This is a genomic window from Actinokineospora cianjurensis (assembly GCF_003663795.1).
GTDB classification, from domain to species: Bacteria; Actinomycetota; Actinomycetes; order Mycobacteriales; family Pseudonocardiaceae; genus Actinokineospora; species Actinokineospora terrae.
The window spans coordinates 576,259-691,601 of the sequence record NZ_RCDD01000002.1 but is presented as its reverse complement, the minus strand read 5'-3'; the positions used below and the strand labels follow the sequence as shown (position 1 = coordinate 691,601).

The 115,343-nt window shown below is 71.8% G+C and carries 101 protein-coding genes and 1 pseudogene (2 of these 102 only partly in view); 48 read left to right on the top strand and 54 right to left on the bottom strand.

Annotated elements, in window-relative coordinates; genetic code table 11:
* On the bottom strand, window positions 1-239 hold the start of the coding sequence (locus tag CLV68_RS17670; protein ID WP_246009936.1) for a cyclase family protein. 655 nt of this gene lie to the left of the window's left edge; only the first 239 of its 894 coding nucleotides appear in the window; it begins with the start codon at window positions 237-239; its stop codon lies off the left edge, out of view.
* Window positions 240-380: 141 nt separating this feature from the next.
* On the opposite strand from CLV68_RS17670, the gene lnt reads away from it, so the two are divergent.
* A complete protein-coding gene (gene lnt, locus CLV68_RS17665) occupies window positions 381-1,949 on the top strand; it encodes an apolipoprotein N-acyltransferase (protein ID WP_121391952.1) in 1,569 nt (522 codons plus the stop codon).
* 16 nt (window positions 1,950-1,965) lie between these two features.
* Entirely contained in the window at window positions 1,966-2,733 is a 768-nt protein-coding gene (locus tag CLV68_RS17660) for a polyprenol monophosphomannose synthase (RefSeq protein WP_121391951.1), read from the top strand.
* Between the two features lie 446 nt (window positions 2,734-3,179).
* On the opposite strand, the gene CLV68_RS17655 is transcribed toward CLV68_RS17660, so the two are convergent.
* The 5 genes from CLV68_RS17655 to CLV68_RS17635 form a co-directional block, all read right to left on the bottom strand.
* A complete protein-coding gene (locus CLV68_RS17655; protein WP_092775366.1) occupies window positions 3,180-3,524 on the bottom strand; it encodes an RNA polymerase-binding protein RbpA in 345 nt (114 codons plus the stop codon).
* A 239-nt stretch (window positions 3,525-3,763) separates the two neighbouring features.
* A complete protein-coding gene (locus tag CLV68_RS17650; RefSeq protein ID WP_121391950.1) occupies window positions 3,764-4,552 on the bottom strand; it encodes a thymidine kinase in 789 nt (262 codons plus the stop codon).
* 25 nt (window positions 4,553-4,577) lie between these two features.
* Window positions 4,578-5,996, bottom strand: a complete 1,419-nt coding sequence (locus tag CLV68_RS17645) for an MFS transporter (protein ID WP_121391949.1) — start codon at window positions 5,994-5,996, stop codon at window positions 4,578-4,580.
* A 118-nt stretch (window positions 5,997-6,114) separates the two neighbouring features.
* A complete protein-coding gene (locus CLV68_RS17640) occupies window positions 6,115-6,831 on the bottom strand; it encodes a methyltransferase domain-containing protein (protein ID WP_147460050.1) in 717 nt (238 codons plus the stop codon).
* A 166-nt stretch (window positions 6,832-6,997) separates the two neighbouring features.
* A complete protein-coding gene (locus CLV68_RS17635) occupies window positions 6,998-7,792 on the bottom strand; it encodes a glycerophosphodiester phosphodiesterase family protein (protein WP_246009935.1) in 795 nt (264 codons plus the stop codon).
* A gap of 67 nt (window positions 7,793-7,859) precedes the next feature.
* Here CLV68_RS17635 and CLV68_RS17630 point away from each other — a divergent pair, with 67 nt between their 5' ends.
* From CLV68_RS17630 to CLV68_RS17610, 5 genes are all read left to right on the top strand, one after another.
* Entirely contained in the window at window positions 7,860-8,243 is a 384-nt protein-coding gene (locus CLV68_RS17630; RefSeq protein WP_121391946.1) for a hypothetical protein, read from the top strand.
* A 63-nt stretch (window positions 8,244-8,306) separates the two neighbouring features.
* The gene (locus CLV68_RS17625) at window positions 8,307-10,280 is read left to right on the top strand and encodes a putative bifunctional diguanylate cyclase/phosphodiesterase (protein ID WP_246009934.1); all 1,974 of its coding nucleotides are present in this window, start codon (window positions 8,307-8,309) and stop codon (window positions 10,278-10,280) included.
* A 39-nt stretch (window positions 10,281-10,319) separates the two neighbouring features.
* Window positions 10,320-10,919 carry an NIPSNAP family protein gene (locus CLV68_RS17620; protein WP_121391945.1) on the top strand — a complete coding sequence of 200 codons (600 nt, stop codon included), beginning with the start codon at window positions 10,320-10,322 and terminating at the stop codon, window positions 10,917-10,919.
* A gap of 87 nt (window positions 10,920-11,006) precedes the next feature.
* Window positions 11,007-11,375, top strand: a complete 369-nt coding sequence (locus CLV68_RS17615) for a YciI family protein (RefSeq protein ID WP_121392357.1) — start codon at window positions 11,007-11,009, stop codon at window positions 11,373-11,375.
* A complete protein-coding gene (locus tag CLV68_RS17610; RefSeq protein WP_121391944.1) occupies window positions 11,372-12,574 on the top strand; it encodes an RNA polymerase sigma factor in 1,203 nt (400 codons plus the stop codon). The genes CLV68_RS17615 and CLV68_RS17610 overlap by 4 nt, the downstream gene beginning before the upstream one ends.
* Here the strand turns inward: CLV68_RS17610 and CLV68_RS17605 are convergent.
* Window positions 12,558-13,331 (bottom strand): putative protein N(5)-glutamine methyltransferase, encoded by a 774-nt coding sequence (locus CLV68_RS17605; RefSeq protein WP_246009933.1) that lies wholly within the window; start codon window positions 13,329-13,331, stop codon window positions 12,558-12,560. The two genes, CLV68_RS17610 and CLV68_RS17605, sit on opposite strands and share 17 nt — an antisense overlap.
* 67 nt (window positions 13,332-13,398) lie before the next feature.
* Window positions 13,399-14,499, bottom strand: a complete 1,101-nt coding sequence (locus tag CLV68_RS17600) for a DNA glycosylase AlkZ-like family protein (RefSeq protein WP_121391943.1) — start codon at window positions 14,497-14,499, stop codon at window positions 13,399-13,401.
* Window positions 14,500-14,742: 243 nt separating this feature from the next.
* Here CLV68_RS17600 and CLV68_RS17595 point away from each other — a divergent pair, with 243 nt between their 5' ends.
* The 3 genes from CLV68_RS17595 (at window position 14,743) to CLV68_RS17585 (ending at window position 20,587) form a co-directional block, all read left to right on the top strand.
* Window positions 14,743-16,605: an ATP-binding protein gene (locus CLV68_RS17595; protein WP_147460049.1), complete on the top strand. Its 1,863-nt coding sequence runs from the start codon at window positions 14,743-14,745 to the stop codon at window positions 16,603-16,605.
* A complete protein-coding gene (locus CLV68_RS34010) occupies window positions 16,602-18,236 on the top strand; it encodes an ABC transporter substrate-binding protein (protein WP_170224423.1) in 1,635 nt (544 codons plus the stop codon). Before CLV68_RS17595 ends, CLV68_RS34010 begins: the two co-directional genes overlap by 4 nt.
* Window positions 18,237-18,868: 632 nt before the next feature.
* Window positions 18,869-20,587 carry an NlpC/P60 family protein gene (locus tag CLV68_RS17585; RefSeq protein WP_121391941.1) on the top strand — a complete coding sequence of 573 codons (1,719 nt, stop codon included), beginning with the start codon at window positions 18,869-18,871 and terminating at the stop codon, window positions 20,585-20,587.
* A 52-nt stretch (window positions 20,588-20,639) separates the two neighbouring features.
* Here the strand turns inward: CLV68_RS17585 and CLV68_RS17580 are convergent, their stop codons facing one another.
* A complete protein-coding gene (locus CLV68_RS17580; protein ID WP_121391940.1) occupies window positions 20,640-21,422 on the bottom strand; it encodes a glucosamine-6-phosphate deaminase in 783 nt (260 codons plus the stop codon).
* Between the two features lie 688 nt (window positions 21,423-22,110).
* Between CLV68_RS17580 and CLV68_RS17575 the strand changes: the two genes are divergently transcribed.
* From CLV68_RS17575 to CLV68_RS17565, 3 genes are all read left to right on the top strand, one after another.
* Window positions 22,111-23,400, top strand: a complete 1,290-nt coding sequence (locus CLV68_RS17575; protein ID WP_246009932.1) for an amidase family protein — start codon at window positions 22,111-22,113, stop codon at window positions 23,398-23,400.
* 97 nt (window positions 23,401-23,497) lie between these two features.
* Window positions 23,498-23,953 carry a hypothetical protein gene (locus CLV68_RS17570; RefSeq protein ID WP_211346603.1) on the top strand — a complete coding sequence of 152 codons (456 nt, stop codon included), beginning with the start codon at window positions 23,498-23,500 and terminating at the stop codon, window positions 23,951-23,953.
* 45 nt (window positions 23,954-23,998) lie between these two features.
* On the top strand, window positions 23,999-24,217 hold the full coding sequence (locus tag CLV68_RS17565) for a hypothetical protein (protein WP_121391938.1): 219 nt from the start codon (window positions 23,999-24,001) through the stop codon (window positions 24,215-24,217).
* Here CLV68_RS17565 and CLV68_RS17560 read toward each other — a convergent pair.
* Window positions 24,214-27,258, bottom strand: a complete 3,045-nt coding sequence (locus CLV68_RS17560; RefSeq protein ID WP_121391937.1) for a CHAT domain-containing protein — start codon at window positions 27,256-27,258, stop codon at window positions 24,214-24,216. The genes CLV68_RS17565 and CLV68_RS17560 overlap by 4 nt on opposite strands.
* Window positions 27,259-27,335: 77 nt before the next feature.
* Between CLV68_RS17560 and CLV68_RS17555 the strand changes: the two genes are divergently transcribed.
* Both CLV68_RS17555 and CLV68_RS17550 read left to right on the top strand, forming a co-directional pair.
* The gene (locus CLV68_RS17555) at window positions 27,336-27,695 is read left to right on the top strand and encodes a hypothetical protein (protein ID WP_121391936.1); all 360 of its coding nucleotides are present in this window, start codon (window positions 27,336-27,338) and stop codon (window positions 27,693-27,695) included.
* An 8-nt stretch (window positions 27,696-27,703) separates the two neighbouring features.
* Window positions 27,704-28,585, top strand: a complete 882-nt coding sequence (locus tag CLV68_RS17550; RefSeq protein ID WP_121391935.1) for a hypothetical protein — start codon at window positions 27,704-27,706, stop codon at window positions 28,583-28,585.
* Here the strand turns inward: CLV68_RS17550 and CLV68_RS17545 are convergent.
* The 5 genes from CLV68_RS17545 to CLV68_RS17525 form a co-directional block, all read right to left on the bottom strand.
* Window positions 28,546-30,051, bottom strand: coding sequence for a serine/threonine-protein kinase (locus CLV68_RS17545; protein ID WP_147460048.1), 1,506 nt, complete (start codon window positions 30,049-30,051; stop codon window positions 28,546-28,548). The two genes, CLV68_RS17550 and CLV68_RS17545, sit on opposite strands and share 40 nt — an antisense overlap.
* A complete protein-coding gene (locus CLV68_RS17540; RefSeq protein ID WP_170224422.1) occupies window positions 30,048-30,881 on the bottom strand; it encodes a protein phosphatase 2C domain-containing protein in 834 nt (277 codons plus the stop codon). The genes CLV68_RS17545 and CLV68_RS17540 overlap by 4 nt, the downstream gene beginning before the upstream one ends.
* A 34-nt stretch (window positions 30,882-30,915) precedes the next feature.
* Window positions 30,916-31,593 (bottom strand): vWA domain-containing protein, encoded by a 678-nt coding sequence (locus tag CLV68_RS17535; protein WP_121391932.1) that lies wholly within the window; start codon window positions 31,591-31,593, stop codon window positions 30,916-30,918.
* Window positions 31,594-31,681: 88 nt separating this feature from the next.
* A complete protein-coding gene (locus tag CLV68_RS17530) occupies window positions 31,682-32,419 on the bottom strand; it encodes a class I SAM-dependent methyltransferase (RefSeq protein ID WP_121391931.1) in 738 nt (245 codons plus the stop codon).
* A gap of 87 nt (window positions 32,420-32,506) precedes the next feature.
* Entirely contained in the window at window positions 32,507-33,271 is a 765-nt protein-coding gene (locus CLV68_RS17525) for a LysR substrate-binding domain-containing protein (protein ID WP_246009931.1), read from the bottom strand.
* A 45-nt stretch (window positions 33,272-33,316) separates the two neighbouring features.
* Between CLV68_RS17525 and CLV68_RS17520 the strand changes: the two genes are divergently transcribed.
* On the top strand, window positions 33,317-33,772 hold the full coding sequence (locus CLV68_RS17520) for a DUF5997 family protein (protein WP_425454859.1): 456 nt from the start codon (window positions 33,317-33,319) through the stop codon (window positions 33,770-33,772).
* A gap of 575 nt (window positions 33,773-34,347) precedes the next feature.
* Here CLV68_RS17520 and CLV68_RS17515 read toward each other — a convergent pair.
* The 10 genes from CLV68_RS17515 to CLV68_RS17470 form a co-directional block, all read right to left on the bottom strand.
* Window positions 34,348-35,154: an ATP-grasp domain-containing protein gene (locus CLV68_RS17515; RefSeq protein WP_121391929.1), complete on the bottom strand. Its 807-nt coding sequence runs from the start codon at window positions 35,152-35,154 to the stop codon at window positions 34,348-34,350.
* 195 nt (window positions 35,155-35,349) lie between these two features.
* Window positions 35,350-36,852, bottom strand: coding sequence for an alpha/beta hydrolase (locus CLV68_RS17510; RefSeq protein WP_121392355.1), 1,503 nt, complete (start codon window positions 36,850-36,852; stop codon window positions 35,350-35,352).
* A 345-nt stretch (window positions 36,853-37,197) separates the two neighbouring features.
* A complete protein-coding gene (locus CLV68_RS17505; RefSeq protein WP_121391928.1) occupies window positions 37,198-37,971 on the bottom strand; it encodes a peptidase M10A in 774 nt (257 codons plus the stop codon).
* A 249-nt stretch (window positions 37,972-38,220) separates the two neighbouring features.
* Window positions 38,221-38,868, bottom strand: coding sequence for a response regulator (locus CLV68_RS17500; RefSeq protein WP_092775338.1), 648 nt, complete (start codon window positions 38,866-38,868; stop codon window positions 38,221-38,223).
* Window positions 38,856-40,076: a sensor histidine kinase gene (locus CLV68_RS17495; RefSeq protein WP_121391927.1), complete on the bottom strand. Its 1,221-nt coding sequence runs from the start codon at window positions 40,074-40,076 to the stop codon at window positions 38,856-38,858. The genes CLV68_RS17500 and CLV68_RS17495 overlap by 13 nt, the downstream gene beginning before the upstream one ends.
* Before the next feature lie 30 nt (window positions 40,077-40,106).
* Complete coding sequence (locus CLV68_RS17490) at window positions 40,107-40,856, bottom strand: maleylpyruvate isomerase family mycothiol-dependent enzyme (RefSeq protein ID WP_121391926.1); 750 nt, start codon at window positions 40,854-40,856, stop codon at window positions 40,107-40,109.
* Window positions 40,857-40,907: 51 nt separating this feature from the next.
* On the bottom strand, window positions 40,908-41,429 hold the full coding sequence (locus CLV68_RS17485; RefSeq protein WP_121391925.1) for an SRPBCC family protein: 522 nt from the start codon (window positions 41,427-41,429) through the stop codon (window positions 40,908-40,910).
* Entirely contained in the window at window positions 41,426-41,773 is a 348-nt protein-coding gene (locus CLV68_RS17480) for a metalloregulator ArsR/SmtB family transcription factor (RefSeq protein WP_121391924.1), read from the bottom strand. The genes CLV68_RS17485 and CLV68_RS17480 overlap by 4 nt, the downstream gene beginning before the upstream one ends.
* An 82-nt stretch (window positions 41,774-41,855) precedes the next feature.
* A complete protein-coding gene (locus CLV68_RS17475) occupies window positions 41,856-42,635 on the bottom strand; it encodes a peptidase M10A (protein WP_121391923.1) in 780 nt (259 codons plus the stop codon).
* A gap of 202 nt (window positions 42,636-42,837) precedes the next feature.
* Window positions 42,838-43,278: a hypothetical protein gene (locus tag CLV68_RS17470; RefSeq protein WP_121391922.1), complete on the bottom strand. Its 441-nt coding sequence runs from the start codon at window positions 43,276-43,278 to the stop codon at window positions 42,838-42,840.
* A gap of 313 nt (window positions 43,279-43,591) precedes the next feature.
* Here CLV68_RS17470 and CLV68_RS17465 point away from each other — a divergent pair, with 313 nt between their 5' ends.
* The 4 genes from CLV68_RS17465 (at window position 43,592) to CLV68_RS17450 (ending at window position 48,811) form a co-directional block, all read left to right on the top strand.
* Window positions 43,592-45,214 (top strand): carbohydrate binding domain-containing protein, encoded by a 1,623-nt coding sequence (locus tag CLV68_RS17465; RefSeq protein ID WP_246009930.1) that lies wholly within the window; start codon window positions 43,592-43,594, stop codon window positions 45,212-45,214.
* A gap of 650 nt (window positions 45,215-45,864) precedes the next feature.
* On the top strand, window positions 45,865-47,028 hold the full coding sequence (locus tag CLV68_RS17460) for a DUF418 domain-containing protein (protein WP_246009929.1): 1,164 nt from the start codon (window positions 45,865-45,867) through the stop codon (window positions 47,026-47,028).
* Window positions 47,025-48,191, top strand: a complete 1,167-nt coding sequence (locus CLV68_RS17455) for a sensor histidine kinase (protein ID WP_121391920.1) — start codon at window positions 47,025-47,027, stop codon at window positions 48,189-48,191. The genes CLV68_RS17460 and CLV68_RS17455 overlap by 4 nt, the downstream gene beginning before the upstream one ends.
* Complete coding sequence (locus CLV68_RS17450; RefSeq protein WP_121391919.1) at window positions 48,188-48,811, top strand: response regulator; 624 nt, start codon at window positions 48,188-48,190, stop codon at window positions 48,809-48,811. The genes CLV68_RS17455 and CLV68_RS17450 overlap by 4 nt, the downstream gene beginning before the upstream one ends.
* A 7-nt stretch (window positions 48,812-48,818) precedes the next feature.
* Here the strand turns inward: CLV68_RS17450 and CLV68_RS17445 are convergent, their stop codons facing one another.
* Entirely contained in the window at window positions 48,819-49,199 is a 381-nt protein-coding gene (locus tag CLV68_RS17445) for a MarR family winged helix-turn-helix transcriptional regulator (RefSeq protein ID WP_121391918.1), read from the bottom strand.
* Between the two features lie 221 nt (window positions 49,200-49,420).
* Between CLV68_RS17445 and CLV68_RS17440 the strand changes: the two genes are divergently transcribed.
* Window positions 49,421-50,764: an MFS transporter gene (locus CLV68_RS17440; protein ID WP_121391917.1), complete on the top strand. Its 1,344-nt coding sequence runs from the start codon at window positions 49,421-49,423 to the stop codon at window positions 50,762-50,764.
* Between the two features lie 315 nt (window positions 50,765-51,079).
* Window positions 51,080-52,477: a cytochrome P450 gene (locus CLV68_RS17435; protein ID WP_121391916.1), complete on the top strand. Its 1,398-nt coding sequence runs from the start codon at window positions 51,080-51,082 to the stop codon at window positions 52,475-52,477.
* A 516-nt stretch (window positions 52,478-52,993) separates the two neighbouring features.
* On the opposite strand, the gene CLV68_RS17430 is transcribed toward CLV68_RS17435, so the two are convergent.
* Both CLV68_RS17430 and CLV68_RS17425 read right to left on the bottom strand, forming a co-directional pair.
* A complete protein-coding gene (locus CLV68_RS17430; protein WP_121391915.1) occupies window positions 52,994-54,370 on the bottom strand; it encodes an aspartate aminotransferase family protein in 1,377 nt (458 codons plus the stop codon).
* Between the two features lie 20 nt (window positions 54,371-54,390).
* Window positions 54,391-55,887 carry a CoA-acylating methylmalonate-semialdehyde dehydrogenase gene (locus CLV68_RS17425; RefSeq protein WP_121391914.1) on the bottom strand — a complete coding sequence of 499 codons (1,497 nt, stop codon included), beginning with the start codon at window positions 55,885-55,887 and terminating at the stop codon, window positions 54,391-54,393.
* 124 nt (window positions 55,888-56,011) lie between these two features.
* Between CLV68_RS17425 and CLV68_RS35685 the strand changes: the two genes are divergently transcribed.
* Window positions 56,012-57,622 (top strand): PucR family transcriptional regulator, encoded by a 1,611-nt coding sequence (locus CLV68_RS35685; RefSeq protein WP_121391913.1) that lies wholly within the window; start codon window positions 56,012-56,014, stop codon window positions 57,620-57,622.
* A gap of 77 nt (window positions 57,623-57,699) precedes the next feature.
* Window positions 57,700-59,163 carry an APC family permease gene (locus CLV68_RS17415; protein ID WP_121391912.1) on the top strand — a complete coding sequence of 488 codons (1,464 nt, stop codon included), beginning with the start codon at window positions 57,700-57,702 and terminating at the stop codon, window positions 59,161-59,163.
* On the opposite strand, the gene CLV68_RS17410 is transcribed toward CLV68_RS17415, so the two are convergent.
* Both CLV68_RS17410 and CLV68_RS17405 read right to left on the bottom strand, forming a co-directional pair.
* Window positions 59,117-60,304 carry an MFS transporter gene (locus CLV68_RS17410; protein ID WP_147460047.1) on the bottom strand — a complete coding sequence of 396 codons (1,188 nt, stop codon included), beginning with the start codon at window positions 60,302-60,304 and terminating at the stop codon, window positions 59,117-59,119. The genes CLV68_RS17415 and CLV68_RS17410 overlap by 47 nt on opposite strands.
* A 99-nt stretch (window positions 60,305-60,403) precedes the next feature.
* Window positions 60,404-61,840 carry an APC family permease gene (locus CLV68_RS17405; protein WP_121391910.1) on the bottom strand — a complete coding sequence of 479 codons (1,437 nt, stop codon included), beginning with the start codon at window positions 61,838-61,840 and terminating at the stop codon, window positions 60,404-60,406.
* Window positions 61,841-61,980: 140 nt separating this feature from the next.
* Between CLV68_RS17405 and CLV68_RS17400 the strand changes: the two genes are divergently transcribed.
* Window positions 61,981-62,586, top strand: coding sequence for a TetR/AcrR family transcriptional regulator (locus tag CLV68_RS17400; protein WP_121391909.1), 606 nt, complete (start codon window positions 61,981-61,983; stop codon window positions 62,584-62,586).
* Between the two features lies 1 nt (window position 62,587).
* Window positions 62,588-63,661 (top strand): DmpA family aminopeptidase, encoded by a 1,074-nt coding sequence (locus CLV68_RS17395; RefSeq protein ID WP_121391908.1) that lies wholly within the window; start codon window positions 62,588-62,590, stop codon window positions 63,659-63,661.
* A 21-nt stretch (window positions 63,662-63,682) separates the two neighbouring features.
* Here CLV68_RS17395 and CLV68_RS34005 read toward each other — a convergent pair whose 3' ends face one another.
* Window positions 63,683-67,339, bottom strand: a complete 3,657-nt coding sequence (locus tag CLV68_RS34005) for a P-loop NTPase family protein (RefSeq protein WP_170224421.1) — start codon at window positions 67,337-67,339, stop codon at window positions 63,683-63,685.
* Between the two features lie 212 nt (window positions 67,340-67,551).
* On the opposite strand from CLV68_RS34005, the gene CLV68_RS17390 reads away from it, so the two are divergent.
* Window positions 67,552-70,935: an RNA polymerase sigma factor gene (locus CLV68_RS17390; RefSeq protein WP_121391907.1), complete on the top strand. Its 3,384-nt coding sequence runs from the start codon at window positions 67,552-67,554 to the stop codon at window positions 70,933-70,935.
* Window positions 70,936-71,008: 73 nt separating this feature from the next.
* Here CLV68_RS17390 and CLV68_RS17385 read toward each other — a convergent pair whose 3' ends face one another.
* Entirely contained in the window at window positions 71,009-71,440 is a 432-nt protein-coding gene (locus CLV68_RS17385; RefSeq protein ID WP_121391906.1) for a PPOX class F420-dependent oxidoreductase, read from the bottom strand.
* Window positions 71,441-71,521: 81 nt separating this feature from the next.
* Here CLV68_RS17385 and CLV68_RS17380 point away from each other — a divergent pair, with 81 nt between their 5' ends.
* Together CLV68_RS17380 and CLV68_RS17375 are read left to right on the top strand one after the other, a co-directional pair.
* On the top strand, window positions 71,522-72,763 hold the full coding sequence (locus CLV68_RS17380) for a serine/threonine-protein kinase (RefSeq protein WP_121391905.1): 1,242 nt from the start codon (window positions 71,522-71,524) through the stop codon (window positions 72,761-72,763).
* Window positions 72,764-72,821: 58 nt separating this feature from the next.
* On the top strand, window positions 72,822-73,049 hold the full coding sequence (locus CLV68_RS17375) for a DUF3072 domain-containing protein (RefSeq protein ID WP_246009928.1): 228 nt from the start codon (window positions 72,822-72,824) through the stop codon (window positions 73,047-73,049).
* A gap of 279 nt (window positions 73,050-73,328) precedes the next feature.
* Here the strand turns inward: CLV68_RS17375 and CLV68_RS17370 are convergent, their stop codons facing one another.
* Window positions 73,329-74,729 (bottom strand): methyl-accepting chemotaxis protein, encoded by a 1,401-nt coding sequence (locus tag CLV68_RS17370; RefSeq protein ID WP_211346601.1) that lies wholly within the window; start codon window positions 74,727-74,729, stop codon window positions 73,329-73,331.
* A gap of 90 nt (window positions 74,730-74,819) precedes the next feature.
* On the opposite strand from CLV68_RS17370, the gene CLV68_RS17365 reads away from it, so the two are divergent.
* The gene (locus CLV68_RS17365) at window positions 74,820-75,608 is read left to right on the top strand and encodes a DUF1206 domain-containing protein (RefSeq protein ID WP_246009927.1); all 789 of its coding nucleotides are present in this window, start codon (window positions 74,820-74,822) and stop codon (window positions 75,606-75,608) included.
* A 45-nt stretch (window positions 75,609-75,653) separates the two neighbouring features.
* On the top strand, window positions 75,654-76,607 hold the full coding sequence (gene ppk2 / locus CLV68_RS17360) for a polyphosphate kinase 2 (protein ID WP_121391904.1): 954 nt from the start codon (window positions 75,654-75,656) through the stop codon (window positions 76,605-76,607).
* Between the two features lie 9 nt (window positions 76,608-76,616).
* Here ppk2 and CLV68_RS17355 read toward each other — a convergent pair whose 3' ends face one another.
* Window positions 76,617-77,087 carry a DUF6228 family protein gene (locus CLV68_RS17355; protein WP_121391903.1) on the bottom strand — a complete coding sequence of 157 codons (471 nt, stop codon included), beginning with the start codon at window positions 77,085-77,087 and terminating at the stop codon, window positions 76,617-76,619.
* A gap of 41 nt (window positions 77,088-77,128) precedes the next feature.
* Entirely contained in the window at window positions 77,129-77,911 is a 783-nt protein-coding gene (locus tag CLV68_RS17350) for a TIGR04222 domain-containing membrane protein (RefSeq protein WP_170224420.1), read from the bottom strand.
* Window positions 77,912-78,228: 317 nt separating this feature from the next.
* Here CLV68_RS17350 and CLV68_RS17345 point away from each other — a divergent pair, with 317 nt between their 5' ends.
* Together CLV68_RS17345 and CLV68_RS17340 are read left to right on the top strand one after the other, a co-directional pair.
* Window positions 78,229-78,897 (top strand): papain-like cysteine protease family protein, encoded by a 669-nt coding sequence (locus CLV68_RS17345; RefSeq protein ID WP_425454858.1) that lies wholly within the window; start codon window positions 78,229-78,231, stop codon window positions 78,895-78,897.
* 9 nt (window positions 78,898-78,906) lie between these two features.
* Window positions 78,907-79,635 carry a hypothetical protein gene (locus tag CLV68_RS17340; protein ID WP_121391901.1) on the top strand — a complete coding sequence of 243 codons (729 nt, stop codon included), beginning with the start codon at window positions 78,907-78,909 and terminating at the stop codon, window positions 79,633-79,635.
* A gap of 213 nt (window positions 79,636-79,848) precedes the next feature.
* On the opposite strand, the gene CLV68_RS17335 is transcribed toward CLV68_RS17340, so the two are convergent.
* Window positions 79,849-80,622 carry a peptidase M10A gene (locus tag CLV68_RS17335; protein ID WP_121391900.1) on the bottom strand — a complete coding sequence of 258 codons (774 nt, stop codon included), beginning with the start codon at window positions 80,620-80,622 and terminating at the stop codon, window positions 79,849-79,851.
* Window positions 80,623-81,025: 403 nt separating this feature from the next.
* Window positions 81,026-81,925, bottom strand: coding sequence for an aminoglycoside phosphotransferase family protein (locus CLV68_RS17330; RefSeq protein ID WP_121391899.1), 900 nt, complete (start codon window positions 81,923-81,925; stop codon window positions 81,026-81,028).
* Window positions 81,926-82,016: 91 nt separating this feature from the next.
* Between CLV68_RS17330 and CLV68_RS34000 the strand changes: the two genes are divergently transcribed.
* On the top strand, window positions 82,017-82,190 hold the full coding sequence (locus tag CLV68_RS34000; protein ID WP_170224419.1) for a hypothetical protein: 174 nt from the start codon (window positions 82,017-82,019) through the stop codon (window positions 82,188-82,190).
* A 134-nt stretch (window positions 82,191-82,324) separates the two neighbouring features.
* On the opposite strand, the pseudogene CLV68_RS36020 reads toward CLV68_RS34000, so the two are convergent.
* The 3 genes and pseudogenes from CLV68_RS36020 to CLV68_RS17315 all read right to left on the bottom strand — a co-directional run bounded on the left by CLV68_RS36020 (window position 82,325) and on the right by CLV68_RS17315 (window position 85,434).
* Window positions 82,325-83,020 (bottom strand): annotated as a pseudogene (locus tag CLV68_RS36020) (transposase).
* Between the two features lie 30 nt (window positions 83,021-83,050).
* Complete coding sequence (locus CLV68_RS17320) at window positions 83,051-83,830, bottom strand: transposase (protein ID WP_121392349.1); 780 nt, start codon at window positions 83,828-83,830, stop codon at window positions 83,051-83,053.
* Between the two features lie 56 nt (window positions 83,831-83,886).
* Window positions 83,887-85,434 (bottom strand): PQQ-binding-like beta-propeller repeat protein, encoded by a 1,548-nt coding sequence (locus CLV68_RS17315; protein ID WP_121391898.1) that lies wholly within the window; start codon window positions 85,432-85,434, stop codon window positions 83,887-83,889.
* Between the two features lie 161 nt (window positions 85,435-85,595).
* Here CLV68_RS17315 and CLV68_RS17310 point away from each other — a divergent pair, with 161 nt between their 5' ends.
* The gene (locus CLV68_RS17310) at window positions 85,596-86,135 is read left to right on the top strand and encodes a class I SAM-dependent DNA methyltransferase (protein ID WP_121391897.1); all 540 of its coding nucleotides are present in this window, start codon (window positions 85,596-85,598) and stop codon (window positions 86,133-86,135) included.
* A 208-nt stretch (window positions 86,136-86,343) separates the two neighbouring features.
* On the opposite strand, the gene CLV68_RS17305 is transcribed toward CLV68_RS17310, so the two are convergent.
* Window positions 86,344-87,297, bottom strand: a complete 954-nt coding sequence (locus tag CLV68_RS17305) for an acyl-CoA desaturase (protein WP_121391896.1) — start codon at window positions 87,295-87,297, stop codon at window positions 86,344-86,346.
* A gap of 592 nt (window positions 87,298-87,889) precedes the next feature.
* Between CLV68_RS17305 and CLV68_RS17300 the strand changes: the two genes are divergently transcribed.
* The 3 genes from CLV68_RS17300 (at window position 87,890) to CLV68_RS17295 (ending at window position 89,243) form a co-directional block, all read left to right on the top strand.
* Window positions 87,890-88,426, top strand: a complete 537-nt coding sequence (locus CLV68_RS17300; RefSeq protein ID WP_121391895.1) for a DUF6292 family protein — start codon at window positions 87,890-87,892, stop codon at window positions 88,424-88,426.
* Window positions 88,427-88,494: 68 nt separating this feature from the next.
* Window positions 88,495-88,677 (top strand): hypothetical protein, encoded by a 183-nt coding sequence (locus CLV68_RS33405; protein ID WP_147460046.1) that lies wholly within the window; start codon window positions 88,495-88,497, stop codon window positions 88,675-88,677.
* Complete coding sequence (locus CLV68_RS17295) at window positions 88,674-89,243, top strand: GNAT family N-acetyltransferase (protein ID WP_246009926.1); 570 nt, start codon at window positions 88,674-88,676, stop codon at window positions 89,241-89,243. Before CLV68_RS33405 ends, CLV68_RS17295 begins: the two co-directional genes overlap by 4 nt.
* 113 nt (window positions 89,244-89,356) lie before the next feature.
* On the opposite strand, the gene CLV68_RS17290 is transcribed toward CLV68_RS17295, so the two are convergent.
* Window positions 89,357-89,770, bottom strand: a complete 414-nt coding sequence (locus CLV68_RS17290; RefSeq protein WP_147460045.1) for a cold-shock protein — start codon at window positions 89,768-89,770, stop codon at window positions 89,357-89,359.
* Between CLV68_RS17290 and CLV68_RS36015 the strand changes: the two genes are divergently transcribed.
* The 4 genes from CLV68_RS36015 to CLV68_RS17275 all read left to right on the top strand — a co-directional run bounded on the left by CLV68_RS36015 (window position 89,700) and on the right by CLV68_RS17275 (window position 92,211).
* Window positions 89,700-90,272, top strand: a complete 573-nt coding sequence (locus tag CLV68_RS36015; RefSeq protein WP_425454857.1) for an FG-GAP repeat domain-containing protein — start codon at window positions 89,700-89,702, stop codon at window positions 90,270-90,272. The two genes, CLV68_RS17290 and CLV68_RS36015, sit on opposite strands and share 71 nt — an antisense overlap.
* On the top strand, window positions 90,269-90,586 hold the full coding sequence (locus tag CLV68_RS17285) for a hypothetical protein (RefSeq protein WP_147460044.1): 318 nt from the start codon (window positions 90,269-90,271) through the stop codon (window positions 90,584-90,586). The genes CLV68_RS36015 and CLV68_RS17285 overlap by 4 nt, the downstream gene beginning before the upstream one ends.
* A 37-nt stretch (window positions 90,587-90,623) precedes the next feature.
* Entirely contained in the window at window positions 90,624-90,962 is a 339-nt protein-coding gene (locus tag CLV68_RS33400; RefSeq protein ID WP_147460043.1) for a hypothetical protein, read from the top strand.
* A 199-nt stretch (window positions 90,963-91,161) separates the two neighbouring features.
* On the top strand, window positions 91,162-92,211 hold the full coding sequence (locus tag CLV68_RS17275; RefSeq protein WP_121391891.1) for a fatty acid desaturase family protein: 1,050 nt from the start codon (window positions 91,162-91,164) through the stop codon (window positions 92,209-92,211).
* Between the two features lie 24 nt (window positions 92,212-92,235).
* Here CLV68_RS17275 and CLV68_RS17270 read toward each other — a convergent pair whose 3' ends face one another.
* From CLV68_RS17270 to CLV68_RS17240, 7 genes are all read right to left on the bottom strand, one after another.
* On the bottom strand, window positions 92,236-93,555 hold the full coding sequence (locus CLV68_RS17270) for a pentapeptide repeat-containing protein (protein ID WP_121391890.1): 1,320 nt from the start codon (window positions 93,553-93,555) through the stop codon (window positions 92,236-92,238).
* Between the two features lie 326 nt (window positions 93,556-93,881).
* Complete coding sequence (locus CLV68_RS17265) at window positions 93,882-94,661, bottom strand: class I SAM-dependent methyltransferase (RefSeq protein ID WP_425454856.1); 780 nt, start codon at window positions 94,659-94,661, stop codon at window positions 93,882-93,884.
* A 22-nt stretch (window positions 94,662-94,683) separates the two neighbouring features.
* Window positions 94,684-97,062 carry an ATP-binding cassette domain-containing protein gene (locus CLV68_RS17260; RefSeq protein WP_121391889.1) on the bottom strand — a complete coding sequence of 793 codons (2,379 nt, stop codon included), beginning with the start codon at window positions 97,060-97,062 and terminating at the stop codon, window positions 94,684-94,686.
* 152 nt (window positions 97,063-97,214) lie between these two features.
* Entirely contained in the window at window positions 97,215-97,565 is a 351-nt protein-coding gene (locus CLV68_RS17255; protein WP_121391888.1) for a VOC family protein, read from the bottom strand.
* A gap of 146 nt (window positions 97,566-97,711) precedes the next feature.
* Window positions 97,712-98,959 carry a TetR/AcrR family transcriptional regulator gene (locus CLV68_RS34755; protein ID WP_211346595.1) on the bottom strand — a complete coding sequence of 416 codons (1,248 nt, stop codon included), beginning with the start codon at window positions 98,957-98,959 and terminating at the stop codon, window positions 97,712-97,714.
* 9 nt (window positions 98,960-98,968) lie between these two features.
* Entirely contained in the window at window positions 98,969-100,717 is a 1,749-nt protein-coding gene (locus tag CLV68_RS17245; protein WP_121391887.1) for an ABC transporter ATP-binding protein, read from the bottom strand.
* Window positions 100,714-102,495, bottom strand: a complete 1,782-nt coding sequence (locus CLV68_RS17240; protein WP_121391886.1) for an ABC transporter ATP-binding protein — start codon at window positions 102,493-102,495, stop codon at window positions 100,714-100,716. Before CLV68_RS17240 ends, CLV68_RS17245 begins: the two co-directional genes overlap by 4 nt.
* 100 nt (window positions 102,496-102,595) lie before the next feature.
* Here CLV68_RS17240 and CLV68_RS17235 point away from each other — a divergent pair, with 100 nt between their 5' ends.
* Genes CLV68_RS17235 through CLV68_RS34745 form a run of 3 tightly spaced genes read left to right on the top strand, consistent with a single transcriptional unit; the run spans window position 102,596 to window position 103,913 of the window.
* A complete protein-coding gene (locus CLV68_RS17235; RefSeq protein WP_211346593.1) occupies window positions 102,596-103,384 on the top strand; it encodes a siderophore-interacting protein in 789 nt (262 codons plus the stop codon).
* A gap of 11 nt (window positions 103,385-103,395) precedes the next feature.
* The gene (locus tag CLV68_RS34750) at window positions 103,396-103,665 is read left to right on the top strand and encodes a hypothetical protein (protein WP_211346591.1); all 270 of its coding nucleotides are present in this window, start codon (window positions 103,396-103,398) and stop codon (window positions 103,663-103,665) included.
* On the top strand, window positions 103,665-103,913 hold the full coding sequence (locus CLV68_RS34745; RefSeq protein WP_211346590.1) for a hypothetical protein: 249 nt from the start codon (window positions 103,665-103,667) through the stop codon (window positions 103,911-103,913). The genes CLV68_RS34750 and CLV68_RS34745 overlap by 1 nt, the downstream gene beginning before the upstream one ends.
* Before the next feature lie 84 nt (window positions 103,914-103,997).
* Here CLV68_RS34745 and CLV68_RS36010 read toward each other — a convergent pair whose 3' ends face one another.
* The 4 genes from CLV68_RS36010 to CLV68_RS17205 all read right to left on the bottom strand — a co-directional run bounded on the left by CLV68_RS36010 (window position 103,998) and on the right by CLV68_RS17205 (window position 110,247).
* Window positions 103,998-104,627: a hypothetical protein gene (locus tag CLV68_RS36010; RefSeq protein ID WP_425454855.1), complete on the bottom strand. Its 630-nt coding sequence runs from the start codon at window positions 104,625-104,627 to the stop codon at window positions 103,998-104,000.
* A gap of 165 nt (window positions 104,628-104,792) precedes the next feature.
* A complete protein-coding gene (locus CLV68_RS17220) occupies window positions 104,793-106,220 on the bottom strand; it encodes a protein adenylyltransferase SelO (protein WP_121392344.1) in 1,428 nt (475 codons plus the stop codon).
* 539 nt (window positions 106,221-106,759) lie between these two features.
* On the bottom strand, window positions 106,760-107,665 hold the full coding sequence (gene glsA, locus CLV68_RS17210) for a glutaminase A (protein ID WP_211346583.1): 906 nt from the start codon (window positions 107,663-107,665) through the stop codon (window positions 106,760-106,762).
* A 50-nt stretch (window positions 107,666-107,715) separates the two neighbouring features.
* A complete protein-coding gene (locus tag CLV68_RS17205) occupies window positions 107,716-110,247 on the bottom strand; it encodes a helix-turn-helix transcriptional regulator (protein WP_121391885.1) in 2,532 nt (843 codons plus the stop codon).
* Window positions 110,248-110,380: 133 nt separating this feature from the next.
* On the opposite strand from CLV68_RS17205, the gene CLV68_RS17200 reads away from it, so the two are divergent.
* Together CLV68_RS17200 and CLV68_RS17195 are read left to right on the top strand one after the other, a co-directional pair.
* Window positions 110,381-112,135 carry a proprotein convertase P-domain-containing protein gene (locus CLV68_RS17200; protein WP_121392342.1) on the top strand — a complete coding sequence of 585 codons (1,755 nt, stop codon included), beginning with the start codon at window positions 110,381-110,383 and terminating at the stop codon, window positions 112,133-112,135.
* Between the two features lie 137 nt (window positions 112,136-112,272).
* A complete protein-coding gene (locus CLV68_RS17195; RefSeq protein ID WP_121391884.1) occupies window positions 112,273-112,797 on the top strand; it encodes a hypothetical protein in 525 nt (174 codons plus the stop codon).
* On the opposite strand, the gene CLV68_RS17190 is transcribed toward CLV68_RS17195, so the two are convergent.
* Entirely contained in the window at window positions 112,794-113,879 is a 1,086-nt protein-coding gene (locus tag CLV68_RS17190) for a M20 family metallopeptidase (protein WP_121391883.1), read from the bottom strand. The genes CLV68_RS17195 and CLV68_RS17190 overlap by 4 nt on opposite strands.
* Before the next feature lie 418 nt (window positions 113,880-114,297).
* On the opposite strand from CLV68_RS17190, the gene CLV68_RS17185 reads away from it, so the two are divergent.
* Window positions 114,298-115,343: the start of a TM0106 family RecB-like putative nuclease gene (locus CLV68_RS17185; RefSeq protein WP_121391882.1), read on the top strand. The gene runs 2,326 nt beyond the window's last position; 1,046 of the gene's 3,372 nt are visible here — the first part of the coding sequence; its start codon is at window positions 114,298-114,300; its stop codon lies beyond the right edge, outside the window.

Genomic DNA, 115,343 nt, shown 5'->3' with positions numbered 1-115,343 from the left:
GTCGGGCGGGCCACCTCGACGCCGCGGGAGCCCTTGTGCGGTTCGGCGATCATCCGCCGGTTCGCCACCGCCACCTCGCCGACCATCAGCAGCCCGAGGTGGCGCACCAGGGACTCGCCGGTCTCGGCGTCGGACAGCTCGGGGCCGGGGGAGTCCAGCCGGAACCCCCGCACGCTCAGCGAGCCGCCGTTGCGGAAGGCCACCTCGGCGTCGAACTCGACGCGCCACTGCTCTATCACGGTCAAGACCGTAGCGCCTTCACCCTCTACTTGAGACTGGGTTTCGCGTACCCTAACCCTCGACTAGAGGTTGAGTCTTGGCCCTGACCTGCGCGGCGTCCCCTCACCGGGGTCTCAGGTGGGTGCCCGTACGCTGACCGCGTGGTCGCCCCCGCCATCTCACCCGAGCCAGAGGTCACCGGCTCCGCCGCCCGGCCGAGAGCCTGGGTGGCGGCGCGCGCGCTCGCCGCCGTCGGCGCGGGCGCGCTGGTGTACCTCAGCTTCCCGCCGCGCACCCTGTGGTGGCTGGCCCCGGTCGGGTTCGCCGTGCTCGGGTGGCTGCTGCACGGGCGCCGCCCCCGGGCCGCCCTCGGCTACGGCTTCCTGTTCGGCATGGGCCTGATGACGCCGCTGCTGGCCTGGACCGGGATCTTCGTCGGCGCCGTCGCGTGGCTGCCGCTCAGCGCACTGGAGGCGCTGCTGGTCGGCGTGCCGTGCATGGCGATCCCACTGGTCACGCGGTTACGCGGCGGCCTCGTCCTCGCGGCGCTGGTCTGGGTCGCGGGGGAGTACCTGCGGTCGCTGTTCCCGTTCGGCGGCTTCCCCTGGGCCAAGATCGCGTTCAGCCAGCCGGAAGGCCCCTTCCTGCACCTTGCCGCGTTAGGCGGCACCCCGCTGGTCGCGTTCGCCGTCGCCCTCACCGGCCTCGGACTCGGTGACCTGGCCCGCCGCGCCGCCGCCCGCGAGACCGCCCCCAGGCTGCTCGCCGTGCCCGCGCTCGCCGTGGTCATCCCGCTGGTCGCCGCGTTCGCCACCGGCCCCCTGGTCGGCACCGACGCCGACGCGGGCGAGGTGACCGTCGCCGCCGTCCAGGGCAACGTGCCGCGCGCCGGGCTCGACTTCAACGCCCAGCGCCGCGCCGTGCTCGACAACCACGTCCGGCGCACCGAGCAGCTCGCCGCCGACGTCCGCTCCGGCGCCGTCGCCCAGCCCGACCTGGTCATCTGGCCGGAGAACGCCTCCGACATCGACCCGCTGCGCAACCGCGACGCCTACCAGCTCATCGACAGGGCGGCCAAGGACATCGGCGCCCCCATCGCGCTGGGGGCCGTGGTCGTCGGCGACGACAAGCTCCCGCGCAACACGGTGATCCTCTGGGACCCCCAGCGCGGCCCCGTCGACACCTACACCAAGCGCCAGTTGCAGCCCTTCGGCGAGACGATGCCGATGCGCTCGTTCTTCCGGCTCTTCACCAGCGCCGTCGACCGCGCGGGCAACTTCGTGCCCGGTGACAAGGCCACCGTGTTCGCCATGGACGAGGCCAGGGTCGCCCTGGTCACCTGCTACGAGGTCGCCTTCGACGGCGTCGTGCGCGACTCGGTGCGCAACGGCTCGAACCTGCTCGCGGTACCGACCAACAACGCCACGTTCGGCCGCAGCGAGATGACCTACCAGCAGCTGGCGATGGACCGGGTCCGCGCCGTGGAGCACGGCCGCGCGGTGGTCGTCGCGGCCACCAGCGGGGTGTCGGCGATCGTGCGGCCGGACGGCTCGGTGAGCAGGAGCACCGACCTGTTCACCCCTGCCGCGCTGGTCGAGCGCGTGCCGCTGCGGACGGCCACTACCATTGCGGACCGATTGGGTGCCTGGCCCGAACGGGTCATGGTCGTCATCGCGCTCGCCGCGCTGGTCGTGGCCGTGGCGCGGGCCAGACGCGACCAGGTGAAGTGACGGGGAGAGGAAACGCATGGATCAGCCGCAGGGCCAAGGGCAGCTGCAACCGGTGCTGGTGGTGATCCCGACCTACAACGAGCGGGAGAACCTGGAGCCGATCGTGCGCCGCCTGCACGCGGCGCTGCCCGACGTCCACGTGCTGGTGGTCGACGACGGCAGCCCGGACGGCACCGGTGACCTCGCCGACGAGCTCTCCGCCGCCGACACCCGCGTCAACGTGCTGCACCGCACCGAGAAGGCGGGCCTCGGCGCCGCCTACACCGCGGGCTTCGGGTGGGCGCTGGAGCGCGACTACGCCGTCATCGTCGAGATGGACGCCGACGGCTCGCACGCCCCGGAGGACCTGCCGCGCCTGCTGGCCGCGCTGCCCGACGCCGACCTGGTGCTCGGCTCGCGCTACGTCCCCGGCGGCAAGGTCGTCAACTGGCCGTGGCACCGCGAGTTCCTCTCCAAGGGCGGCAACCTCTACGCCCGCCTCGCCCTCGGCGCCAAGCCCAAGGACATCACCGGCGGCTTCCGCGCGTTCCGCCGCGAGGTCCTGGAGAAGCTCAAGCTGCACACCGTCGCCTCCCAGGGCTACTGCTTCCAGATCGACCTGGCCTGGCGCACCATCGAGGCGGGCTTCACCGTCGTCGAGGTCCCCATCACCTTCGCCGAGCGCGAGCGCGGCGAGTCCAAGATGAGCGGCAACATCGTCCGCGAGGCGTACATCCGGGTCACCAAGTGGGGCCTGCGCCGCCGCGGGTCGCAGCTCAAGTCCCTGTTCGTCCGCAAGGGCTAGTCCACGGTCCCCACCGGTACGCGCCCCCGTCCCGGGGCGCGCTATAGCCCTGCCCTGACGGCGCCCCTTGTCCCCTATGGCGCCGACCTGTCCTCGTGAACGCCGCGCTCCATGTCTGAGGCCGCCTGGAGCCGCCGCGCCCTTGTGGACGCCCCTGCGCTGGCGTTGGTTGTGTTCGGTGCGTGCTGACCAGGGCGCTGACCTGCGGAAACGGGGCGTCCGCGCGGTGTCGCGCGTCGCGTCGCGCTGAGCAGCCCCCGATGTACAGCCTTCCAGTGCGGGCCGACAGCGGCTGCCGGGAGTGGGCGCGCCTGTGGATGGGCTGGCGGTTGTGGACAACCGGCGGGTCGTGACCTGCCCAGCTCTCTAGCCCCCGTGTGCCCGACCAGGGATGAGTGACGGCCGCCCGGTGGGGGTACCGGGCGGCCGTCTGTGGGGGAGGTCGGTCAGGCGCTGCGGCTGCGGCGGCCGCGGAGCTCGGTGAGGCGCTCGGTGAGCAGGTCCTCGAGCTCGGCGATCGTGCGCCGCTCCAGGAGCATGTCCCAGTGGGTGCGCGGGGGCTTGACCTTCTTCGGCTCGGGGTCCGACCCGTCGATCATCTTGGACTCGGCGCCGTGCAGGCGGCACTCCCAGACCGAGGGGACCTCGGCGTCGTCGCTGAACGGCACCTCGAAGTCGTGGCCCTTCGGGCACGCGTACCGGACCGTACGGCGGGGGGCCAGGTCGTGGTTGCGGTCAGTCTCGTAGCTGACCGCACCTAGCCTGCTACCACGGAGAACACGGTCGGCCATAGCGGTGTCCTTTCACTGGGCCCGCCGGGACGGGCCAGGGTGTTGCTTACCCAGAGCAACGGGTGAACCGAGAAAAGGATTCCCGTTCCGCCCGCCGCCATCGCTCAGGGTGACATGCTTCACCCGTCAACAACAGCATCCTCCTAAGAGATGCCACGTCTCCGGGATTGTGACGCGCGATCGCGAGAACGACGTCGACATCTCACCCACTCGGGGGATGCTATCCACACCGGGGCGGATCAGGCGAACGCGAGTTGCCCTTGCACACCGGAGGTGGTCCCGAGGTCCCCGAGGCGGAAGTGGCGCCTGCAGAGCACCTGATAACGGACCGTAGCCCCTACGGTTCCCGAGCCACTGACGATCTCGTCACCCTCCGTCGTCGACTGGCCTGTCTCCGTGTCGGCCGTGTCCGCTGTGTCCGCCACCAGCACCGTGTCCCCCTCCCGCACCACCTGCCCCGCCACCACCCGCGCGTTGAACCTGGCGGGCAGCCCGCACCAGCACAGCACGTCCACCTGCACCGGCCGCAGCTCGTCGGCCAGCTCCACCAGCCGCGACGCCCCCGGGAACAGCCTGCCCCGGAAGTCGGTGGCGATCCCGAAGCAGTACACGTCCACCTGGTAGTCGTCGGCGAGCTCGGCCAGCTGGTCGACCTGCGCCGGGGTGAGGAACTGGGCCTCGTCCACGATGAGGTAGTCCACCCGCTGCCCGGCCGACCACCGTGCGCGCACCAGCCCGCGCAGGTCCGCCGCGGCCGACACCTCGACCGCGGGCCGGGTGATGCCGATCCGGCTGCTGATCTGCGGCCTGCCGGAGCGGTCCATCCTGACCAGCAGCACCCCCACCCGGCCCTGCCTGGCGTGGTTGTGGTCGACCTGCAGGGCGAGGGTGGACTTCCCGCAGTCCATCGGCCCGTAGTAGAAGCGCAGGTGCCCGGTGACCGGGGTGGCCCGCCGCGCCCCCGCGGCTGGCACCGCGGACAGGGCGTCGGTCGGGTCGGACTGGGGATCAGGGGAGTCGGGCTGCACGGGCGGCAACCCTAGAGCACCCGGCTCACAGCAGGGCGGGCTCCGGGTTGCCCGCCGCCCGGATGGCCCTGCGGACCGGCACGAAGTACATGAGCACCAGGCCCACGGCGAAGAAGACCACCAGCGAGATGATCGCGTACCGGTAGGAGCCGGTGTTGCTCGCCATCACCGCGAACAGCAGCGGGCCGAGCCACGACGTCGCCCGCTCGCCCATCTCGTACACCGAGAAGTACTGGGCCTCCTTGCCCGGGGGCACCAGCTGGCTGAACAGCGACCGCGACAGCGCGTTCGTGCCGCCGAGCACCAGCCCGATGCCGCCCGCGAGCAGGTAGAACTGGGTCGCCTGCCCGGCCTGCACGAAGTAGGCGGCGCCGATCACCACGACCCACACCGCCAGGCTGCCCATGATCGTCTTCTTCGCCCCGACCCTGCGCGCGACCAGGCCGTGCAGCACGCCGCCGAAGAACGCCACGAACTGCACGATGAGGATCGTGGTGATCAGCACGTCCGCCTCGAACTTGAGCTCCTCGCGGCCGTACTGGGCGGAGACGTTGGCGACGGTGGCGATGCCGTCGGTGTAGATCAGGTACGTGCCCAGGAACGCCAGCGTCAGCGGGTACGCCCGCGCCTCGCGCAGCGTCGTGCGCAGCTCGCGGAAGCCCGCGGTCAGCACGGAGCCCCGCGCCGCGTCGCCCTGCGGCCGGTCGTGGTGCCCGCGCAGCCGCTTGAGCGGGATGATCGTGAACAGCGCCCACCAGATGCCGGAGAGCACGAACGCGATCTGCGCGGCGTTGCCGGAGGTGATGCCGAAGCTGTCCCGGAACAGGTAGATCACCAGCTGGATGGCCAGCGCGCAGCCGCCGCCCAGGTAGCCGAACGCCCAGCCGCGCGCGGAGAGCCCGTCGCGCTCGTCGGCGGTGCTGATCTCGGTCAGGTACGAGTAGTAGACGACCACCGAGGTGCCGTAGCCGATGTTGCCGAGGATGAACAGCACCACCCCCAGCTCCCAGTTCGTGCCGCTGACCAGCGCCATCGCCACCGTGGCCAGCGAGCCGCCGAACGCGAACGCGGCCAGCATCGGCTTCTTGTTCGTCGAGCGGTCCGCGATCGCGCCCATCAGCGGCACCACCAGCACCTGGATCACGGTCGCGATCGAGAGCAGGTAGCCCCAGAGCGAGCCCGCGGGGAAGTCCAGGCCGAACAGGCTGATGTCGCAGCTCTGCAGCTTGTCGGTGTTGCCCGCGCCGTCAGCCGGGCAGGGGTTGGGGCCGTTGAGCGTCTTGTCGGCCATCGCGGCCGATGCGGCTACCTCGGTGAGGTAGAGCGAACCGAAGACGGTCGTGACGGACGTGGGGAACACGGAGTTCGCCCAGTCGTACCAACACCACCCCCGCTGCTCCCGTTTCCTGGCCTCGGCTGTCTGGCTGTCGTCCACCGTGCTCAAGACCGCCTCCGTGCGGGGAACTGCCGTCAGGGGTAACGCCGATCACGCAGGCGGCAGCGTACTTGCCCGGCCTGGCCTGCGGATCGGTCGAGTCCAAACAGACACCCGGCCAGCGGGGTCACGCCTCGCGGACGACGCCGGTCGCGATCCCGGTCAACGTGGACAGCGTGAACCCGCCGTGCTCGGCGACCACGTCCCGGACCCGGCTCTCCGCCACCGAGGCCAACAGGTCCCAGGTGACCCCCGCGGTGTCCGGCCGCTCCGCCCGCAGCAGCGCGAGGACCTGCGCGGTGTCGAGGGTCGTGCTGCCGCGCACGGGGGTGACGGTGACGTCGGCGAGGTGGCGCTGCATCCAGGCCCGCGCGTGGTCGAGGGGGAACCGCTCGTCGATGTCCAGCAGCGGTGGCGGGTCGACCACCCCGCAGTCGCGCGCCGCCGTCGCCCACACCCCGCGCAGCTCCCGGCGGTGCGCCAGCGCGTTCGCGGCGATCACCACCCGACCACCGCCGCCCACGACCCGCGCGAACCCGGCGATCGCGGCGTCGAGGTCCTCGACCTCCCGCAGCGCGTGCACCGCCACCACCGCCTCGGCCCCGGCGTCGACCAGCGGCAACGCGTCGGTCGCCGCCCGCACCACCGACCCGACCGCGACCACGGGCCCGCGAGCGCGCAACGCCGACAGGACGTCCCGGTCCTCGCCGACCAGGACGGTCACCCCGGACCCCACCGGCCCGAGAGCGGCCACGATCGCGGTCACCAGGTCCACCGGCTCACCCGCCGTGGCCGTCCCCAGTGCTGTCGTCGTACCGGTGTCCGTCGCGGGTGGGGTGCTCACCCGGCAAGGATGCCCGGTCCCCGCCCATTTCGGGAGCACCAAGAGCCGATTGACCCCCGCGCCGTAGTGACCTTCACCGCCCGGACCACCCCCGCCGGGGTGTCCGCCCGTCTACGGCGGTGGACTTTCGGCCGCCGGGTAGCCCGGCCGCCAAGGGCGCCGGTGCTCAGGCGTGCTGCCAGAGGTCGCGTTCGAGGAGCACGTCCTTGAGCACGCCCGGTTTGTCGGTCATCAGGCCGTCGACGCCCAGGTCGAGCAGGGTGCGCATCTCGGCGGGGTCGTCGATGGTCCAGACGTGGACCTCGGCCGCACGGCGCTTCGCCGCGGCGATCAGGGCGGCGTCGACGACGCGCAGCGGGCCGTGGCGGACCGGGACCTGGGCGACGAGGGGTCGTGGCCCAGGCCGCAGGAGCGCCGAGGGCAACCGCCTGGCCGCCCAGAAGCCGACCATCGCGCGCATGCCCATCGAGGTCAGCACCCCCGGACCGGCCTGCTTGCGGATCCGGGCCAGCCGCCCCTCGGAGAACGACGCCAGGCACACCCGGTCGGCCGCGCCCGTGCGGCGCAGCAGCGCCAGCACCGGGGCGATCGCCGACTCGGCTTTCACGTCGATGTTGATCCGCGCGTCCGGCAGTTCCTCCAGCAGGTCGGCCAGCGCGCTGACCGGCTCGACGCCGTTGATCTTCGCCTGGGAGACCACCCGCCACGGCTTGGCGGCCACGGGGCCGGTCGCGTCGGTGGTGCGGTCCAGGGTGCTGTCGTGGTGCACGACGACGACGCCGTCGCTGGTGGCGTGGACGTCGGTCTCCAGGTACGTGAAGCCCTCCGCGGCGGCGCGGCGGAACGCCGTGAGCGAGTTCTCCATGCCCGCGAGGTCGCCGTAGTGCCAGCCGCGGTGGACGAACGCGCGCGGATAGGGGCCTTCGAGGAAGCCGTGGCGGGGCGGTGACGTGGGGCTCACGCCTCGAGTGTGCCCCAGCGGCGTGGCGCGGCGGTGCACTCCGGGTGTCCGGATAGCGTCACCGGCCATGTCCTCGACCACAGCCCAGGCCGCGGCGGCAGACCCCTTCACCCCCGGCAGGCGCCGACCCGGTCGGGCTAACCCGTGTGGGTGGTGCGGGGCGCAACTGCCGGACGAGACCGGCACCGGCCGCCGTCGCCGGTACTGCGCCCAAGCGTGCAGGCAGCGGGCCTACGAGCGGCGCACCGCGGTCCAGCGCGGCGGGTTGCCCGAGGACGCGGTGGTCCTGTCCACCGCCGAGTTCGCCGACCTGCAGGATCGGCTCTTCCAGCTGCGCTGCGCCGCCGAGGACGTGCTCACCGCGGCCGAGGACGGCGCCACCCCCGCTGAGCTGGGTGAACTCGCCGAGCGGGTGCGCGAGGGCGCGAAAGGGCTTGAGCGCCTGCGCTGAACATCACCGGTCCACTACGCTTCGTGCTCGTGTCCCCACGAGAACGGGTGAGGGGTTGGGGTGATGAGTGACACCGAGTGTGACAGCGTTCACCAGTCAGTGACCGAGGTCGCGGTCGCGGCTCCCCACGCCGGGGGCGCGGACCCGGGGTCGGCCATCGCCGAGAGTACCGGCAGCGTCGCCGACAGTGCCGACCGCGTCCCGGACAACTCGGACACCGAGCCCGGCCCCCCGAACGGCACCGCGCTCAACGGCACGGCCCAGGACCACGCCGCCCAGGACAACACCGTGGCCGAGACCCCGGACCAGACCCAGGGCGAGGCAGCGGACGAGGCCCCCGACGACCTGGTCGGCGCCGACATCGCCGCGGTGCTGGCGACCACCGACACCGCCTTCGCGCTCACCGACCACCGCGGCCACATCAGCTGGCTCAACCCCGCGATGTCCGCCCTGCTCGGCCTGACCGCCGAGCAGAGCATCGGCCGGGCGCTGACCGCGTTGCTCGCGGGCGCCCCGGACGGCCCGCGCGGCACCGACGTGGTGGTGTCCATCCCGCTGCCCGAGGGCGCCGGGCACCGCTGGCTGGAGATCCGCTGCACCCAGGCCCGCCAGGGCAGGCTGCTCTACCGGGTGTCCGACGTGTCCCGCTGGCGCGCCCGCGAGCTCGACGCCGCTGGCCTGGCCGGGCACCAGGACGAGCTGCTGCGCATGGTCGACGAGGACCCGCTCACCGGGCTGCCCAACCGGCGCGCGCTGACCAGGGAGCTGGAGCGGCAACTGGCGCTGGGCGCGCGCGGGGCGTTCCTCTTGCTCGACCTCGACCACTTCAAGGACATCAACGACCTGCACGGCCACCCCACCGGCGACCGGGTCATGTGCACCCTCGCCTCGCTCTTACGCGACCGCCTCGGCGGAGTGCGGGGTCAGGTGCTGGGCAGGCTCTCCGGCGACGAGTTCGCCGCCGTGCTTGCCGACACCGACGAGCGCGAGGCCGTGGCGGTCGCCGACCGGCTGCGCAACGCCATCGCCGCGATCCCGATGAGCGGGGTCGCCGGGGCCAGCCGGATCACCGTCAGCGTCGGCATCGCGACGTTCGACTCCGGCGTGGGCTGGCAGGAGGTGCTGGCCAACGCCGACATGGCGCTCTACGCGTCGAAGGCGGCAGGCCGCAACCGGGTCACCGTGTACGAGCAGGGCCACTACAAGGACACCGCGCTGCGGGTCACCGTCATCGAGCGGGTCCGCGCGGCGCTCAAGCACGGCGGGTTCGTGCTCAACGCGATGCCGATGGTGAAGCTGGGCAGCGGCCGGGTGATCGGCCACGAGCTGCTGCTGCGGCTGGAGGACGGCCGCGAGCCCCGGCTGGGCCCGGGGGAGTTCCTGCTCGCCGCCGAGCGCAGCGACCTGGTCTTCGAGATCGACCGGTGGGTGGCCGACAAGGCCATCGAGGCGCTGGTCGAGCACCCGTACCCGGGGCTGCGGTTCAACGTCAACGTCTCCGGTCGGACGCTGGAGGACGAGGGCTTCGGCGGGTTCGTGCTCGACCGGCTGACCGCGGCTGGCGTGGCCCCGGGCAGGCTCGGCTTCGAGATCACCGAGACCGCCGCGGTGACCAACCTCGACGCCGCGCGCAGCCTGGCCCAGCAGCTGCGCGCCAGCGGCTGCCGGATCACCCTGGACGACTTCGGTTCCGGCTTCGGCTCGTTCGTGCACCTCAAGCAGTTGCCCATCACCGGACTGAAGATCGACGGCGAGTTCATCCACGGCATCGACTACGGCAGCCGCGACACCGTCCTGGTGCAGGGCATCGTCGACATCGCCCGCGGCCTCGGGCTGTCCGTGGTCGCCGAGTGGGTCGAGCGCGCCACCCAGGTCGAGGCGCTGTCGCGGCTGGGGGTCCGGGTCGCCCAGGGCTTCCACCTCGGTGAGCCGGAGCCGCTCGACGCGCTGCTGGCCCGCCCGCACGGGGCGTGGATGCGCAGGCCGACGCTGATGACCGACTCGACCGTCGCCGCCCAGACCAGGGACCGCCCGTAGCCTTGCCCCCGGCAACCTGGTCGAGGGGGAGGACGGCACATGTCAGCGCTGGGGATCGTCGAGCTGCGCCGGTACACGCTGCACCCGGGGCGGCGCGACGAGTTGGTCGAGCTGTTCGAGCGCGAGTTCGTCGACTCGCAGGCCGCGGTCGGGATGCCGATCCTGGGCACCTTCCGCAGGCCGTCCGCGCCGGAGGAGTTCGTCTGGCTGCGCGCCTTCCCGGACCTGGCCGGGCGCGGGCCGTCGCTGACCGCGTTCTACTCGGGACCGGTGTGGGCCGAGCACAGCGCCGCGGCCAACGCGACCATGGTGGACTTCCGGGACGTGCTGCTGCTGCGGCCGGTGCGCGGGTCCTTCCCGGAGCCCCGCGACCAGGCGGGTCCGGTGCGGATCAGCGTCCACCACTTCGACGGTCCGGCGGACGACCTGGCTGGTGCGGGCGTCGACCCGCTGGTGCTGGCCACCCACCCCGGGCCGAACGAGTTCCCGGCGTTGCCGGTCCGCGAGGGTGAGCAGGTGCTCGTCACCGTCTCCCTGGACACCGCCATCCCGCCGACCCCCGAGGCATGGGCGCGGCGCGCGGTCCGCGAGCCCGAGCACCTGTTCCTTGAACCGACCGCGACTTCCCGGCTTCGGTGAGAATGGGGATGTAGAGAACTCGGCGGCGGCTTCGTCATGGGGTCGACAGCGGCCGACGGCGCCGCGCGGAACCCACCGGAGTCCACTGTGAAGTACCTGCTGCTGATGCAGATCAACAACGCCGTCCTGGACGCGCTGACCGAGCAGGAGCGCGAGGTCGTGATGACCGGGCACCAGGCGTTCATCAAGACCATCCAGGAGTCGGGGGAGATGATCAGCACCCACGCGCTCGGCGACCCGGGCACCAGCGTCACGGTGACCTCCCGCGGCGGTGAGACGGTGGTGACCGACGGGCCGTTCGTCGAGGCCAAGGAGTACATGGGCGGCTACTACCTGGTCGACTGCGAGAGCAAGGAGCGCGCGGTCGAGCTGGCGCGGATGATCCCGGACAGCCGCATCGATGGCCTCGCGGTCGAGGTGCGGCCGGTGATGTTCTCCGCCGGGTCGGACATGTGAGCGGGGCCGTCGAGGACCTGCTGCGCGAGTGCGCGCCGCGGGTCCTCGGGGTACTCGTGCGCCACCACGGCCGCTTCGACGCCTGCGAGGACGCCGTGCAGGAGGCCATGCTCGCCGCGGCGACGACCTGGCCGCGCGAGGGCGTGCCGGACAACCCGACGGGCTGGCTGGTCACCACCGCGGGCCGCAAGCTCACCGACCACTGGCGGGCCGAGAACGCCCGCCGCCGCCGCGAGGACGTCGTCGCCGCGCAGGCCGGGCTGGTGGCGCCCGAGGCCGTGGCGGTCGACGACACGCTGGAGCTGTTCTTCCTCTGCTGCCACCCGGACCTCAGCGCGCCGTCCCAGGTCGCGCTGACGCTGCGCGCGGTCGGTGGCCTCACCACGGCCCAGATCGCCGCCGCGTTCCTGGTCCCCGAGGCGACCATGGCCCAGCGCATCAGCCGGGCCAAGTCCCGCCTGCGCGGCGCGGGCTTCCCCCGCGGTGCCGACCGCTCCCGCGTCGCCGCCGTCCTGCACGTGCTGTACCTGATCTTCACCGAGGGCCACACCGCCACCTCCGGCCCCGACCTCAACCGCGCCGACCTGACCACCGAGGCCATCCGCCTCACCCGCATGGCCCACCGCCTGCTGCCCGACGACGGCGAGGTCACCGGGCTGCTGGCGCTCATGCTGCTCACGGAGTCCCGCCGCGCCGCCAGGACCGCCGCGGACGGCGCGATGATCCCGCTGGCCGCCCAGGACCGCTCGCTGTGGGACCGCGCCCTCATCGGCGAGGGCCTCGCCCTGGTGACCGACACCCTGTCCCGGGCACCGCTCGGCCCGTACCAGCTCCAGTCGGCCATCGCCGCCGTCCACGCCGACTCGGTCGCCGGGGACACGGACTGGGCGCAGATCCTGGTGCTCTACGACATCCTCGAGCGCATCGCGCCGAACCCGGTGGTGACGCTCAACCGCGCGGTGGCCGTGTCGGAGGTGTCGGGGCCCGCCGCGGGGTTGGCGTTGGTGGACTCGCTGGTGGGGGACAAGCGGATCGGCGGGCACCACCGGGTGGCGGCCGTGCGGGCGCACCTGCTGGAGCTGCTGGGCGATCTCGACGGAGCCCGGGACGCCTTCCGGACCGCCGCCCGGGGCACCCTGAGCCTGCCGGAACGCCGCTACCTGGAGAGCCGTGCCGACCAGCTCAGCGGGAGCCGATGACGATGGTGGCGTAGCGGTCGGGGCAGGTCAGGACAGTGGCGGTGAAGCCTGCGGCGGCGAAGAGGGCCACCGAGGTGGCTGACTGCTCGTCGCTGGTCTCGACCAGCAGGTGGCCGGTCGGGCGGAGCCAGTCGGCGGCACCCTCGGCGAGGGCCCGCTGGACGTCGAGGCCGTCCGAGCCGCCGTTGAGGGCGGTGTGGGGTTCGTGCAGGCGGGCCTCGGGTGGCATGTGGGCGATCTCGGCGGTCGGCACGTAGGGCACGTTGGCGACGACGACGTCGATCCCGCCGCGCAGGTGGGCAGGCAGGGCGTCGTACATGCTGCCCTCGTGCACCTGCGCTCGCGGCAGGTTCTGACGAGCGCAGGCGAGGGCGACCGGGTCGATGTCCGCGGCGTGCAGCTCGACCCCGGGGACCGCCGCCGACACCGCGGCCCCGATCGCACCGCAGCCGCAGCACAGGTCCACCACGACCGACCCGGCCCGAGCCAACCCCGCAGCCTGCTCGGCCAGGAACTCGGTCCGCCGCCGCGGCACGAACACCCCGGGCGCGACCACGACCCGCGCGCCCGCGAACTCCGCCCACCCGAGCAGGTGCTCCAACGGCCGCCCGTCGACCCTGGCCGCCACCAGGTCCGCCAGCTCCCCGGCGGACCCCGCGGCCTCGGTCAACAACCGGGCCTCGTCCTCCGCGAACACACACCCGGCGGCCCGCAACCTGGCCACCACGTCGTCGATCACCACGTCATCAACCACCACGGCAAGACCTTCCACCCACCCACAACCGGCCCAGGACCCTACCGCTCCCCGGAACACGGCCCGGTGGTCATGCGGGGTAGTGCGGCTCCAGGCCCTGCCAGTGGGCGAGGGCGGTGATCTCGCGGGTGACCGCCGCCGTCACGGTCTTGGTGAACGGGCTGTCCTGGTGGATGGCGTCGACCACCAGCAAGCCCGCCTCGCGGTCGGCGGTGGCGTCGAGCTTCCCGACCAGGCGGTCGCCGTGCAGGATCGGGAGGGCGTAGTAGCCCCAGCGGCGCTTGGCGGCGGGCTTGTAGATCTCCAGTTGGTAGTCGAAGCCGAAGATCTCCAGGGCGCGGGCCCGGTCGTGCACCAGCCGGTCGAACGGGGACAGCAGGGCGGTGCGACCGGTGAACGGCCGGTCGAGCAGCTCGGGGTCGACCCGCCACTCGCCGCGGACGCCGTCGATCACCGCGGGTTCACCGGCCTGGCCGACCACCGCGGGCTCCACCGGGCACTCCGGACCCTTGGACCGGGCCACCCCCAGCGCGCGCAGGCGGCGGCGGTCGCGTTCGAGCTCGGCCTCCGGCGACGGGACGACGGGGTCGTCGCGGTAGACGCGGGAAGCCAGGTCCCACAACCGGTCCCGGCCCTTGCGCCCCGCGACGGCGACCTCACCGCGCTGCACCAGGAACTCCAGCATCTGGGTGACGTTCTTGTTGTTCGTCCACCCCGTCGACCCCCACGACCGCACGCACGTGTCCGGGAACTCCCGCGACGGCAGCGGGCCCTCCGCGCGCAGCCTGTCCAGGATCTCCCGGCGGCAGCGGTCGTTGGTCTCCACCCAGCGCCTGCGGAACTCCTGCCACTCGCTCAGGCCCTCACCCCGCACCCGCCGATCCATGTCCGCCCGGTACAGGGCCATGTCCGCCGCCGGGCGCACGAACGCCCGCAGCTCGACCAGCTCGCCCACGTCCAACGCCGCGCGCAGGTCGGCGGGGGAGTGGGCCGACCCGAGCCTGCTCCACGCCACCAGGTCGGCGCTGGGCGCGACCGCGTTCGTCGGGTCCAGCTGCAGCAGGGTCAGCCCGCGCACCACCTCGAGCAGGTCGGTCGGCCGGTCCCGGGTCAACAGCTGCGCCGACACCGCGACCCGACGGGCGTCGCGCTGGGAGAGTCGGTGAACCATGCCCGGCAGGGTAGTTCCAGTTCGGCCTGGTGGCCCGGGCGTCATCCACAAGGGACGCGAGACCCCCGCCGATCCGGATTCGTGTCGTGCCCGCACCCGAATCGCGGTCATCCCGTCATCGGCCGGGTCGCTGGGCCGAACGAGTGGATCACGCGCCCGGGCGGTCACGGTCGCGTCACGCTCGTCCTGCGCGGGTCGACCCGAGTCGATATTCGGCTGAACGGTCGCTTCGGAAGGGGTGCGGTGCGCGGGCGAGATGTGCTGCTGGAGATCGCGAGCACGCTGATCGTGCGAGGTGGTCGGGCGGCTGCCGGGGCACCGCCCACGCTCCTGGTCACCGGTGTGGGGGGTTCCGGGCGCTCGGCGCTGCTCGCCGAGATCGCCCGCAGGCTCGGCGACCAGCCGCACGTGCTGGTGGACCGGGCCGACGTGGTCCGGGTCGGGCAGCGGCCGACCGTGGTCGACCTGCTCACCTCGGTGGTCCTGCGGCTGGTCGGCCAGGACTCGCGGCGCTGGCAGTTCCCCCGGTTCACCGTCGGCAAGGTCGTCGCCGAGATGACCCTGCCGAGCGAGCGGCCGGAGGACCAGGTCAGGCGCGGCCTCGAGGGGGACGCCGACGTCCTGGCCAGGCAGGTCCGCGCCTCCATGGGCACCCTGCCCGACGTCGGCGCCGCGGTCGACGCGCTGGTCCGCGGCCTCGGCGGGCGCGGAACCCGCAAGGCCGCGCGCGAGTGGTACGGCCACCGCGACAGCGGCCACCCCGGCGACTGGGCCGGTGAGCTCGTGGTGCTCAACCAGACCAGCAAGTTCGGCGGCCGCGCGGGTCGGGCCGCCTACCACCGGGTCCTCGTCGCCGCGTTCCTCGCCGACACCCGCGACGCCGCCTCCGCCAAGACCGTCGACCCGGTGATCCTGCTGGACAACGCCGAACGCGAGGTGGCCGTCGAGTTCCTCAAGGCGGTGCGCGACGCGCGGTTCACCCCGGGCGGCCGCCGGGAACCGGACCGGTGCGTGGTGATCGCCGCGGGCGCGCCTACCCTGCCGGACAAGCTGTCCGCCACCGCCGAACTGTCCGAACAGGACGCCGTGGACCTGGTGCGCGGCGGCACATACCCCGGCGTGGGACCGTGGTTGCCGGTGGCGTTGCGAGATCTCACCGAGCTGGAGGCCCACGCGCTCGCGGGCGACCTGAACGTCCCGGTCCTGCAACGGCACCGCGTCGTGCGGCTGGTCCACGACGTCACCCGCGGCCACCCCGGCGGCACGCGGCAGCTGATCCTGGCGGCCAACCACATCGACCCGGCCACCGCGTGCCCCGAGGCCATGCTCACCGCCCGGCTGTCCACGAGCGACCCCAGGTCGGTCGCCGACCAGGTGCTCGACCAGTTCCTCGACGGCGTCCCCGGCCCGCTGCGCGAGGACCTGGTCACCTGCGCGCCCGCCAGGAACTTCGCCGAGGCCAACAAGATCCTCGGGACCGACCACGTGAAGACCCGGTTCGAGGACCGGGAACCGTTGGTGTCGAACGCGTTCTGGGCGCCACGCGACGCACCCGAACCGGTCGACGGCGATCCGCCGGACCCGGACACCCTCCGGGCCATGCACCCGCTGCTCCGATTGCTGTTGCTGCGCAGGCTGGCCGCGCGCACCGGGGAGACGACCTGGGACACGGTCTTCCAACTGCTCGCGCAGGACGCGACCGGCGACGACGACCTGTACCCGCTGTTCGCGCAGGGCGACATCGGCGTCGTCGCGGCCCAGCTCAAGGAGCTGCTGACCACGCTGCGCGGCCGGGAGTGGCTCGCGCTGGTCCGCGCGCTGGCCGAGTGCCCGCCGCCGCCCGCGGTCCGCGCGGTCGACGCCTACCCGGACGCCACGACCGCGGCCGTCGCCGCCGTGCTGACCGCGTGGCGGGCCAGCGTGGACCCGTGCCTGGTCGAGCGCAGGGCGGACGCCCACGGCGAGGTCGCGACCGGCATCCCCGCCCTCGCCGTCGCCGCGGGCACCGACCACGGCGAGTTCGTCTCCGTCGCCGCCCACCACCGCGACCAGGCCGAGCTCTGGCGCGACGTCACGTGCGCCGACCCGGTCGAGGAGAACTCATGACCTACCTGCTCGTCGCCCTGGCGGTACTGCTGGGGTGGGCGTGGGTGCTGCGCCTGGCCCTCGCCCAGCGCCGGGTCCAGCGCTCCGCCGCCGAGATCCGCCCCGACTCGACACTGTCGCGGCGCGGCCGGGTGCTGCTGGCGGTCGGCGTGGTGGCGCTGCCGCTGGTCGCCGTCACCACCGCCGCGCCCGTCGTGCTGTGCTTCGGCGGCGGCATCGACCTCGGGGTCACCGTCCGCGGGTGGTTCGCCAAGCCGGAGTGCGTCGGGCTCACCGACGGCGACCACAGCTTCTCCGGCGCCCTGACCGACGTCTCGGACCAGACGCGCCAGCGCTACGACGAGGTCATGACCCAGATCGGCGACCAGAACGACAACGTCACCGGCCCGCGCGTGCGCATCGGGTTCATGGCGTCGCTGACCTCGCCGCTGGCCGGTCCCCGGATCGTGCACGAGCTCGCCGGGCTCGCCCAGGCGCAGCGCGCCCTCAACGCCCAGGACGACAACCCGCAGGTCGAGTTGGTGCTCGCCAACACCGGAGCCGGGGCGGCGCACTGGGAGCCGGTGGTCGAGGACCTCATCGCGCTCGCCCAGGACGACCCGCCGCTGGTCGCGGTCGTCGGGTTGGGCCTGAGCCAGGAGGAGACCAGGCTCGCGGCCAGGCGGCTCGGCGAGGCGGGCATCCCGATGGTGTCCGATGTGGTCACCGCGGCCAAGCTCGACCCGGCGGGCGAGATCCCGAACTTCCACCGGGTCCCCTGGGCGAACCGGGTCCAGTTCGAGGCGTCCACCGGTGTGTTGCGCGCCAAGGGGATCGACACCTCGGGCGCCTTCGTGGTGCGCAACGACGACCCGGGCGACACCTACTCGCGCACCTCCGCCGAGTCGGTGCGGGACCTGCTCGGCTCGGGGGAGGACTGGACGTTCGGCGCCGCCGAGACCGACGCGGATCAGCTGAACAGGGTGCTGGGCAGCCAGTTCCGCCGCATCACCGACGCGCTGTGCCCCGTGCTGCGCACCAACCCGGCCAAGCCCGCGCTGGTGTTCTACGCGGGGCGGGCCCGGCACTTGTCGAGCCTGATGGAGAAACTGGCCGGCCGCGAGTGCGGTCAGGGCCGGGTGATCGTGGTCAGCGCCTCGGACGCGGCCATCTTCCGCATGGGCCGCACAGATCCGGTCGCCGCGACGGCCTGGGGGTACGACAAGGTGCTCGCGTCCGTCGCCGGGGGCAAGGTGTCGCTGTACTTCACCTCGCTGGCCGAGCCGGACTCGCTCGCGGGCCGCGAGCAGTTCGCCGAGCTGCGGGCCGGGTTCGCGGGCCGGGAGTCCGAACTGGACACCGGGTGGGCGGTGATGTCCTGGGACGCGCTGCACGTGGCCACCGCCTGGGCCAGGGACGCCCGCGACGAGACCAGCGACGACCCCGGTGTCTACCTGCGCCAGATGCGCGTCTCCGCCGAGAAGCGCTTCACCCGCGCCACCCCGTACCAGGGCGCGAGCGGCGACTTCTACTTCAACCCCACCACCGGCGACCGCGTCGACACCGACAACCGCACCCCCACCCTCCTGGCCCTCCACGGAGACGGCACCCTCTGCCGCCCCGACCCCAAGACCCCCACCCTCGACTGCTGACCGCCCACCACCAACCCCCTCGACCGCCGACGGAGTGCCTCTCCGCCCCTCTCGACCGCCGACCCCTCACCCCCGACTGCCGACTGACTGCCCGCTGCCGTCTCGTCTGCTGACTGCCCTCCCCACGCTCGCCTGGCGAGCGCCGAGACGCTCACCCCCGCCTGCCGACGAGCCGCCCTCTACCCTCTCGGCTGCCGACCGCCGAGCCCTCACCGTCGTCTGCCGACCGGCTCCCCCTCTGCCCTCCGTCTGCTGATTGCCTGCCCGCCCCGGTCTCGGCGGCCGACCGCCGAGACCCACCCCGTCTGCCGACCGGCTGCCATCTCCACCCTCGACTTGGTGCCCCACCTCAAACTTGTCCCGACTGCCTGCCGGTCGCCATCCCCATCCGAGCAGTTGTCCACACCCCCACCGCTCACGCGGCCCGTGGCGTCAGCCCTCCCCGATAGGCTGTACATCGGGGGCTGCTCAGCCCGGTTCGATCTTGAACCCGGGCCCCGGCCTGCTCGCTCCGCCCGCGGTCGGTGATCCGCGACACCTCCGGTGGGACCCCTGGTTGGCCCATTGTCCGAAGATCGCCAGTCGCCTAGTGTTCTGGCCGGAAACGCCGTGACTCTCTGGGGGAGTTCGTCATGTCTTCGTTGCGCCGCAGATCAGTGCTGGCCGCCATCGCCTCGACCGCTGCCATCCCGCTGGTCGGGAGCACCACCGCCAAGGCGGCACCCGCGAAAGCGACACCGGCCGCCCAGGCCGCGCTGACCGCCCCGCCGGGGATCAGCTTCGCGCAGGGCCGCATCCCCGGCATGGTGTCGCTGGGTGACCCGACCTGGTTCCCCGACGCCGTCCGGGAATCGCTCACCGTCCAGGTGCTGGCCGGGACGCCCGCCCGCACCAAGGTGTCCGACTCGCGCGGCACCCTCGCCGTGCTCACCACCGGCGCCCGCACCGTCGCCGTGCGCGGCCCGCAGCGCACCTTCACCGAGCAGAAGCGCCCCTTCACCGACACCTTCGCCCGCACCTTCACCGGCGACTGGGGGATGTCCCCCGGCGGCGGCAACTGGACCACCTCCAACGGCGCGCCCGCCAACTACTACGTCGAGCCCGGCCGCGGCGTCATCCACATCTCGCAGAACAACTCCAGCTACTTCGCCACCCTCAACGACCCCAACATCGCCGACTTCTCCGCGACCGCGCTGGTCAGCCTCGACACCGCGCCCGCGGGCGCCGACAGCTCCATCGCGCTGACCTTCGGCTACCAGGGCTACGACAACCACTACCGCGCCCGCCTCGCGTTCAGCACCACCGGCACCGTGAAGCTCAGCGTCGAGAAGGAACAGGCCGACGTCGTCACCACCCTGGCCGCGGGCGTGCAGCTGGGCACGGGGTACGTCGCCAACCAGAAGTGGCGGATCCGCGTCGAGCGCACCGGCATCACCCTGCGGGCCCGCGCGTGGCGCTCCGACCTCGCCGAGCCGGGCACCTGGACGCACGTGCTCGACGACGCCACCTTCGGCGCGGGCAAGCTCGGCATCCGGGCGCTCGCGTCGAAGTTCAGCACCGCGCTGCCGACCAAGGCGGGCGTGCACGAGTTCGCGGCGACCGGTGTGTGGGCCGCGCCGCCGGTGGTCACCCACGACACCTGGGTGCGGTTGCTGCCCACGGCGTTCAACGGCACCTGGACCGCGGACATCGAGGCGCGCGTGCGGGCCTGGCCGAACGACATCTCCCCGGACGCCATCGCCCTGGCCGCGATGCTGCAGACCGGTGCCGCGCCGTACAACTCGCCCGCGCAGGGCGGCGCCCAGGTGCTCGGCGAGTCCGGCTACGGGCCGCTGAACCCGGACGGCACCCGGATCGAGGGCGCGGACTTCCACGAGTACATGGGCATCGCGTGGACGTTCCCCAGCGGGGAGACCAAGCCGGTGCCCGGGCCGCAGTGGCTGCGCACCCTGGACTGCTCCGGCATGGTGCGGATGGTGTTCGGCTACCACCTGGGCATCCCGATGGTCTACGACAACCCGACGGGCTTCAACGGGGTCAACCTGCCGCGGCGCTCCCGCGACATCGGCCCGCAGGGTCCCGGCGTGGTGATCCACCGCGACGACCTGGCGCCGCCCGCGTACCCGAACATCCAGATCGGCGACGTCGTCTGCTTCGACGCCGACCCGGACGCCGTCGGCGAGCTGGACCACGTGGGCTTCTACGTCGGGCAGGACAGCACCGGCCGGTACCGGTTCGTCTCCAGCCGCAAGACCGTCAACGGGCCGACCATCTCCGACCTCGGCGGTGCGTCCACCCTCGACGGCACCGGTACCTACGCGACGTCGCTGCGCATCGTGCGCCGATTCTGACCGCGCGAGGGTGGGGCGCCGCCCTCGGGGGAGGGCGGCGCCCCAGGGCGCCTCAGAGCTTCTGCCAGGTCGGCTTCGCCGCGTAGGTGGCCCGGAAGTAGTCGGCGTGCTTGAGCCTGCTGGCGGCGGCCTCGTCGACGATCACCGTCGCGTGCGGGTGCAGCTGCAGCGCGGAGGCGGGCGTGACGGCGGCCAGCGGACCCTCCACGGTCAGCGCGATCGCCTCGGCCTTGGCCTCGCCCGCGGCCACGAGCACCAGGTGGCGGGCGTCGCTGATGGTGGCGATGCCCTGGGTCAGCACGTGCAGGGGGACCTCGTCGAGGCTGCCGAAGAACCGGGCGTTGTCCAGCCGGGTGCGGTGGGTGAGGGTCTTGACCCTGGTCCGCGAGCTGAACGACGAGCACGGCTCGTTGAACCCGATGTGCCCGTCGGAGCCGACCCCGAGCAGCTGCAGGTCGACGCCACCGGCCTCCTGGAGCTCGCGCTCGTAGGCGGCGCACGCGGCGGGCAGGTCGTCGGCGGCGCCGTCCGGGCCGAGGAAGGACGCCGGGGTCAGGCCGAGCGGGGTCAGCACCTCGCGCTCGATGACCGCCCGGTAGCTCTCCGGGTGCCCCGGCGGCAGGCCGACGTACTCGTCGAGCTGGCAGATCCGCACCCCGCCCACGTCGAGCGTCCCGGCGGCCACCCGCGCGGCGAGCGCGGTGTAGACCGGCAGCGGACTGGACCCGGTCGCCACCCCCACCAACGCGTCCGGCTTCACCGCGACCAGGTCGGCGATCGCCCCGGCGGCAACCTCACCCACCGCCGCACGGTCGGCAACGATCACGATCTCCATGTCCGTCCCTGTCCTCAAACCACCCGTTTGGTATAGACCAATAATAGCAAGCGAACACCCCCCGTGTCCGGCGGACCACACCACACCGCCGTGCTCTTGACACGGGTAAGGGGCCTGCTACCGAGGGTAGGCGAGCCCCCTTCCCCCGGCCAGGCCACCGCTCACCCCGCCACGCCCCTGCGTCGACCACCCCAGCGCCCGTTGCCACTCCACCACAACACCCTCTTGCCGCGATCCAGATTCCCCGCGAGTGACTTCGCGACCTGTCCCAGCGCATTCCCAGCGGTTCGCGGAGCACCCGTCCGCTGCTCGCTCATGGCGAGTTCGGTGCCCGCGAGCGCCGTGTCCCAATGTGTTCCGGCGGCCGTCAACCCGACGCCCGGCCGCTGTTCGCCCATCGCGAACCCAGCCCGCACGGCCGCCCAGGACCCGCCCGCATCGCCCACCCAGCCAAGATCAACTCCGCGGCCGGGGCCCACCCTCCCGGGGGCCGGGGGCCCATCTCTGAACCTATCGAAGTGGGCGGTTTGTCAATAGGGGCGCGGAAGGGGCTGTGGACAGTTCGCGGGGTTGTGGACAGAGGGGGAGTGCGCGGGTCGTCTACAGGTGTACGCGCCTGGTCATTGACCGCTGGGGTGGGTGAACTTACGGTGCGTGCTCGACTCGTGTTCGCAGGAGGTTGACCGTGGTGCCGACCACCCTGTCCGACTGGCTTGCCCTCGACCAGCCCGGCCGTGCTCGATGTCTCGCTGACGCGGTCGGGCGGGCCGGAGGTTCCGAGCTGGGGGAGTGGATAGGACGTCCGGCGGCGACTACGCACGGTGGTGGTCTGCTGGCGGGTATTCCCTTCTCGGTCAAGGACAACATCGACGTCCGGGGGTGTGTCACCACGGCGGGTAGTCCTCTGCTCCGCGCCACTCCCGCCGAGGTCGACGCGTCTGTCGTGAGCGCTATCCGCCAGGAAGGGGCGGTGGTGCTCGGGAAGACGAACCTGCACGAGCTCGCGTTCGGCATCACGAGCAACAACAAGGCATTCGGTCCCGTGCGCAACCCGGTCGACCCCAGCAGATCGGCGGGCGGTTCGAGTGGCGGCAGCGCGGTGAGTGTGGCGTCGGGCGCGGTGCCGTTCGGGTTGGGGACCGACACGGGGGGATCCGTCACGATCCCGGCGGCGTACTGCGGGGTGGTCGGGTTCCGCCCCACCACCGGCCGCTACCCGGGCGATGGCGTCGTCACCCTCTCGACGACCCGGGACACCGTCGGCGTCCACGCCCGCACCGTGCGGGACGTGCGGACCGTCGACGAGATCATCACCGGGGAACCCGCGGTGTCGCAATCGCTTGCGGGGCTGCGCGTCGGCTTGCCCGGCAACCGGTTCCGCGATCTCAACCCGGACATCGAGGACGCGATCGCCGCCTTCGTGTCCACTGTGGAGCAGGGCGGCGCCGCGCTGGTCGACCTGGACCTCGCGGAACTGGACCACCTGGCGCACACCGGCAACGTCCTCGTCTTCCGCGAAGCCCCGCGGCTGCTCGCCTCCCGCACCGACCACGCGGTCGAGGACTGGCCGAACCACATCGCGTCGCCCGATGTCCGGTCGCTCGTCGAGGGAATGGCCGAACCGGTCCCCGTCGAGCACTACGAGGCCGCGCGGGCAGATCGCCGGCAGTTGTGTAGGCGCTACCTCGACCTGTTCGCGCAGGTGGATGTCCTCCTGTTCCCGACATCGCCCGTCCCGCCTCCGCTGCTCGGCGCCGATGACGTCATCAGCCTCAACGGGCGGCTCCTGCCCACCTTCCCCACGGTCACCCGCAACGTCACCCCCGGCACCGTCGCGGGCCTCCCGATGATCTCCGTACCGGCCGGGACGACCGCGGCTGGCCTTCCGGTGGGCATCTGCCTGGAGGCCCGCCCGTTCGCCGACGCCCGGCTGCTCGCCGCCGCCCTGACCGTCCACAGTGGTCACCAGTTGGGGTGATCCACTGGGAACGCCGCACTCCTGCAATGGTCTAGACCATATTGACGACTCCGGTCTACCCTGGGACGACCTGACCCGGCTGACCAGGGGGAACGCGATGAAGACGGTGCTCGACCGTGTCGAGGCGGACTGGGCGCGCAGGCTGGCGCTGCCGGGGCTGCGGATCTCCCTGGCGCTGGTGTACCTGTGGTTCGGCCTGCTGAAGGTGATCGGCCAGTCCCCGGTGGCCGACCTGGTGCGGGCGACCATGCCCTGGGTCCACGGCCCGTGGCTGTTACCCGCGCTGGGCTCGGTGGAGATAGCCCTCGGTCTCGCCCTGCTCTTCGGCGCCCCTCGCAGGCTCGCCCCCGCCGCGGTCGCCGCCCACCTGGCGGGCACCTTCCTCGTCTTCTTCCAAGCCCCCGCGATGGCCATCCACGACGGGAACCCCCTGCTGCTGACCGCCACCGGCGAGTTCGTGCTCAAGAACCTGGTCCTGGTCTGCGCCGCCATCGCCATCCTCGGCCTCGACCGCAAGTCCACTGTGGAGGATCGGGTGGTCGCCGCTGGATGACCCCCTCTGGCAGAATGCCCACGTCACAGGGCGGGAGGGGGCGGCATGGACCAGGCGCGGCTGCGGGAGGTCGTCGAGGTGGACGACCACATCGACGAGGACGGGGTCGACGCGTTGCCGGAGTACGGGCAGATCCTCGGGCAGGAGGGTCTGCGCCGGTACCGGGAGCTGCTGGATCGCGCGGCCGCCGCGACGCCGTCCAGGGAGCGGCGGTACGTCCTGGACCTGCTCGCCGAGCGGTTGGCCACCACGTCCGTCTACTAGGGTCCGATGTGGACGAACGGCGCCCACTTGTCCGGTTGGTCCGGGTACCGGGCCCGCAGTCCGGCCGTGGTCGCCGCCAGCGCCCGGGCCGCCTCGGCCGAGCGCGGCCGACCGTCGACGACCAGGTGCCGGTACACCGAGTCGGCCACGGCCGCCGCGACCGGGTCGGACACCGGCCACTGGGTCGCGATCACGTGCCGGAACCCCGCCAGCTGCAACGCCGCGGCGAGGTGCACCGTCTCGTCGGCCAACCGCACCGACCCGCCCGCGGTGTGGCACGCCGACAGGTAGGCCAGTTCCGCGCCGGTGAGGTCGTGCGCGGCCAGCCGCAGCACCGACAGGTCGCCGTCGTGCAGGTGCAGCGCGCTGTCGCCGGGGTGGTCCAGGTCCTGCGTCGCGTGGCAGGCGAAGTGGACCCACGGGTACGCGGGCAGTTCCGACAGCACGGCGGCCGGTGTCGCGTCGGCGCCCAGCAGCGTCCGCGTCCCCGGCACGGTCGCCGCGATCCGCTTCAGCTCGTCCACCACCGCGGGCAGCGGCGCGCGACCGGCGCGTTCCGGCACCCCCACGGCCAACAACCGCGACCCGCCACCGGTGCCCGCGCGCCTGCTCCGGATCAGCGCGCCGAGATCGGTGGTGTACGACGACAGGGTCCGGTCCGGGACCGTGGGGCGCCGCTTGCCCGCCGGGGTCGACGAGCCGTAGCGCCCGGCCGCGTGCAACGGCAGCATCGCCAGCGGGCCCGTCGGGCACCACCAGACCCGGTGCCGCACCGGACCGTCGAGCGAGTCCAGCGCCGCGACGACCGGTCCCGCCGCCGTGTCCCACAGCCAGCGCAGCATCGACACCAGCGTCTGCCGCAGGTCCACCGGCTCCCCGGTCGCGGCGAACAGCGCGTCGGCCCGCCGCCGGACGTCCGCGGGGCGCAGCCACGGCAGCGGCACCACGGTGACCCCGTCTTGGCGCACCAGCAGCGCGTCGCTGCGCCCGACCCCCAGGTTGACCAGCACCACCGTCCCGCCGGTCGCCGCGTGCCGCAGTTCCGCGAACGGCCGCGCGCCGAGGAACGTGCCGAACCCCGGCACCCGGCGCACCTCGGCGAGCAGCACGTCCCACCGCTGCGCGAGTCGGCGGTGGCGCTCGGCCTCGGCCGGGATGTCGGCCGAGGCGACCAGGGCGCGCCGGGTGCCCTCCAGCCGGTCGGCCAGGTCCGGGGCGACCGCGCGCAACGCGGACAGGTCGCCCCGGGTCTGCACCGCCTGCCGCCACAACACGGTCCGGCCCTGCTCGGCCAACTCCACCGCGTGCTCCGGCCGCCCCACGTGCACGGCCAACGCGGCGGCCTCACCGGCGAGCCCCGCGACCCCGGCCAACCTGCGCTCCTGGGCCGCCCGGTCGAGCCCGCGCTCGGCCAGCACCGGCAACAGCCGGATCGCCGCGGTCGCCGCCTCCACCGCGGCGGGCAGGTCCCGCAGCCGCAACGCGGACCCGAGCCAGGCCCGGGCCGCGGTCATCCGCTCACCCGCGTCCCCGGTCGGCTGCTCGGCCGCCGACCGCCACAACGCGACCGCCTTGAGCAGGTCGGCCTCCGCGCCCTCGGTGGCGTAGCGCTGGCGGTGCGCGTGGCCGAGCGCGATGAGCGCGGACACCCGCTTGGCGCGACCCGGTTCCAGCCTGGCCACCGCCTGCTCGCCGAGCCGGATGGCGTCGTCGACCCCGGCGCCGCGCACCCCGTCCTCGGCGGCCAGCGCGGTCAACGTGGTGAGCTGCGCGTGCAGCAGCGGCAGCCGCGTGTCCTGCGGTCGAGTCGCCGCGATGGCGTCACGGATCCGTTGGACGGCCGTGGCCAGGTCGTCTCGGTCGCGGCGGAGGAAGTACCGGGTCGCCAGCGCGCTACCGAGGTTCGTCAGCGCTATCGGCCGCACGCCGTCAAGTCCGTGCGCCAGTCGTAGTGCCTCCTCGGCCAACGCCACCGCGTTGTCCACATCGGGCAGATTGGAGGTCCGCTGCGCGCGCCGGGTGATCAACGCGGCCTCCGTGGCCAGCCAGTGCGCGCGCGACGGCCCGGCCTTCGCCAGGCGCGGCCGGATCACCGCGCACAGCGCGAGCGCCTCCGCCAGGTCGTCGGCCCGGTCCAGGTGCTCGACCCGCCGGATCAGGCACGTCGCGAGCACCTGCCGCAGCGCGTCGGCCACGGGATGCCCGGTCGCCGTGGTGGCGACCGCCTCCCGGACCAGCGCGACCGCCTGGTCGAGGTCGGCGATGTCGTGGGTGTTCTCGAACCGCACCCGCAACGCCTCGGCGCGCTGCGCGGCGATGTGCGCGACGATCGCGCCCTGGCCGTCGCGCAGGAAGCGCTCGGTGAGCTCCAGCGCCTCCACCAGGTCCTGCTGACCGCCCGTGAGCTGGTGGCGCACGAGCAACGCCCAGGCCAGCGCGTTCACCATGTCGTTCGAGTCCGGCACGGCGTGCACCGCGGCCCGCGCCGACCGCACCAGCGCCTCGGCGTCGGCCGGATCGGCCTTCATGGTCAGCAGCGCCGACGACAGCTGCAGGGCGGCCTCGCTCAACCCGGTCCGCAGCGGGTGGTCGGCGGGCAGGGAGTCGGTCATCGACCGCAGCACCTCGCGCGCCGCCGCCACCCTGCTCGGGTCCCCGGTCTCCTCGAACTGGCCGAGCAGGACGACCGCGGTGGCGTGCGCGGCGTGCGCCGGATCGGTGTCGCCGGTCAGCAGGGCGTCCAGGTCGGGCGGGAGGGACCCGGGATCGGCGTCGCGCGCCAGCCCGGCGCACAGCCGCGCCATCCGCAACGACGCCGCGCCCACGCCCGGCGGCAGCGCGTTGTGGTGGCGGAGGAACCACTGGCCCAGCACCCGCACGACCTCGGCACCGGTGGTCCGGTCGGCGACCGCCCGCGCGTACAGGTCGAGCGCGGCCTGGTGCGCCGCGGCGTCGAGCACCGCAGAGTGGTCACCGTCGCGGTCGAACCGCGCGATCCGCGCGACCAGGTCGTCCAGCGGCGACCCACCCGGATCGGCCATCCCAGCCCAGCCCCCTCGGGTAGAGTCGATCACCGCCACGGTAGCCCGGGCGCGCCGGGCTCGGGAAGGGAACGAGGGTGCCCGCACCGGTCGACGGCGAGCAGCACGCACTGGCGGTCTTCTGCGCCGCCCTGCCCCGGTTGCGGGCGAGCGCGGTGCTCCAGTTCTGGGAAGACACCCTGGAGATGCACGTCGCGGAGGTGGCCGCGGGCGGGTCCGCCGCGTCGGCCTGCCGCGAACTCGCCCTCACCGTGGCGCCACCGCCCAACCGCGATGACGGCGTGGGCGCCCGCACGGACTGGCTGGCCGCCCCGAGCCTGGTCGGCGCCTACGTCTGCCCCGGCAAGCGGTGCCCCCGCCGGGCCGACCGCGACGAGCAGGCCCGCCCGCCGCGGTGCGCGGTGTTCGACGAGCAGATGCGCTTCGTGCGCGGCTGAGGGCACCCGTGACCGCGCTCCTGGGTGAGGTGACCAAGCGGCTGCCCGACCGCTGGCTGGTGGGCACGCTGCTGCCCGGCCTGCTCTGGCTGGCCGTCCTCGCCATCGCCGTGCGCCAGGGCCACGGCCACCCGTTCGACCCCGGCGCGGTCACCGGCACCGCCAGGGCGATCGGCACCCTGGTCCGCGACCGGCCCACCGAGGCACTGGCCTGGGGCGGGTTCGCGGTGGGCGCCGCGATGCTGACCAGCCTGGCCGCCCGGGGTCTCGGCGGCGCGGTCCGGTCGCTGTGGTGGGGCCGGTGGCGTGGACCGCTGGCGCTGCCGGGGCGCCTGATCACCCGGCTGCGCGCCCACCGGGCCCGTCGCGCGCTGGAGCGCGCGGGCAGCCGACTGCCCGAGCGGTACCTGCCCGCCCTGCCGACCTGGATCGGCGACCGGCTGCGCCTGGTGGACGTCCGCGTCGACGCCCAGTACGGCCTGGTGCTCGCCCTGGTCTGGCCCCGGCTCTGGCACCGGCTCGACGCGGACACCCGGGTCGTGGTCGCCCAGGCACGGGGCAGGCTCGACCTGGCGGCCACGCTGGTCGGGTGGGGCGTGCTGTACCTGGCGCCGGTCTGGTTCTGGTGGCCGTCGTCGATCATCGCGCTCGGTGTCGGCGTCGTCGGGTGGCGCAGGGGACGGGTGGCCGCCGAGGTGTTCGGCGCCGCCGTGGAGTCCACTGTGGACCTGGGGCACCTCGGACTGGCCGAGGCGCTGGGGCACGACGTGGCCGGTGGGCTGACGCCCCGGGTCGCCGACGCGGTCAACGACCAGCTGCACAAGGGCGCCAGCCCCCAGCGCCTGCCCGCTCAGCAGGTCCCCACGACCCCCGACGACGTGACCTCGTAGGCCGAGTCGAACTGGAGCGACACCCGCGCGCAGCCGCCCGCCTTCTTCGTCAGCTCGGCCACGATCCGCGGCGACGCGGTGCCCTCACCCCAGTAGCCGACGATCCTCGCCCAGTCGAGCAGCCCGAGCGCGCTCACCGGTCCGAGCACGATCCGCCCGATGTGGGACCGCTGGGTCCGGTTGACCTCGCACACCACGTCCGTCACGGCCGACCTGGCCCGTTCGAGGCCCGCGCCACCGCGGACGTCCCCGGCGACACCGGCGGGCAGCAGACAGCTCGCCAGGTCCGCGGTGGGGAACAGCAGCTCGCTCGGCAGCCTGTTGATCGGGACCCGCACCGTGGGCAGGACGCCGGTGGGCAGGCCGATCGTGGGCACCGGGACGTACGTGGGCAGGGTGAGCCGCGGTGTCCCGGCCGAGAACGGTGCCGAGCGGGTGGGCGTCGTGTCCGTCGAGGTGCTGGCGATCAGGGTGATGATGCCGATCACCAGGGCCGACACGACCCCCGCCGTCAGCCACCGGCCGCGCGTGGGCGGTGCGGGGGGCTGGATCACCGGGTCGTCCTCGGGGACCCGCGGTGGCGGTACCTCCGCCGCTGGTGGGGTGTCGGATGTGTCGGTCGCGTCCCGGGCCGCCGAGGCCAGCGCGTCGACCCACGACCGGGCGCTCGGCCGCCTGTCGGGGTCCCGACGCAGGCTCGCGGTCACCTTGGCGCGCAACCGGACCGGCACCCGGCGGGGGTCGCTGCTCTGCTGGTCGTTGGCGAAGAGCCGGACCGCCAGCAGGCCCAGCTTGTAGGTGTCGCTGTCCGGGGTGGCCAGCTCCTCCGGCCCGACGTCGCTGATCCGCCAGTCCGGGGTCTCCACCTGCGGCAGCACGCTCTCCCCGGCCAGCCGCATCGCGTCGCAGTCGAGGAAGTAGCCGCGCGGGCGGGCGGTCAGGCTGAACAGCATGTTGTTGGGGGACAGGTCGCCGACGCTGATCCCCAGGCCGTGCAGCAGGTCGAGCGCCGTGGCGGTGTCGTGCAGGAACTCGTACCGGAACCGGGGGCTGAGCCGCAGACCGCGCGCCGCGAGGTACTCGGGCGGGTTGAGCAGGAACTGCACCAGCGCCAGTTCGGTGCTGGTCTGCTCGCCGAAGCGCATGGTGGTCGTGTACGCGGCGGGCGCCTTGCGCATCAGGAACCCGACGACGACGCCGTCCTTGCGCACCACCGCCTCCGGCCACGCGGTCGTCGCCAGCAGCTTGGCGCGCACCCCCGGGGCGAGCTCGTGCGCGAACCCCACGAAGTCGCGCAGCGCGTCGACGTCCACGTCGTCGACCACCCGCGGGCTGTACTCCTTGTACACCACCGCGTCCGGGCCGTCGGCGTGGTCGAGCAGCCGCAGCACCTTGCCCTGCCCGCCGGTACCGAGCAGCCGCAACCGGCCCAGCGCCCTGGCGTCGACCTCGGGGACATCGGTCACGGCGCCCCCTTGGGCCATACCCCCACCATCGTCCGGTCGTCGTCGAAGGTCTCCCGGGAGAAGTCCAGCAACCGGGCGAACTCCAACGGCGGCGGCGGGCTGCCCAGCGCCCCGGCGAACGCGCCACCGACCAGACCCGCGCCGTCCCCGAGCGCGCCCCCGACGCCATCGGTTCCCAGCAGCAGCACCGAGCCCACGGGCAGGTCGACCGACTCGGCCCGCAGCTCGCGGGGCAGGTGGGGGAGCGCGACGGTCGCGACCTCGGCGATCCCGGGGGACTCCGCCGTCAGGCACGTCCACGTCTCGCCGTCGAGCACCCAGCCCGTCGAGTCACCGACCCGGCACACCTCGGCGCGGGCCGACCCGTCCTCGCGCGGCCGCACCAGGGCGACGAGCAGCGTGGTGGACAGCAGGCGCTCCGCCCGCGCCGACGGGTCGTCGGCACCGGCCTGGCCCCTGGCGAACTCGACCAACGCCCAGCCCGCACAGCGCATCACGTCCGGCCAGTCCGGCTCCTCGCCCGCGTCCAGCACCCTGACCAGTTGGTCGGTGGCGCTGCGGCAGGCCAGGGTGGCCCCCAGGTGCGCCAACTCCACGCTCGACACCCCGTCGGCGACGGCGGCGACCACGGCCCCGGTGCCCTCGTGCCACGACACGGCGAAGTCGTCCTGCCGCGGCGTGCCGTCGTGGCGGTGCTGGTAGCCCCGCACCGACGCCGCCCGCACGGTGAACCCGGCGCTCGACCAGCCGTCGACCGCGGTGTCCGGCCGGTACCCGCCCACCCGCCTCGGCGGGCGCGGCTCGAACTCGGCGACCGGCGTGCCGATCACCAGCGGCCTACCCAGCCCCGGGACGGACTGGTCGCTAGACAACGTCGACGGCCATCACGAAGCTGTTCGGCCGCTCCACCACCAACTCGGTCTTGTCGGCCGCCACCGCGCGCGCCGAGGCGACGATGCTCTTGGTCAGCGCCACGCTGAACTCCGCGATCGCCAGGCCCAGCTCCACCCCCGGCGTGGCCACGAACGCGAACTCCGGCCTGGTCGCCACGTCCAGGATGGTCCGCGCCCGCGCGCCCCCGATCCCGCAGGCGATGATGTTCGGCGCCGCGGGCGTGGTCTCCTTGTCCACCAACCGGTCGTAGGCGGCCCGCCACTCCGGCTCGTCGGTGGGCTGGCCGTCGGTCAGGAAGAACACCGCGGGCCGGTACACCGCGTGCCCCTGCTCCTTGAGCGCGGCGACATCGGTGGGGATCTGCCGCGACAACGCCTCGAACGCGGCGCCGTAGTTCGTGGTCGACCTGGTGCCCAGCACCGGCAGCGTCGCCTCGGTGCGCAGGTCGGCCAGCGACAACCGGGTCCGCACGTCGTCGGAGAACCCCAGGATGGTGAACCGCACCTTCGCGGCCGCCATCGGCTCCCGCAGCAACGCCCGGTGCAGCTCGGCCAGCCCGGCGTTCAGCTCCCCGACCACCCCCGCCATCGACGCCGACTCGTCCGCGACCACGTACACCGGGAGCACGTTGCCCAGGTTCTCCGCCACTACCCCGTCCTCCACCCCGTCGGACCAGAGCCGCCACTATCGCACGCTCAGTGCTCGACCGGACACGCTTTCGCGGCTCTCGCGCCGCTCAGTCGGGTCGGCGGTACACGGAGACGTGCGACGGGGAGTCGGCGGTGAACGGGGCCCCGGCCCAGTCGGCGTGCCGGGACTCCAGGGTGAACCCCGCGATCAGCCCCATGAGATCCATCTCGGCGGGCCACAGGAAGCGGTGGTGGCTGCGGAAGAGCCGGTGCTCACCGGGCGCCAGCTCCCGGTAGTGGTGCGAGGTGAGGCGCTGGGCGACCACGTCGTAGGTGTCGTACCCGGTGTAGCCCTCGCTGTGCGCGAACACGACCGCGTCCTGGCCGGGCGGGAGCTTGCGCAACTCCGGGACACCGAGTTCGAGCACGAACCGGCCACCGGGGCGCAGGTGGCGGAAGGCGTTGCGGAAGCACTCGACCTGTTCGTCCTGGGTGAGCAGGTTGGAGATCGTGTTGTAGACCAGGTACACCAGGCTGAACTGGCCTGGCGCGGTCGCGGTCGCCATGTCACCCACGACGACCGGCAGGGACTCCGCGTCGAGCTTGGTGCGCAACCGCGCCAGCATCGGCTCGGACAACTCGATCCCGGTCACCGGCACCCCGCGCTCGGCCAGCGGGATCCCGACCCGCCCGGTGCCGATCGCGAACTCCAGCGCGGCCCCGCCGTCGGCGAGCTCCACGAGCCGATCCAGGGTCGGCCCCAGCACCTCGGCCGCGAACATCCCCACCCCGGGCGTGTCATACCGACCGGCGACCTCGGCGTTCCAGACCTCGTCCTGACCCATACGACCACCCTGGAACGCCCGCGGTCGTCATGTCCACCGAGTTTCCCGCCCGGTACTCCGCACGAGCACGGCGTCTACAGTGGACGATCAGCCGCGGCGGCGGGGTTTCCCGCGTTTGGGCGCGGCCTGGGCGCGGCGGGCGGGTGTGGCGGGTGTGCGGCGGGACTTGGCGGCCTGGGGCTTGGACTGCGCGGGTCTGGCCTGCGCGGGCTCGGACTTGGCCGCCTGCGCGGGTTCCGGTTGGCGGCCCCGGGTGCTGTTGACGGTGCGGCCGCGGACGATGCCGATCAGCTGCTCGACCTCGTCGGTCGTCTCGTCCTCAAGCCAGGACAGCGCCACCTGGGACTGGGGGACGTCGGTGATCGTCCGGTAGGTGAGGTCCTTGCGGTGGTGCAGCCGGGCCAGCGACTGCGGGACGACGAGCAGCCCGATCCCAGCGGCCACCAGTTCGACCGCGTCACCGGTGGTGTCCGGGCGCTGCAACGCCGGGCGGCCCGGCGGGGACGCCCAGTCGAGCGTGTCGTCGAGCGGGTGCAGCACGATCTCGTCGACCAGGTCACCCGGGGTGACCTCGTCGGCGGCGGCGATGACGTGGTCCTTGGGGACGACCACGACCGACACCTCGGTGTAGAGCGGGATGGCGTGCAGCCCCTCGCGGTCGCCGCCCACCCGCAGCAGCGCCGCGTGCACCCCGCGCTCGCGCACCTGGTCGGCGGCCTCGCCCGCGGTCACCTGCACCAGGTCGAGCGGCACCTCGGGGGAGCGCTCGGCCCACATCCGCGTCCACTTGGAGGGGATCACCCCCGGCACGTAGGCGAGCCTGAAGGGTGCAGCTGGGTCCGGCCCTGTCACCAGGCCAGACTACCGGCGGTGAACGCCCCCGCTACGCTTGCCCCCATGACCTCGCCGCACAAGACGCCCCAGACGATGAAGCCCGCGACCGCGGCGAAGAAGCTGGGCGTGTACCTGGAGGCCACCCCCGCCGAGTTCCAGGACGGCACCATCTCCCGCGACGAGCTCAACGCGCTGCAGGCCGACCCGCCCACCTGGCTGCGCGACCTGCGCCGCGACGGCCCGCACCCCCGCACGGTCGTCGCCGCGAAGCTGCGCGTGTCCATCGGCGGCCTCACCAGGGCCGGTTTCGCCGACCCGCTCACCACCGAGCAGATCGAGGCCATCAAGGCGGAGAACCCGGAGTGGCTGCGGCAGGAACGCGCCACCCAGGCCGAGTTCCGCAAGGAGTCCGAGCGGGTCAAGCAGCCCGCGGAGCCGAAGCCCGTCCGCGCGCCGAAGCCGCCCAAGGTCGACAAGGCGGGCAACGTCCGCAAGGCCGCGCCCCGCCGCTCCCGTTAACCGCCGCTCTCGTCAACCGCCGCTCCCGCTGACCGCCGCCTCGCCGGGCCGATCACGCCCACCGGCTGAGCGGCTGGCGGCCTGAGCAGTTGAGTACCTGAGCGACTGAGTGCCTGAACCGTTGAGTGCGATCAGGTCGTCGGTGGTCTTGCCGCGCGCGGAGACGACGACCACGGTGGCGGTGCCCCCGGCGTGCGTGCCGTGTGCGATCGCCCCCAGCGGACACTTCGATGAGTGCCCCAGCGGATATTCCGGCGCTGTAGGTGCCCAAGCCCCGCGCGCGCGACCGGTGACCTGGAGCGGGTCCCCTCGCCTGGCTTGGCGCCAGGTGGGGGGACCCGCGGCTCTGGTCCCGGACTGTCCGGTGCGGATGGCCCGTCCAACGGTGCTCGTCGGTAGCGGCGGTGCTAACGAAGCGAACGGTTGAAGCCTACGAACGCGCCGGGGTGGCTGCCCAGTCCCTGGACGGCTGAAGCGTCCACTGTGGAATAGGCCGCAGCGCTGCTCACCATCACCTGATGGGACGGTATCCGTGTGGTACCGGTGCCCGCGCGCTCACCGGTGTATCTGGACCGCTAGTGGCCGCTCAGGTCCCGCAGCGACGCCGCGACCGCCGCGACGAAGGCGTCCCGGGTGGACTCGTCGACCAGGTCCAGGGACAGGTACGGGTTGAGGTCCTCCAATTCCACCAGCAGCAACCCCGCCGCGGTCCGGCAGGCATCGACCCGCTGGATGCCGTGGTCGAGGGTGTTCCACCGTACGAACCGCTCGGCGAAGGCCAGGTCGTCGCCGGTCGGTTCGTACGCCCGCAGTTCCCAGCGCTTGCCGGGGTCGGGGGCGTACAGGGCGTAGTGGAACTCGTGGTCGACGAAGTAGAACGACACCTCGTACTCGAAGTCGACCTCCGGCTGGATCAGGATCTCGCCCCCGGCGGGAATGCCCGCGCGGTCGGTGCGCAGCAGCCCCACCGAGTCGGCGCCCGCCTTGGGCTTGACCACGTAACCGTCCACATCGGGCAGTCGATCGAGGTCCTCGACCCGGTCGACCGTGGGGATCACCGGATACCCCGCCGCCGACAGGTCCACCAGGTACTGCTTGCCCGCCATGTCCCCACGCCCGTGCAGCGGGTTGAACACGACCGTCCCGTTGGCCAGCGCGTGCGCCCGGAACGCCTCGTACTCGGCCGGGTAGTGCAGGACCGGTCCGCTGTTGCGCACCAGCACCACGTCGAACCGGTCCATCAGCGCCACCGCGTCCGACGGATGGCACAGCGCGACGTCGAAGTGCGCCCGAAGCCGCGACGCCAGGTACGCGTCCTCGTCGCCGTAGCGCCGCCCGCGAGCCGGGTAGGTCAGATCGGAAACAAGCAGCAGCGCAGACATCCCACCAATCTACGGCCGCCCCCTCCTCCCGGCCAGCCACCGGGCGCGGCAGCCTGGTGTCCGTGTCCGTGTCCGTGTCCGTGTCCGTGTCCGTTCTGGTGGTGGTGGCGTCCGCGCCCAGGCTGGTGCTCCGGTCCAGTGTGGTGCGGTGCCGGGCTTTGCCGCGTTCGACCGAGCACGACACCGGCGAGCGGGTCAGTCGTCATGGCAGGTGGTGTCGGCGCGGGGGAGTGTCCCGTCGCGGAAGTAGGTGTTGACGGTGTCCTCGACGCAGCGGTTGGGGTAGTTGCCGAAGATGGCGTGGATGCGGACGTCCTGGAGGGTGACGAGCCGGGAGCCGGTCATCGCCCGGTGCAGGCGGACCCCGCCGTCGTAGGAGGTGCGGGTGTCCCCGGTGGCCTGGACGATCAGGGCCGGGACCGAGTTGCGCACCACGGTCTTCGGTTCCGCCGGTGGTGCCCAGAACGCGCAGGCGGTCAGGCTGTGGGTGAACGACCCGAAGACCGGGTAGGTCGCGCGGACCCGGTGGATGCCACGCCAGTACCACTCGGGATCCCGCGGCGCGGACGAGTCACCGCAGACCACCGCCGCCTGGGCGGAGTTCTGGGTCTGCGCGGTCGGCCGGTAGAACACGCGCAGGATCTGCTCCAGTCCCGGGTTGGGCGTCACGGTCTTGCCGTCCGCGGCGTCGACGAGTTGGCGGATGTCACCGGCCAGCGCGACGTCGTTGCGCGCCGAGTCGAACCGGACGAACAACACCATGGGTAAGACGTGCTGGTCGACCCGGTACTCACCGATCCGGATCGGTTCCCGCGCCGCCCGCCGCACCAGACCCTCCACCAGCGAACGCACCTGTCGCCCGGTCGTGCCCAGGTGGAACTCGCCGTCGCGGGTCGCGGCCCAGGTGGACCAGTCGTCCAGCGCGGCCTCGTTCGGCGCGGCCATCGCCGCCATCGTGCCGGTGAACCAGTCCGCGGGGTCGGCCGCGCTGTCGAGCACGAACCGGTCGCTGCGCGCGGGGAACATCTGGGTGTAGACCGCGCCCAGGTAGGTCCCGTACGACCAACCGAAGTAGCTGATCCGCTGCTCGCCCAGCACCGCGCGCACCACGTCCATGTCCCGCGCCGTGTTCCGCGTCGAGACGTGCCGCAGGTACTCGCCCTCCGTCGCCGCGCACCGCCTGGCCAGATCGGCCTGCACCACGACCGTCCGGTCGAACGCGGCCCGGTCCACCCCCGCGGACCGCAACATGGTCCCCACCGGCCACCCGCAGTCGACGGGTGTCGACCGCCCGATCCCCCGCGGGTCCAGCCCGATCAGGTCGTACCGCGCCTGGACATCGGCGGTCATCGCCTTGCGGACCATCACCATCAGGTCCAACCCCGAACCTCCCGGCCCACCGGGATTGGACAACATCACCCCCCTGCGCTTCGCCGGGTCCGTGGCCTTGATCCGGGAGATGGCCACGGTGATGCTCCGCCCCCGCGGCCGCGCGTAGTCCAGCGGTACCCGCACATCGGCGCACTGCGCGCCCGCGGCGTCCAAGTCGCTGTGCTGACAGGCTTTCCACAAGGGCCGCTGGTGGTGGTACGGGGTGAGTCCCTCCGCACTGGACTCACCAGCACTGGCGGACCCCATCCCCACCATCAGTCCGGCTCCGGCGGTCACGGCCGCGACGAACGCGGTCATGCGTTTCATGTCGATCTCCACAAGGTCGGTCGAAGTGAATGGTTCAGCGCCCGACAGGCGCTGCTACTACGAGCAGGCGGCGGTGTCGACGGCCCGCTCAGGGGCGATGGCGGTCGCGCACTGTTGATCGCATCGGATTTCCCCTTTGGTGAACCGGGTTTCGTGAGTTCTCCCGGTGAAATCCAAGCTACAAGGGGTTTCCGCGACTTCCCATGGTGCTAGCGCTAGTCTTCTGGGTCTACTTGGCTGTAGTGCGGCGGTAGTCCCAGCACTACCTTCAATCGAGCAACTGGCCCAGCAACAGCGAAATCCCTCCCGGCCCTGAGGCCGAGAGGGATCCGTGTGGGACTTCGACTACTTGCTCGCGAGGGCCTTCAGACCGGCGTAGTCACCGGCGCCGAGCAGGCGGCGGGAGGTGTCGCACGGCGAGCTGGCCGGGGTCATGGTCTGGGTGGCGTTGTTGGCCTGGTCGACGTGGCCCAGACCGGCGGTGTGCAGGCGCTCGTGGGTGAGGGTGGTCTCGAGGTCGTACTGCTGGCCGGTGCAGTTCGCCGGCTTGGTGGTGAACCAGGTGTAGGCAACGTTGTCGATCAGCGTGTCCGACGCGATGACGACGCCCTTGGCGTTGTAGTAGGTGCAGGTGTAGGCCAGAACCTTCGCGGGCAGGGTGCCCCAGCCGGTGACGGACTTGTTGTCGTTGCCGGTGCAGGTCGCGGTCGACGACACCTGGGGCTTGACGGTGGTGGTGCCGCCGTAGGTGTAGGTCGAGGTGGTCAGCCCGGCCAGGCCACAGCGGTTGGTGCCCTTGGCAACAGTGTTGGTGGAGGTGGTGATCGAGCCCAGGGCGGTGGAGGCGATGTTGGCCGGGACACCCGCACCGTTGTAGAGCCAGGTCAGCGAGCCGACCTTCCAGGTCTTCAGTGCGTAAGTGGTGTCCTCGCAGGCGCTGGCGGCCGAAGCGGCGGTCACGGCGGCGGTGACCGCGTCGCCCTCGTCGTAGGTGAACGCCTCGGCGACCAGGAACAGCTCGTCGCTCGCGGGGGAGGTGGAGGAGACCGGCTGACCGGCGACGATCACCGCGGTGGCGGCCAGGACAGTGGCGGCGATGGTGGTGATCGAGCGGATCATCTCGGGTCTCCTTCGGTTCTGGCTTGCTGAGACCAAGACTCCGGTGCCGGGGGAGCGGGTCGGGTGCGCGCTCGGGTGCGAACCGGGTGCACGCCTCAGAACCCACGGACCGCAGCCGACAGCAGGGGGTTGCCCCTCGCGGGATGTCCCCCACAACGGAGCCACGCCAACGGAATGTGGCACCAGCGGCCGACCCGACACCGGTCGGGGGACGAGACTGTCACCCGGACCTGAGGAGAGCCGGGTGCGTCAGGAGGCGTTCAGGTACGCCAGGACCGCCAGCACCCTGCGGTGTCCCGCCTCGTCGCTGGTCAGGTTGAGCTTGCTGAAGATGTTGCGGATGTGCTTCTGCACCGCGCCGTCGCTGACCACGAGCAGGGCGCCGATCGTGGTGTTGTCGTGCCCCTCGGCCATCAGCCCGAGCACCTCGCGCTCCCGGCTGGTCAGCGTCACCAGCGGGTCGTCCGCCCGGTGCCGGACCAGCAGTTGGGCGATCACCTCGGGATCCATCGCGGTCCCACCGGCGGCGACGCGGCGAAGTGCGTCGAGGAACTTGTCCACCCGCCCGACGCGCTCCTTGAGCAGGTAGCCGACCCCGCCTGCGCCGTCCGCGAGCAGCTCTGAGGCGTAGCTGTCTTCCACGAACGCCGATAGCACCAACACCGGCAGGCCAGGATGCACCTTCCGCGCGGCGACAGCCGCACGCAGGCCGTCGTCGGTGAAGGTCGGGGGCAGCCGCACATCTACTACGACCGCGTCCGGCCGCTCGGCGGTGACAGCCGCTAGGAAGTCCGTCGCGTTATCGACCGCTGCGCGTACCTCTATGCCCGCGGTGCTCAACAGCAAGACAAGGCCCTCGCGCAACAGGGCGTCGTCTTCGGCGATTACGACCCGCACGGTAGCTCCACCCTCAGCGTGGTGGGGCCACCGACCGGGCTGGTCAGCACGGTGCTGCCGTCCAGGGCGTCGACCCGGCGCCTTATGCCCGCCAGCCCGCTGCCCAGCGCCTCGTCGGCCCCGCCGCGCCCGTCGTCGTCGACCGTGATCAGCAACCTGTCCTCCGCGGCGTCGAGCCCGATCGAGACCTGTCCGGCGCCGGAGTGCTTGGTGACGTTGGTCAACGCCTCGGCGATGATGAAGTATGCCGCCGCCTCCACCGCGGCCGGTCGCCTGCCGACCTGGGCGAGGTCCAGCTCACACGGGATCGGGCAGCGGGCGGCCAGCGCGGTCACCGCCCCGTCGAGGCCGCGGTCGGACAGCACCGGCGGGTAGATGCTGCGCACGACGTCGCGGAGCTCGGCGAGTGCGGAGACGGCGGTGTCCTGGGCCTTGCGCACCAGGTCGAACGCGGCGCCGGTGTCCCGGTCGCGCAGCTGTTCCGCGATGCCCAGCTGCATGATGACGGCGGCGATGCGTGCCTGCGTCCCGTCATGCAAGTCACGCTCGATCCGGCGCAGCTCGGCACCGTGCGCGTCCAGTGCCGCGGCCCTTGTCGCGGTGAGCTCGGCCACACGGTCTTGCAGCAACACGCCCTCTGTCGGCTTGAGCAGCCACCGAGCGAACTGTGCCTGGCGCCTGGCCGCAGCGGGTAGGAGCAACGTCAAGCCTCCATAGAGGGCCGCGACGAGCAAACTCACCATTGCCAGTCGCCAAGACGTCACCTGGTAGTTGAACCCGCTTGGCGCACCGTTCGGCAGGAGGTACCAGTAGGCAGGGACGAGGGCCTGGTTGATAGCGGACAGCGGTAGACCTATCGCCAGACCTGCCGCGAGTACGCCCGTGAACGCGTGGAGCACTATCCAGGCGATGTCCCGTCTCGTCGCTGGATCTAACAGGACTGTGTGGACCTGCTGGCCGATAGTCCCCGTCAGCGGCCGATACGCCTCCGGCACCGACACGCCCAAGGCCCGGGCTGCCCGCCGCCGCTCGATGTCGGGCACACGGCGGAGGAACCGCATGGCTTCCGGCACCAGCGGTAGACCCAACCCGAACACGGCGCACAGGGCTGTCAGCAGGAGCAGACCGCACAGCGCGAGCAGCGCCAGCATCGACGTCGCACCCCCGACCACGAGGTAGCGCACTGCCCGCCAGATCCGCCCCAGCATCACCTTCACGGTGCGATTGTGCCCCGGGACCTAGAAGGCCGTGTGCGCCAGCCAGTGGTCCAGCTGGGCCCGGTCACCCGTGACGGTGATTCCCCGGTCGTCCGCGGTCAGCCGGCGGGCGAACAACCACAGCAGGTCCTCTACACGGCCGGACGCGGTCACAGTCGCCTCGACCTGGGTGGTGGTGTGCTCGAAGGCAAGCCCATCCGGCTTGCGAGTGATCAGCCAACCGTGCCCAGAGGTAGCGAACAGCAGCACTGTCTCGCCGTTGCCGTGCAGCTCCAGCAGGGAGGGCTTCACAGCGGCGGCTTCAGGTGAGGTCAGCAGTTCCAAGCCCTCGGTGATGACCTCCTCCGCCAACGCCGCGTCCACGGCGTACTCCTTACCCGCGGCGATGGCGGCGTCCGCGCGGTGGATGGTCATGTCGGCGACCATGCGCCGCAGCCAGAACACCGAGGGCAGCGTGCCGAAGAACGTCCACACCAGCGCCGACCCGGCACCGACGGCGTCGATCAGGCCCTCCGCGTCCGCGCGCATCGTCTCCACCCAGGTCGCGGGGTCGCCGGGGTCGGACTCCATCGGGTTCGGGATCTGGGTGACCTGCCCGGTCCGCGCGATGTCCGCGCTCCAGCGCAACGCCTGGTCGGCGTGCCCGACGAGGTGCCGCACCCGCCACTGCGGGCAGGTCGGGACGGGAGCGTTCGGGTCGATGCCGACCAGTGCCGCGGCGAGGGCGGCGGTCTGGTCGCGCAGCGCCGAGGCGAGGTGGACGATCTGCACAGCGGTGCTCCTCTCAGAGATGACCCGCTTACCGTAGGAGCCCCCACTGACTCACACGTCCGGCCGTACGACCTCCTCGCTCGCCTCGCCGGAGTCGACCAGGCCGAGGTAGTAGGGCTTCAGGCGCGGGTAGTAGTCGTCGAACGACGGCCGCGGGGTGCCCGCACGTGCCGCGACCAGCAGGTCGAGGTAGTACTCCCACCCCGGGCCCATCTCGCCGATGGCGTCCAGGTTCCGCAGGTGGTGCACCAACCGCAGCCTCGTCCCGTCCGTGACCGGCGTCACCAGCAGGTCCATCCGCCACGAGTCGTTCTCGTCGAGCACGGACAGGCCCAGCCGCCGGGGCGGGTCGCACGCCTCGATCCGCGCGTCGAACCACGGCTCGCCCTCCTCGAACGCCATTTGGACCCGGATGGTGTTGCCCGGCGCCCCGTCCCCCTCCCACGGCCCGAACCACCGCGCCGTGCGTTCCGGCTCGGTGATGCTCGCCCACACGTCCTCCGGCGTTCCCCGGAACGTGCGGCCCACCACGAGCTCGCTGCCCACGGCCGTCCGGAACAACTCTCCACTCACCCTGTGTCCTCATCCCGCTGGGCCAGGCGATCCCGCCGCGCCCTGCGCACCTCGGTGTCCAATGCCGCCAGGCGTGGTTCCCACGTGACGGTCCGCTCGAACCCGGTCAGCCACCGCGCCAGCTCGGTCAGCGGCGCGGGGACTAGCCGGTAGACGCGCTGCCGACCGACGACCTGGTCGCTGACCAGGCCCGCCTCGCGCAGCACGCGCAGGTGTCGGCTCACCGCGGGGCGGCTGATCTCGAACCGCCCGGCGATGTCCCCGGCCGCCAGGTCCCCGTCCCGCAGCATCAGCAGGATCTGCCGCCGCACCGGGTCGGCGATCGCGCCCGCCACCTCGTCCACGCCGGGAAGCGTAACTGATGTGTTACGCGTTGGCCAGCGAAAAGCCCCCGCACCGAATGGCGCGGGGGCTCCCTGAGGCTGGTTACTTGCCGGCCAGGGCCTTGAGACCCGCGTAGTCGCCTGCGCCGAGCAGGCGGCGCGAGGTGTCGCAGGGGGAGCTGGCCGGGGTCATGGTCTGGGCGGCGTTCTTGGCCTGGTCGACGTGGCCGAGGCCGGCGGTGTGCAGGCGCTCGTGGGTCAGCGTGGTCTCGAGGTCGTACTGCTGACCGGTGCAGTTCGCGGGCTTCGTGGTGAACCAGGTGTAGGCCACGTTGTCGATGAGGGTGTCAGAGGCGACGACGACACCACGCGCGTTGTAGAACGTGCAGGTGTAGGCCAAGACCTTGGTGGGCAGCGCGCCCCAGCCGGTGACGGACTTGCCGTCGTTGCCGGTGCAGGTGCCGTTGGAGCTGACCTGCGGCTTGAGGGTGGTGGTGCCGCCGTAGGTGTAGGTCGAGGTGGTGAGGGCGGCCTGGCCGCAGCGGTTGACGCCCTTGGCGACGGTGTTAGTAGAGGCCGTGATGGTGTTAAGAGCCGAGCCCGCGATGTTGGCCGGGACACCCGCGCTGTTGTAGAGCCAGGTCAGCGAGCCGACCTTCCAGGACTTGAGCGCGTAGGTGGAGTCGGTGCACGAGGTCTCCGCGGCGGCCTTGGTGGTGGCGGTCGCGTTGGCGTCGCCGCTGGGCTCGTCGAAGGTGAATGCCTCGCTGACCACGTAGATCTGCTCGTCGGCGGTGGCGTTGGCGACGGGGAGCTGGGTCACGATCACGGCGGACGCCGCGATGGCGGTGGCGACGAGAGCGGCGATCCGGTTGCGACCCATGTGTGCGTCCCCTTCGGCTCCTGGCTGGATGACACAAGAGTCAGCCGGGGCGGGAGCGGGACAGGTCGTCGTTCGGGAGTGCGACGGGTGCAACGCGCGAGGTCGGTACCGGGGTGGATCGGCCCCGGCGCGGCGGGTCTGAGCAAGTGCGGCTGTGAGGTCGGGTCGCACTGGGACCGGGCGGTCCCAGTGCCGCCCGCGGCTAGGCCAGGTGCGCGAACAGCTGCGCGATGTCGCTCTTGACGGCGTTGACGACCTTCGCGTCGTTGATCTGGTTGCCCGCGTAGTGCTCGGACGCCTTGCGGTTCTTGCCCGCCATGTCGAGGAGCTTGTCGGTGGTCTTGACCTCGCCGTCGTCACTCACCTCGTAGAACACGTGCGGGTTCTCCTTGCGGGTGAGGGTGAGGTGGCACAGGTTCCAGGTGTCGTTGTCCGCGCTCTTCTTGCTGGGCTTGGTGATGGTGATGTGCGCGTCGACCACCGTGTCGCCGAGGGTGACCTTGAGGCCGTTGAGGTAGATCCAGCCGCCGTCGGACTTGCCCTCGTAGTCCACCGACGGCGTGCCGAAGTCGATCTGCACCATGGTGGTCAGCGTGTGGTGGATGTTGGACCACTTCGTGACGGTCTCGCTCGCGGACGGCATCGGCCACCTTCGCTTCCGGTATGGGGGGTGTGTTGACACCACGCTCTTCGTGCGTCGTACGCGGCTCGTTACGCCATGATCGTTACGCCATCCGAGTGACCTGTGGCGTCCACAGTGGATGATCGGCGGCGCGTGCTCGGGCGCACGCCGGTGTCCGGATATCGGAATCACCCGGTGGACCGCGATTTCCCCACTATTGACACCCTCCCGGCACTGCACTTCAATCCGACCCATGGTCCAGACCAATTCCCTGATCGGTCGGGCCGACGCGTCCCCCGCACTCCCCGTCAGCCCACCTCACCCGGGAGGTCCCGTGCGTACCCGACATCGCTTGTTCACCGGCTTGGGCGCCGCAGCGCTCATCGCCGCGGGGTTGGTGATCACCCCGATCGCCGCCCACGCCGACAACCTGCTCACCAACCCCGGATTCGAGTCCGGCACCCTGTCCGGCTGGACCTGCGCGGGTGGCACCGGCTCCGTGGTCGGCACCCCGGTGCACGGCGGCAGCAAGGCCCTCGCCGGTGCCGCGTCGGCGAGCAACAACGCCCGCTGCGCCCAGACGGTGGCGGTCAAGCCGAGCACCGCGTACACGCTGTCCGGGTGGGTGCGCGGCAGCTACGTGCACCTCGGCGTCACCGGCGGCGCGGTCAAGTGGGCCAGCTCTACCTCCGGCTACACCCAGCTCAGCATCTCGTTCACGACCACCGCGAGTCAGACCAGTGCGGAGGTCTACCTGCACGGGTGGTACGGCCAGGGCACCTACAACGCCGACGACATCGCGCTCGACGGACCTGGCGGCGGTGGCGGCAACGACACGCAGGCGCCGACCGCGCCCGCGAACCCCCGGGTCACCAGCGTCACCGCGAACAGCGTCTCGCTCGCTTGGGATGCCTCGACGGACAACGTGGGCGTCACCGGCTACGAGGTGGTCCGCTCCGGGCAGGTAACCCCTGCGACCGGCACTAGCGCTACCGTCACCGGTCTCTCGCCCAGCACCTCTTACAGCTTCACGGTTCGGGCCAAGGACGCCGCCGGCAACACCTCGCCCGCGTCGGCCGCGGTCACCGCGACCACCGGTAAGGACGACGGCAACCCCGGCCCGCGCTTCATCCAGGCCGCGCCGTACCTCTACCTCGGGTGGGGCAACCCGCCCGCCGCGGCGGACGTGATGCGCGCGACCGGCGTCAAGTGGTTCACCATGGCGTTCATCCTCGCCCAGAACGGCTGCAACCCGACCTGGGACAGCCAGCGCCCGCTCAAGGGCGGCGTCGACGAGAACAACGTCAAGGCCATCCGCGCCGCGGGCGGCGACATCGTGCCGTCGATCGGCGGGTGGAGCGGCAACAAGCTCGGCCCCAACTGCGCCACCGCCGAACTGCTGGCAGGCGCCTACCAGAAGGTGATCGACGCCTACGGCCTCAAGGCCATCGACGTCGACATCGAGAACACCGACGAGTTCGAGAGCGCCGCCGTGCAGGACCGGATCCTCACCGCGCTCAAGATCGTCAAGACCAACAACCCCGGCCTGCGCACCATCCTCACCTTCCCGACCCTCAACACCGGCCCGAACTCCTGGGGCAACCGGCTGATCGAGCAGGCCAAGGCGCTCAACGCCAACATCGACAACTTCACCATCATGCCCTTCAACTTCGGCGGCGCCGCCGACATGTACGCCGCCACCGTCAACTCCACCGAGGGCCTGAAGAACAAGCTCAAGTCCACCTTCGGCTGGACCGACGCCGAGGCGTACGCCCACGTCGGCATCTCCGGCATGAACAACGCCAGCGACGCGGGCGAGAACACCACCCCCCAGATCTGGACCCGGATCCGCGACTGGTCCAACGCCAACCACATCGGCAGGTTCTCCTTCTGGGCGGTCAACCGCGACCGCCCGAACTGGGAGTTCACCGCCATCACCGCGGGCTTCACCGGCTGATCCGCTGCTCTTCCGCTGCCCGGGCCGTCATTCGGCCCGGGCAGTTCTATGTCCACTGTGGAGGGCTGCGGCGTTCCGGGACGGCTTGGTGATCACTCGCGGAACGACTTTGCCGCCATGGCCCTCTTTGCCTGGCCGTCAGGCGCGCGACCTGGGGTCTCCCTGCGCGAGTTCACCCGTTCCAGCGACAGAAGTTATCCACATCTGGATCTTCGGGAGGCCGGTTTCACGATCGCTTGTCGGGGGGTGCCGATAGACTGGCACAGGGACGCCCCCCGGAGTGGGTGGGGGCTGGGCAGGGTCGGGACCGCGTGCGCGAGGGGCGGTTAGGGGGCTCGGTGGTGGCTAGGGGGCTCGGTGGTAGCTAGAGCTTGGTGGTAGCTAAAGAGCTTGGCGGCGGTTAGAGCGCAGTGGCGGTTAGCGGGCTCGTGGTTGTTGACGGGCTCGGTGGTGGGGTTGTGAGTCCGGCCTAGAGGCTCGGCGGGGGTAAGAGGCTTTGGGGGAGTGAGGTGCGTGGTTGATCCTCTGTGGTCTGCGGATCGAGCGGTCCGCATCAACCGATCGGTTGATCTGGGCGGACGGCCGGTGGACACGGGGGCTCGGTCGATGCGTTGATCCGGTGGGGTGGGGTCGACCAGAACGCTAGTGGTGTGAACGAGACGAGGGTGGGGCCTGTTCGCGGGCTGGAGCGGGAGTTGGCGCCGGATCTGGCGCGGGGGTTGATGTTGGCGCTGATCGCGTTGGCCAACTCCGTCGTGTACCTCTACGGGCGTCCGTATGGCGTCCGGCAGCACATCGTGGAGGAGGGGATGCTCGACCGGTTGGTCAGCGTGTTCGACGTGGCCGTGGTCGACGGTAGGGCCTATCCGATGTTCGCGGCGTTGTTCGCGTACGGGGTGGTGCGCGTGTTCCAGCGGCAGCGGGCGGCGGGGGTGTCGGAGGGCGAGGCCAAGCGTTTGCTGCGGCGGCGGAGTCGGTGGTTGATCGTGTTCGGGTTCGTGCACGTGGTGCTGTTGTTCCCGGGTGATGTGCTCGGGTTGTACGGGGTGCTCGGGTTCGTCCTCGTTGCCTTGATCCGAGTCAAGGATCGCACCTTGCTGGTCGCGGCCGCGTCGTGGTCGGTCGTTGTCGCACTGGTGCAGGGGGCGGCGTACATGATGCCGTCGGACGGCGAGCGGTCGTTCTTCTTCTCGTTTGAGACCACCGATCCGCTTGAGGCGATGGCGTTGCGTCCACTTGAGTGGCTCATGACACCGTTGGGCATGCTCGGCGTCGGTTGCGCTGCCCTGGTCGGTACTTGGGCTGCCCGGCGTGGGGTGATCACCGATCCCGCACGGCATCGCGCGTTGCTGACCCTGACGGCCGCCGTCGGTCTGACGCTTGCCCTGCTAGGTGGGTTACCGGCTGGCCTCGCCGTTGGGGGGTTCTGGGAGCCAGAAGGCACGGCGGCGCTCTGGATCACATCGGCGTTGCACGGTGTTACCGGAATCGCGGGTGGTCTGGGCTATGCGGCGCTGATTGGCTTGGTCGCACTGCGCATCGGGAATCGGCGCGGGCCGATGGTGCTCGCCATCACCGCGTGCGGAGAACGATCGCTTAGCTGCTACCTGTTCCAATCAGTGGTCTTCGTAGCCCTGCTGTCGCCCTACACCCTCGGACTGGGCGAGACGCTCGGTACTGCGGAGGTAGCAGTGATCGCTCTCGCGACCTGGGTCGTCTCAGTGCTGCTCGCAGACCTCTTGCGCCAAGCAGGCGTAAGAGGTCCGGCCGAGGTACTGCTCCGGCGCCTCACCTACCGGACGGCAGCGCGGTGAACACCGCACACGAACAACAACGCTGGGACCAGATCTGGGCTCTAGCGCCCTACGCCCTACTGGCGCTGGCCTGCACTGTGTCTGTGGCGACCAACTTCCATCTGGTCACCGTGGTCATCGCCGCTGGGCTCGCCATCTGGCACTGGTGGTTCGTGGTCGCGCACCCGACGTGGGTAGTAGGCGGCACGGATCACCGACCGTGGACGATGGTCGGTTACTTCGTCGGCGTCGTTGCCCTCACCGTCGTCCTGGTGCTGCAAGACGACTCGTTCCAGTTGTTCGTCCCCGTCTGCTACATCCTCGCGTTCGGCGCGCTACCGGGCCGTTCCGCCTACCTGGGCGTGGTCGCCGCGAACCTGCCGTGGCTCGTAGTGGCCGACACGGGAGCGTCTCTGCTCGACGTCGCGGTGGCGACACCGATGGCCGCGCTGGTCGGTGGCATGGTCCGCGCGGTAGAGCGGGAGGCGGTGCGGCGGGGCGAGGTCAACGCCGAGTTGGTGGCGATGGCGGCGGAGAACGCCAGGCTGAACGCGCTGCTCGTGACACGGGCACGAGAGGCGGGCGTCGCGCAGGAACGCGCCAGGATGGCCCGCGAGATCCACGACACCGTCGCGCAGGGTCTCACCGGCATCGTCACCCAACTCCAGGCGGCGGGGGAGCTGTCAGGACTCGCGCGCCTGCGGGTCGACACGGCCAGGAACCTGGCGCGCACCAGCCTGGTCGAGGTGCGCCGCTCCCTGGACGCGCTCCGCCCGGGACCGCTGCGCGACGCCCGCCTCGGGGACGCCGTCCGGCACACCGTGGCGAACTGGCGCAGGCAGTACGCCGTCGCCGCGACCTTCACCACGACCGGCTCGCCGAGGCCGGTCCACGCGGAGATCGAGGTGACCGTGCTGCGGGCGGCCCAGGAGGCGCTGTCCAACGTGGGCAGGCACGCCAGGGCGGGCCGGGTCGCGGTCACCCTGTCCTACATGGAGGACGTGATCGTGCTGGACGTCCGCGACGACGGGGCGGGGTTCGAGACCTCGGCCGCCCCCGGGTTCGGGCTCACCGCGTTGCGGGAGCGGGTCCGGTCGCTGGCCGGGTTCGTGGCGGTCGAGTCCAGCCCCGGGGCGGGCACCGCGGTCAGCGTCCGGGTCCCGGTGGTCGAGGTGGCCGGGTGATCCGGCTGGTGGTCGTCGACGATCACCCGGTCGTCCGGGACGGGTTGCGTGGCATGGTGGCCACGCAGTCGGACTTCGAGCTCGTCGGTGAGGCTGCCAGCGGCATGGAGGCGTTGGCGGTAGTCGCCGCCGTTAGCCCTGACGTGGTGCTCACAGACCTGCGCATGCCCGATCCGAGTGGTGGTGCCCTGATCCGGCTCATCAGGGAACGTGTTCCCGCTGCCGCTGTCTTGGTCCTCACCACGCACGACACGGATTCCGACGTGCTTTCGGCAGTGGAAGCGGGCGCGGTCGGCTATCTGCTCAAGGACGCGCCTAGAGAGGAGCTGTTCCGGGCAGTGCGCGCGGCGGTGCGAGGAGACACGGTGCTGTCTCCGGCGGTCGCGGCGGTGTTGGTCGGCCGAGTTCGTCCACGCCAGGGATCGCGGGAACTCAGTACCAGGGAACTCGAGGTTCTCCGGTTGATCGCACGGGGCAACACCAACCGGGAAGCGGCCGCGGAGCTCTACATCAGCGAGGCGACGGTGAAGACCCACCTGCTGCACGTCTACGCGAAGCTGGGGGTGTCCGATCGCGCGTCCGCCGTGGCGACCGCGTACCGAGGCGGGATCCTCGACTAGGACCGGGCTAGTCAGCCGCGGGCAGGTGCTCGGCCAGGATGTTGCGGTGCGTCTCACTGGCGGCGCGGTAGCGGTCGCGGCCCGCGTCGGTGATGCGGACGAAGACGCCGCGGCGGTCGGCCTCGCAGAGGGCGCGTTCGACCAGACCCGCGCGTTCCAGGCGGGCGACGGTGCGGGAGAGCGCGCTCTGGCTGAGGTACATGGCGGCGGCGAGGTCCAGCATCCGGAGCTTCTCCGCGTCGTGCGCGGCGAGCCGGTCGAGGGTCTCGAACTCGTTCATGCTGACGCCGTGGGACTCCTCGAGCTCGCGGTCGAGCCTGCAGGCGATCTCGTTGTAGCGCGCGGTCATCGATCGCCACTGGTCGACGAGTTCCACTCCCTGCGCCATGGCGGCACCCTACCAGCGCCAACAACTTATGTCAAAGCATCTTACCCGATGGCATATTATGTTGGCGCATTAGATGTGGGCGCATGTAGTTTTCGGGTGTGCCTTTCCTCGAAACGCCCACGGCCCCTGCCTCGGCCGCGGGCACTGTCCCCGGCCCCGGTGCCACCACCGGTCCCGTCCCCGATCCGACCGCTCCCGCCTGGCCTGCCCGCCTCTGGGGCGTGCTGGCCGTCCTGTGCGTCGTGCTCTTCCTCGACGGCATGGACGTGTCCATGGTCGGCGTCGCGCTGCCGTCCATCGGCGCCGAACTGGGCATGTCGGAGTCCTCGCTGCAATGGCTGGTGAACGGCTACGTCCTGGGCTACGGCGGGCTGCTGCTGCTCGGTGGCCGCACCGCCGACCTGCTCGGCCGCCGCCGGGTGTTCCTCATCGCCCTGGCCGCCTTCGCGGTGGCCTCCTTCGTCGGCGGCCTGGTCGACGACGGCGTGCTGCTCGTGGTCACCCGGTTCATCAAGGGCCTCGCCGCCGCGTTCACCGCGCCGACCGCCATGTCCATCCTGACCACGACCTTCGCCGAGGGCCCCGCCCGCAACCGGGCGCTCTCGATCTTCACCGTGTTCGGCGCCAGCGGGTACTCCTCCGGCTTGATCCTGGGTGGCCTGCTGACCAGCGCGGGGTGGCGTTGGACGTTCCTCACGCCGGTGCCGATCGCGCTCGCCGCGCTGGTGGTCGGCATGCGGCTGATCCCGAGGGACACCGCGCGGGCCGAGGGCGGCCACGACATCTGGGGTGCCGTCACGCTCACCGGGGGCACGCTGCTCGCGGTCTACACCGTCGTCACCGCACCGGAACGCGGGTGGCTCTCACCGATCACGCTGGCCTCGGTCGCCGTGGTCATCGCGCTGCTGACCACCTTCGTCCTGATCGAGAACCGCATCGCGCACCCGCTGATCCGGCTGGGCATCCTGCGCATCGGCACGGTGGTGCGGGCGAACCTCAGCGTGGTCGCGCTGATGGGGTCCTACATCAGCTTCCAGTTCATCATGACGATCTACCTGCAGAACGTCCTCGGCTGGGCACCGCTGACGATGGCGCTCGCCCTGCTGCCCGCGGGCATCGTGGTCGTCCTCGGCTCGCCGCTGGTCGGCAGGTTGATCGACCGGTACGGCACCGAGCGGCTGATCCTGGCCTCGATGGTGTCGCTGAGCCTCGGGTACGTGTGGTTCCTCGTGTCCGCGGGCACCACGCCGGACTACCCACTGGCCATCCTGCCCACGATGCTCTTACTCGGCGGCGGGTTCGGGTTCGGCTTCAGCGCCATCATGGCCCAGGGCACCGACGGCATCGACGACGCCGAACAGGGCCTGGCGGCCGGGCTGCTGCAGACCTCGGGCCAGGTCGGCTCCGCGCTGGTCCTCGCCGTCGTCACCGCCGTCCTCGCCGGCTCGACGGCCACCGACCTCAGCGCGTTCCGCCCCGGCCTCAACCTGGTCACCGGCGTCGCCGTCGCCGGTCTGCTGCTGAACCTCGTCCCCCTGGCCCGCCGCCGCACCCGCCAACACTGATACCGCCGCCAACGCCACTGGCGCAGACCTCGCTGCCAACCCGGTGTGGTCGCTGCCCTGCACTGACAATCCTGTTCCGCCACCGCATGCCGTCTGATCCTCGCCGGGGAGGTTGGCCTGAGTGCCTCGCGTGGTGTCGTGTTCTCCGCCGGGGTGCGGGTTCGGTGGCGCGGGGTTCGGTGCGGGATCACCGGTACGAGTGATCTTCCTTGGAAGGTCATCTTGGCCGCGCCTACGGTGGACGCGGTTGTTGTGACCGGCTTGTGGATTGCCCGCGTGGACCGCAGGTCCGCACCGCATCGGAGGCACCCAGCGATGGCGAACCCGTTCAGCACCATCCCGTCCGCGCCGGGGGCGGTGCCGGTGTTGGGGCACGCGCCGCGGTTGGTGCGTGATCCGTTGGGGTTCCTGGAGTCGTTGCCCGCGCTGGGGGATCTGGTGCGGGTGCGGCTGGGGCCGATGCGGGCGGTCGTGGTGTGCGGGGTGGAGCTGACCGACGTGGTGCTGCGCGACGACCATGTCTTCGACAAGGGAGGTCCGTTCGGGGATCGGGTTCGGGAGTTCGCGGGGGACGGCCTGTCCTCGTGCCCGCACCACCTGCACCGGCGGCAGCGGCGGCTGGTGCAGCCCGCGTTCCACGCGAGCAGGCTGCCGGACTACGCGCGGGTGATGGCGCGGGAGGCGGCGGCAGCGGCGGAGAGCTGGGGCGACGGCGAGGTGCTCGACGTGCTGCCGCGGTTGGTGGCGATCACGTCCCGCATCGTGGCGGCGACCATGTTCTCCGACACGCTGTCCAAGGCCGGGCTGGACCAGGTGTTGGCCGACACCACCGTCCTGCTCACCGGGATGTACCGGCGGATGATGACGCCGCCGATCCTGGACAACGTGCCGACGCCGGGCAACCGGGCCTACCGGAAGGCGACGGTGCGGCTGCGCCGGTCGCTGCACCAGATCGTGGTCGAGCGCAGGCGCAGCGGCGTCGGCGACGGTTCCGACAACGGCGACCTGCTCTCGGCGTTGCTCGCCGCGCAGGACCCGCAGACCAGGGGGCGGTCGACCGATGTCGAGTTGACCGACCAGCTGATCACGTTCTTCATCGCCGGGGCGGAGACCGCCGCCAGCACGCTGGCGTGGGCGCTGCACGTACTGGCCACCGACGCCGAGGTGCAGGCGCGGGTCCGGGCCGAGGCGGCGGGGATCCTGGGCACGCGGGTGGCGGCGGGCCACGACACGACCACCGGGAGGTTGATCACGGAGACGATGCGCCGGTGGCCGCCGGTGTGGATGTTCACCCGCACCACCACCATGGCCACCGAGCTCGGCGGGCACGAGATCCCGGCCGACACCGCGGTGATCATCAGCCCGCACCTGGTGCACCACCGCCCGGACCGCTACCCGGACCCGCACCGCTTCGACCTCGACCGGTGGACCTCCGCGCCGACACCCCGCTCGCCGTACCTGCCGTTCGGCGGGGGGCCGCGCAAGTGCGTCGCCACCACCTTCGCGCTGACCGAGATCGGCATCGTCCTGGCGGCCATCACCACCCGGTGGCACATCGAGGCCGTGCCCGGCACCGAGGTCAAGGCCGGCCCCGCCGCGACCCTGCGCCCCCGCGGTCTCCGGCTCCGCCTCACCGCCCACCCCAGCACCACCGACCTACCCAGCCAGCGCCAGGCCGAGAACCCCACCCACCCAGAACCCGAGTCCGTCTGAGCCCCGACCAGAACCTGCTTCGACGAGACCACGCCGGAGCCTGACACCGGCCACACCGAAACCCAGGAACCCGGGCTGGCTATGCCTGGGGCCAGGCTCGGCTCACCGAGAGCCGTACCCGGAGCCCGACACCGGCCGCGCCGGAACCGGGATGGCCCCACCGGAGCCCGGAACTGGCCCACCGGAACCTTGGGATTGCCACGCCTGGGGCCAGGCTTGGTTCGACGAGAGCAAGGTCGCGCCAGAACGCGGCACCGGTGACGCCGGAACCCGGAACCGGCGGTGTTGAACCAGGGGCGACCGCGCCTGGGACCAGGCTCGGCTTACGCCGTGGTCCGGCCCGGGCCTGGGGATCAGGCCGGTGCTCGTGGATCGGCCGGTGTCTGTGGATCGGGCTGGGTGCGCGTGGATCGACTGGGGTGTCAGTGGATCAGGTTGGGTGCCTGGGGATCGACCGGCGCTCGTGGATAAGGCTCGTGGTCGTGGATCGGGCTGGTGGTCGGCCGGTGCCCGGGATCAGAGCAGCGCGCTCGCCTCGGTGAGGGTGTGGCGGAGGATCCGCTCGATCTCGTCGAACTCGGCCTGGCCGCTGGTCAGCGGTGGTGCGACCTGGACGACGGGGTCGCCGCGGTCGTCGGGGCGGCAGTAGAGGCCGTTGTCGAAGAGGGCTTTGGGCAGGTAGCCGCGGATCAGGGTCTCGCGCTCGTCGGGGGTGAGGGTTTGCTTGGTGTTCTTGTCCTTCACCAGTTCCACGGCCCAGAAGTAGCCGTCGCCGCGGACGTCGCCGACGATGGGGAGGTCGAGGAGGCGGCGCATGGTGGCGCCGAAGGCGGACTCGTTGGCCAGGACGTTCTCGTTGAGGCGTTCGGACTCGACGATGTCCAGGTTGGCCAGGGCGACGGCGGCGGCGACCGGGTGGCCGCCGAAGGTGTAGCCGTGCGGGAAGACCGTCTTGTCGCGCAGGAACGGCTCGACCACCCGGTCGGTGGTGATCATGGCGCCGATCGGGGCGTAGCCGGAGCTCATGCCCTTGGCGCAGGTCACGATGTCGGGCTGGTAGCCGAACTTGGCGCAGGCGAAGGTGCTGCCGTGCCTGCCGAAGGCGCAGATGACCTCGTCGGAGACCAGCAGCACGTCGTGCTTGTCGCAGATCTCGCGGACCCGCTGGAAGTAGCCGGGTGGGGGAGTGAGGCAGCCGCCGGAGTTCTGCACCGGCTCCAGGACCACCGCGGCGACGGTGTCCGGGCCCTCGAACAGGATCGCCTCCTCGATCCGGTCGGCCGCCCACCGGCCGAACGCGACCGGGTCGTCCGCGTGCTCGGTCGCCCGGTAGATGTTGGTGTTGGGCACCCGGAAACCGCCCGGGGTCAGCGGTTCGAACTGCTGCTTCATCGCGGGCAGCCCGGTGATCGCCAGCGCGCCCTGCGGGGTGCCGTGGTAGGCGATCGCGCGGCTGATCACCTTGTGCTTGAGCGGGCGGCCGGTCAGCTTGAAGTACTGCTTGGCCACCTTCCAGGCGCTCTCCACCGCCTCGCCGCCGCCGGTGGTGAAGAAGACCCGGTTCAGGTCACCGGGTGCCGCCGCCGCGAGCCGCTCGGCCAGTTCGATCACCGGCGGGGTCGCGTAGCCCCACACCGGGAAGTACGCCAACCGCGCCGCCTGCGCCGCCATGACCGACGCCAGTTCCCGGCGCCCGTGCCCGGCCTGCACGACGAACAGGCCGGACAGCCCGTCCAGCACGCGCCTGCCCCGGTCGTCCCAGATGTAGGCGCCCTCGCCCCGGGTGATCACCGGGGTGCGGTCGGCGGAGAGCCTGGTGAAGTGCGGCCACAGGTTCCCCCAGCCCGCCGTGGCGGAGCCGGTCGAGGTGGGGCCGTGCTCGGTGAGGGTCATGTCCGGTGCTCCTCGGGAGGTCAGTCGTTGCGGGGGAAGCCGAGGTCGACGCCGCGGTGGCCGTCGTCGGGCCAGCGGGAGGTCACCACCTTGCCCCTGGTGAAGAAGTGCACGCCGTCGGTGCCGTGGGCGTGGGTGTCGCCGAACAGCGAGTCCTTCCAGCCGCCGAAGGAGTAGTACGCGACCGGGACCGGGATCGGGACGTTCACCCCGACCATGCCGACCTCGATCTCGTTGGCGAACCGCCGCGCCGCGCCCCCGTCGTTGGTGAAGATCGCCGTGCCGTTGCCGTAAGGGTTGCCGTTGACCAGCGCGACAGCCTCGGCGTACGTCTCGACGCGGACCACGGACAGCACCGGGCCGAAGATCTCGTCGGTGTAGACCGACATCGCCGGGGTCACGTGGTCGAGCAGCGTCGGGCCGAGGAAGAACCCGGACCCGTCCGCGTCCGGCTCCACGTCCCGGCCGTCCACCACCACCGTCGCGCCCGCCTGCTCGCCCGAGGCCACGTATCCGGTCACCTTGTCGCGGTGCGCGCCGGTGATCAGCGGACCCATGTCGCAGCCGCGCCTGCCGTCGCCGGTGCGCAGCCCTCGCGCGCGTTCGGCGATCGCGGCCACCAGCGGGTCGGCCACCGAGCCGACGGCGACCACGACGCTGATCGCCATGCACCGCTCGCCCGCCGAGCCGAACCCGGCGTTGATCGCCGCGTCCGCGGTCAGGTCCACGTCGGCGTCGGGCAGCACGACCATGTGGTTCTTCGCCCCGCCCAACGCCTGCACGCGCTTGCCCGCCGCGCTCGCCCGCTGGTGGACGTACCTGGCCACCGGGGTCGACCCGACGAACGACACGGCCTTGATGTCGGGGTGGTCGAGTAGACCGTCCACGGCTTCCTTGTCGCCGTTGAGGACCGTGAACACCCCGTCCGGCAAACCCGCCCGCTGCCAGAGCCTGGCCAGCAGCAACGCGGCCGACGGGTCCTTCTCACTCGGCTTGAGCACGACCGTGTTGCCCGCCGCGATCGCGATCGGCACGAACCACAGCGGCACCATCACCGGGAAGTTGAACGGGCTGATCACCGCGACCGGGCCCAGCGGCTGCCGGGTGGCGTGCACGTCGACCCCGGTCGAGGCGTTCTCCGTGTGGCCGCCCTTGAGCAGGTGCCCGATGCCGCAGGCGAACTCCACGACCTCGAGCCCGCGCGCCACCTCGCCCTGGGCGTCGGAGACGACCTTGCCGTGCTCGGCGGTGATGGCCTCGGCCAGTTCGTCCTTGGCCTCGTCCAGCAGTTGGCGGAAGGCGAACAGGACCCGGGTGCGCCGGGAGATCGGGGTGTCGCGCCAGCCGGGGAACGCCCCGGTCGCCGCGGCCACCGCCCGGTCGACGTCGGCCGCGCCCGCTAGCGCTACCTGCCGGGCGACCTTGCCGGTGGCGGGGTCGAACACGTCCGCCGCCCGGTCGGTCTCCCCGGCGGTCTCAGCGCCACCGATCCAGTGCCCCACGATCTCCGCGCCCATCCGCTCCCCTTCGCCCGCTGGTCCTCCCAGCCTCGACCAGCCGACCGGCCCCGGCTAGTTACACAGTGCAGCTGATCAGGATTGATCCCCGACGATGTGTAAAACGCCGTGCTAGCGTCGGCCCATGTACCCCACGGTGGCGGAGGTGCTCGCCACGGCAGGCGTCCAGGCGGGTGACCCGAGGGTGCGCGCGGGTGAGCAGGCGCTCGGCGAGCCGGTCCGCTGGGTGCACGTCAGCGAGATCGCCAACGTCGCGGGCACCCTGGAGGGCGGCGAACTGCTGCTGTCCACCGGCATCGTCGCCATCGACCCGGGTGTCGACCTCGCCGCCTACGTCACCGCGCTGCGCGACGCGGGCGCCAGGGGACTGGTCGTCGAGCTGGGGCCGCACCTGCCCGCGCTGCCGGAGCCGATGGTCCGCACCGCGCGGCGGCTCGGGTTCCCGCTGGTCGAGCTGCGCCGCACGGTCCGGTTCGTGGAGATCACCGAGGCGGTGCACGCCAGGATCGTCAACGTCCAGCACGCCCGGCTGCGGTTCACCCAGCAGGTCAACGAGGTGTTCACGATGCTGACCGTGGAGGGCGCCCGGGTCGAGGAGGTGCTGGCCCAGGCGGGCGCGCTCAGCGGCCACCCGGTCGTGCTGGAGGACCTCGCGCACCACGCGGTCGCCTTCAGTGGCACCACCCGGGCCGCGGAGGTGCTGCGCGACTGGGAATCCCGGTCCCGACTGGCGGCCGCGGGCGGGGAGACGGCCGTGGCCGGGCCGGAGCGGTGGCTCTGCACGCCGGTCGGCCCGCGCCGGGGTCGCTGGGGGAGGTTGGTCGTCCCCTTCGCGGTGACCGACCTCGACCAGGTGACCAGCGTGCTGGAGCGCGCCGCCGCGACCCTCGCGATCACCCGGATGCTGCACGGCGACGGCAAGGACGTCGCCCTCGACGCGCACGGCGGGATGCTGCGCGACCTGCTCACCGGCCAGATCACCGACGAGCAGGCGATGGGCGCCCGGCTGCGCGCGATCGGCCTGCGGGTGGGGCGGGCCTACGCCGTGCTCGTCCTGGCCGTCGGTTCCGCGGGCGCTCCTTCCGCCGACGCCGACCACGCCGCGCTCGACGCCGCCGCCGCGACCGCGCGGACCCAGGGCCGTGCCGCGCTTACCGGCATCACCGCCCCCGGCCGGGTCGCGGTCGTGTTCTCTTGCCCCGCCGAGACCGACGAACCCGCCGCCGTCCGCTCCTTCCTCGCCGCGATGACCACCCACCCGCGGCTGCCCGCGGGCCTGGTCGCCGCCGCCGCGACCCCGGCGACCCGGTTCTCCGGCCTGTCCGCCGCACTGGAGGAGGCGACCCACATCGCCGATGCCGTGGCCGCCGACCCGAACCGCGTCGACGCGCGGGAGGTCTACCGCACCCGCGACCTGGGCGCGCGGGGCCTGCTCTGGTCGCTGCGCGCCGACCCCCGGCTGCACCAGTTCGCCGAGCTGCAACTGCACCCGCTGCTCAACCACCGCGCGCAGAAGCCGGGGGAGGAGCAAGACCTCTTGGACCTGCTGCGCTCCTACCTCGCCACCAACGGCAACGTCGCCGTCCTCGCCCGCACCCTGCACCTGAGCCGACCCGCCGTCTACGCCAGGCTCAAGCGCCTCTCCGACGTCCTCGGCCGCGACATCGCCGACGCCGAGACCCGGGTGTCCCTGCACCTGGCCGTGATCGCCCACGACCTGGCCGCCAGGGGCTGACACTGTGTCGGCCCGGGAGGGGCCTGGTTTACGGTGTGTCACTTGTCGGCGGGACTGTCCACGGTCGACAGTGCGGCATGGCGCAATCCGAGGTAGGACGGCCGGACCCGGCCGGGGACGCGAGCGGTACGGCCCGGCTCTCCGGGCGGCTCGGTGTCGGGAGCATCGTGTTCATGGTCATCGCGGCGGCGGCCCCGCTGACGGTGATCGGCGGGAACGTGCCGCTGGCCATCGGGTCCGGCAACGGCGCGGGGGCGCCGGTCGGGTTCGTGCTGGCCGCGTTGGTGCTGCTGGTGTTCTCCATCGGGTTCGTGACGATGACCCCGCACGTCAAGGACGCCGGGGCGTTCTACTCCTACGTCACCAGGGGCCTCGGCGGGCGCACCGGGATGGGCACCGCGTACGTGGCGCTGGTGGCCTACACCGCCATCCAGGTCGGGATGTACGGCTACTTCGGCTGGGCGGTCGGCGACCTGGTGACCCACTACGGCGGCCCGGCGGTCCCGTGGTGGGTGTTCGCGCTCGGCGGCGTGGTCGTGGTCGGGCTGCTCGGCTACCGGCACATCGAGCTGAGCTCCAAGGTGCTCGGGATCGCGCTGGTGCTGGAGATCGCCATCGTCGTCGCGCTGGACGCCGCGATCTTCGCCGACGGCGGCCCGAACGGGATCACCGGCACCTCCTTCACCCCGGACGCCATCGGGTCCGGGCCGCTGGGCATCGCCGTCCTGTTCGCCCTCACCGGGTTCATCGGGTTCGAGGCCACCGCGGTGTTCCGCGACGAGGCCCGCGACCCCGAGCGCACCATCCCGCGCGCGACCTACCTCGCCGTGGGCATCATCGGCGTGTTCTACGCGCTGTCGTGCTGGGCGATCATCGAGGGCGTCGGCGCGTCCCAGGCCAACGCGGTCGCCAACGCCGCGCTCGGCAGCGGCGGCAACATGCTGCTCGACTCCGCGGGCACCTACCTGGGCACGGTGTTGCGCGACATCATGCAGGTCCTGTTGTGCACCAGCGTCTTCGCCTGCGTCCTGTCGTTCCACAACGTCATCGCCCGCTACCAGTTCGCGCTGGCCACCCAGGGCTCGTTCCCGGCCGCGCTCGGCCGTGTGCACCCCGGCCAGGGCTCGCCCGCTGTCTCGTCGCTGACGCAGTCCACCACCGCGCTGGTGTTCGTCGTCGTGTTCGCCCTGGTCGGACTGGACCCGCTGGTCGGCGTGTTCGGGTCGATGGCCGGTGTCTCGACGGTCGGCATGGTGCTGCTCATGCTGCTGACCTCGGTGGCGGTGTTCACCTTCTTCCAACGCGACCCACAAGCCCGCCGCGGCCGGGTCCTGACCGCCGTGGTCGCGCCGATCGCCGCTGTCGTCGGGCTTCTGGCGAGCCTGTGGCTGGTCGTTGCCAACTTCACCCTCGTCACCGGCGGCAGCGTCGGCGTGAGCGTGGTCCTCGGCCTCATCCCGGCTGCCGCGTTGGTCGCGGGCACCGCCGTGGGCACTAGTCGCGGACGACGGCCAGGATCCACGCCAGCAGCAGCCCGCTGATCACCGCGACCACGACGTTGGCGCCGGTCCAGCCGAGCGAGCGGAAGACCTCGGCGGAGGCCAGCGAGGCGACGACGGTGATCCCACCCGCCGCGGCCTCGATCGCGCCCTGCACCCGGCCGCCGCGCCCGGGCGGGTAGCTGCGGATCGTGTACTGGCTGCCCGACACGTAAAGCAGGTTCCACGCGACACCGACCAGGCAGAGACCCACCGTGTAGCCGGTGACCGAGTCGTCGAGCGCGCTGGTGATGCCACCCGCTGCCAGCGTCGCCGCGCCCAGCGACGCGCACCTCGACGCGCCCCACCGCGTGACCAGCCGCCCGCTGATCAGCGCGGGCGCGAACATGCCGACCATGTGCCACTGGATGATCAGCGCGCCGTCGCCGGGGGTGTGGTCGTGGTGGGCGCCCGCGATCGGGCCCATCGTCATCAGCAGCGTCATCAGCCCGGATGCCGCGCCCAGCAACACCATCGCGGTCCGGAACGTCGCCGTGCGGGTCGCCGCCCGGATCGGCACCGGCTCCTCCCGTTGCGGCGCACCGGATCCGCCGTCCGGGTTGCCGCGGATAAACAGCACCAGCACCACGACCGCGAACGCCAACACCGCGACCAGCAGGTACGACCCGGCGAACGCGGTGCCGAACAGGTCACCGCTCCACGTCGCCGCCCACGGCCCCACCAGCGCCGCGGCGACACCGCCGAGCAACACCGTGCTCAACGCCCTGGTCCGGCCGCCCTCAGGGGCTCGATCCGCTGCCATGTAACGGAAGTAGCCGCCGGTCGCCTTATACAGCCCGACGCACGCCGTGCCAACGCACAACAGGAGGAACGAGTGCGCGAACACCGCCCACATCGACACCAGTCCGCCTGCCGTGGCGGCTGTCGCGCCCGCGACCAGGATCGCGCGGTGCCCGTACTTGGCCGACAGTGTGCCCGCGAAGAACGAGGCGAACACCGCCACCGCGGCCATGACTGTGAACGGGACGGTGGCCAGCGCGGTCGACGGCGCCAGGTGCAAGCCGACCAACGCTGTGAGCGTGAGGTCGACGGCGAGGCCGCCGTAGTAGAGGAACTGGCAGAACGTCAAAACCGCCAGTTCTGGCGTCATCACCTGCTTCGGGGGTGTGCTGGCTGTGCTCACCGCGCGACACTGATCAGCACTCGTGCGACCCCCCAGGCCCAAGGCACCCAATCACCGCACCGTAGCAGGCCGGGTCCGCGGTGGGACCCGGCCGACGGCTTACAGCGGTGTGCTTTCCGCCTCCTCGGGCCCGCGCAGTTCCCACCGGCCACGCCTGCGAAGCACCAATACGTAGTAAAGAGCCGCCGCCGCACCGATACCGACCGTGATGGCGAGGCTGGGCCGCCCGATGACCGGGTCGAGCGCGTTCTGCCAGATGACGTAGACCAGTGCCGCCAACGCGACCACCGGCGCGACCGGGAACCACGGCATCCGGTACGCCGCGTGCGCGGTGGCCCCGGTGCGCCGCCCGTTGATCACCGCCAGGCACAGCGCCGCGTACACCGCGACGATCGAGGTGGCGGTCACCACGAGCAGGAAGTCCTTGTCGGCGAAGCACAGCGCGGTGGCGAACGCGCCGGTGGCCAGTGTCGCGATCCACGGCGTGCCCGCGCTGGGGTGGATCCTGGCCAGTGCCCGGCTGACCGTGCCGGGCCAGGCGGCGTCGCGGCCGGTGCTGAACACCATCCGCGCGGTGATCAGGATGATCGCCAGCACCGCGTTGAGGATGGCCAGCGCGATGGCCAGGCTGATCACCGTGTTCACCGTCGAGCCCGCCTTGGCGGTGACGAAGTAGCTCATCATGTTGTCCGCGGCGAACAACTCCGGCAGCGACGGCGCGCCGAGCAGCACGGCGGTGACCGGGACGAGCTCCGCGATCACGGTGATCCCCAGCGCCCACAGGATGGCGCGGGCGATGCCCCGGCTCGCGTTCGTGGTCTCCTCGCCGAAGTACACCGCCGAGCCGTAGCCGTTGTAGGAGAAGATGGCCACCGCCGCGGCCGCGGTGATCAACCCCGCCGCCGCGGGACCGACGACACCGTCGGTGGCCGCGATCGGGGCGGAGATCAGCTCGCCGAGCGGGCGGGCCGGGTCGAACAGGCCCAGCGCGCTCACCACGACCAGCGCGACCATCTCGATGGCCAGGAAGACACCGGTGATCCAGGCGTTGAGCTTGATGTCGAACACCGCGAGCACCGTCGCGCCCGCCGTCGTCACCGCCGCCACGACCGGGCCCGGCAGGCCGGGGATGAGGACCTCCAGGTAGGTGCCGACGCCGAGCGCGATCACCGCGATGATCAGCAGTTGGGTGACCAGCAGCAGGCCGAGGGTGACGAACCCGGGCAGCCTGCCCAGGGTGCGCGCGACGATCGCGTACTCGCCGCCGCTGAGCGGGTACGCCGAGGCGAGCTCCGCGTAGACGAACGCCATGAACACCCCGACGACGGCGGCGATCACGAAGCTCCAGAACGCGCCGCTGCCCGCCTGGGCCACCACACCCGGCGCGATGATGAACACCGAGGACGCGGGGGAGATCGCGGAGAGCGTGATGAGCAGCGTGCCGAGCACCTTGAGGCCCCGTCGCAGCGTGGGCGTGGTGTTCGCGGTGGACTTCCCGGGGGGAGCGGGGGGTGGGGTGGGCGACGGATCCGGCATGGCGGTCTCCTTGCGGCGCGTTCTTTGAGTCGTCATCAAAGAACTCGGCGGCCGCCACGTCAATACCATGTCCAGAAACGGCTGTGTTACGGCGTGCGACACACTTGCGTTCTTTGACACTCGGTTGAAGAATCACCGGCATGCCGAGACCCAGCCGCGCACACGAACGGCGCGGCGAGCTGATCGCCGCCGCCCGCCAGGCCGTCCTCGACCGGGGCGTGCTCGACGTGCGGCTGCGCGATGTCGCCGACCTGGCCTCGATGTCCACCGGCTCGGTCCTGTACTACTTCCCGTCGCTGGGCGACCTGCTCTTCGAGGTGCAGCGCGAGGCGGTCGAACGGTTCTGCGTCGACCGCGAGGAGGCGGCGCGGCAGGAGTCCGACCCGCGCGGGAAGCTGGTCAGGACGATCCGCGCGGGCCTGCCCAGCGGCAAGGACGACGAGTTGTGCGTGCTGCTCTACGAACTCGGCGCCTACGCCCGCCGCGATCCCGCCTACGCCGCGCAGCACATCCGCCTGTGCGAGCGCCAGGTCGCCCTGTACACCGCGATCCTGGAGACGGGCGCCGCCACCGGCGTGTTCGACCTCGCGCGGGACGCGATCACCATCGCGCGCGGCCTCGTCGCCTTGGAGGACGGCCTCGGCCTGCACCTCACCCAGGCCGTGCCCACTTTCACCGTCCCGCAGGCGGAGGCGGTCCTGCTCGCCTTCGCCGCCGACGCCACCCACTGCGACCTGGAGGTCTGACATGCGAGCCCGTGACCTCGGCCTGCCGCTGACCGGAGACACCGGCCCGCACAACGCGATCACCGACGTCCCCGGCGTCGAGGTCGGCTACACGACCCTCGTGGCGGGCGACGACGTCCGCACCGGCGTCACCGCGATCCTGCCGCGCGCCCGCGAGGACGTGCACCTGCCGTGCGCGGCGGGGCGGTTCTCGTTGAACGGCAACGGGGAGATGACCGGCTCGGCGCTGGTCGACGAGATCGGCTCGGTGCGGCTCCCGGTGCTGATCACCAACACCCACGCGATCGGACCGTGCCACCGGGGCGTCATCGACTGGGTCGCGCGCGAGAAGCCCGCGGTCGCCGAGCAGTGGCTGCTGCCAGTGGTCGCCGAGACCTGGGACGGCTACCTCAACGACATCAACGGACCGCACGTCCAGGCCGAGCACGCCATCGCCGCCATCGACGCGGCCGCGGGTGGTCCGGTCGCGGAGGGGTCGGTCGGCGGTGGGACCGGGATGAACTGCTACGCCTTCAAGGGCGGCAGCGGCACCTCGTCCCGGATCGTCCACTACGGACAGGACTCGTACACTGTCGGCGCGTTCGTGCAGGCGAACTTCGGTTCCCGCAAGGAACTCACCGTGTGCGGCGTGCCGGTCGGGACCGCGCTCGCCGACGACAACCCGATGGAGGACGACGACTGGCTGGTGCCCCCTGGCGCGGGCTCGGTGATCGCCGTCATCGCCACCGACGCGCCCCTGCTCCCGGGGCAGTGCACCGCCCTGGCCCGTCGCGTCCCCTTGGGACTGGCCCGCACCGGCACCACCGGCTCCCACTTCTCCGGCGACATCTTCCTGGCCTTCTCCACCGGCAACGTCCTGACCCCGTCCGAGTTCCCGCAGGGCGATCCCGGTTACGACACCCTCCGGCACATCCCGTGGAACCGCATGGACGACCTCTTCGCCGCTGTCGTGCACTCCGTCGAGGAAGCGGTCCTGAACGCCTTGGTCGCCGCCGAGACCATGACCGGTCGCCAAGGCCGCCGTTCGCCCGCGCTCCCGGTGGACCGCCTGGTCGACCTGGTGGTGCGGCGATGACTTGGGTGCGGCGCCGAGCGGTCAGCAGGTCTGCACGAAGTCGACGCCCGGCGCGTACTGAGCCCATTCGGACTCGGTGAGGCCCCGCTCGGCGACTGTGCAGCGCAGGCCCTTCGGACCCGGGTCGATGTCGGCGGCGAGCAGCCGGGAGAGGTTCCAGGTGGTCATCTCGGTGGACCTGGTGGTGATGACACCGGTGCCGTCGTGGGTGAAGGCAGCGGAGGTCAGGCCATTGAGGCCGGTGACGCGGCGAGGTGCGGGGTCGAGCGCCCAGAGTTCCTTGCCGCTGCCGACGGAGGCGATCAGGGCGTGACCGTCTTTGCTTACCTCTACTCCGTTCCAGGGGAACGGCAGCGGTACGCGGATCGTGCCGTCGAGGGAGCGGAGTTCGACGCGGTCGCCCTCGGTGGGGACCAGCACGTAGTAGCCGTCGATGGTGAAGCTGCTGTGCTCGGGCAGCGGGGTCGTTGTCGCACTGGTCAGTGAGCGCAACTCCAGGCGCTCGTTCTCCTGAGCCAGGACCCACTGTCCGTCGTGGCTCAGGGAAACGGACCGCGCGGCTCCCAGCGTGCGACGCTGCCCGGTCGCGATGTCCCATACCTCTGGTGTCCCCGCGGTGGTCATCACGAGCACGCGGTCGTTCACGGTGCTGTCGACCAGGACGCTGATGTCCGTGCGCAGGAGTTGGGGCACTGTCTGGCCGATGTCGAACACGGCGACGGCGTCGCCAGAGGACACGAACGCGTACCGGTCCGCCACGAGTCGGATCGCGTGGTACCGGGAGGTTTCGGTGGGCAGGGGAATCGCCTGGTGTGCGGCCACATCCCACACGACGAAGCCCCCGTCCCTCTCGGCGACCGCCCGCGTTCCGTCGGCGGTGACGGCTACTTCCGTGCTGGCCCAGGGCAGTTCGAACTCGCGTTTCGGCCACCCGTTGTCGAGGTCCCATACGGTCGTGATGCCGCGTGCCGCGACCATCGCCCGGGTTTCCGTGGCGGTCACCGTGATCGAACCCAGGCGGTCGGTCTCCGTGTGGAGTGGTTCCGGACCGGTGGCCAGGCGCAGCCTCTTGATGGGGAGGACCGGGGCCAGGCTGTCCACGGCGATCCAGGTCGGAGCTGACCGCGTCCGCATGAGCAATGCCAACAGGTCCAGCCTGCCGATATCCGCTGCTTCCTCATCGACAGCGGCCAACGCCAAGAGCAGCCGCAGGGACTTGACCGGGTCGTTGACCGCCGCGATGTTCGCCTCCAGCCGCAGCTTGTCCACGGCTCTGGCGTGGTTCCGATCCCCAACCGCTGATCGCACGGAAGGCACCGCGACCGTCGCTGTCACCGCGATGAGGACCACCGCGGCGACAGCGGTGTGGATCCCCCGCCGGACGGCTGTGAAGCGGCGCGCCCGTGTCCTGACCGGGGTCGGCGCAAGGTAGCTCATCAGGCGCTCGTGCCGGAATTGGTAGGAGGCACCGGACTGGCGCAGCACACCGCGGTCGTGGGCGTCCTCCAGGAACCGCATGGTCTGCCACGGCAGTCGCCCGCTCAGCGCGAGGAGGGTCACCGCGGCGCGGTAGCGCAACCACGCCGCGCCGGATCCGAAGCCGATCACCAGGACTGTCACCGCGACGACGAGGACCGCCAGGTCGGTCGATGTGCTGTCGCCGAACAGCAGAACCCAGGCCGATGCCGACAGGCCCACCACCAGGGCGATGGCCAGGGTGACGGCCGGGAAGGAGCTCGCGTCGCCCGTCAGGGTCGTGCGGGGTGATCGGACGCGGCCATCGGCGGTCGGCGTGGCCAGCGCCCGCGCGATCCCGACCATCAGCCCGAGCACCGCCGTGACAGCCGTGGCCGCCAGCAGGCCGTCGCCGAGCCCGGTCGCGGCGGATGCCGCCCGCAACCCCGAGTACACCCCGACCGCGGCGCCCGCGGGCACGGCGACGAGCACCATCGTGCCCATCCCGACCCGGACCTCTCGCAGCAGGACGTCCCGGCGCAACGACGGTCTGGCAGGCGCCTCGGACCTCGCCATGGCCAACCCGTTGCCGACCAGTGCCAACGCGGTGGTGGCGAGCATGAGGAAGAACGCAGGCGTGGACAGGTAGGCGAGGTAGTCGAGGGAAACGGTGGGGGCCACGGTGCCCACCGACGCGACGACCAGGCACACGACCACCGTGGCGACCAGGCTGTCGCGCAGGGCCGCGCCTATGACGGCGGCACTCGAGATGCGGGTCGTCACCCTGGAGACAGCGCGCCCGGTCGTGGACCCGGCCAGCACGCCGACCAGGAGTCCCAGTCCGGCACCGGCGGCGAGTCCTTCTTCCGCGCCACCGAATCCCACTACGTCCGTGAGCATGCCGATGGTTGTCGCACTCACCACCAGGACGAGGGTGACGAACGCGCCGATGAGGCGGGCGGGGAGCATCTGGTCGAACTGCCACCAGTTGACGTTCACCTTGTCCGTCGCCGGGTGGGTGAGGTGGCGGGCGAGGGTGCGCAGCCAGCGTTCGGCCTTGGCGGGCGGGTAGGGGGAGTCGGCGTAGGTGTCGGGGATGAAGCGGGTCAGGAGGTGGTCCTCGACGGCTGCCGGGCCGTTCGCGGCGAGGGTCACCAGGGTCGAGGGGGTACTGGCGGAGGTGCGGTAGACGGCTCGGGCCAGCGACAGCATCAGGGGAGTGGACAGGGCTTGGGCGAGTGGGTCGTCCGGGTGGGCGCGGAGCTCGTCGACCACGGGCGCCCAGCGGTCGTCGCCCTCGGCGCTGCCGTCGTCGAGGTAGGCGGCGGCGTCCTCGGTGGCGACGGGCTCGATCTCGACGACGGCGGCGCGGCTGAGCCGGGTGTGGTCCTCGCGCACCGCCTGCTCGAAGACCTGGCCGCGGCAGGTGACCAGGAGCCACAGGCCGTCGCCGGTCACCTTGTCGAGGCCGGTCAGCGCGGCGGGCAGCAGCGCCCTGGGCATCTCGTCGAGACCGTCGAGCACCGGCATGACCAGGTTGGCGGCGACCAGCTCGCGGGCCGTCGCCGCGGTGAGGATGTCCGGGTACTCCTCGTGGACCCGCCGCGCTACCCAGTCCCGCACGTCCGCTTTCGGGTCCCACCCCGCCACCGGTAACAGCACCGGGACTGGTGCGTCTGACTCAGGTGTATCGAGCAGGTCGACGGTGAACAGCATCGCCACGACGGACTTACCCGCGCCCGGTTGTCCCAACACGACCAACTGCTTTGACGGCAGGTCCCGGAACGCGGCGACCAACTCTGCGGTAGGCCGCTCGTGCGTCGTTAGCGTGAGACTGCCGGTCGGTGCTGGTGCTCCTACCGCTGACTCCTTAGCCGATACCCGCTCGCGTGCGGTGGGCGACCAGCTCAGCCGCAACGGTCGCGGTTGGCGCAGACCGCGCGCCCCGATCTCCTGGTTCCACTGGTGACGCACCGCCTTGGCCAACCTGGTCTGCGCTGACGAGAGGCTGCCACGTCTCGCACCCCCGCGCGTGGCGGCCGCGAGGCTCACCGCGGACACGACCAGCGCGGCGACCCCCACCACGAGGCTGGTCACGCTCGCGGTCGAGTCCAGCTGCTGCAGCCGGTCGCCCGACCTGGTCAGCAGGAACCAGACGAGCCCACCGATACCCACCGCGAACGCGACAGCCCCGCCCACCCACCAGCCCCGCCGCCGTTCCATGAGCCGATCATGCCCGTCCCGGGCGGCCCACCCCCGGCCGACCCGTTCGTCGCAACGGCCGCGCGCCCACCGGTCAGATCCAGGACAGACCGCCGCAGGCGCTCGTCCGACCGGGGGAACTTGGGAAGAATCCGGGGGCGAACCGGGGAGAACCGGGCCGTGGCCACCACGGAACCCGGTGCCACCGCCCACCCGCTCTCCGGGGAGGTTCGATGACCGACGACCTGCTGGCCGGACTCCGCGCAGGCACCGACGACGCCCGCCGCCTGCTGTTCCGCCGCTGCCAGAGCACCCTGCGGCCCTACTTCCGGCGCAAGCTGCCGCCCGCCGACGACGTCGACGACTGCGTCAGCGAGGTCGTCACCCGCGCACTGGAAGGCATCCGGCGCGGCCTGCGCCCCGACGACCTGGACGCCTGGGTCGGCGGGATCGCCCGCAACGTCCTCAAGGAACGCTACGAGGCGGCCACCCTGGCCAGGGCGCGCGTGCGCGGGGAGATCCCCGACCTGCCCTCGGAGCCCGTGCTCGACCTCGACCACCCACCGGAGACCGCGGCCGAACTCGAGCACCTGCTGGGCAAGCAGCAGCTGTCTGCCACGGTCGACGACGCGATCGCGGGCCTGCCACCAGCCCTGGCCCGGGTGATGCGCGAACACGTCCTGCGCAGCCGGGCCGCGCGCAAACTGGTCGTGGGCACCGAGCTCGCCTCAGCACTGCGCATGCCGGTCGCGGACCTGAACCGGCAGCTCGGGCGGGCACGGGAGCAGGCACCAGGGACGATCGTGGCCTTGGTGCTGGCGCGGGGGAGTGACTGCCCCGGGCTGGCGGCGATCCTCGGGGAACGGACCCCCGACGTCGTCCTGGACCCAGCGCGGTCCCGCGCGGTGACCAAGCACGCCGGGACCTGCGAGGTGTGCGGGCAGCACGCGGACCAGGTCGACGCGTTCAGCAAGTGGGCGCTGGGACCGGGGCTGATCGGGCTCGCCGAGGACGACGAGGAGCGGCGCCGCGCGGTGATCGCCCTGTTCAGCCGCGGCGTGCCCGCGGAGGCAGTGCCGATGGGGCTGCCGATGGGGCTCGCGCCCGAGCTGGGGGTCGTCGACCGGGCACGGGTGGCGATCGCGACGCGGATGGCGGGCATGCCGCGGGCGGTGACCGAGCTGGCGGTGCAGAACCCGGACGCGTTCCGGCGCGTGGTGGCGGCCGTCGTCGCGGGCGCGGTGCTCGTGGCGGCGGCGGTCGTCGCACTGGTGATCGGCGGGGACCAGGAGACCGACGCCGCGCCCGCCCCGCCCGGACCCGTGAGCTCGACCAGCGCTCCACCGTCGACCGCCATCCCGTCGGAGACCACGGTGCCGGGAACGGGGCCGTCTGCGCTGCCTGCGTCCACGGGGCACGCTGGTTCCACGGTTGTACCTGGCCCCACGGTGGTGTCCGGTCCCGCCGTGTCGTCTGGACCTACGGTGGTGGCTGGCCCTGCGGTGACGTCCGGACCCTCGGCATCGTCCGGATCCGCGGTGGCTGGGACGAGCGCGCCAGGCGCCGTGCCCGCGGTGTCCTCGACGACCACCTCCGGGCCGTCGGTGGTCGTCCCGGAACCCGCGCGGTGGGGGTACGTGTTGGTCAACCAGCAGTCCACCGCGTACCCGGATCCCCGGGTGGAGCAGCAGGTGACGACCGAGAGCACCTGGGGGACCTGGCGCACGGCCGCTGACCCCTCGGTGAGCCGACGCGAGCCGACTGTCGTGCACGACGGCCCTGGCCGGTACCGGGTGCGATTACCGGGATTGGCGTCCGAGCACGGGGTCGCGCATGTGTCGGTCAACTTCATGACCGTGTACGCGGGCGCCAACGCTCGCTCCTGCGGCGTGGTGGACAGCTATCCCCAGGGGGCGGACCAGTTCGTCACCGTGGCCTGCCACAACGCCTTGGGCGCGGCCAAGGATGCGCCGTTCGGGGTGCTGTTCGTGGTGCCCGGCACCGGTGGCGCGCCGATGGTGACCGTGCGACACGATGGACAGTCCACTGTGGAGGTTGGTGACTCGACAGGCGGGCGGCCGGTGGTGGCGCGGGTTGGTGTGGGGCGGTACCGGGTCTCGTTGGACGGGACCGCGTTCAACGGTCACGGGTACGCGCAGGTCACGGCCTATGGTGGCGCGCAGGCGCAGTGCCAGAACGAGGACGTCGCCGCCGGGGAGTTGTCGGTGGCGTGCTGGACGACCGGTGGGCTGCCTGTTGACACCGGGTGGCACCTCAGTTACGTCGAACGCGGGCCGTTGACGCACGACGCCGTGGTGCCGGGCGCGTACGCGCAGATGGCGGGCACCGCGCCCGGGTTGACGGTCGATCCGGACCGTTCTTTCAACAGCGCCAACGGGTACATGACCGTGGAGCGGGTGTCGGTCGGGCTGTACCGGGTGGGGTTCCGGGGCGTCGGTCGACGGGGGGACATCCTGCTGGCGACGGCGATCGGGTCGGCACCGGGGCAGTGCGTCGGGCAGTACCTGGTCTCCTACCAGCAGCCCGGGGACACCTGGGCGACCGTGGCCTGTGTCGACCCGGCGGGGAAGCCGGTGGACCGCCGGTTCGGGGTCGCGGTGATCCGGCCGCCCGGTCCGCTGGTGGGGGCGCTCGAGGCGGTGGTCCCGGGGCGGGCGGCGCCGAAGTGGGGGTACGCCCGGATGACGGCGCACGAAATCCCGCTCGGGATGGAGACGACGCTGGACGGGCAGTGGGCGTGGACGTCCTGGCTGCGGGGCATTCCGCTGCTGGACGCGCTGTGGGTCCGGAAGGCGACCGTGGTGCACCAGGAGATCGGCCGGTACCGGATTCGCCTACCGGGGATCGGGTCGGCCGCCGGACTCGCTCACGTGACGCCGTTCTCGAGCTCGGCCGACTCTTGTTCCGTTGTGGACAACCGGCCGGATGGGATCGACGAACTCGTCGACGTGGCCTGCTTCGGCGCCACCGGCTCCCCGAAGGACCTCTGGTTCACCGTGTTCTTCGGTGAACCCGTCTCCGCCGTCATGATCCGCTCCGACTCCCTCGGCGTCACCAGAACCGCCCCCGGCCGCTACGACGCCACCACCGACATCCCCTTCACGGGCATCGGCCACCCCCAACTCACCCCCGTCGGCCCAACCCCTGCCCGCTGCCGGGTCGCCGCCGTCACCACCCCCCACTTCCACATAGCCTGCGACACCCCCACCGGCATCCCCACCGACTCGGCATGGCAACTCACCTACGTGGAAGGCACCGGCCTACAACAAGACCCCACAACCCCCGCCGCTTACGCCACCGTCCACGAAGGCGTCCTGGACCTCACCCGCACCTACACCAGCAACGCCTCGACCCCAACCCTCACCAGCCAAGCCCCCGGTCGCTACACCCTCACCTACCCCGACATAGCCCCCATCGCCCCGTACCCCGCCGACTCCATCCAGCTGACCGCCCTCAGCCCCCACCACTGCACCATCCCCGCCTGGAACTCCTACGCCGCCCCACCCCGACTCACCATCCAGATCACCTGCACCGCTCCGACCCCGACAACCACCACCCCCTCCTTCACCATCGCCTACCTCCGCCGCTCCCCGTGACAGTCCTTCGCCGCGCGGCACAGGACTCGGGGTCCCGCGCCTGCCGGTGGGCAGGCGTGGGACCGGGAGGTCTTCAGGCCAGGTTGGCGCCGTAGATGTGGTCGACGGTCATGGTCATGAGGACTCGGTGGTCGGTGACCATGGTGGCGCGGTAGTCCGGCCAGTCCGGGTGCTCGCCCGAGGCGCGGCGGTAGTAGTCGACGAGGGCGTCCACCTCGGGGCTGTCGGGGGTCGGGCCGGGGCCGACGAGGGTGGCGATGCCCTCGGCGGTGGCCCAGGTCCAGCCGTCGGGGCTGGTGACCTCGAGGGTGGCGCGGTGGTCGCGGCGGAGGTTGACGGTCTTGGCGCTGCCGTCGGTCATGGAGACGAGGATGACGTCGCGGTCGCGGTCGTAGAACGGCATCACGGGGGACAGTTGCGGGCGGCCGTCGGACTTGATGGTCGCGAGGATCCCGAGCCTGCTCCGCGCGAGCAGCGCGCGCGGGTCGAACGTGGTGTCGGTCATGTCCACGACCAAGGCCCGCGGACACCGGCCTATTCCCGACAGGGGGTGCGCCGATGGTGATCAACAAGGCATGCTGCTGGGATGTCCTCCGGTGAGCACGGGCCCGAGGTCGGCGATGTCCTGGTCGGTCGGTACCGGATCGAGGGGCTCGTCGGCCTCGGCGGCATGGCGCGGGTCTTCCGGGCCACCGACCTCGGTCGGGGCAGGCCCGTCGCGGTCAAGGTGTTCCGGTCCGACTCCGACCTGGCCGAGGACCGGCGGTTCGAGTTGGAGGCGCGGATCCTGACCCGCCTGCGCCACCCCGGTCTCGTCCCGGTCCACGACACCGGCACGCACGGCCCGCACCCGTTCCTGGTGCTGACCCTGGTCGACGGCTCCACCCTGGCCCGGGCGATCGCGGCTGGTCCGCTCCCCGTCGACCGCGTGCGGCACCTCGGCGCGCGGCTGGCCGAGGCACTGTCCTACGTGCACGACAACGGGGTCATCCACCGCGACGTGAAACCGTCCAACATCCTGCTCGACGGCGGGGGAGTCCCGGTGCTGGCCGACTTCGGCTTGGCCAGGCTGGTCGGCGCCACCCGGCTCACCAGCAGCAGCCGGATGACCGGCACCGCGGCCTACCTCTCCCCGGAACAGGTCACCGGCACCGACGTCGGCTACCCAGCCGACATCTACGCGCTCGGCCTGGTGCTGCTGGAATGCCTCACCGGCCGCCGCGAGTACGAGGGCGGGGACGTGGAGACCGCCGTGGCCCGCCTGCACCGCCCGCCGGATGTCCCCAGGGACCTGCCCGACGACCTCGTGCGCCTGCTGATGCTGATGACCGCCCTGCCCCCGCACCGCCGCCCCACCGCGAAACGCTGCGCCGAACTCCTGGCGGGCAAGCCCACCGCGGTGCTCCCACCGACCCGGCGACCCCGCAAGCCGATCGCGCTCGCCTCGGTCGCCCTGGTGTCGGCGGGCGCACTCGCCTGGCTGATGTCCGATCGGGACCCCGCCCCCGCCGATTTCCCCGCCGCGACCACACCGACGTCCACCGCGACACCCGCCGTACCCGCGGCCGTCGGCCCGCCCGGGACCACCCCGCTCACCACCTCGTCCAACGCCGCGGAGCACCGCGCCCAGGTGGACCCGCTCAAGCCGCCCGAGACCGACCGACGCGCGACCGCGCCGACCACGACCCCGGCCGTCACCAGGACAACGGCAGGCCCGCCCGCGGCGGACCCGCCCACGGTCGACCAGACCACGTCCGACCCCAGACCGACCAAGCCCAGCAAGGGCAAGCCGGTCAAGACCAAGATCCGCCCCACCGGCGGCGGCTGACGTTTGCCCGTCGCGCGCACCGGGTAAGGGCACAGGTGTTCGAACGAGAGGAGCACCCGTGACCGATCCCGACGCCAACGCGGACCCGACCCCCGAGGTGGATCGCACCCCGGAGAAGGACCCGGCCGACTGGACCACCGGCGACGAGCCGATGACCGGCCCCCAGGAGTCCTACCTGCACACCCTCGCCCAAGAGGCAGGCGTCCAGGTGCCCGACGACCTCACCAAGGCCGACGCGTCCCGCCTCATCGACGACCTCCAACACCGCACCGGCCGCGGCGCCTGACCCGCTCGCGGCCGAGCGGGCAGGCCCCGGACGAACCCGCTCGGGCGGCACGACAGCCAGACCGAGACTCGTGCCGTGTGGGCCGAGTAGACGACCTGCCGGGGACCGGTGCCGTGCGCCGACCCGCCAGGTCGCTGACCGGCGCCCGGCGGCTGACCGTCAAGCCGGGAGCAGTGCCGTGTGGCTGACCTGCCAGGTCGGGAACGATGCCGGGCGGGGACGAGGGGGCGGGTGGCGGGAGGGAGTGTTACTAGGGGCGGGTGGCGGGAGGGAGTGTTACTAGTCCAGCGCGGTGGCGGAGAGCTGGTCTAGTCCGGCCAGTACCTCGCGCGCGGCCTTGGTCGCGCGGGAGAGCTGGTCGGTCACCTCGGTGAGGACCTGCGACTGCTGCTCGACGGCGTGCGCGATCTCCAGTTGGGTGTCGCGGACGGTGTCGATGACCGCGATGGTGCTGTCGAAGCTGCGGGTGACCTCGCCGGTCTGGCCGACGATGGTGTTGATGACGGCCTCGACCCGGCCGACCGACGACGAGGTGGCGTTGGCCAGGGCGCGGACCTCGCTGGCGACCACGCCGAAGCCCTTGCCCATCTCCCCGGCGCGCGCGGCCTCGATGGCGGCGTTGAGGGAGAGCAGGTTGGTCTGCTCGGCCAGGTCGGCGATCATGCCGTTGACGTCGGCGATCTCGCCGACCGAGCGCTCCAGGCGGGTGACCTGGTCGGCGGACTGGCGGGCGGTGCTCTGGCTCTGGCCCGCGGTGCCCGCCGCGTCGACGGCCCGGCGGGCGATCTGCTGGATGGCGGTGGACAGCGTCGCCAGTTCCGCGTCGACCACCGCGACGGCGTCGATGGCGGCGCGGGCACCGGCCCCGATCGTGGCGGCGTCGGCGGCGAGCCGGGCGCCGCGCTCGGCGAGCCGGGCCGCGCGGTCGCGCTCGACCTCGGCTGCCGCGATCTTGGCTTCCTGCTCGACGGCCTGCTCCTGCTCGCGTTCGCGCTGGTTGCGCGCCATCGCCTCCTCGGCGTCGCGCTCGGCCTGCTCGGAGAAGTGCCAGAAGCACAGGATGCCGACGGACTCCAGCAGCGCCAGCCCGGCGTGCACGCCCACCATCACCAGCGCCTCGCCCGCGGTCATCGACATGGCCATGCCCACGTGGTCGGCGTGCGACATGCCGAACACCATCTCCGGGGCGACCAGGCCGAACACCCCGTGGTGCAGGATGATCACCGCGACGGCCCACACCAGCGGACCCCACTGCTGGTAGAGGGCGACGAAGGCCAGGATCGCGTACAGGTGGATGTGCGCGGCCATCTGCCCGCCGGACAGCTCGATCGCGACGAACGTGCTGCCCAGCAGCCCGAGGCTGGTCAGGTTCGCCTTGCGCCTGCGCACCCCGCTCAGCTTCGCGGTGACCGCGAACAGCGCCACACCCAGCGGCAGCACCCACGACTCCCACAGCGGGCGCGGGCCGAGCAGGCCGAGGATGGCCAGGCCGGGCACGTGCAGCCAGAGCAGGATGGTCAGGATGCGGTGGCGGGCGGCCCAGGATTCCGGGGTCAGCCGTGCGCCGCGGGGCAGGCGCCAGGTAGTGGTCACGTCGCACCCCATCGGCAGCGCGCGGGTCGAGGTGAGCCACTTCGCCGGGTCGGGCGGTGGCGAAGAACCCAGGTCGGCCGCCGTCATCCACCCGTTCCGTGATCACGACCCGCGGCCATGACCCGTGTGAGTGAGCCCGGAGGTGGGTAGGTAGCCGGGGTGAGCACCGTGGCGCAAGTGCGGCGACACCCGGCCGTCCAGACGCTGGGGCGGATCGGCCTGGTGTTCTACGGCGGGGTGCACCTCATCATCGCCTGGTTGGCCATCCAGGTGGTGGTCGGTCAGACGGGTGAGCAGACCGACTCCAAGGGCGCCATCGCCGAGGTCGCGGAGACCAGCGCCGGGCCGGTGCTGCTGTGGGCGCTGACCATCGGCCTGTTCCTGTTCGCGCTCTGGCAGGTCACCGAGGGGCTCGCCGGGTACACCTACGTCGCCAAGCCGCGCAAGCGCCTGGCCAAGCGGCTGGGGGCGGGGGCCAGGGCCATCACCGCGACCGGGATCGGCATCGCGGCCCTCGACTTCGCCAGGGGCGCGGGCAGCACCGACTCCACCGGCAAGCAGCAGGCCCTGACCGCCAAGGTGCTGGCCCTGCCGTTCGGCCAGGTCCTGGTCGGCCTCGTCGCCCTCGGGGTATTCGTCATCGCGGCGGTCATCTTCTACAAAGGCGTGAAGAGGTCCTTCGAACGCGACCTCGACATGTCAGAGCTACCGGCGGGCACCCGCGGCCTGGTCCGCCACGTCGGCAGGGCGGGCTGGATCGGCAAGGGCCTCGCCTACGGCGTCATCGCGGTGCTGGTCGGCCTCGCGGCCTTCCACGGTGACCCGGCGCACTCCGGCGGCATGGACAAGGCGCTGCACACCGTCGCCGCCCAGCCGTACGGGGTCGTCCTGCTCGCGGTCATCGCCGTCGGCCTGGCCGCGTTCGGGGTCTACTGCTTCGCCGCCGCCAAGGCCCACCGCGACTGATGTCCGGTGTGGGCGGGTCACCCGGTCCTGTGGCACCGTGTTGGCATGATCGAGGACCCGCTCGCCCACGCGCGCACCCTGTTCCCGGAGCTGGCCACGGAGTTGACGGTCGAGTTCGGTGACGGTGGCGAGCCGGTCCTGCTGCGCGCCGACGGCAGCGTCGTCGACACCTGGCGGGAGAACTACCCGTTCGACAAGCGGCTGCGCAGGCGCGAGTACGAGCGGGTCAAGCGGACGTTGCACATCGAGATGCTCAAGCTGCAGCGCTGGGTCAAGGACACCGGGCAGCGGGTGGTGATCCTGTTCGAGGGCCGCGACGCGGCGGGCAAGGGCGGCACCATCAAGCGGTTCACCGAGAACCTCAACCCCCGCGGCGCCCGCGTGGTCGCCCTGGGCACGCCGACCGAGCAGGAACGCGGCCAGTGGTACTTCCAGCGCTACGTCAACCAACTGCCCACCGCGGGGGAGTTGGTCCTGTTCGACCGGTCCTGGTACAACCGCGCGGGCGTCGAGCGGGTCATGGGCTACTGCACCGACGAGCAGTACGAGCTGTTCGCCCGCCAGGCGCCGGTGTTCGAGCGGATGCTCGTCGAGGACGGCGTGCACCTGGTGAAGTTCTGGTTCTCGGTGTCGCGCCGCGAGCAGCGCACCCGGTTCATCGTCCGCCAGATCGACCCCATCCGGCAGTGGAAGCTCACCCCCAACGACCTGGCGTCGCTGGACCGGTGGGACGACTACACCGCAGCCAAGGTCGCCATGTTCCGCGCCACCGACACCCCGGACGCGCCGTGGACGGTGGTCAAGAGCAACGACAAGCGCCGGGCCCGCGTCGAGGCCATGCGCAGCGTCCTGGCCGGTCTCGACTACACCGACCGCGACCTCGACGTCGTCGGCAAACCCGACCACCGCGTCGTGGGCTCGGCGAGCACCCTGCTGGAGGAGGGCGAGGACGACACGGACCTGAGCCCGACCCCGCTCATCCACCACCACCGGAGCTGAGCCCGACCGCTACCCGGGGCCGCTGAGGAACACGTGCAGCCGCGCCGCCAGGTCATCCTTGGCGGCGCCCGCCTCCACCCAGGTCCGCACCGTGACGCTCCAGATCTCCTCGACCTCGTAGGAGCTCAGAGTCCACGTCAGCCTGACCTGCCCCCTGGATTCGTAGCGCGCTGACACCCCCAGGCCGCCGTGCCTGCTGGCCCAGTGCAGGTCGCCCTCCCAGCCGCGGTAGTCCAGCCCCTCGATGAACTGCGCCAACCCGATGCGGTCCGCCCAGGTGGGTACGTCGTAGAGCACGGCGTCCACCCCGCGCGCCGCCGTGTGGACGGCGAAGTACAGACCCAGGTACTCCTCGACCCAGCGCCCGCAGAAGGTCACCGACACCGCGGAATCCTGCCCGCACCGCACGACGACGTTCCCCTCGTCCAGACAGGACCACTCGTCGTGGTGGGTGCTCTCCCACTTGTACGGATACGCCATGCCAGAACGGTAGCCACCCGCCGCCGTCCATCCCAAGAGGATTACGCGGGTGCCGAGGTGCCGAGGATGAGCGGGCGCGGGTCGTCCTGGTCCGGGTCGGTGGTGCCCAGGCCGTGGAGCGCGACCCAGCGGCCCAGACCGTCGGCGGCCGTGGCGGTGGCGGCCAGGCGCTGCGCGACCACGTCGCCGAGCGGGCTGCGCGCGGTCATCCGGAAGAGCCGTTCCCGCCACACCACGAGGCCGACCGGCACGGCGAAGATCAGGAACATCAGCAGCCGCGCCCGGCCCGCCGGACCGTCCCACAGCCACAGCGGCGCGCTGGTGAAGATGCCGTCGATCCAGTACAGGAAGTACGGGACGGTGAGGAAGAGCATGGCCGTGTGGACCACCGCGAACGCCATGCCCTGGCCGGACAACGACAACAGGACACCGATCTTGCGCAGTTCCCGGTACCGGGAGTCGAACTCCTCGTCGCAGTTGTCCGTGACCTCGTTGCGGATGGACCACAACCGGGCGGTCCGCTTGCCGGTGTACTCGACGACCACCTTCTCCATCCCGGTGACCGCCCCGGCAGCCGGTGACACCGGGGTGATGGTGTGGGTGTCGCTCACCTCGAGCACCCCGCGGTCGACGAGGTCGGCCACGACCGCGTCCGCCGCCCGCACCCGCCCGGCGCGCCCGCCGCGCACCAACGCGATGTCGACCAGGTCCCAGTCGTGCCTGTCCGCCACGCTGGTGTCCCGAGCCAGCCGGTAGTCGCGCGCCAGCAGCCACACGGGCAGCCCGCACGCCGCCACGAACAACACCATCCACGACACGAACATCCCGCGATCCCCTCGCTCGGCGCCGCGACCGAGCCTAGTGATCATCGACGCGGCGCGGGACCGGAACGGGCGAACCGGTATGCGCGCGGTGTCCGGTTCACTGTCGCCCCCGCCGCGCGTTCACCCCCGGTGAAGGAACAGCGAATGTTGGCGCCGTCGCTTGGCAACGCCCTGCGTGGTGGGGCGTGAACGATCACAGCTCGCCCGCCGGCAACGCGGTGTGGTTGTTCACGCCGATGGGGGAGCGCGACGGTTGGGGCAGGCCCGCCGGTCCCGGGTCGAGTGCCGGAAGTCCTTCCCCTGCAAGGAGAACACTCGTGCATCGAACAACTCTGCTGCGAGCCGTGCCGCTCGCGGTCGCCGCGCTCGCCGCGGTCGCGGTGGTGGTCCCGTCGCCCGCGGTCGCCGCCACCGGTGTGCTGCCGCACGGTCTGGTCAAGACCGCCGACCACACCGAGGTCAAGGAGGTCGTCCCGGTCCGGGCCGCGCTCGACGCGGCCCCGCTGGCGGTGAAGAAGCTCAACTACACCCAGCAGGTCCAGCAGCAGGACCAGTGGTGCTGGGCGGCGACCGGGTCCAGCATCGAGCGCACCCTCGGGGGCACCGCGACGCAGCAGTCGTTCTGCGCCGCGGGCAAGGGCGCCTCGGGCGGGTACTGCCGCAACGAGGCCGCCGAGATCCCCGAGATCGTGCGCGGTTTCCGGGGCACCGGGTTCAACGCCGTCGACGCGGGCGGGGCCATCAGCTTCGCCTCCGTGGTCAGCCAGATCGACGCCGGGATCCCGAACCTGACCGGGATCTACTGGACCTCCGGCGGCGGCCACGCCGAGGTGATCTACGGCTACGACTCGACGAACAAGACGATCATGGTCGGCGACCCGTGGCCGACCTACCAGCGGTACCAGACCTGGAACCACACCAAGTACCGCAGCAACGCCCAGTTCCGCTGGAACGACACCATCGTCAACATCACCAAGGCCCGGTAGGGGACGGCCGTGGCCTGCCGGAAACCCCTCGTCGCCGCGCTGCTGCTCGCGGTCGCCCTGTCCACGCCCGCCGCGGCTGCCGTGCCGCCGCGGCAACCCTCGCCGCCGGACCTCGCCGCCGCGCTGGCCGCCGCAGGGGAGCCCGCGTCGACCAGCATCGCCAAGACGAACTTCCGGCAGGTCCACGGCACCGACCCCACCACCATCACCGTCTCCTCCCGCGCCACCCCCACCTACGTCCTCAACCCCGACTTCGTCCGCGGCGTCCCCGGCGCCCCAGCGGGAATCCTGCAGTACGTCGCCGTCACCGCCACCGACGAGGTGGGCCACCACGCCACCCTCCGCGTCACGCCCGACGCCGCGGGCACCTGGTCGGTCGACAGCGTCTTCTCCGGCAACGACGAGGAGTCCCTCAGCGCGAACCTGGCCCGCGACGCCCTGCTGCTGAACGAGCCCCAGATCAACGGCTGGTACGCACTGACCCCCTCGGGCGTGGTGCTCCTGCGGGCCAGCATGCCCCAGTCCCCGATCGGCACCCTCGTTCCCCTGCCCCAGTACCAATCCCAAGTCCACACCCGCTACGCCGCGTCCTTGGAACCCCCACCCACCCCCACCCCGCCCTCCACTCGCGACTGGACCCTCCCTGCCGTGATCGGCGCGGCCCTCGCCCTCGCCTTGGCCATCCTGTGGCGCCGCCGATCGACGCGCTCCCGGCTTGCCGGTTCCGCGGTGGGCTAGTGGTCGTGGGGGAGCGCTTCAGCGTTTTCCCGCGGGTTGTCCACATGCCACCGAGTAGTCCACAGCCCGGAAATACTTCCCTTGACCGCCAACACGCCTCGTTAATCTGGCTTCATGCAGACGAAGAGCCTCGTGTAGGCAGCGAACACCATGTCCGGGAACAACGAGAAGCCCTCTCCCCGTGGTGGGGGAGAGGGCTGTGATCGAGCGGGACTACTTGGCGGCCAGGGCCTTGAGGCCGGCGTAGTCGCCTGCGCCGAGGAGGCGGCGGGAGGTGTCGCAGGGGGAGCTGGCGGGGGTCATGGTCTGGGTGGCGTTGTTGGCCTGGTCGACGTGGCCGAGGCCGGCGGTGTGGAGGCGCTCGTGGGTGAGGGTGGTTTCGAGGTCGTACTGCTGGCCGGTGCAGTTGGCGGGCTTGGTGGTGAACCAGGTGTAGGCGATGTTGTCGATGAGGGTGTCGGAGGCGATGACGACGCCCTTGGCGTTGTAGTAGGTGCAGGTGTAGGCGAGGACCTTGGCGGGCAGGGTGCCCCAGCCGGTGACGGACTTGTTGTCGTTGCCGGTGCAGGTGGCGGTGGAGGAGACCTGGGGCTTGAGGGTGGTGGTGCCGCCGTAGGTGTAGGTGGAGGTGGTGAGGTTGGTGAGGCCGCAGCGGTTGGTGCCCTTGGCGACGGTGTTGGTGGAGGTGGTGATGGAGCCCAGGGCGGTGGAGGCGATGTTGGCGGGGACGCCGTCACCGTTGTAGAGCCAGGTGAGGGTGCCGACCTTCCAGGTCTTGAGGGCGTAGGTGGTGTCCTCGCAGGCGCTGGCGGCGGAGGCGGCGGTCGCGGTGGCGGTGACGGCGTCGCCCTCGTCGTAGGTGAACGCCTCGGCGACCAGGAACACCTGGTCGTCAGCGGCGGCGGTCGAGGTGACCGGCTGGCCCGCGATGATGACGGCGGTGGCGGCCAGGGCGGTGGCGGCGAGAGTGGTGATCGAGCGGCGCATCGGGTACTCCCTGGTCGTCCTGGCTGGATGACACAAGAGTCGAGGCCGCGGGGAGCGGGTCGGGTGCGCACTCGGGTGCGAACCGGGTGCGCGCCTCAGCTGACACCCGGCGCTGCCGAACCTCACGGGTTTCCGACCCATCAGCGACCCCCACTCGGGCAGTCGAACCCGTTGCCTCCCAGCACACCGTCACCGCGTCACCCACAAACCCAGCCGCCGCCGCGTCTACCCCCGTCCTGGGTGAACCAGCCCCCCCGGCCGACCGCCAGCGCACGGGTGCGGGAACGGGTGCGCGATGCACTGTGGACAGTGCTGACCACGGGCCGGGCGCAACGCCTCTTACACCGCGCTCAGGCCACGGCACCTGCGTAGTGATGTCGTGCTCGGCGGAAGGCGACTGCTGTCATCGACAGTGCTGTTGTCCGGAAAGGACCCGGTCGACCACATAGCGGGCGTTGGCGGAGATGACCGGGTTGGTGCGGCGGTAGTACGGCAACTGGACGAGTGCCATCGACAGCGCCCAACCCCGGCCGCGGCCCCACATGTCGTCGTCGGCGTCGACGTGCGCCCGGAACTCGGCGCGGGCGGGCGGTTCCAGCAGACCCCACGCGGGGATCAGGTCCGTGGCGGGGTCACCGAGGCCCGCCGTGCCGAAGTCCAGCACCGCGGCGAGCCGACCGTCGCTGCCCAGCAGGTTGCTGGGCATGAGGTCGCAGTGGGTCCAGCGCGGCGGCCCCGACCAGGGTGGGATGGCGACGGCGGCCTCCCACGCGGCGAGCGCGGCGTCGACGTCGACCAGTTCGTCGGTCTCCCGCAGCGCCTGGATCGCGGACCGGGTCGCCGCGTCGGCATCGGCCAGTGGCCGGGCACCCCGGTGCGCGAGCGGACCGCCGTCCAGGTCGACCGCGCGCATGGCGGTGACGAACCTGGCCAGGTCCCGCGCCAACCCCAGGCCGACCTGGCCCTCGACGAGGACATCGCCCTCGATCCAGCGGTGCACCGACCACGCGTGCGGATACCCCGCACCCGGCTTGCCCAGCCCCACGACTGCCGGGATCTCGGCAGGGACAAGCGGAGCCAGCGCGGTCAGCCAGCGCGCCTCCTCGGCGATCCCGGCAGCCCCGCTCGCAGTGAGCGGCAGTCGCGCGGTCAGTTCGTCGCCGACTCGGTAGATGGCGTTGGTGGTGCCCCCGGACGCCAGGCGCCGCACCGGCAGGTCGGCCCACTCGGGGAACTGGTCGCCGACCAAGCGTCGTACCAGTCCGTCGTCGGTGGTCGCCTCGTCCGCGTGCATCGTCCCCATGGGGCCTGACCCTATCGATCCGGGTTGGCCGGACCGCGGTGTGGGTACTGTGGCGGTTGACCGGTATGTCCGAAAACGAGGGGACCTCGCTGTGGCTCACGACCCCGCCGCCCGCCGACCGTTGCGACTCCTGGCCGTCGCGGGAGCGCTGGCGATGCTGCCGTTGCTCGCCGCCTGCGGTGATGACGACGACGATGACGATGATGACGACGACAGCATGCGTTCGCAGTCCCGCCCGGCCGCTGTCCTGGTCATCGCCGACTGACCGCTGGTTCCCGCGGCGATCCCGGTGGCGGCGGGCAACGCCACCGGGTCACGGCATCGCGACGGCCGAAGGCGGGTTGATCGGCTGCCCCGCCGCCCTGACGCGATCGCGGCTGATCGGCCGAGGGCCTGTCCTCAAAGCCAGATGAGCAGAGTGGCCAGGTCGAGCATGCCTCGGTAGGAGGTGGCGGTCCTGTCGAGCGGGCGGCGATGGCGCGGAACTGCTTGAGCCGGTTGAAGCAGCGCTCGACCACGTCGCGGCGCTTGTAGGCGGTGCGGTCGAAGGCCGGTGGTCGTCCTCCGGCCCGGCCTTCGCGTCTGCGGTTGGCCTGCTGGTCGCGGCGTTCGGGGATCGTGGCGCGGCTGCCGCGGCCGCGCAGGTGGGCGCGGATGGCCTTGGTCGAGTAGCCCTTGTCCGCGATCACCCGGCTCGGCCGGGTCGCCGGGCGACCGGGGCCCGGCCGCCGGAACTCGATTCCGGCCATGACGGCGGCGAACCGGGTGCGGTCGTTGACGTTGCCGCCGGTCACGCTCGCGCGGCGGGCGCTGGCGGCGTGCCTCGGCGATCACACGCACCCCCGCCACAAGCACGGTGAGGGTGCCATCGCGCGACCAGCGCCAGAACCGGGTGTCGACCGTCCTCCACGGCCCGTGGCGTTCGGGCAGGTCACGCCAGGCGACACCCGTCTTGGCCTTGAACAGCATCCCGTTGATCACCCTGCGGTCGTCCACCCGAGGACGCCCCTGCACGCCCGAGGCAGGCAACAACGGCTCGATCGCCTGCCACTGCTCGCTGTGAGGACAGGCCCTAAGGGATGTCTCGTAACTGATCTTGTGGTGTGCCTGGGAGCGGAGACTCGGTTAGCCGGTGATGGTGAGGTTGTGCAGGAGGGCGATACCCGCGGCGGTGGCGGCCGGGGTGTGGCCTGCTCGGCGGTAGTCACGCAGGATCTTCCAGTTCTTCATCCCGGCCAGGGCGTGTTCGACCCGGGCGCGGATCTTGCGGTGGACGGTGTTGAGGTCTTCTTTCCAGGTCGGCAGCTCGATGCCGTCTCGGGGTTTGCGGTAGGGCATGATCACCTCGGAGTTGCCCTGGTAGCCGCCATCCGCCATCACCGGGCGACCTGCCAGTTGGGCGGCGATGCCGGAGTCGCGGTAGACGGTGCAGTCGTTGCGGTTGCCCGGTTGTGGGTCGCCGGTGGCGATCACGAGTCGGGTGTCGGCGTCGATAGCGACCTGCAGGTTGGTGGAGTAGCGGTAGTTCTTCGACCGCTCCGCCACCCGGTGGTCTCGGGTCGGGACCAAGGTGCCGTCCACGATGGCGACCTGGTCGATCCGGCGTTTGCGCACCGGCGCCAACGCCAACAGCGGGCCGAGTGAGTCCACCACCCGATGCGCGGCGGAGTGCGAGACACCGAACAACGGCCCGATCTGACGCATGGTCAGGTTCGTCCGCCAGTACACCGCCACCAGCTGCACCCGATCCGGCAGCGTCAACCGCCACTGCCTGCCCGGACGTCCGTCCGCGACCGCTTCCCCGCCACGTTGGGCCACCACCCGCACCAACGTGCGGAACCGGCCTGGCTCCACCCCGGTGAACGGCGCTATCCACTCCGACCGCGACGAGGAGATCACCTGCACCCGCACATGGTCAACCACCTGCCCCACAACCAGACCACTGGGTTACGAGACATCCCTTAGCCCGGGTAGCCGAGGACAGTGGGGTCGTCGCGGCGGACGATGGCGAGGAAACCCGGCGCGGGCAGTACGCCGACCGCGCGGAACAACCCGCGGAAGCTGCCCGAGTTTTGGTGGCCGGGCGGCGCGGTCCAGCCGTCGATGGTCGTTCGCTCGACTGTGCTCCCGCCGAGTTCCTGCCGGGTCAGTTCGGCGCGGGTATCGGTGAAGCACAGTCTCAGCACCGCCGTCGCGGTCGTGGCCAGCGTTCGCCTGCCCGCGCACTGCGCCTGCGCCAGCACCGTGGCGGAGCCATCGGCCGGGTCCACCGCCACCGACGACAGCACCCGTCCGCCCGCGACCTGTTCCTCGCCGACCGCGACCTGTCCCGCGTTCGCCCACAACCACCGGCCCCGCAACGCCTCCACCGCCACGGGCGAGCCGTCGCGGGTCCGCAGGAGTTCCCGGCGGCTGCCCAGGTCGTGCACGGAGACCGCCGTGCCGTCGGCGTTCCGGTTGACCAGGAAGTGCGAGCTCTCACCCGGCGGCACCGGGAACAGCCGCTGCCACCGCGCCACCCCGTCGCGATCGCCCAGCGCCACGACACCCCAGTCGTCCTGGCAGCTCAACGACACGATGACCACGTCTGCACCCGACTCGTGCACACCCCACGGCGACAGGCACCCCGCGGGCGCCTGCCAGGTCCACAACCGCTCCCCGGTGCGCAGATCGGTGCCGTGGGTGCGGTGGTCGACGCGGTGGTCTGGGAGGTCGAACCGCTCAGACACCGGGAGCACGCTGTTGGAGGGCAACGGATCAAGCGCGCTGTGGTCGCGTACCGCCCACTCCCGCAGCACATCCCCGGTCGCCGCGTCGAGCAACACCGACAGCTCGCCGTCGCGCGCGTGTGGCCCGCCGCCGCTGAACGTCGCCACCACGAGCGCCTGGTCGGGTGTGGTGGCCAGCGAGGTCACGTCGGTGCCCGCGCGGGTGTAGTGCCACAACCGCCTGCCACCCGCGCCCACCGCGACGACCTGTCCCGCGTCGGTGCCGACCACCAACCCGGTCCCGGCGACCACCGCCTCGACGACCGGCGCGTCCGCCGTCCAGCGCCATGGTTCGCCCCGAGGCCGGTCGACCACCTCGGGTCGGGCCTGCGCCGCGACCGTCCCGGACTCGACCGCCACCGCGTCCGGCACAGAGCGGACGCCGAACCCCGCTGCCGCGACCACCAGCACCGACACCACGGTGAGCACCCAACCGCGGCGATCACGCGTCACCGCGCCCAGCAGCGTCGCCACCGCCCCCACCAGGAGAACCCAGGACGACGGCCCAGCCACCCCCGACACCACATCGGTCACGACCAGGAACCCGGCGAATCCCGCCGCTGCCCCCGCCACGACACCCCCAACCCGCCGCGCCCCACCCAACACCAGCAGCGCCGCGAGCCCGACCCCGGCGACCCCGATGCCACCCCACACCGGATCGGTCCGCGCCACGCCGCCGTCGAGCAGCATCGACACACCCGCGCACACCGCGCCCGCCACCGCGAGCCCCATCCCGATCACGACACCACCCCCGCCACAGTCGACGCGCCCCGCCCCGGTCCCGTTCCCTTACCGCCGGTGGCAGTCCTTCCCACTCGCCTGTCCGGGTCGCGCTCGCGGTGGTGTAGAGGTCGACGAGCCCGCTCGGGGCCGTCCGGGCCCGGGTGTGCCACGGTGGGCGGGTGACGTGGGATGGCGAGGACTACCAGCGGCGGTTCGACCGGCTCGCGGGCAGTGGGCAGGACGTGCACGGGGAAGCCGAGTTCGTTCGCGGGTACCGGCCCGCGACCGTGCTGGACGCGGGCTGCGGCACGGGCCGCGTGGGCATCGAGTTGGCCAGGCACGGGATCGACGTCGTCGGGGTCGACGGTGACGAGTCGATGCTGACCGTGGCCCGGGAGCGCGCGCCAGGCATCACGTGGCACCACCGAGACCTGGTGGGGCTGGACCTCGGGCGGGCCTTCGACGTGGTCGTGATGGCGGGCAACGTGCCCCTCTTCACCGCACCCGGCACACAGGCGGCCCTCGCTGCCGGCGTCGCGAGCCACGTCACCGAGAACGGCGTGCTCGTCGCAGGCTTCTCACTGGACCGCGGCTACACCACAACCGACTACGACACCCACTGCACAGCGGCGGGCCTGACCCTCGTCGAGCGGTACGCCACCTGGGCCAAGGACCCGTTCAACGGCGGCGACTACGCCGTGTCGGTCCACCGCCGCTGAGCCGCTGATCGTGAGGGGTTGGCTGTTGTGCGGGTAGCCGTACAGGAGGGGCAACTGCTGCAAGGGAGGTGGCCGCCGCAGGTGGGATGGCCGGTGCACGGGAGATGGCTGGTGGGCGGGAGATGACTGCTTCAGCAGGAGCAGGAGGCGGCCGCTGCGAGGGGAGATGGCCGGCTGGGCCGCGAGCAGCCCAGCCGGGGGCGTGCGGTTACTGCGCGACGAGGCGGGCCAGGCGGCGGTCGTCGGGCCAGCGGACGTCGTGGGCCCAGCCGAGCTTCTCGAAGATCCAGATGACCCTGGCCGAGATGTCGACCTGGCCGCGGCGGACGCCGTGGCGGGCCGAGGTGGGGTCGGCGTGGTGCAGGTTGTGCCAGGACTCGCCCATGGACAGGATGGCCAGCGGCCAGAAGTTGGCCGACTTGTCCCTGCTGGCGAACGGGCGGTCGCCGACCATGTGGCAGACCGAGTTGACCGACCAGGTGACGTGGTGCTGGAAGGCGACCCTGGCCAGCCCGGCCCACAGGAACGCGCTCAGCGCGCCCCACCACGACCAGGTGATCAGGCCGCCGAGCAGCGCGGGCAGGCCGACGCTGAGGGTGACCCAGAGCGGGAACAGCCGGTCGACCATCCGCAGGTCGGCGTCGGCGGCGAGGTCGGGGGCGAACCGGTCGACGTTGGTGCGGTCGCGGCCGAACAGCCAGCCCATGTGCGCGTGCCAGAAGCCGCGCAGCAGCGCCATCGGCGACGTGCCGAACAGCCACGGGGAGTGCGGGTCGCCCGCGCGGTCGGAGAACGCGTGGTGGCGGCGGTGGTCGGCGACCCAGGTGATCACCGAGCCCTGCGCGGCCAGCCCACCGGCGATGGCGAGCGCGACCCGCAGCCCCCGGTTCGCCTTGAACGCGCCGTGGGTGAAGTACCGGTGGTAGCCGATGGTGATACCCAGCGTCGACACCGTGTAGAAGACCGCGGCGATGCCGATGTCGACCCAGCTGACGCCCCACCCCCACACCGCGGCTGGCACGACCCCGACCAGGGCCACGAACGGCACGATCAGGAAGAACCGAATGGTGATCAGCTCGGCTCGGCCTGCCTGCTCGGCCAGGATCGGCTTCTTCGGTGGTCGGGGGGTGTCGACTGGTGGGCTGGGTGTCGCTGTGGTCATATTTCGCCTCGGGTAGTCGTGGACGAGCGCGACCGTGCGGGCGCACGGCGCCGCACCCGGCGCGGGGCAGCGGCTCGTTGGGGGTTCAAGCGGTGTGGGACTCTCGCCCGACGCGTTCGGCAGCCGTGGTGAACGCCAGCACGTGGTCGACCGAACGGGGGTGGCGGGGCGCTGCCGGGGTCCACCCGGTCGGTGTCGCGCCGTTGGCACCGCCTGTCACCCGTGACGGTACGCGGCATCCACCCCGCCTACCACGTGGTGACCGCGGTTCGGGACGAAATCGCGGATTCCCGTCGGTCCCGACCAGGCAATCGCCCGTGTCGTCGCGGTTGTCACCCCCGTTGCGGCTGTCGGTGGGGTACGCTGGGCCACAGGGCGCGCCGATCCACCCGCATCCAGCGGGTGTGCTTCCCAGGCTGGTCCGACCCGCCTGAGGTCGGTTCGCCGAGCACCGGCCCACCCGCCGGGCACCGCTCGCTCTCCCTGTTCTCCCCTGGTCGCCACCACGCGCACGCTGGCCGCGGCCCTTCCCGAGCCACTCGCGCGGTCCGCCGCGCGGCAGGCCCACAGCCAGGAGGCTGGCCGCATCCACATGACACGCACCGACGCACACCCCGAGACGCACCGCGACCACCGGAGCACCCAGGCCGCCGTGGCGGGTGCGCCGCGGCCGAGGGCCGCGACCGGGTGGCGTCCCACCAGGGCCGTGTCCCAGCACGCGCTGACCCCGCCGACCGAGATCGCCCACGCCCTGGCGAGTGCGCTCGGCGGCTACGTCAGGACCGTCGCCGCGGCGCTCGGGGTGCCTGCGGAGGGCGTCACCTGCGAGGTCACCGACACGGTCACCGCGTACGTGGCGCTCGGGCACCGGGCCACCGCGTACCCGGACCGCGACGTGATGCTGGTGTGGGACGCGCGGGGCTGGTCGGTGTCGGTGGAGACCGACCCGGCGGAACGCCCGATCGTGCTGTCGGCCGCCAGCGGCGACCTGGTGCCCGACCCGGCCGAGGTGGCCGGGTTCGTGTCCGTGGCGCTCGCCAGGCGCACCGCCCGGTCCGCCGCACCGGCGGCGCCGGACCCGCTCGACTGGACCGACGTCGTCGAGCGCATGCGCGGGCACGGCCGCTGAGCCGCCCGCGCGACCCGAGTGGACACCACCGCAGAGACCAAGAACCACCCGTGAGACAAGAGGAACCCATGACGCCTGTGACCGCACAGCACGAGGGCGGGATGTCCCCCGTCCTGTTCAGCCACCCCACCACCGAGGAGCGGGCGGTGACCAGGAACCCCGGCAACGCCGAGGTGCCCCGCTTCGAGTCCTCATCGGACACCCCGGGCACCGCGCCCACCCCGAGGCACCCGGACCGGTCCACCCCTTGACCATCACCCCGGACGTCCGAAGTGGACTGACGCTGTCCGGTGCGGTCGGCCTGACGCCGTGGCGAGCGGCCGATGTCGACGACGCGTTCGCCGTCTACGGCGCGGCCGCGGTGACCAGCTGGCCGTGTCCGCAGGTCGCCCGGGTTGCCGACCTGGCCGCGATGCGCGTGCTGGTCGAGCAGTGGGGGCGCGAGGGCCTGGGGGCGCCGCACGGCCGGTGGGCGGTCCGGCGCCTCGACGACGGCGGCGTGGTCGGCGGGGCCACCCTGCTGCCGTTGCCGCCCGGCGACGAGGACACCGGCATGACCTGGCAGCTGCGCCCCGACGCCGACGCCCAGCTCGCCGAGGAGACCGCCTTCCTGGTCGCCTCCCAGGCGTTCGCGCACGGCCTCGACGAGGTGTTCGCCCTGGTCCGGCCGGGTGCCGACACCACGGCGATCCGCCGGAACGGCATGTACTGGGTCGGCGAGACCAGCAAGTACTTCGGCCTGGACCTGCAGGTGTACCGGCTGCGCGTGGCCGATCTCGACCGCGCCGCCCCCGAGGGTCACCACCCACCGAGCTGAACCCGGCCGACCTGAACCGCACTGACCTCAGCCGCGGGACATGACCAACGCACGACTGTCCGCCCCCGTGAACGACCGGGGGCGGACAGTCGGCGTTTGTCCTGAGGGCCGGGTTACGGCACCCGGACCGAGACCGCTTCCGGACCCTTGCGGCCCGCACCGATCTCGAACTCGACCTGCTGGTCGGGTGTGGCTGGCTGGGAGGCGGCAGCCGGTGGGGTGCCCGGCGCGGGCTCCTGGCCCGCGATGCCCAACATGGACAGCAGCACACCGCGGTCCTCGGCGTCGAGCGAGTGCACCGCGACCGTGCGGGCCGCGCGGACCCGCTGGACCGCCTCGGCCTTCTCCGCGGCCGCCCGGCCGTCGGCGAAGCCGATCGCGGCCTTGCTCGAGCGCTCGGCGGGACTGGTCAGTGCGTGGTGTGACGTGGCGAGCTGGTAGTCCGGCGGCAAGCCGGTGCTCCCGTCCCCGACCGCGAGAACGGCGGTCGGTCTCAGCCGGGAACCGGATCCGCTGGGTGCCGACACCTTGGTACCCCGACCGAACCGATTGTACCGCAACAGGTGCCGCGCCGGACCGGGTGCGGGTGCCCTGCGCCGGAACGATCCCCACGCCGGTCGGGCACCGCGGCCTCCGAGAACTCCCGGTTGCCGCGGGATCGCGCACCTGTGGGACGAGGACCGACCCGCTCGTGCGCAGCTACGTCCCCGCGGTGCGCCGGGCACCTGCCGCGCGAGGACTACCCGAACGGACAGCTGTTCGCCGACCTGCGGGGCGCCGACCCTTCCGGGACGCCTCGACCTGGTCCACATCGGCCCGGACGGCACGCTTCGCGTCCGGTGCAACGGGAACGGGCTCACGACACGGCCGTGGACGAACGAGGTCGTTGTCGGCACCGGGTTCGACGACCCCACCCGGGTCCACTTCGCCGACCTGTCGGGTGACGGTCGCGCCGAGCTGGTGCACCACGAGCGTGCCGCTACGACGGCAACGGCCTCGTCGCGGTGCCGGGGACCGGTGAGCTGGTGATCGGCAACGAACTTGACCCGACCCGCGTCAAGTTCGGCGACCTCACCGGTGACGGGCGCGCCGACCTGGTCCACGTCCGCGCCGACGGGACGCCGGTCGCCCGGTTCGACGACAAGGGCTTCACCAGCGAACCCCGGGCGGGGGAGGTGCGGGTTCCCCTACCCCGTTCGGGTCATCACCGCCTGCGGCCGAGCCCCATCGTTCGAGGTCGGGGGCACTCGGTGACCGGTCCGGATTACCGGTCCTGGCACCTGCGGCATACCCCCTGGAGATACCTCGTCGCCGCGTCGGCATGGGGGGAATGGGTGGTATAGCCTCAGCGGTGAGCCCCACCTCAGAGAGGGGGCACCCATGACCGATACGCCAGCCACCGGGCCCGTACTGTCGACTCCACCACCCGCGGATCCCCTTCCGCCGACCGCCGCGGAGCTGCCAACCCCCCTCTCGGCCCGTGCCGCGCGCGACGGGTCCCAGGCGGCAGGCGTCCTGCTGTTGGTGGTGCTGCTCGTCCTGCTCGTGCTCTGGCTGCGGGGATCCCCGCCGGTCACCCCCCTCTCGACCACCGCGGCGGACCTGGTCCTGCCCGCGGTCGCCATGCTCGTCGCGGCCGGGTTCCTGCTCGCCGCGGCCGCCGCCGCGCCGCGCACCTGGTTCCCGCGCCGCCGCGTGTCCCCCGCAACTCTCCGCTGACACCGACGGCCGCCCCGCACGGCAACGGCCCCCCAACGGGGTGTTGCCCCGGTGCTCCCGCCGGATGAACAACACCGTCCGTCCACAGCCGGGTCCTGGACGCTGACCTCGGTGGTGGAAGGTTTGTCCGCACCTCGCACTGCCAGCCCGGCACCACCGCACGCCGTGCTGAGCGCCCACCGAAAGAAATGACCACACCATGACTGCATCACCTGTTTCCGAGACCCAGCAACCGGAGTCTCGGCGTGGCAGCGACTTCGCCGAGCTGTCGCGCTCGATCAAGAGCGAGGGGTTGCTGCACCGGCGGCACACCTACTACGCGGTGCGGATCGCCACGAACTTCGCGCTGCTCGCCGCCGCGGTGGCCGGGTTCGTGCTGCTGGGTGACTCGTGGTGGCAGGTGATCACCGCGGTCGTGTTCGGCCTGGTGCTCACCCAGTTCGCCTTCGTCGGCCACGACGCCGGGCACCGCCAGATCTTCCAGAACCGCAAGGGCAACGACGTCGTCGGCTACGCCCACGGCGCCATCACCGGCATCAGCTACCAGTGGTGGGTCAGCAAGCACAACCGCCACCACGCCAACCCCAACCACGAGGACGAGGACCCCGACATCGACATCCTCGTGCTGGCCTTCACCGACCGGCAGGCCACCACCAAGAGCGGTGTCGCGCACTTCATCACCAAGTACCAGGCGTTCCTGTTCTTCCCGCTGCTGCTGGTCGAGGCCATCATGCTGCGCATCGCCAGCGTGCAGGCCGTGGTCACCAAGGACATCAAGCCCTTCCGGCTCGAAGGCGCCCTGCTGCTCGTGCACACCGCCGTGTACCTCGCCGCGGTGTTCACCGTGCTCTCGCCGCTCAAGGCGCTGGTGTTCATCGCCGTGCACCAGGGCGTGATGGGCGTCTACCTCGGTTGTTCCTTCGCCCCCAACCACAAGGGCATGCCGATCCTGAGCAAGGACGACGCGGTGGACTTCCTGCGCAAGCAGGTCCTCACCTCCCGCAACATCACCGGCGGCCGCTGGGTCGACTACCTGTTCGGCGGCCTGAACTACCAGATCGAGCACCACCTGTTCCCCAACATGCCCCGCGCGAACCTGCGCCGCGCGCAGCCCATCGTGCAGGAGTTCTGCGACCGGCAGGGGATCCCGTACGCGCACTGCGGCATCTTCGCCTCGTACCGCCAGGTCTTGAGCCACCTGCACTCGGTCGGCGCCACCCTGCGCACCCCGGCTCTCGCGAGCAGCTAGGTCCAACCGGGAGGTCCTCTTGAGCTACTCGAGGGGACCTCTCACCCCGGTCAGCTCCGGCGGCGCCCCGCGGTCGAACGTGGCGCCGCGGAAGCCGGGCTCGTCGCCCGCGGTCAGGCCGGTGCCGTGGAAGTCGGTGTCGCCGCCGAACGCCGCGGCACCGAAGTCCATGCCCGCCAGGAAGAGCGCGCCGCGGAAGTCGGCGTACCCGCCGAAGGTCGCCGAGCCGAAGGTGACCTCCCCGTCGAAGCGGGCCCGCTCGAAGTCCGCGCCGTCGCTGAAGGTCGCCGACCCGAAGTTCGCGCCCCGGGTGAACCGCGCCGAGGCGAAGTCCGCGCCGTCGGTGAACGTGCTCCACTCGAAGTCGGCCCCGGCGAACACCGCGGCCTCGAAGCTCGCGTGGTCGCTGAAGGTGGCCCACTCGAAGTCGGTGTCGCCGCGCAGCACCACCGAGCCGAAGTTGGCCCCCGAGGTGAACGTCGTCCCGCCGAAGTCCGCGTCGCCGCTCACCGTCGCCGACCCGAAGTCCGCGTAGCCGACGAACGTCGCCGCCTTGAACACGACGGTCCGCGCGGCGCACCCGTGCAGGCTGAACCCCACCAGCGTCGCCGCGGTCAGGTCCAGGTCGATGTCGTGCCAGTAGGTCGGCACCGGTGCGCCCGGGTGCGTGCCGGGGTGCAGGTGCGCGGCGATCAGCCGTTGCGCGGTCAGCCGGACCTCCCGTTCCCTGAGCCGGTCCCGGTAGGTCGCCGCCAACGCCTCCTCGGCCACCTCCACCGGCAGGTCGTCGGACGCCTCGTCGGGCAGGTCGCACGGCATCCGCAGGCAGGCGCACAGCACGTTGACGATGGTCTGCCGCTGCCCGGGGTTGTCCTGCGCCAGCCGCTCCAGCGCGTAGAGCCCGCCGAGCCGCGCCGGTGCCTGCGCCGACCCGAGCAGCTCGACGGCCTTGGTGTAGAGGTCGGTGATCCGCCGCGCCGCCGCGTCGTCGCGGGTGTCGGCGGCGACCCGCTCCTGGAGCCGGAACGCCACCATGGCCGCCGCCTGGTCCCGGTCCTTCTGCCGCAACCCGATCTCGGTGCTGCGCTGCCGCCGCGCCGCCAGCAGCAACGCCGCCGCACCCCCCGTCCCCACCACGATCGACCCCGCCGTCCTGATCGCGTCCAACCGAACCCGGTTCTCCTCGCTGTCACGCCCCGGCTCCCCGGCCAGCAGCCACACCGCCACCCCCACCCCGACCGCGACGATCACCACCGCCCACACCAACATCACCCGCACGGACAACACGGTGTAGTCCTCAGGCTCATCTCTACCGCCGTCGTCCGCCTCGTCATCGCTTCTCATCCCACCAGCCTGCTGACCCCCACGCCCAAGGCCAGCCCCATCCACCTACCGGGTGACAGCGCTGGAGCTCCACGTCGAGCGCGAGGGCCACCAGCGGTCCCAGGATGAACCCCCTGGCCTCCACCCGAGAACGACCGTGGGCCGCTCGCCCGCGACGAGAGCCGCCAACGCGACTGGGTGGACACCGGTGGGCAGGCGCTCGGGGTTCGGCGGCTCGTGGACGCGGTCGGCGCGGAGTGGGTCGGGGTGGCGAGCGTTGTCGACGCCTTTGCTCTGCCCTCCCGTTCGCGGTCAACCGAGTTCATCTGTCCACAGTGGATCTAAGGTCAGCCGGTGCGGGTGGCGGTGACGGCGGTGGCGGTGTAGGGCATGCGGAACTCGTCGTCGATGGCGTTGCCCACGGTGGTGAGGATGTGGGCGAGTTTGTCCGGGGGGAGCAGGTTGAGGACGCCCTGGGTGGGGATCTGGTCGAGCCACTCGTCGCGGGTGTAGGTGCGCTCCCAGTCGAAGGTCCACTGCTCGGGGGCGGTGAAGCCACCCGCGGCGAGGATGCCGTCGGTGGTCTTGGTGGCCATCGCCCGGTAGGCGTCGTGCGGGGAGGCAGTCGGCGGCAGGATGAAGGGGGAGCCGGGCATCACGTCCTCACAGGCCGCGACGAAGGCGCTGCTCACCTCGGGCGGCGGGACGAACACGTGCCAGAACGCCGCCAGCACACCGCCCGGGCGCAGCAGCCGCCTGGCCTTCACCGCCCCCGCGACCGGGTCCACCCAGTGCCACGCCGTGCCCGCGACGACCGCGTCGAACTCCCGGCCCGCGGCGTCCCACTCCTCGAAGGTCGCCACCTCGACCGCCAGCCCGCCGCGGCGGGCGAACTCCGCCATCCGCTGGTCGGGCTCCACCGCCAGCACCGTGCAGCCCGCCGCCTGGAACTGGCGGGCCGCGATGCCCGTGCCGCAGCCGACGTCGAGCACGGCGCGGCCGGGGCTCGCGGCGAGGACCCGCTCGATCAGGGCGTCCGGGTAGGTGGGCCGGGTGCGGTCGTACCGCTCGGCGTTGGCCCCGAACGACTCCGCCACCTGCCGCGCCTCGTGCGGAACCTTGGTCACGCACCCATGCTAGGGGCGGGGATCAGGCGCCGACATACTCCGCGAGGTGGCTGCCGGTCAGGGTGGAGCGGTCGGCGACCAGGTCCGCGGGGGTGCCCTCGAAGACGATCTTGCCGCCGTCGTGGCCCGCGCCGGGGCCCAGGTCGATGATCCAGTCGGCGTGTGCCATGACGGCCTGGTGGTGCTCGACGACGATGACCGACTTGCCCGAGTCGACCAGGCGGTCGAGCAGGCCGAGGAGCTGTTCGACGTCGGCGAGGTGCAGGCCGGCGGTGGGCTCGTCCAGGACGTACGTGCCGCCCTTCTCCGCCATGTGGGTGGCCAGCTTGAGCCGCTGCCGCTCGCCGCCGGACAGCGTGGTCAGCGGCTGGCCGATGGTGAGGTAGCCGAGGCCGACGTCGACCAGGCGGGTGAGGATGGCGTGCGCGGCGGGGATGCGGGCGTCGCCGTCGGCGAAGAACGCCTCCGCCTCGGCCACCGACATGGCCAGCACCTCGCTGATGTCGCGGCCGCCGAGGTGGTAGTCGAGCACCGCGGCCTGGAACCGCTTGCCGTCGCACACCTCGCAGGTGGTCGCCACGCCCGCCATCATCGCCAGGTCCGTGTAGATCACGCCCGCGCCGTTGCAGGTCGGGCAGGCGCCCTCGGAGTTGGCGCTGAACAGGGCGGGCTTCACGCCGTTGACCTTGGCGAACGCCTTGCGGATCGGCTCGAGCAGGCCGGTGTAGGTCGCCGGGTTGCTGCGCCGCGACCCCCGGATCGCGCCCTGGTCGATCGACACCACGCCGTTGCCGCCCGGGATCGACCCGTGCACCAGCGAGCTCTTGCCCGACCCGGCCACCCCGGTCACGACCACCAGCACCCCGAGCGGGATGTCGACGTCCACGTCCCGCAGGTTGTTCGCCGAGGCGCCGCGGATCTGCAGCACCCCGGTCGAGGTCCGCACCTCGTCCTTGAGCGCCGCCCGGTCGTCGAGGTGGTGCCCGGTCACGGTGTCGCTGGCCCGCAGGCCCTCGATCGTGCCCTCGAAGCAGATCGTGCCGCCGCCCGCGCCAGCCCCGGGGCCGATGTCGACGACCTGGTCGGCGATCGCGATGACCTCCGGCTTGTGCTCGACGACGAGCACTGTGTTGCCCTTGTCGCGCAGCCGCAGCAGCAGCTCGTTCATCCGCTGGATGTCGTGCGGGTGCAGGCCGGTGGTCGGCTCGTCGAAGACGTAGGTGACGTCGGTGAGCGACGACCCGAGGTGCCGGATCATCTTGACCCGCTGCGCCTCGCCGCCCGAGAGCGTCCCGGACGGCCTGCTGAGCGACAGGTACCCGAGTCCGATCTCGACGAACGAGTCCAGCGTCTCGCGCAGCGCGTCCAGCAGCGGCCCCACCGACGGCTCCGACAGGCCCTTGACCCACTCGGCGAGGTCGCTGATCTGCATCGCGCAGACCTCGGCGATGCTGGTGCCCTTGATCTTCGACGACCGCGCCTCGGCGCTGAGCCGGGAGCCGTCGCACTCCGGGCAGGTGGTGAAGGTGACCGCCCGCTCCACGAACGCGCGCACGTGCGGCTGCAGCGAGTCGATGTCCTTGGACAGGTACGACTTCTGGATGGTCGGGATCAGCCCGGAGTAGGTCAGGTTGATGCCGTCGACCTTGATCTTCGTCGGCTCCATGTGCAGCAGGGCCGCGAGTTCCTTCTTGGTGTAGCGGCGGATCGGCTTGTCCGGGTCGAAGAAACCGCAGCCGCGGTAGATGCGGCCGTACCAGCCGTCCATGCTGGCGCCGGGGATGGTGATCGCGCCCTCGTTGAGCGACTTGCTCTCGTCGTAGAGCGCCGTCAGGTCGATGTCGGAGACCGCGCCGCGGCCCTCGCACCGCGGGCACATGCCACCGGTGATGGTGAAGCTGCGCCGTTCCTTGACCGTCTTGCCCGCGCGTTCCATCGTGACCGCGCCCGCGCCGCTGATCGAGGCGACGTTGAACGAGAACGCCTGCGGGGAGCCGATGTGCGGCTTGCCGAGCCTGCTGAACAGGATGCGCAGCATGGCGTTGGCGTCGGTCGCGGTGCCCACGGTGGAGCGCGGGTCGGTGCCGAGTCGCTGCTGGTCGACGATGATCGCGGTGGTCAGCCCGTCGAGCACGTCGACGTCCGGCCGCGCCTGGGTCGGCATGAAGCCCTGCACGAACGCGCTGTAGGTCTCGTTGATCAGCCGCTGGGACTCCGCGGCGATCGTGCCGAACACCAGCGAGCTCTTGCCCGAGCCGGAGACGCCGGTGAACACCGTCAGCCTGCGCTTCGGGATCTCGACGCTGACGTCCTTGAGGTTGTTCACCCGCGCGCCGTGCACGCGGATCAGGTCGTGGCTGTCGGCCACGTGCGGCGTGCTCGTCCTCTTGGCCCTGCTCATCGTCTCTCCATCGGGTCGGCCGCCGCGGCGGTCTCACGTCGCCTGGCGTCGATCTAACCAGCTACCGGGGAATTGTCGGGTTGTCGCGGCGACAGTCCACTGTCCACCGGCGTCCTCGCGCCACGGCGGCCGTGGGCGCGAGGACGGGTGGGTCAGCGGTCCTGGGCGATGCCGAGGACGTTGCCGTCGGGGTCGGTGAAGGTGGCCACGACCCGGCCGCCGCCGACCTCGCGGGGAGCCTCCTTCACGGTGCCGCCCGCGGCGGTGACCTCGGCGAGCTTCGCCTCGATGTCATCCACGTGCCAGTACGCCACCGGCGAGGTCAACCCCTGCTCCGCGCCACCGGGCACCAACCCGATGTGCTGCCCGTCGACGTCGAACCCGACGTAGTACGCCGCCTCGGTCTGCGGCTGCACCCCGAGCAGCGCCGCGTACACGGCCTTGGCCCTGGCCGGGTCGGTCACGGGGTGCAGCACGGTCTTGATCCCCTGGGTACGGGACATCGGTCACTCCTGGTGGTCGCGGATCACGGTGATCCGATTCGCTGATCAGGGACCCGCCCTGGTAACCCGGTGCGGCTGTCCCTGCCAGTCACAGTAGGTGCGCCCCCAGCGCCGCGCTTCTCGATTCGTGACCGGTCCGGGGAGCCTCACCCGCGATCGGCGAGCAGCCCCGTCACCAGTGCCGTGATGCCGATGACGTGGGCCTGGCCGTCCGCGGTGCCCGCCAGGGTGACGGCTGTGATGACCGGTGAGTCCGCGCTCTGCACCAACCGGGCGGCGAAGGAGTGGGGGGTCGGGGTGATCAGGGCCGCGCCGAACACGTGTGTCCACAGCGCACGCGTCGCGGTCGTGATGTGCTCGTCCGCCATGCCCGCGGCGCGGAAGGCGGTGAAGACGCGGTCCAGCAGCGGCAGGATCAGCGGGCCGGCCAGGCCGTCGACCGCCAGTGCCGGGACCGCCCACGGGTCCGCGCGCAGTGCTGTGTGGACCGCGAGCGCGAGGGCGACCAGTTCGGACCGGGGATCCGGGTCCGGCGCGGGCACCTCGATCGCCTCGGCGACGACGTCGAGCATCGCGACCACCAGGCCGTCCCGGTCGCCGACGACCGATCGGACACCGGTGACCTGCGTGCCCACCAGGTCCGCCACCGCGCGCGGGGTGACAGCGGACAGGCCCTCGCGCCGGGCCAGGTCGCGGGCGGCGGTGACCACGCGGTCCCGGTCCGGGGTCGGGCCGGGGGCCGTCGTGGGCGGGTCGACGCGGGTCGCCATGCCGTCGAAGAACAGGGTGAGCTTGTCGTCGAGCCAGCCGCGGTCCTGCATGGCCGTCGCGTCGGCGGCCTCCACCAGCAGGTCCTGCCAGGACTCCAGGTACAGCTCGCGCAGGCTGCGCCGACCGCGCGGGGTCTCGAAGGTGCGGTCCAGGCCGCGCATGGCGATCTCGGTGGCGATCGTCAGGTCCGCGACGAGGTCGACCGCGATCGACGCCTCCCGCCTGCCGAGCCCCTCGGTCCGCAGCCGCAGCACGTACCCGGTGGCCAGCTCGGTGACCCGCGCGGGCAGCCCGGGCGCGACCTGGATGGACTCCGCCATCCCCGGGTGCGCCTTGAGGAAGCGCCACAGCGCGTCGGCGAACGCCCACAGCAGCTCCCGCCAGCCCAGGTCCGGGGCAGGCCAGGTGAACTCGCGCACCGCCAGGTCGATCGCGGCGAGGACCAGGTCGTCGCGGTCGTGCACGTACCGGTAGAGCGTCGAGTGGCTCACCCCGAGCCTGCGCGCCACGGTCGGCATCGACAGCGTGAGCAGCCCCTCCGCCAGCGCGGCGCGCGCCACGTCGTCCCTGGTCAGCGACGCGGGTGGGCCGGGTTTGCGGCCCACCCGCCTGGGGGTGCTCATGGCTGCACGCTAGCCCGCTGCCAGCCGCCACCCCCTCGCCCGGTCGCGCTCGTGCCAGAACGCGGCGTACCGGCCGTCGGCGACGATCAGCTCCTCGTGCGTGCCCACCTGCGCCACCGCGCCGCCGTCGAGCACCACGATCTGGTCGGCCGCCACGACCGTGGGCAGCCGGTGGGCGATCACCAGCACCGTGGAGCGCTCGGTCAGCGCGCGCATCGCGGCCCGCACGTACCGCTCGTTCTCGGTGTCGAGCGCCGCGGTCGCCTCGTCGAGCAGCACGACCGGGGCGTTCTTGACGATGGCGCGCGCGATCGACACCCGCTGCCGCTCACCACCCGAGAGCGAGGTGCCACCCTCGCCGACCCTGGTCGCCCACCCGTCGGGCAGCCTGCCGACGATCTCCTCGACCCCCGCCAGCCGCCCGGCCGCGCGCACCTCCTCGGTGGTCGCGTCCGGCCGCCCGGCCAGGATGTTGGCCTCCAGGGTGTCGTCGAACAGGTAGACGTCCTGGAACACCATGGCGATCTGGCCAACGAGGTCCTCGGTCCGCTGGTCGCGCACGTCGGTCCCGCCGACCCGCACGGTGCCGGAGTCGACGTCCCAGAACCGGGCGATCAGCCGGGTGACCGTGGTCTTGCCGGACCCGGACGCGCCCACCAGCGCCGTCATCGTCCGCGGCGGCACCGTGAACGTCACGTCCCGCAGCACCGGCCGGTCCTCGTCGTAGCCGAAGTCGACGTGGTCGAACTCGATCTCCCCTGGCCGCTCTCCGATGGTGGTCGCGACCGGCTCGGGCAGGGGTTCCTCGCGCAGGACCTCGGTGATGCGGCGGACGTCGTTGTGCGCCATCCGCACCGCGCCCGAGAGCTCCGACAACTCCGCCAGCGGACCGGTGAAGCGCGCCGCCAGTGCCAGCACCGCGACCAACGCCACCGGGTCGACCGAGCCGCCCAGGGCGAGCAGGACGCCGACGACGATCAGCACCGTGAACGCGAACTGGGTCGCCAACCCGCCGCCGAGGATGCCGGGAACCGCCATCCACAACGCCTTTCGGCCGACCCGGTGCTGCTCGGTGATCGCGTCCTCCAGCGGCCGGTGCCCGTCGCTGCCCCGGCCGAACGCGCGCAACGTCCGCTGGTGGCGGGCGAACTCCACGACCCGGTTGGCCGCCGACACCGCGGCCGTGTCCGACAGCTCGTCGCCCCGACCGACCAACCGCGCGCACCAGGAGAACACCCAGGCCAGCAGCGGCGCGCAGACCAGCATGGCCACCGCGAGGCGCCAGTCGAAGAAGAAGGTCACCGCCGCGATCGCCACCGGGGTCACGGCGCCCGCGAGCAACGGCGTCAGCAGGTGGGCGAACAGGCCGCCGACCATGACCGTCCCGCTGGTGACGATCCGCGACAGCCTGCCCACCTTCTCGCCGGTGAACCACCCGACCGGCAGCTCGCTGACGTGGTCGCCGACCCGCTCGTGCATGGTGGTCAGCGCGACGATCGCCACGGCGAAGCCCTTCATCGCCTGCACGTAGTTGGCCACGCAGGTCGCCAGCACGACCACGGCCATCACCGCCAGCCAGGACAGTGCGTCGCCGACCTCGCCCGCGAGCAACCCCCGCAGCACCGGGACCATCAGGGCGGCGGCCACCCCCTGGAGACCGCCGAACACCGTGGCCCACACCAGGTACGCGCGCAGGGCGCCCCGGTGCTCGGGACCGAGGATCGCGGAGAGGTCGCGCAACAACGGGCGCAGGTTCATCGGCCGGTCTCCTCGTGGTTCGCCCACAGCCGGGCGTAGCCGCCGTTGCGGGCGAGTAGTTCCGTGTGCGTGCCCCGTTCGGCGATGCTTCCGCCGTCGAGCACGATGATCTGGTCGACGGAGGTCACTGTGGACAGTCGGTGCGCGATCACCAGCAGCGTCCTTCCCCTGGCCAGCTCGGACAGCGCGTCCTGCACCGCGGCCTCCGACTCGGGGTCGGCGTGCGCGGTGGCCTCGTCGAGCACCAGGATCGGCGTGTCGGCCAGCAGCGCCCGCGCGATCGCGACCCGTTGCGCCTCACCACCGGAGAGCTTGGCGTCCACAGTGGCGTAACCGTCGGGCAGCTCGGTGACCCTGTCGTGGATCCTCGCCGCCGTGGCCGCCGCGACGACCTCGTCGTGAGTGGCCTCCGGGCGGCCGAGCCGGATGTTGTCGGCGACGCTTCCGTGCACCAGCGCCACGTCCTGCAGCACGAACCCGACCCACCGGTACAGCTCGTCCGGCGCGATCTCCCGCACGTCGACCCCACCGATGCGGACAGCACCACCGGTGACGTCGAAGAACCGGGGGAGCAGCGTGGCCAGCGTCGACTTGCCCGCGCCGGACGACCCGACGAGCGCGGTCACCGTCCCCGGCCGCAGCCGCAGGGACACCTCGCGCAGCACGTCGTTCTCGCCGTCGTAGCTGAACGACACCCCGTCGAACTCGACCTCGTGGTCGACCGGACGGCGGGGGTTGTCGGCCACCGGCAGTTCGGGGGTGTCGAGCAGGGCCTGCACCCGGGCCGCCGCCGACGCCGCCGCGCGCCGGTGCTCGGCGCCGAACCCCAGCGCGGTGACCGTCGTCGGGATGACCATGGCGACCAGCACCCCGGTCATCGCCGCCACCGGGGTCACCCAGCCCGAGTCGACGAACCACAGCACGCCGAACAGGCTGACCAGGCCGACCACCGGTGCCGAGATCAGCATCGCGCTGATCGCCTCGACCTTGAGCAGGGGCCGCACCCAGTCGGCGTAGAACCGGCCGAACTCGCCCGCCGCCCGCGCGTAGGTCTCGTGCGCGCGCTTGGCCCGGCCGAAGGTCTTCACCACCGCGATCCCGGTCACGAACTCGACCACCGCCGAGCTGATCCGGACCATCGCCTCGTTGAGCCGCGCGGCCTTCTCCTTGTAGCCACGCATCATCCACGCGTAGGCGCCCGCGTAGAGGGGGAGCGTGCCGATCGCGAGTAGCGCCAGCCGCCAGTCCAACCAGACCAGGTAGCCGAGACCGCCCAGCGGTAGGACTAGAGCCGCCGTCATCTCCACCGAGTGGTGCGCGACTAGGTGGTGCAGGTCCGCGATGTCGTTCTGGGCCGCCTTGCGCACCGCGCCGGACGAGTTCTCGCTGAACCAGCCCAGCGGCACGCGGCCCAGCTTGCGGGTGATCCGGCGGCGCAGCGTGGCCTGCAGGTCGACGTCCGCGAGGTGGGTGATGGTCAGCGCCACGCCCATCAGCAGCCCCCGGGCGCCGAGGCCGAGGACCACCAGCCAGGCCACGGTGATCACCGCCGCACGGTCCGGTGGGCCGCCGGTCAGCAGCAGCGAGCCGAGCTCGGCCAGTGCCACGAACGGCACCAACGACGCCAGGGCGCCCATCGCGGCCAGCGCCATGGCCAGCCTGGTCCGCCAGACGACGGGTCGCCGCAGCTGCTCCAGGGCGGACTTGGTCTGCTCTTCGGGGTCTGGGGGTTTCCCGGGCCGGGTATCGGTATCGGGTTCGACCACGGTCGCCGTCATGGGCTCTCCTCCTCGGGCGTCTACTGGGTCAGTCTAAGACAGGCTGTCTTGGTTAGGTAAGGCATGCCATAGTTACACTTCGGTCGTCGAGGAGGACGGAATGGCACGGACCAACATCAGGACCACCAGGATCAAGCCCGACCAGGCGGAACTGCTCACGCTGCACGTCGTGCGCGCCACGCGGCTCTCACCGCACTTCGCCCGCGTCACCCTCGGGGGCGGTGACGTCGAGCAGTTCCGGTACATGGGGTTCGACCAGTGGTTCCGGCTGTTCATCCCGGTCTCGGAGCACTCGCTGGCCAAGCTCCCGCGCAAGCTCGACACCCTGTCGTACGCCCGGTACCTGACCATCGCCAAGACCGACCGGCCGGTGCTGCGCAACTACACGGTCCGCGCGCACCGGCCGGGGGAGTTGGACGTCGACTTCGTGATCCACGGGCCGAGCGGGCCCGCGGGGACCTGGGCGCGGACGTGCGCTCCCGGCGACGCGGTCGGGGTGCTCGACGAGGGGATCGGCTTCAACCCGTCGCCGGAGATCCGGCGGGTGCTGCTGGTCGCGGAGGAGAGCGGCCTCCCGGCGACCGCGGGCATCCTGGCGTCGTTACCCGCGGACACGACCGGGCGCGCGGTGATCGAGGTGCCGTCCGAAGAGGACCGGCAGCGGCTGACGGCGCCCGCGGGCGTGGAGATCACCTGGCTCACCCGGTCTTCAGGGGTTCCCGGTCGGTTGGCCCTCGCCGCCGCGCGGGAGCTGCCGGTCGACGGCCCGCGAACGTACGGCTGGGTGGTGGGGGAGCAGGCGCTGGCGTCCGGCCTGCGCAAACACTGGGTCGGCGCCGGGATGGCGAAGCAGGACCTGATGTTCTGCGGGTACTGGCGCCACCACTAGCGTGCGGGCCCGTGGACGTCCTCGCCGCCCTGGGCAAACTGGTCCTCGCCTTCGGGACCGGCGCCGTCCTCGCCCGCCGCGAGGTCATCCCCGCCTCGTCGGCGACCGCGTTCACCGACTTCGCGTTCCTGTTCGCCATCCCCGGCTACCTCTCCGGCAAGATCTACCTCAGCGACCTGGGCCACCTGTTCGACGTCCGCGCGATCTCGGGGTACGCGACGGGCATGGCGCTGCGCGTGCTCTTGGTCGCCGCGGTGGTGCGGGGCGAGCCCTGCGCGTGATGGCGGCGGTGCAGGTGAACACGGCGTACTTCGCGGTCCCGGTCTTCGTCATGCTGTTCGGCGACGCGGCCCCGATCCTGCTGCTCCAGGTGTGCCTGCTGTCGACCGCCGTCCCGGCGACCATGGAGTTCGGCGGGGCCGGGAGCACGGCCCGGAAGCTGGTCCGGTCGCCCTGTTCGCCTTGGGCCGCTACCTGGGCAGGGCCGGGCTGTCGCTCCGCGGGACGTCCCGGGTGGAGCTCTCCCTGATCCTCTTCAAGTGCGTCGCGTTCCCCTTAAGCCGACTTGGCGGCGTCGGTGGTGGTCAAGAGTTCACTGTTGGCCCTGTTGCTCTTACCGCTGTGGGTCCAGTGGGCGACGCTCCAGCCTCTGTCTACTGTGGACTATTCGGCTGGTGGATGGCCCGATGTCGATCACCCTTCTCGCCGGTTTCCGCCAGCAAGATCCACGCCTCCCTCTTGTTTGGCGATCATGGCCCTGACCTGCCGCGACCTGTTTCGCGCCGCTCGAAGATTCACCCGTCCCAGCGACAGAAGTTGTCCACATGTGGATCTTCGGGGCGCTGTGTGAAGATCGTTTGTCGGTGGGTGCCGGTAGGCTGGGACCTGGGACGCCCCCCGGAGAGGGTGGGGGCTGGGGCCGGACTGGCGTGCGCGCGCGAGCGGGGTCGTGAGGTCCGTTGTGGACTGTTGGGTGCGCGAACACCGCGGGCTTCGGCGGGCCGGTGGTGCCCGAGGTGTGGCAGAGCGTCATCGGGTCGTCATCGCTTGGCGGGTATGGGAAAAGGGACGGCAGCGCGCTGCGGTCCGGCGCGTCGGTGGGCAGGTCTACCGCCGCCACAAGGAACTTCGCGGTGTCGGGCAGCTCGCCGGAGGCCACCAGCGCGTCCAGCCTCTTGCGGTCGGCGACGACGCCCACCGCGCCGATCCGCCCGGTGTAGGCGGCCGCTATCGCGGGGTCCATCCGCCCGTTGACCAGGGCGGCGACGGCGCCGAGCGAGCTCAGCGCCAGGAAGTGCAGGAACGTGGGCTCGCGGGGTGTTTCGGTAGCGAGTGGCCAGCAGTGGAGGCAGGCCAGGGCCGGTGGTGTGACCGAGACTAGTGGGCTTGCCCGGGCTTAGAACAGAGATCAGGTGCCGCAGAAGGTTTGGTACGGGGTGGTGGTGTCGGGCGCGGGGGTCGCGTAGTGCGCTAGATCCGGGCGTTCGGTGAAGGGGGACTGGACGGCGGCTAGAAGGTGGTGGAAGGGGGCCATGTCGCCTGCGGTGGCTGCGGTCAGGGCTTCCTCTACGCGGTGGTTGCGGGGGATGTAGAGCGGGTTCGCGCGCGCCATCGGGGCCGGGTCTGGGGTAAGGGACTGCCAGCGGGTCAGCCAAGCGTCGATCCCGGTGGGGTCCACGAACAGCGAGCGCACGGGAGCCAGGTCGCCGCGGGCGGCGGTGGTGAGGTGGTAGTGGAAGAGGGTGTAGTCGACGTGGTGGGTGTGGAGTAGGGCTAGGAGGTCGTCGACGAAGTCTGGGGTGGTGTCGGCGGGGAGGCCCAGTTTGGCGAGCATGCCCGCGGTCCAGACGGCGTTGTACGAGCGGCGGAAGCCGCCGAGCGACTCGACCGCGACGGCGATCGCGTCCTCCTGGGTGTCGGCGAGCAGCGGCAGCAGGGCCTCGGCGAGCCGCGCGAGGTTCCACTCGGCGATGGCCGGTTGGTTGCCGAACGCGTAGCGGGCGCCGTGGTCGATCGAGCTGAAGACCGTCGCCGGGTCGAACGCCTCCAGGAACGCGCACGGGCCGTAGTCGATGGTCTCGCCGGAGATCGTCATGTTGTCGGTGTTCATCACCCCGTGCACGAACCCGACCAGCGACCACCGCGCCACCAGCGACGCCTGCGCGGCCAGCACCGACTCGAACAACCCGAGGTACCCGTGAGACGGGTAGTGCCGCTCGATCGCGTGATCGGCCAGCCTGCGCAGCAGATCGATGTCGTCGGTGGCCCGCGCGTACTGGAAGCTGCCGACCCGCAGGTGACTGCTGGCCACCCGCGCGAGCACGGCCCCCGGCAGCACGGTCTCCCGCCGCACCGGCCGACCCGTCGCCACCACAGCCAGCGACCGCGTCGTCGGGATCCCCAACGCGTGCATCGCCTCGCTGACGACGTACTCGCGCAGCATCGGCCCCACCGCCGCGAACCCGTCCCCACCCCGGGAGAACGTCGTGCGCCCCGACCCCTTCAGGTGCAGGTCGCGCAACCCGCCATCGGCGTGGACCAACTCGCCGAGCAACAACGCCCGCCCATCCCCCAACCGCGGCGAGTAGTGCCCGAACTGGTGCCCCGCGTACGCCTGCGCCACCGGCCGCGCCCCCGCCGGGACGTGCGTGCCGACCAGGAAGGCCAGCCCCTCCGCACTCCGCAACCACTCGACGTCCAGCCCCAACTCGGCGGCCAACGGCTCGTTCAACACGAGCAGCCGCGGCTCGACGACCGGCTCCGCCTCCCAGGCAACCGCCAACTCCGGAACCGCACGGGCGAAGTGGTCGCTCAACGTGACCGTCGTGGTGCTCACCCCACCACCGTATCCGCCTGCCCCGGCGATCACGAGGTAGTCGCACTTCCCGGCCACGACCTCGGGCCCGTATGTCCGCGAGGTCGCGTGTGCGCGGCAACTAGTCTCCGATCATGACCGAGCCACCGTTCCTCACCGAGGCGCGCGCTGCCTACGACCTGGTGGCCGCCGACTACGCCGATCTGCTGCGGGACGAGTTGGACGGCAGGCCCTTCGACCGGGCGATGCTGGGCGCGTTCGCCGAGTGCGTGCGGGAGGCCGGGGGAGGCCGGGGGAGGCCGGGTCGCGGACCTCGACCTGCGCGTCTACTGGCACCCCACCACCCGAATCGCGGATCTCGCCACGGCAGCGGGTTTCACCGAACGCGCTCGGCTGGTCAAGGCCGCGGAGCCGCCCGAGGGCAGCGCGCAGGGCTACCTGTTGGTGCGCAAGGACTCTTTGGTACGCAAGGACTCTGCCTCGACCCAGCAGAACCGCGCGTAGTCGGCGCGGGTAGGGAAGGGGGGCGCTGCCCGGGGCGTCGGGCAGCGCCCCCCGGGCTAGAAGATGGACCAGCCGGTGATCGAGGTGAAGGTGGACAGCGCCAGGGTGGCGGCCACGGAGTTGCCGTGGGTGTCGAGGGCGGGGCCCCAGGCGCAGAGGATGCCGCGGCCGGGGAGGACGGCGAGGATGCCGCCGCCGATGCCGCTCTTGGCCGGGAGGCCGACGGAGTAGGCGAAGTCGCCCGCGGCGTCGTAGGTGCCGCAGGTCAGGATGGTGGCGTTGAGGCGGGTGGTGTCGGCGGCCGAGAGCAGGCGTTCGCCGTTGGCGCGGATGCCGCCGCGGGCCAGGAACAGGGCGGCGGTGGCGAGTTGGCCGCAGGTGGCCGCGATCGCGCAGTGCCCCGTGTAGTGCGCCAGCACGTCCTCGACCGGGTGGTGCAGGTTGCCGTGGTCGGCGATGAGGTGCGCGATCGCGCTGTTGCGGTGGTTGTGGGCCTGTTCGTCGGCCGCCACCACGTGGTCGACGTACGGGCCGCCGCCGGACTCGGTGAGCAGCAGGGCGAGCACGGACTCCTTCGCGTGGCCGGTGATGCCCAGCAGCCGGTCGGTGACCACCAGCGCCCCGGCGTTGACGAACGGGTTGCGCGGGATCCCGCAGTCGCCGTCGAGCTCGGACAGCGAGTTGAACCGGTACGCCGACGGCTGCCGCCGGACCCGGGTCCACAGCGCCTCCCCGTCGTGGGCGAGCACCAGCGCCAGGCTGAACACCTTCGACACGCTCTGCACCGAGAACGCCTCGTCCCAGTCGCCGACCCCGACGACCTCGCCGTCCACGCCCGCGAAGGCCATCCCGAACCGGTGCGGGTCGACCCTGGCCAGCGCCGGGATCGCCGAGGTCACCACACCGGTCGTGACCGTGCCGACGGTCGCGCGGACCTCGGCGAGTACATCGTTTAACTCCACGATCGAGAGACTGGCCGACCGGGCGCGCACGGACCAATGAGGGAAAACCCTTACCGCTGGGCCAGCCTCGCCACCAGCTGTGCCCGGGAGTGCACGCCCAGTTTCCGGTACACCCGGGTCAGCGTCGCCTCGACGGTCTTCACGCTCACCGACAGCGCGGTCGCCGCCTGCTGGTTCGTCGCCCCCGCGTGCACCAGCTCCGCCAGCCGCACCTCGGTCCGTGTCAGGTCGCCCGCCAGCGGTTCCAGGTGCTGGAGCTGCTGTTCGGCCAGCGCCGACCAGGGTGGGGCGTCGAGCCGGTCGAACAGTTCCGCGGCCTCCACCAGCACCGATCGCGCCGCTCCCCGCCGCCTGGCCCGCCGTTGCACCCCGGCCAGCGCGAGCAACGTCCGCCCGGCCTCCACAGGCAGCCCGAGCGCGGTGAACCGCCCGGCGACCGACCGCAGCTGCGTCGCCGAGCCCTCGCCGATCGCGGTCGACCGGTCCAGCATCGCCACCACCCCGTCGCGGCCCAGTTCGAGCGCCCGGGCCCTGGTCGTGGCCAGCAGGTCCTCGGCGGACGGGTCGCCAACGGCGATCAACCCCTCGGCCAGGTCGGCGTGCCAGCGCAGGATCGACGGGTCGCCGACGCGCTGCGCGTGCTCCAGATCACGCACCTGGCTCAGCACGCTGACCGCATCCTGGGACGCCGCCGTGACCAACCGGACCACCCCCAGCGCGTGCAGGCACCGCGACAGGTAGACGTGGTCTTGTTCCTGTTCGGAGGCGACCGCGCCGCGCCGCGCGTAGGCGACCGCCCGCTCGAACGTCCCGCCCACCGTTTCCGCTACCGCCGCCGTGTACCAGGCAGGACCAGGTGAGAGACCTGCTGACGCGGTCAGCTCTAGTCCTCGACGGGCGTAAGACAACGCGTACCCGCATCGACCCGCGCGGCCCTCGACCTCGGCCAACGACCGCAGCACGTCCACTACGTCGTCGACCGCGCCTGACCGTTGCGCTGCTGGGAGCAGCACGAGCAGCCGTGAGCGCGCCGTCGTGAGCCGGTCGTCGAACACCGCATGGCGCACGGCCAGGTACTCCGGGGTGTCGTGCACGTCGATCCCGGCGCCGCCGATCGCGAGCGCGTCGGTTAGCGCGCCGCTGTCGGGTAGTCCCAGCACGCGTTCCATGCGGGCACACACGGTCAGAGCCCGCGCGCGTACGGCCGTGTCGCGCACAGTCAGGTCTGCCGCCTGCCGTGCGAGCTCGCGTGCGGCGACAGGGTCACCGGAGATGTTGGCGCGCACCGCCTCCCACAGTCGAACCGCGGCCAGCAGGTCCGGGTCGTTGCCCGCGTCGGCCAACGCTGCCGCGAGTTGGTCGTCCACATCGGTCATGGCCTGACCCGCCGAGTCCGCGAGGGCAAGTCGGACGCGGAGCCGTTGCCGGGCGTCGGTGCTGCGCTCTAGCACCAGCCGCGCCGCGTTCCAGGCGCGTTCCGCGAGCCCGGAGTGACCCGCGTCGACTGCCGCGTCACCCGCGCGTCGCACCAGGGTGTCCTCGTCGGTCGGTGGTGTCCGCTGCGCGGCGAGCAGGCACAACTCGGCAGCACGACGGCGGTTGCCCTGATCCCGCACGATCCCCGCGGCCTGCTCAGCCGCGTCGGCCAGGTCCGCGTCCGGCACGGTTACGGCCAACGCGCGGTGGCGGATCTGTTCCACCGGATCGTCTACGGCGCGCGCCAGGTCCTCATGCAACGCCAGGCGCTGCGCGTACGGGATGTCCGCGGCCAGGGTCGCCGACACCGCGTCGGCCGTGAAAGAGACGCTGTCGAGTTCGTCGACCACGACGAGGTCCCCGACATCAGCCAGCTCTACCCCGCCCGCACGGTGCAAGGTTGCCAGGGTGGGGTGCTCGGCCAGCGCCGCTAGCTGCAGGGTCCGCAGCACCGCCGGGTCCAGCTCATCCAGTCGCCGACCGACCGCGTATCGAACCGAGTCGGGTAGCGGTACCGCCGACACTGGCTCCCGCCCGGCGAGCGCGGCGCCGTACTCCAACGCCAGACCGGGGTTACCGCCGCTGAGTGCGTGCACGCGTCCCGCCCACCGGTAGCGGAACCCGTTGTGCGCCAGCAACTCCGCGACATCGTCCGGGCTCAAGGGGGCCACAGGGCCGCGTACCGACTCCTCGCCGCAGATAGCCACACCGCGCACCGGGCGCCGGTGAGTGCGCTCGGCCACGACCACCCGTAGCCGCTCCGCGTGCCGTACCGCGAACCCGATCAGCTCCGCGCTCACCTGGTCCAGCCACTGCGCGTTGTCCACGACCAGCACACCGGACAGAGCCCGCACGGTCTCCACGGCGATCGTCCGCCCAGGCAGGCCGTCGGCGGCGGGGAGCCACGACAGGCCCGCCGCTGCCCGCAGCTCCGCGAGCCCGGCACCGGGTACGTCCGCGTCGGCGGGCTGCGGCGCGATCACGACCGACTGGTCCGCGCGTCCGGCCAGGGCCGTGGCCAGCGCGGTCTTGCCGATGCCCGCCGGTCCGTACAGCAGCAACCGGGGGCGGTCGTGGTCAGCGAGCCGGACACCGACGAGGGGCATCAGCCCATCTTGGGCCGCCTGCCCGGCGCTCACCAGCGGGAACCCGCCGGACGAGGGGTTTCCCCCATTTCGGGCCCGCGCGGCCGTCCCTAGCTTCGACGACACCCTGCAACCGACTCCGATGGAGTTGAACATGCGATACCGAACAGCCCTCTGGTTGGCGTGCGCGCTGACCCTATCCGTGAGTGCCGGATACGCCTACGGAGGCAGCCAAGAGGACCCCGTCGCCGACGCTCTTAGCCGCGACCTGGGGATCACCCGGTCCGAGGCGCAAGACCGGCTCGCCGTCCAGGCACAGGCTCAACAGGTCGTGGCAGCCCTACCGCGCACCGGTACGGCCGGGTACTGGCTCGACGGCGGGCTCAAGGTCGCCGTGACCGACGAGGCCACCGCGGCCGCCGTGCGCGCCCTCGGCGCCGCACCCGTCCTGGTGCGACGCGACCAGGCCACCCTCGACAAGCTCGTCCAGTCCGTCGCCCAGCGCGCGTTCCCCGGCGTCACCGGGTGGGGCATCGACCCGAGGACCAACGAGGTGGAGGTCCGCGTCGACCGGACGCGCACGTCGCGGGCGTTCCCCGCGATGGACGGGGTCCGGGTCGTCGAGACGACCTCGTCGCCCGTCCAGCAGGCCGGGACCGTCCAACCGGGCAACCCGTGGTGGCCGGGCAGCGAGTCCAACTGCTCGGTCGGCTTCCCGGCGACGGATTCCTCCGGTGGCAAGCACTTCCTGACCGCCGGGCACTGCACCAACGACGCCAACCAGGCCGCCTATGGCCAGAGCGGCAGCCAGAACCGGATCGGTACGTCCAACGTCGGCGGTTCGCGGACCGTCAACGCCCGCGAAGGTGACATGGGCGTCGTTGCCGTAACCGAGTCCGGTTGGAACCTGTCGGCCGCGGTCAATACCTGGGGGAGTAGCGCTGTCACCGTGTCCGGGTCGGTAGAGCCGATCGTCGGGCAGGCGGTGTGCCACTCCGGCAACACGTCGAAGTGGCAGTGCGGTGAGGTCACCGCCGTCAACCAGACCATCAGCTACGGGAGCGTGGTCATCGAGGGGTTGGCCACCACGACCGCGTGCTCGCTCGGTGGCGACTCCGGCGGCGCGTGGCTGGCGGGCGACAAGGCCGTCGGCCTGCACTCCGGCGGTGCCTCCTCGTGCAGCCCCGGTGGGGCCAAGGACCAGTCCATCTTCCAGCCGGTGAACGAAGCCCTGCGCAAGTGGAGCCTCACCCTGGTCACCGGGGGCGGTGGCGGTGACACGCAGGCACCGACCGCACCGGGCAACCCACGCGCGACCGCCACGACGAGCAACAGCGTGACCTTGGCGTGGGACGCCGCTACCGACAACGTTGGCGTCACCGGTTACAACGTCTACAACGGATCCACTGTCGTTGCCTCTGGCGCCAGCACTACCGCGACGGTCAGCAACCTGACTCCAGACACCGCGTACACCTTCACTGTGAAGGCGGCGGACGCGGCGGGGAACGCCTCACCGGCCAGCGCGGCGGTGCAAGCCCGCACCAAGCCAGGTGACACCGGCGGCGGTCGCACTGTCCGCAGCGACAACGACTACCAGATCCGCGACTACCAGACGGTCGTCAGCCCGTTGACTTCAACGGTTTCCGGCAGGGCTGCCACGACCGTGAAGGTCACCGTCGCCGCTACACACACCTGTCAGCAGGACCTGAACATCAACCTGGTTGGCCCGTCCGGCACCTGGTACTCGCTCCAGCGCTACGGGGGCGCGCAGTGCACTGCCTTCCCCAACCCGAAGACGTTCACCGTGACCGGCGTCAACGAGAACGCCAGCGGCAAGTGGACCCTCCGCATCGGCGACAACGGCCCCGGCGACACCGGGGTACTCGACGCGTGGACGGCCACCCTGTGACCCAGGGCTGAACCGCTGGTAGACCAGCCGCCACCCCACCAGGGTGGCGGCTGGTCCGCGCCGCCACGATCCCGGCCAGTTCCTCGGGCGCCTGGAGCCGGTCGATCGGCCGAGGTGGGTCGGGTAGCTTGGCGACGGTGAGTACGCCCCGCCCCACCCGACGCTTCCTCGTCAGCCTCGACGCGGGCATGAGCACGGTGCTGTGGTGGGTATGGGCGGACTCGGCGACGCGGATTCGCGAGACGGTCGCGGAGGTTGGCGTGCGGGCCGACGCCGCGCTGACCGAGGCGTCGGCCGAGCAGGTGGAGGTGGTCGAGTTCGACGCCATCGGCGACCACGACATCTTGGGGCCGCTCTGCCGACAGCGGCAAGAACAGCGGCAACAGGCGGGGTTCGGTGCGCTTGTGGGGCGCGGTGTGGTGTACCTGCGCATGGAGCATGACGGCGACGCCTACCTCATGGAGATCGATCCGGACGGTACGCGAACGCGGCAGGTAGAGGTCACTGACACCGGGGAGTCCTACCGCACGACCGAGGCCGACTACGTTTTCAACCCGCCTCTAGACCTGTACGACCCGCAGTACGCGTTGATGGAGATCGAGGTCGCGGTGTTCGATCAGGCATGGGCGGTAGCGGTGCCGGATCCGGGTGATCGGTTCTAGCGCAGGTCGGTGAGGAACTCGACGAGGGCGCGGTAGTACGGCTCGACGGTGGTGAGGTCGGCGTACTCGCTGGGGCCGTGTTGGCCGTCGCCGCCGATGCCGAAGATGACGGCGTCGGTGCTGTGCTGGTGGTAGAAGCGGGCGTCGGCGGCGCCGTGTTTGCGGAGGAAGTCGCTGGTGTAGCCCTGGTTCTGGGCGGCGCGGCGCAAGGCCGTCACGTCAGGGCTGTCCGGGTCGGCGTGGTGGGGTGGCTCCACGCGGTCGACCTCGACGGTGGCGCCAGGGGGACACAGCGCGGTCAGGTGGGCGGCGACCTCGGCTGGTGCGCGGTCGGCGAAGTCGCGGTCGCCGGGGGTGAAGCGGATGTCCAGCCACGCCGTTGCCGCTGCCGGGACCTGGTTGACCGCCCCCGGCCCGGTCTCGATCCGGGCGACGTTGACCGTGGTGCGCCACACCTCCTCGGTCGCGACCGGGTACGCCGCCAGGATCCCGTCCACCGCGCGCATCAGCCTCAGCACCGCGTTGTCGCCCAGCCACTGGTACGCGCTGTGCGCGGCCAGCCCGGTGGCGCGGACCCGCGCGGTGAGCAGGCCCTTCGACTCGACCACCATCCGCAGCCCGCTGTGCTCGCCGATCACCACGAAATCGCCGGTCACCCCCTGCGCGACCTGGTGCGCCGTGCCGTCGTGCCCGCCGACCTCCTCGTCGGTGACCAGCTGCAACGCCACCGGCACCCGGCTCGCCGCGTCGCGGAACGCCATCGCCTGCACCAGCGCCGACAGCTTCATGTCCTGCGCCCCGCGCGCGTACAACCGGTCACCCTCTCGCCTCGGCCGGAACTGCTCCGGTGCTGCCGGGACCACGTCCAGGTGCCCGTTGAGGATCACCCTGAAGTGCCGCCGCCCACCCCGGTACACCAGCGCGCTGGGCTTTCCACCGGACTCGAACCGCTCGACGGTGAACCCCGGCCCCACCACGTCCAGCACGAACCCCAGTGCCCGAGTGAGATCGGCGCCCCGATCCGCCGTCGACCGGATGGCCAACAACTCTTCCGCCGACGCGAGGAACCCGTCCATGTCCATGCCCCATCCTTGCGCGCGCCCGCCCGATGCGCGGTAGGTGCTTGCGAAGCGGAAGTCGAGCCCGCGCAGGCGGTGGTCTGCGGGATCGAGGAGGTCGACATCCTCGGGACCGACGTGGACGCGCCGCAAGCGGATGCCTGGTGGATTCGCGAAGCGGGGGGGGGCACGTCCACCGCGCGTGAGTCCCGCGCCGGAGCGAGGGAACTCGCGTTGTCCGTTCGGAGCTCGATCGTCACGCTGTACGCGGGCGCTGGCGTTCGCCTCCACGCTGTTCGGACTGGCGCTGCCGCTGGTCTGCGAGGAACTCGTCGGGCGGGGACCGTGTACATCGTGTCGTCGGCGGGGTTTCTGACGGGCTCGTTGGTGGCGGGGCGTGTCGGGCAGGTGTTCGAGTGGGGCGGTGCGAGACTGGTCGGCGATGTACACGCCTTCGGATCTTGCCGACCTGCTCGAGTGCGAGCACCGCAGCGTGCTCGCGCAGGCCAACGCCGCTGGGCTGGTCGGGGCGCCGCAGGCGGGGCCCGGGCCGGATCGGCTCACGGTCAAGTACGGGCGGGAGCACGAGCAGGCGACGCTGACCAGGTTGCGGGCCGAGCAGCACGCGGTGGTCGAGATCGAGGAGCGGGACCCGGTCGTCGCGGCGGGGGAGACCGCGGCGGCGTTGGCAGCCGGGGCCCCGGTTGTGTACCAGGCGGTGTTCCACGAGCCGGGTGGGATGACGGGCCGGGCGGACTTCCTGTTGCGGGGGCCGGACGGCCGGTACGAGGTGTACGACACGAAGCTGGCCAGGCACGCGCGGCCCGCGGCGGTCATCCAGGTGGTCGCGTACGCCGACGCGCTGGCCAGGGCCGGGTGGCCCGCCGGGCCCGAGACGCACCTGCTGCTCGGCGACGGCAGCCGGGCGTCGTTCCGGGTGGACGAGTTCGTCCCCCTCCTGCGGCGGCTGACCGGCAGGCTCCTCGCCCGCGAACCCCATCTGCCCGCACGGCTCTGGGGCGACGAACGCCCCGCCTGCTCAGGCTGTCCATACGCTGAGCACTGCGCCTCCGGGCGGGCCGCCGACCGCGACCTGGCGCTGGTCGCGGGCATCCGGTCCGACCAACGGCGCAAGCTGCTCGACGGCGGACTGACCACCATCGACGCCCTCGCCGCCGCCGCGCCGGACGACAGGCCCGCGACGTTGTCGATCGCCTCTTACACCGCACTGCGTGCGCAGGCGGCGATCCAGGTCCGCCAGGACGCCACCGGTGAGGTCGCCTACGAACTCGTCGACCCCGGCGCGCTGGCCACGATCCCGCCGCCCAGCCCCGGCGACGTCTTCTTCGACATGGAAGGCGACCCGTACGCGATCGGCGGCACCGGCCTCGAGTACTTGTTCGGCGCGGTCGCCGACAGCACGTTCACCCCGTTCTGGGCGCACACCCGGACCGCCGAGCGGCACGCGTTCGAGCGGTTCGTCGACTT

What these genes read in the sequence shown, in the direction of transcription:
- CLV68_RS17305 (WP_121391896.1), bottom strand. Translation starts at nt 87,297, where the DNA reads ATGACCACAGCGACACCCAGCCCACCAGTCGACACCCCCCGACCACCG.
- CLV68_RS36010 (WP_425454855.1), bottom strand. Translation starts at nt 104,627, where the DNA reads ATGGACCCCGCGATAGCGGCCGCCTACACCGGGCGGATCGGCGCGGTG.
- CLV68_RS34745 (WP_211346590.1), top strand. Translation starts at nt 103,665, where the DNA reads ATGGCGGCGGTGCAGGTGAACACGGCGTACTTCGCGGTCCCGGTCTTC.
- CLV68_RS17630 (WP_121391946.1), top strand. Translation starts at nt 7,860, where the DNA reads ATGTCCTCGACCACAGCCCAGGCCGCGGCGGCAGACCCCTTCACCCCC.
- CLV68_RS17425 (WP_121391914.1), bottom strand. Translation starts at nt 55,887, where the DNA reads ATGGGCGCGGAGATCGTGGGGCACTGGATCGGTGGCGCTGAGACCGCC.
- CLV68_RS17660 (WP_121391951.1), top strand. Translation starts at nt 1,966, where the DNA reads ATGGATCAGCCGCAGGGCCAAGGGCAGCTGCAACCGGTGCTGGTGGTG.
- CLV68_RS17495 (WP_121391927.1), bottom strand. Translation starts at nt 40,076, where the DNA reads ATGCTGGGGCGGATCTGGCGGGCAGTGCGCTACCTCGTGGTCGGGGGT.
- CLV68_RS17350 (WP_170224420.1), bottom strand. Translation starts at nt 77,911, where the DNA reads ATGTTCGTGTCGTGGATGGTGTTGTTCGTGGCGGCGTGCGGGCTGCCC.
- CLV68_RS17270 (WP_121391890.1), bottom strand. Translation starts at nt 93,555, where the DNA reads ATGAGAAGCGATGACGAGGCGGACGACGGCGGTAGAGATGAGCCTGAG.
- CLV68_RS17600 (WP_121391943.1), bottom strand. Translation starts at nt 14,499, where the DNA reads ATGGTTCACCGACTCTCCCAGCGCGACGCCCGTCGGGTCGCGGTGTCG.
- CLV68_RS17405 (WP_121391910.1), bottom strand. Translation starts at nt 61,840, where the DNA reads ATGCCGGATCCGTCGCCCACCCCACCCCCCGCTCCCCCCGGGAAGTCC.
- CLV68_RS17205 (WP_121391885.1), bottom strand. Translation starts at nt 110,247, where the DNA reads ATGCCCCTCGTCGGTGTCCGGCTCGCTGACCACGACCGCCCCCGGTTG.
- CLV68_RS17560 (WP_121391937.1), bottom strand. Translation starts at nt 27,258, where the DNA reads ATGGCCGATCCGGGTGGGTCGCCGCTGGACGACCTGGTCGCGCGGATC.
- CLV68_RS17435 (WP_121391916.1), top strand. Translation starts at nt 51,080, where the DNA reads ATGGCGAACCCGTTCAGCACCATCCCGTCCGCGCCGGGGGCGGTGCCG.
- CLV68_RS17235 (WP_211346593.1), top strand. Translation starts at nt 102,596, where the DNA reads ATGGCACGGACCAACATCAGGACCACCAGGATCAAGCCCGACCAGGCG.
- CLV68_RS17565 (WP_121391938.1), top strand. Translation starts at nt 23,999, where the DNA reads ATGGACCAGGCGCGGCTGCGGGAGGTCGTCGAGGTGGACGACCACATC.
- CLV68_RS17580 (WP_121391940.1), bottom strand. Translation starts at nt 21,422, where the DNA reads ATGGAGATCGTGATCGTTGCCGACCGTGCGGCGGTGGGTGAGGTTGCC.
- CLV68_RS17355 (WP_121391903.1), bottom strand. Translation starts at nt 77,087, where the DNA reads ATGGCGTATCCGTACAAGTGGGAGAGCACCCACCACGACGAGTGGTCC.
- CLV68_RS17445 (WP_121391918.1), bottom strand. Translation starts at nt 49,199, where the DNA reads ATGGCGCAGGGAGTGGAACTCGTCGACCAGTGGCGATCGATGACCGCG.
- CLV68_RS17505 (WP_121391928.1), bottom strand. Translation starts at nt 37,971, where the DNA reads ATGATCCGCTCGATCACCACCATCGCCGCCACTGTCCTGGCCGCCACC.
- ppk2 (WP_121391904.1), top strand. Translation starts at nt 75,654, where the DNA reads ATGATCGAGGACCCGCTCGCCCACGCGCGCACCCTGTTCCCGGAGCTG.
- CLV68_RS17380 (WP_121391905.1), top strand. Translation starts at nt 71,522, where the DNA reads ATGTCCTCCGGTGAGCACGGGCCCGAGGTCGGCGATGTCCTGGTCGGT.
- CLV68_RS17510 (WP_121392355.1), bottom strand. Translation starts at nt 36,852, where the DNA reads ATGAAACGCATGACCGCGTTCGTCGCGGCCGTGACCGCCGGAGCCGGA.
- CLV68_RS17370 (WP_211346601.1), bottom strand. Translation starts at nt 74,729, where the DNA reads ATGACGGCGGCCGACCTGGGTTCTTCGCCACCGCCCGACCCGGCGAAG.
- CLV68_RS17530 (WP_121391931.1), bottom strand. Translation starts at nt 32,419, where the DNA reads ATGGGTCAGGACGAGGTCTGGAACGCCGAGGTCGCCGGTCGGTATGAC.
- CLV68_RS17400 (WP_121391909.1), top strand. Translation starts at nt 61,981, where the DNA reads ATGCCGAGACCCAGCCGCGCACACGAACGGCGCGGCGAGCTGATCGCC.
- CLV68_RS17260 (WP_121391889.1), bottom strand. Translation starts at nt 97,062, where the DNA reads ATGAGCAGGGCCAAGAGGACGAGCACGCCGCACGTGGCCGACAGCCAC.
- CLV68_RS17515 (WP_121391929.1), bottom strand. Translation starts at nt 35,154, where the DNA reads ATGTCTGCGCTGCTGCTTGTTTCCGATCTGACCTACCCGGCTCGCGGG.
- CLV68_RS34005 (WP_170224421.1), bottom strand. Translation starts at nt 67,339, where the DNA reads ATGGAACGGCGGCGGGGCTGGTGGGTGGGCGGGGCTGTCGCGTTCGCG.
- CLV68_RS17335 (WP_121391900.1), bottom strand. Translation starts at nt 80,622, where the DNA reads ATGCGCCGCTCGATCACCACTCTCGCCGCCACCGCCCTGGCCGCCACC.
- CLV68_RS17520 (WP_425454859.1), top strand. Translation starts at nt 33,317, where the DNA reads ATGACCTCGCCGCACAAGACGCCCCAGACGATGAAGCCCGCGACCGCG.
- CLV68_RS17330 (WP_121391899.1), bottom strand. Translation starts at nt 81,925, where the DNA reads ATGGGGACGATGCACGCGGACGAGGCGACCACCGACGACGGACTGGTA.
- CLV68_RS17475 (WP_121391923.1), bottom strand. Translation starts at nt 42,635, where the DNA reads ATGGGTCGCAACCGGATCGCCGCTCTCGTCGCCACCGCCATCGCGGCG.
- CLV68_RS17275 (WP_121391891.1), top strand. Translation starts at nt 91,162, where the DNA reads ATGACTGCATCACCTGTTTCCGAGACCCAGCAACCGGAGTCTCGGCGT.
- CLV68_RS17470 (WP_121391922.1), bottom strand. Translation starts at nt 43,278, where the DNA reads ATGCCGTCCGCGAGCGAGACCGTCACGAAGTGGTCCAACATCCACCAC.
- CLV68_RS17620 (WP_121391945.1), top strand. Translation starts at nt 10,320, where the DNA reads ATGTCAGCGCTGGGGATCGTCGAGCTGCGCCGGTACACGCTGCACCCG.
- CLV68_RS17395 (WP_121391908.1), top strand. Translation starts at nt 62,588, where the DNA reads ATGCGAGCCCGTGACCTCGGCCTGCCGCTGACCGGAGACACCGGCCCG.
- CLV68_RS17240 (WP_121391886.1), bottom strand. Translation starts at nt 102,495, where the DNA reads ATGACGGCGACCGTGGTCGAACCCGATACCGATACCCGGCCCGGGAAA.
- CLV68_RS17390 (WP_121391907.1), top strand. Translation starts at nt 67,552, where the DNA reads ATGACCGACGACCTGCTGGCCGGACTCCGCGCAGGCACCGACGACGCC.
- CLV68_RS17625 (WP_246009934.1), top strand. Translation starts at nt 8,307, where the DNA reads ATGAGTGACACCGAGTGTGACAGCGTTCACCAGTCAGTGACCGAGGTC.
- CLV68_RS17585 (WP_121391941.1), top strand. Translation starts at nt 18,869, where the DNA reads ATGTCTTCGTTGCGCCGCAGATCAGTGCTGGCCGCCATCGCCTCGACC.
- CLV68_RS17655 (WP_092775366.1), bottom strand. Translation starts at nt 3,524, where the DNA reads ATGGCCGACCGTGTTCTCCGTGGTAGCAGGCTAGGTGCGGTCAGCTAC.
- CLV68_RS33400 (WP_147460043.1), top strand. Translation starts at nt 90,624, where the DNA reads ATGACCGATACGCCAGCCACCGGGCCCGTACTGTCGACTCCACCACCC.
- CLV68_RS17430 (WP_121391915.1), bottom strand. Translation starts at nt 54,370, where the DNA reads ATGACCCTCACCGAGCACGGCCCCACCTCGACCGGCTCCGCCACGGCG.
- CLV68_RS17415 (WP_121391912.1), top strand. Translation starts at nt 57,700, where the DNA reads ATGGCGCAATCCGAGGTAGGACGGCCGGACCCGGCCGGGGACGCGAGC.
- CLV68_RS35685 (WP_121391913.1), top strand. Translation starts at nt 56,012, where the DNA reads ATGTACCCCACGGTGGCGGAGGTGCTCGCCACGGCAGGCGTCCAGGCG.
- CLV68_RS33405 (WP_147460046.1), top strand. Translation starts at nt 88,495, where the DNA reads ATGACGCCTGTGACCGCACAGCACGAGGGCGGGATGTCCCCCGTCCTG.
- CLV68_RS17300 (WP_121391895.1), top strand. Translation starts at nt 87,890, where the DNA reads ATGACACGCACCGACGCACACCCCGAGACGCACCGCGACCACCGGAGC.
- CLV68_RS17385 (WP_121391906.1), bottom strand. Translation starts at nt 71,440, where the DNA reads ATGACCGACACCACGTTCGACCCGCGCGCGCTGCTCGCGCGGAGCAGG.
- CLV68_RS34755 (WP_211346595.1), bottom strand. Translation starts at nt 98,959, where the DNA reads ATGAGCACCCCCAGGCGGGTGGGCCGCAAACCCGGCCCACCCGCGTCG.
- CLV68_RS17190 (WP_121391883.1), bottom strand. Translation starts at nt 113,879, where the DNA reads ATGGACATGGACGGGTTCCTCGCGTCGGCGGAAGAGTTGTTGGCCATC.
- CLV68_RS17245 (WP_121391887.1), bottom strand. Translation starts at nt 100,717, where the DNA reads ATGAACCTGCGCCCGTTGTTGCGCGACCTCTCCGCGATCCTCGGTCCC.
- CLV68_RS34010 (WP_170224423.1), top strand. Translation starts at nt 16,602, where the DNA reads ATGACCTACCTGCTCGTCGCCCTGGCGGTACTGCTGGGGTGGGCGTGG.
- CLV68_RS17255 (WP_121391888.1), bottom strand. Translation starts at nt 97,565, where the DNA reads ATGTCCCGTACCCAGGGGATCAAGACCGTGCTGCACCCCGTGACCGAC.
- CLV68_RS17570 (WP_211346603.1), top strand. Translation starts at nt 23,498, where the DNA reads ATGAAGACGGTGCTCGACCGTGTCGAGGCGGACTGGGCGCGCAGGCTG.
- CLV68_RS17200 (WP_121392342.1), top strand. Translation starts at nt 110,381, where the DNA reads ATGCGATACCGAACAGCCCTCTGGTTGGCGTGCGCGCTGACCCTATCC.